Origin of the sequence: Acinetobacter sp. Q186-3 (genome assembly GCF_013420655.1) — a bacterium.
Classification (GTDB): domain Bacteria; phylum Pseudomonadota; class Gammaproteobacteria; order Pseudomonadales; family Moraxellaceae; genus Acinetobacter; species Acinetobacter indicus.
Genome location: NZ_VOXS01000003.1, coordinates 1 through 115,343 on the forward strand (window position 1 = coordinate 1; position 115,343 = coordinate 115,343).

A 115,343-nucleotide genomic window follows, 5' to 3' on the forward strand; every position below is an offset into this window, starting at 1 on the left:
AGAAAATACCAGACTAAAAAAAATGTATGCTGAAGAGCGATTAAAGGCAGAGATTGTTCAGGAAGCAATGTCAAAAAAGTGGTGAAGCCATCTTGCCGACGTCAGATGGCTCAACAAGCCGTTGCCCACTATGCCATTAGCATTCGTTTGGCTTGCAGCGCATTTAGTATCAGTGAAACCTGCTACCGTTATCAGGCTAAACTGAGTGATGACAATGCACTCATTGCAGAACAGCTCATTGAACTCACTGAAGAAAATACAGATTGGGGCTTTGGTCTGTGTTTCTCTTATCTACGTCATGTTGAAAATTATGTTTGGAATCACAAGCGTGTTTATCGTATTTACTGTGAATTAGCACTGAATCTGCGTATTAAGCCAAGCAGAAGACTGAAACGACATGCACCAGAACCACTGAAAGAGCCGATCCGGGCAAATCAGGTCTGGTCACTGGATTTTATGCATGACCAGCTGATCGATGGTCGTAAGTATCGGCTATTGAATGTAATTGATGATTACCGTCGAGAAGGTTTAGCGATTGAAGCAGGATTCTCATTACCTACAATCCGAGTTATTCGTACGTTGAATCAGTTGCTGGAATGGCGAGAAAACCCGTTAGTTATTCGGTGTGACAATGGCCCGGAGTTTATCAGTCATGAATTTGTACGCTGGGCAACTGAACAAGGTATTCGTATTGAATATATTCAACCAGGTAAGCCACAGCAAAATGCGTATATTGAACGTTATAATCGGACTATACGTTATAGCTGGCTAAGCAAGCATCTATTTGACACACTGGAAGAAGTACAAGATTATGCAACGAGTTGGCTGTGGCATTACAACTATGAAAGACCACACCAAGCAAACAAAGGAAAGCCACCTCTCATGGCTGCTTAACCTCTACTTTTAACTTCGGTTATTTATGGGAGGATTACCATTTCAGTGAGATAAAAAGTGTAAATTTTTAAGTATTTTTTATTGAATTTTTACAAAATACAATACATAATTCATTAAGTTTTTGAAATATATATATTAATTATAATTTGGTATGTATATCCGTTCTAAGGTCATCATCTAAAGCAGAAATTGATAAAAACCCTTTGTTTTGGCAAAGGGTTTTTTATTGCCTGTGTGAAAAGTAGGATAGATCAATTGAGGAAAACGATAAAAACTTCAATGGAGATAGAATATTTAAATCTGTATTTCCGATTATTTTTATAAAAAAGTACTGTTTTACCGATTTACCTCAGTTTTGTATTCTAGCTTCACAAGATAAGCAATCCCCACAACGCACTGAGGAATACAAAATGAGTTTAATCAATACCCAAGTGAAAGCCTTTAACGCTACTGCTTACCAGAATGGTCAATTCATTGAAGTGTCTGAGCAGGACATGATCGGTAAATGGTCGGTGGTATTTTTCTATCCTGCAGACTTTACCTTTGTCTGTCCAACCGAATTAGGCGATCTGGCTGATCATTATGCTGAATTCCAGAAAATGGGCGTTGAAATTTATGGCGTATCCACTGATACCCACTTCACCCATAAAGCCTGGCACGATACTTCAGACGTGATTGGTAAAATCCAGTATCCGCTGATTGGCGATCCAACCTGGACTCTGGCAAAAAACTTTGAAGTGTTAATTGAGGCTGAAGGTCTGGCTGACCGTGGTACTTTCGTGATTGATCCGGAAGGTACCATCCAGATTGTTGAAATTAACGCTGGCGGTATTGGCCGTGATGCCCAGGAACTGCTACGTAAAGTCAAAGCAGCGCAATATGTCCATGCACACCCAGGTGAAGTTTGCCCGGCAAAATGGAAAGAAGGTGAAGCAACGCTTGCACCGTCAATCGACCTGGTCGGTAAAATCTAATCCAGTTGCATTTATCTTCTGATGAAAATCCAGAACTCCGGTTCTGGATTTTTTTTGTCTGTTGAAAGAGAAACCAAGCAGAATCCGGATGCGCCTGGATGATTCTATTCTTGCAATGCAGTATGCCAGATTTGCGCTAGCTGGCCGCACCGCAGAGGCTTAACATGAAACGATCAATTCTCCTTGCAGGCGCAGGACAGTATGAAAAAAATAATTGGTTTATATCGAAATAAAAACATGCACTGGGTCGGTGATGGTTTTCTGGTACAGAACCTGTTTGCTTATGACCGTTTAGGTCAGGCCATCAGCCCGTTTTTAATGCTCGACTATGCTGCGCCTTATCCGTTTGAGGCGACGAAAGCGCAGCGTGGTGTGGGTTCACATCCGCATCGTGGCTTTGAAACTGTGACTCTGGCCTATCAGGGTGCCGTCACCCATCAAGATTCGGCCGGTGGCGGGGGCACTATTCAGACTGGTGATGTGCAGTGGATGACAGCCGGTGCCGGCGTGGTGCATGAAGAGTTTCATTCTGCCGATTTTGCCGAAGCCGGTGGACTGTTTGAAATGGTCCAGCTCTGGGTCAATTTGCCAGCCAAAGACAAAATGACCACGCCGCGTTATCAGGCCATTGCCGCTGCCGATATTCCCCGGATTGAACTGGACGATGCCGCCGGACACCTCCGGGTGATTGCCGGGAACTATTTAGGTCACACCGGGCCGGCACAGACCTTTAGTCCGGTCAATGTCTGGGATGGTAGCTTGCACAAAGATGCGCAAACCTTTGTGCATGTTCCGGTGACTCACAATGTCCTGCTGGTGGTGCTAAAAGGCGAGCTGCTGGTGAATGGCACTCAACAGGTGCAGGACAGTTCTATCGTGATGTTTGCCCGCGATGCCGAGCCGACCATTCAGTTGCAGGCGCAGCAGGAAACACAGTTTTTAATTCTGACCGGTGAGCCATTAAATGAGCCAATTCAGGGCCATGGTCCTTTTGTGATGAACAGCAAACAGGAAATTATTCAGGCCTTTGAGGACTTTCATTCTGGTAAGTTTGGCCAAATTCCGCCGCAAAGCTAAGCATTCAGCGATCCTGCTGCGAAAAGAAAAAAGCCTCTGATAAAAATCAGAGGCTTTCTTGTTATTGCGCTGTTAAGTTTCTTGTTTTATCTCATTTGTATCATTATCTGTAATGATTTTATGTGATGTGGTTGTCATTCTTGTGTGGGGCGTATACTAGCGGAAAGCACGCACTTTGTAAAACAACTATTCTAAAACTGGTTAATTTATACCTATTGTTTTTAAATGATTTTTAAAAATTAATAAATAAAATTTCAGGTATTTCTTATATTTACACGGGGCTTGAAAATACGTTAAAAAATGTAACAGAAGTGGCATTTTAGAACTTTATTACACTTTGTAAAAAGGGTGAATCTGGTAGTTTTTAATAGCTCATTTTGGCAAGGCATGGTTCATAATTTCGGTCAATGTTTTCATTAACGGATAAGACGTTTTGGATATTGCAGTCATCGGTAGTGGCATGGCTGGGCTAGCTACCGCAAGAATTCTTAAAGATGCAGGGCATAACATTACAATTTTTGAAGCTCTGCCTGGACGTGGAATGGACAGCCACAGTACTGAGTTTGAAGGCGGTTTAATTGACGCACCGCTGCGGGTCATGAATCCGCATTTGTGGAAAAACACGCTCAGTTTAGCCACCTATCTGGGTATTCCGACCTTCCCGGTACGGACCTATATGGCCTGTAGCTGGTTATTTGAAGACCGGACCGAAACCTGGTTAACCACCTCGCGTACGCGTATCGGGAATTTCCCGATTATCAATAACCGTAAAGGCTTGCAGCAATACGGCTGGCGTCTGGTTAAAGGCATGTTGCAGTTAAAAACGGCAATTGCCAAATTCTTCCGGTCGAAGAATCAGGACATTACCCTGGCTGAGTTCATCAACCAGAATGAAATTGAAGAAGTGTTCTGGCATGGCGCGGTAATGCCGGTGTTGTACACCATCTGTACCTGTAACCCGAAAACCATTGGCGAATGGCCAGCGAAGCCGCTGTTGACCTTCTTGCGTCAATTGACCGATGGTGATGCGCTGTTGCGTATTCAGGGTGGCACTCCGGCGCTGGTGAATAAGCTGATTGAAGGTATTCATATCAAGAGTGGTTCACCCATCACCCATATTAGCCAGCAAGATGATCAGGTCTATGTCAAAAATGCCGAAGGCGAAACTGCGGTATTTGACCGTGTGGTGGTGGCCACCCCAACTACCAATATCGAGAACTTCCTCGATCGTGAACAGTTTGCCGAAGATATTGCCTTGTTAAAGCAGTTCAAGTTTGAACAGGGCGAACTGGTGATTCATACTGATAGCACAGTGATGCCGCCAAAACGCAAAGACTGGTCGGTACTGAGCTATATGATGGACCGCAAGTTTACCCGTCAGCAATTTACTGTCTGGCTAAACTCGATTGAGCCATCGCTGGTCGGTAAAACGCCGGTGTTCCAGACCTGGCGTCCGGTCACGCCTATTGATCCGAAGAAAGTCATTTCTTCTGTCACCCTGACCCGTGCGGTGGTGGATTCAAAAACCGTGGCACTGAACAAAGAATTGCAACAGCGTCATAAAGTCGCTGATCGCAAGGTGTTCTTCTGTGGTTCATGGTCATGTGACGGCTTGCCAATTTTAGAATCAGCCGTGACTTCAGCCATGCATATTGCAGAAATTTTTGGTGCACCGTTGCCGTTTGTGGGCTTAAAACCTAAAGTAGAGGTTGCTCCCCAACTCGGCTATTAATCTATGCGCTGGCTTCAGGCAATTTTTCGACAGGCTCCTTCCCATAAATATGCAATCAATGCAGCGCTTTTGGGAGATCCTGCCGAGTTGCCCTGGAGCAATCTGGGCTACTGGCACTCATCTGCACAGGACTATCCGGCGGCGTGCCAGCAGCTGGCCGATCATTTGGCCGAAGCCGTTCAGTTGCAATCCACAGATCGGCTGCTCGATTTAGGCTGTGGACAGGGCGCCAGCCTGTTGCACTGGCAACAGCATTATCAACTCTCAAATATTACCGCCGTTGAACTGCAAACGACCTGTGTCGAGCAGATTCAAGCGCGCTGGCCAGAGCTGCCCATCTATGCGCAGTCTTTTTTAAATTTAAAAAATCTCATACCTCTGGCGCCATTTGATGTGGTGCTGTGTATTGATGCGGCCTATCATCATGCTTTGAATTCATTTCTGGATGCCGTGCAACCGGTTTTAAATTCAAAAGGCCGTCTGGGTTTTCACACCCTGATATTGTCACCGCAGTTTTTAAAATCAAATACATTACAACAGCATTCTTATCGCGCTTTATTAAAGGCGGCGGATGTGTCGTTGCCGGAACTGAAAACCGCAGTACAACTGGAGCAGTGTTTGCAGGAACGCGGTTTTACCCAGATTCAGATTGAAGATTTATCTGCACCAGTGTTAAACAGATTTGCCGAATATATCCAGCAGCTGCACTGGCCGCAGCACAGTCCAGGTCTGGACCGGATCAAGATTGCCATGACCGCAAAGCTGTGCCGACGTTTATATAAAGATGGCTTGGTGAGATATGTGCAAGTGACCGCACACACGCAATAAAGCAGAAAAAATAGCGCCATAAAAACAACAAAGGCCCACTAAAATAGCGAGCCTAAGAAAATGGTGCCGGCACACGGATTCGAACTGTGGACCTACTGATTACAAGTCAGTTGCTCTACCAACTGAGCTATGCCGGCATTGTGGAGTTGCATTTTACAGATTTTTAATTCGGGCGCAAGCGAAAAAATAAGCAATTAAAAGTAGGCGACAGGCGCTGTTTTATTTTTATCCAGCTCTTGTTTTCGCGCTTAAACATCATGGAAGAGGCAATTTTCTGCTCAAGACAACAATAGCTCACGTTCAGGGCGAGCTATTGTTTTGAATTTAAAATAAAGGGGGTTAAGTGCCGCAGAGGCGTGCTACTTGCTCCTTAAAATACGGTCTAAATCTTGTGCACATTCTTCAAGGGTAAAAGCCATATCGAGTTGCATTTGTGGTTTGAGTTCGTTGGCGAGAGATCTCCACTGCTCAATAAGTTTAAGGGCTTTTTGAATTTTATGTCGATTGAGGTCTTTGGCGATGGTGGGGGTATAACCACCACGTTTGGCATTTTTAATTTGTTTGACATAATTTGCGCTGTTATTCATGCTCGCTCCCGAATAGCAGTTTTTTGACTGATTGGCTTTAAACATCTTTTTTGGCACGATTAAATGAAGAATATTTTTTAAGTTAATAGTTTTAAACAGTTGTTTATTTTGCCTATTGTTCTCCTTGTTCTGTTTAGGTCTGTGTTTAACATAGCACAATGCTTGCTGCTGTAAAGCTTGCGAATTCTATGCCACTTTTTATTGTTGTAGCATGAGATGATGACTTTTTGTTGACATCTGTGGTTTAAAAACAGGTTGGAACTGTGGCAGGCTGTAACTTTCACATATATGCGGCAGGATGGCATAACCCGAAGATCATGCTTAACAACCCAAGAGATGAACGGGGAGTCAGAAAAATTGATGCTATTTTCAGCAAAGCCTGAGATGGTGCTGGAAAAATAAGCGCTTCAAGTCAATGAATTTATCAATATAGTTTTGAATTTGATAGAAAAAGTCTATCTCAGGTTTCCTATTTTATCTGTGTTAAAAACTTGACCATCCATTTAAATTTTAGGGAAGCAGATGCGATAGATGCTCTGCTTTTTCAACTATAAATTTAAATTCAAAAACTGATGAATTTAAAACTTAGCGGATGTATTCAGGCTCAAGTTTTTAAATTCAAAAAAATAAAAGTACTGTTGTTATTTTAAAATCTAATCCAGAAACAATCAGATAATTTCACTGTCTGGAATTAAATAATTTTGAAAAAGCAGAAAAGTCGAAGCATAAAAAAAGACCCAAATTTTACAATTTGAGTCTTTTTAAACATTCTGGCGGTGAGAGAGGGATTCGAACCCTCGATACGCGTCAACGTATACACACTTTCCAGGCGTGCTCCTTCAGCCACTCGGACACCTCACCATAGGCCGTGGATAATACCCAAAAAAAGTCACTCTGCCAAGCTGAAACAATTGATTTGCGGAAAAACTTTTGGGCTGGTGCTATTATGCGCAAAAATACGGTCTATCCATGAAGACATTCTATGCAAAGTACTGCAAAAAAAGCCGCCCTGCCTGTGATTACCCTCGCGGCACTGGGCGTAGTTTTTGGTGACATTGGAACGAGTCCACTCTATGCCTTGCGTCAATGTTTCCTGACCGCACATCTGGCCATTTCTGAAGGCAGTGTTCTGGGGATTTTATCGCTGATCTTCTGGTGCATGATGCTGACCATCAGCTTTAAATACGTCACCATCATCATGCGTGCAGACAACAACGGTGAAGGCGGAATCATGTCGCTGCTGGCCTTAAACCTGCGTACCACCCGTATTTCTGAACAGAAGAAAATCTACCTGATTGCACTGGGCTTTATTGGTGCATCGCTGTTTTTTGGTGATGGGATTATTACCCCGGCCATTTCGGTGCTGTCGGCGATTGAGGGGCTGAGTATTGCCACCCCGATGTTTAACCAGTGGCTGATTCCCTTATCTATCGGGATTCTGGCTGGACTGTTTCTGGTACAGCGTCATGGCACTGGCATCATGGGCACCTTCTTTGGGCCGTTGACCCTGCTCTGGTTCCTGTCGATTGGCGGGGTAGGGCTGTGGAGCATTATCCAGACGCCGTATGTGCTGGCGATGGTTAGTCCGCACTGGGCCATCAACTTTGTGCTGGAACAGCCTTATGTGGCCTTTTTAACCATGGGCGCGGTGATTCTGACCATGACCGGTGGTGAAGCGATTTATGCCGATATGGGGCATTTTGGCCGCTTGCCAATCCGGATGGCCTGGTTTGTGATTGTGCTGCCATGTCTGTTATTGAATTACGCCGGACAGGGCGCCTTGTTGCTGCGTGATCCGGACGCGATTACCAATCCTTTCTATCTGCTGGTGCCGGACTGGGGTCTGTATCCGATGATTGCGCTGGCCACGGCTGCGGCGGTGATTGCCTCACAGGCGGTGATTACTGGCGTATTTTCGATGGTCAATCAGGCTATTCAGCTGCGTTATTTGCCGCGTTTATCGGTCAAACATACCTCAGAAGTGGAACAGGGCCAGATTTATCTGCCGTTCATTAACTGGGTACTGTTTGTATCGGTGGTGATTCTGATTCTGCTGTTTGAAAACAGTGCCAATCTGGCCAGTGCCTATGGCGTAGCGGTGACCATGACCATGCTCTGCGGCACCATTTTAATTTCCATTCTGGCCTATGGTTTCTGGCGCTGGCCGGTGTGGAAAGTGCTGCTGTTTGCACTGCCTTTTTTAATTCTGGATCTGATTTTTGTCGGTTCAACCTCACTGAAAATTGTCGCCGGTGGCTGGGTACCAATTTTAATTGGTGCCATTGTATTTACCCTCCTGATGACCTGGAAAGATGGCCGTGCCTTGCTGATTCATCATCTGGAAAAAGATGCCTTGCCGATTGAGCTGTTTATTAAAAGTATCAGCATGGGCAATGACACCAAATTTGTGCCGGGCGAAGCGGTATTCTTGACTGGTACGCCGAATATCGTGCCACATGCGATGCTGCATAACATCAAGCACAATAAGGTGTTGCATGAGCGCAATATTATGGTGACGGTGGTGACGCGCGATATTCCGTATGTGCCGCAAGAAGAGCGGGTGCAGATTGAACGGCTAGATGAACGTTTTTACCGGATTTTTATCTATTACGGTTTTAAAGATCAGCCGAATATTCCGCGCGCGTTAAAGCAGGCCTATGATGAATTGGGCTTTGAATTCGACATGATGCAAATGAGCTTCTTTATTTCACGTGAACGCATTATCAGCACAGTCGGCGAAGGCATGGCACCGTGGCGGGAAAAGCTGTTTATTTCGATGCAGCGCAATACCAGTCCGGTCAGTGACTTCTACCAGATTCCGACCAACCGGGTTGTGGAGCTGGGCAGTCAAATCCAGATCTGATGCAACGGCGTGGTCTCAACGCAACTGCAATAAAAAAACCAGAGCATAGCTCTGGTTTTTTTGGAGGATAAAAGCCTAAAACAGGTCTTTAATTGGCTTCATTCAGGCTTGGGGCTTCAGGTAAGGCTTGAACAGGCGCTTGCATTTGCTCGGCGCCAGCTTCAGGTGCGGCCTGAATAGCAGGGTCTGCCATTGGTGCTGCTTCTGGTGCAGCGGCTAAGGCTTCCTGGGTAACATCGGTTTCGGCTTCTATACCATTCACCGGCGCTTCAGCTGAGGAGTCCATCATGGGCGCTGCATTCTGGGCGGCTTCCGCTGCAGGTGCAGTCAACTCTGCTGCGGGTGGTTCAGTAATAGGCTGTGCGCCCTGGGCCAACGGATCAGTTGACTGGCCAGCCGGTACCGGTTGTGAGGTCAGCGCTGATGCATCGGGTGCAACCGCTTGTGCCGGGGCATCATGGCCTGGCGCCTGGGCGGGTGCATCTGCCGGAATCACATCCAGCTGCGGATTGGTCGGCATCGGCTGAACCACTTGCGGATTGGCTTCAGAGACAATGCGCACCTGACCGCTGGCCACGATATCCTGCAATGAACCCGGCTGACCATTAACCGTGGTCACCACTTTGGCTTTCGATAAGCTTTCCAGGGTATCACCCGGTTGAATGGGAGGTTCGGCAAAGGCAGTTGCACTCATTAAACCGGTAATCAGGCCGGCACCCAGTAATTTGGAATACATAGATTCCTCCATCAAATTTTTATCACACGATTTTTTCGTGAACTACCTTGGCATATAACACTGGCCTGACGCAACGCAGCACACTGAAAGCCATCCAGACTTATCATAAACTGTGTTAAAACTCTGACAGACTGTTACACAGTCACCGCCTGTACAGCGGTTTATTGTCTAATTGTTAAGCGAACAACAGCCAGAACATATACAAGCTGCAGACCCCTTGTTAAGCTCGGCCAATATGTGATTCTTATAGTTTTTAGCAGTGTAATGGCCAGAAAAAAGCGCAGTACAAATCCGCCTCTCTTTCCCTTTTTTCATCAAGGAAGTTTAAAAGTTGTTTTAGGTGTGGTGGCCGCTGGCAGTTTCGCGATTGCCTTTGGACAGGAAAAAATCAGCCAGTGGATGTCCTTGACACCAAGCACTTCGAATAGTGCCTGTCTGGAACAGTTTTACCGTGATGTGCCGCCGTATTTAATTAAAGACAGCCTGCGCAAAGACAGTTATCCGCTGTGCTTTAATGGTTTTAACGTGATGTATTCCGGTGTGTCCAAAACTCCGCTGTGGGTGGCAGAAAGTCTGACCCCGGCGCGTTTAAGCCAGAAAATTCCACGTGAAGACAGTTTTCATGAAGAAGAGCGGGTGAAAGAGCAGCACCGCGCGACCTTGGCGGATTATCGCGGTTCAGGCTATGACCGCGGACATATGGCGCCAAATGCCGATATGTCCAATAAAGCGGCACAATACGACAGCTTCTCGCTGGCCAATATGGTGCCACAAGCGCCGAAGAATAATCAGCAGGTCTGGCGTGAACTGGAAGAAGCCACCCGTGCGCTGGTGACCAAGCATAAACAGGATGTGTATGTCATCACCGGGCCGACTTTTAGTGGCAAAAAACTGAAAGCGATTGGTAATGGGGTGATTGTTCCGACCTCGGTGTATAAAGCCATTTACTTACCTAAAACCGGCGCAATTGGCGCCTACTACGCACCGAATGACAATTCCCTGCAGGTCAAGGTGGTCAGCGTCTGTTATTTAGAAGAACAGTTGGGCATTAACCTGTTTCCGCAGCTGACCGAAGAGCAAAAACGCAATACCTATAAATTGCCGCTGACCGCCAACGCGGTAAAAGCCAATAAACCACTGGAATATTCGCATTGGGATGCAGAAAGTCAGTGTGCTGAAGATGTTGCTCCGGAGCAGCTACAGGCCTTACAGCGTCAGTTTAAATCGGGAGGTAGCACGGCCACTGCCAGTGGTACAACCTTGGATGCCGAAACCCAGGATGCCCTCATTAAGCAGTTGATTGAGGCCTTGTTGCACTATATCTTACAGTTAATGAATAAAAGCTGATCAGCACATATAAACGGCAGGATGAGCAATTGATCCTGCCACAACAACCAGCATTACGGCCGAGGTGGGTATGTTTAAACCGTTTCAACATGGGACAGAATCTCATGCCATTCATGATCTGACTGTCGAGAATGATCTGGACTGCGTGAATGTCTATGGCAATTTACAGCTCACCAAGGACCAGGCGGGTCTGGCTGCGGCTAAAGCCTTGCAGGCACTGCTGAATGAGGTGGTTGCGGCTCTGGAAAAAGAGCCAAATCTGCCTGAAAAAGTCCAGCGTACCGAAGTACGGGAAATCGAAAATCCTTTTCTTTGACATTCTTCCTGTCTTAGAGGACAGGGTTTTTACGCTCTAACTAATAAACTGTTCATTTAAAATATAAAAAAGCCCACCGAAGTGAGCTTGTAGGACGTGCAGCAAGATTAGTCCTTCTTGCCAACCACTTTATAAATCACCGCGCCAATTACCGCACCAATCATTGGTGCAACCCAGAATAACCAGAGCTGGCTTAAGGCTGCAGTTTCTGCAAAGAACGCTACACCGGTACTACGGGCCGGGTTGACTGAGGTGTTGGTGACCGGAATACTGATTAAGTGAATCAGGGTTAAGGCCAGACCAATTGCAATTGGGGCAAAACCGGCCGGCGCACGCTGATCCGTCGCACCTAAAATAATAATCAGGAAAAAGGCGGTTAAGACAATTTCAATGATCAGTGCTGAAACGAGTGAATATTGCCCCGGGGATAATTCACCAAAACCATTGCTGGCAAAACCACCGGTGCTGCTAAAACCGGCCTGACCCTGGACAATCAGGTATAAAATCCAGGCCGCGACGACAGCACCCAATACCTGGGCAACGATATACGGGAGCAGTTCTTTGGCTTCAAAACGGCCGCCGGCCCATAAGCCCAGACTCACCGCCAGGTTAAAGTGACCGCCTGAAATATGCCCCAGGGCATAGGCCGCGGTTAAAACGGTTAAACCAAAGGCAATCGATACGCCAACAAAGCCAATGCCCAGTTCAGGGGAAGGCTGCAGCCAGCACGGCACTACCACAGCCGCCGAATACCAGCCAGAAGGTCCCCAGAAATTCTGCACAATATTTATTCATTTTCATGTCTCCAGAATTTTATTTATGTGATGAAAATTATAAAGTGTGAAATATATCACACTATTTTTGTAAAATACTCTTTTTTTATACGCTTCAAATTAAACTAAAAAGATGAAAGATTGATTAAGTTGTTCTGACGCCATTGCTGTGGAGTGTGTTGGGTCCATTGTTTAAAGGCACGCTGAAAGGCACTCTGTTCCGAATAGCCGAGCAGCAGGGCAATTTCCTGTAGGCTTAAATGTGGATCTTTTAAATATTGTTCGGCCAGTAAGCAGCGTACTTCCTGAATCCGTTGTTGATAGGTGGTGCCTTGCTGCTGTAAATGCCGTTGTAACTGCCGTACTGACAAATTCAGCTGCTGGGCAATATGTTCAATCTGGTACATATTGCGTTGTAAACCGGTCAGAATCGCCTGCTGTAAACGGTGGTCAATCTGGGTGGAATTTGGCAGTTTTTCCAGCAGAGCCTTGGCCTGTTGGAGCAATAAATGCTGTAAGGTCTGATCCCCCTGATAAAAGGGTTTGGACAGCTCCTGCAACGGCATTAGCACCTGGGTTTTTTCCTGGGAAAAACGTACCTTGCAATGAAAATACTGCTCATACAGTGCCACATGTCGTGGCGCCGGATTCTGGAAATGCACCTCATGCAGGCAAATATCCTGAAATTCCATAAAATGTTTCAGGAATTCCACCATCAGCGCAATGGCAATTTCATTGGTCAGTTGCGTGGTCATGGTCGGCGGCAGATCAGCCCAGCGAATGGAGAGATAATTGCCTTGCACTTCCACCTGTAACGGACTGCCGTCATACACCAGCCGGTGAAAGTCATGATAGCGTTGCAACGCTTCACCCAGATTGTCACAGGACAGGGCAATATAGGCAATAATGCCCAGATGTTTGGGCTGCACCAGCGCGGCAATTTCTAGTCCCAACGCCGGACGCTGTAGCTGCTGTTCCAGTTCGGTCAGCAAGTCGCGCCAGAGAATATAATCAAAACGTTCCTGATGTTGAACCTGCTGTAATTTTTCTGGAACCGGCAGCTGTTGTGCTTGATAAAAGTCGTACAGCAACTGGGCCAAGCCGCCATAAATCGAGCCGGTATAATCCTTTATCCGTTGCATAGCTTGTCATTTTATTCTTGTCGTGATTTGTCAATCATATTCAATTTTTCCGTCAATATCTAGCCTGTGCCGACGCTTATAGTGAAGGAAAAGCACAGGAGGACTGGAGCATGTTAAAAGGATTTATTGCAGGTTTATTGGTGGCCAATGCCTTTGAGTGGGTGGCACATAAATATGTATTACATGGTACCCATCGGCCGGGGCAGCCGCGTCACAGTCCGGTGCCACGCAGTATGCGTTCGCATTGGGAGCATCATCGTGAGGTGCGGAAAAATCAGTTTAATGATGAAAGCTATGTGATTGGCTGGTCGCACTGGCGCAATAAAAACGAGATTATTTCGCTGGCCGCCGCCGCGGGTGTGTTTGGGCTGGTCTTTTTCCCGATTTCCAAAGGCATGATGGCCGGCAGCATGTATAGCGCCCTGAATTATTACTATATTCACCGCCGTGCCCATTTGGAGCCAGAGTGGGCCAGAACAAAAATTCCCTGGCACTATGACCATCATATGAACAGCAATCAGGATGCCAATTGGTGTGTGACCAAGCCCTGGTTTGACTATATTCTGGGCACCCGGGTTATATCTTCACCCGATTTGCAGGAGCAGAATCCGCTCGGGATTGCCTTGCCACAGCCGCTGTCAGCACTGTTAAACCGCGGCGCGGAAAAATTCTTCCCGGCCAAATGGGTCGACCGGAATGAAAAGCCATCCCCAGATCTTGAGCCACTACCTAAAGCCAGTTAATGAGAGGGTTGTTTATCTGCTGAGCAAATTCATCGTTGATTGGCCCAAAGGCAGTATATTTGTGGAACAATAATACTGGATCAATTATGTGATAGAGATCAAATAAAACTGATTGAAAACAACTGCTTTGCAAGCTGTTGTCGTGAATTGTCAATAAAATTGGCGTTGATGGTCAATATTTGTTCAGGGAAGTTTTCTATAGTAAAGAAGCTGAAGATAGCGGCAGAACTTCTGCCTACATCGAAGGTGATTCTGTTGAAATATGTACGTTTTAATGCCAAGCGCTGTAGCAATTCTTGGTTTATAGGGAGTCTTCAGGACTCCTTTTTTTTATCTTCATTTTTTATTTGTTTTGCTTTGCCGCATAAAAAAAGAGTGTATGATTACACTCTTTTTCAGTTCTGAAATTTTTGAGCCAGCGGGCTTAAAGGCGCATTTCAATACCTTGTGCCGCCAAGTATTGCTTGGCTTCCGGAATGGTGTGCTGACCAAAGTGGAAAATTGAGGCCGCCAGAACTGCATCGGCGCCGCCTTGTAAAATTCCGTCTGCCAGATGCTGTAAATTGCCAACACCGCCAGAAGCAATGGTTGGAATATTGACGTGGTCATTAATGGTTCGCATTAGTGCCAGGTCATAACCGGCTTTGGTACCATCGGCATCCATAGAGGTAATTAGCAGTTCACCCGCGCCGTAATCAGCCATTTTCACGGCCCATTCAATTGCATCAATCCCGGTCGGTTTGCGGCCACCGTGGGTGAAAATTTCCCATTTGTTGTCGCCGGTTTTTTTGGCATCAATCGCCACCACAATACATTGTGCGCCAAAACGTTGTGAGGCTTCCTGCACAAATTCCGGATTAAACACCGCAGCCGAGTTAATGCTGACCTTGTCGGCACCGGCATTCAGTAATAAACGGATATCTTCGACCTTACGCACGCCGCCGCCCACAGTCAGTGGAACAAACACGGTTTCTGCCATACGCTCAACGGTACGGTAGGTGGTGTCACGGCCATGATGGGTAGCGGTAATATCTAAAAAGGTGATTTCATCAGCGCCCTGTTCGTTATAACGACGCGCCACTTCAACCGGATCACCTGCATCACGAATATCCAGAAATTGCACACCTTTCACCACGCGGCCGTTATCTACGTCTAGGCAAGGAATAATACGTTTAGCAAGCATAATTTTTTCCAGTCATTTCAGCTGATTATGAAACTCACCCACACAAGCGCTACACCTTGGCAGATGGACACGCTATTCTATCAAACTTATGTAAGATTTTTCGCAGGTTTTCTATGTCGGTTTATACGCCTTTGACTTTAAAGGAAGTTCAGGATTTTGCAGCCCCTTATGGACTTGAGGTGGTCGATCTGATTCCGATTCAAGGCGGTATTCAAAATACCAATTACTTTTTGGTGGCTCAGGACGGTACACACTATGTGTTGACCGTGTTTGAAGACATGGATGAACAGGCAGCCGGTGAACTGGTGCCGGTACTGGAACATTTGGGTCAGGCAGGTCTGGCTGTGGCGGTGCCGCTCAGTTATGCTGGCAAGGCCATCCACTCGATTAAACAGAAACCGGCCCAGATTGCGCCGCGTTTAATCGGTGAGCATCCAATGCCAGCCAGCATCGCTCAGGTGGAAGCCATTGCCGTGGCACAGGCCAAAATGCATGTGGCCTTAAAAGATTTTCCTTTAAAACGCGCTTTTGTCCGCGATCATGCGTACTGGCTGGCGGTATCCCAGGAAATTAAACCCAGCTTGAGCGAGGCCGATAAAGTCCTGCTCAGCAAATTGCTGGGGCTGTATGAAGCGCTTACCGCGATTTATCCGGACCGTCCAAAAGGGTTTATCCATTCCGATTTATTCCGCGACAATACCCTGTTTGAAGGCGATCAGCTGCAGGGCATTCTGGATTTTTATGAGCTGAATCAGGATGAATGGCTGTTTGATATTGCCATTACCTTAAATGACTTCTGTACTGAGTATCCGCAGGTCAGCCTGAATGAAGACAAAGCCATGGCCTTTTTAAAAGCCTATGACCGCATTCGTCCTTTAACCGAAGATGAAAAAGCCTGTCTGGAGCTGTATCTGGCAATGGCTGCTGGCCGTTTCTGGATGATGCGTTTACAGGTGGCACAAAAAAATGCTTTGCAAGGACGCAGCGGTGACGCAATTTTGCAGAAAAATCCGCTCGAGATGCGTAATATGTTGATTGAACGCTTAAAGTTCGTCACAGCTTAAACATAAAGGGTAGGGAAATGCGCGATCAGGGCCGGTTAATTGAATGGTTTGATGACAAGGGCTATGGCTTTATTCAGCCCAATGATCCGGACAAAGACCGCGTATTTTTGCATATCAATGATTTTGCCCGTCCGGGGCCGCGCCCGATTGTCGGTTGTGCACTGGATTATCAGGTCATTTTAGATGAACGCGGCCGCTATCGGGCCCAGCAGGTGGTGTATTTAAAAGCCTCGCAGGTCAAGCCGCGTGCTGATGTGGTGAGCAAGCCGCGGCAGCGTCCTGCGGCCAAACGTCCGGCCATGCAAATCCTGTGTGTGGCCTATATTCTCGTGCTGGCGGTACTGACCCTGACCGGTTTATTGCACGGCCTGCTGCTGTTATTGATCAGCCTGATGAATGCACTCAGCTATTGGCTGTATGCACAAGACAAGGAAGCGGCCCAACTCGGTCACCGCCGGATTCCGGAACAGAGCCTGCATCTGGTTTCGGCTCTGGGGGGCTGGCCGGCGGCCTGGCTGGCACAGGAAAAAATGCGACATAAAACACAAAAACAACCTTTTCGTAAAATTTATTTTTGTACAATTGGCTTAAATATTCTTTTGATTTTATGGTTTATTTCTCCTTTTAATCTGTTGACGCTCTGAGCATAGCGGGGCGGGGAGTGCAGGACAACAATATGAATACTTCCATTGACCGTGACCCGAATCGTAGTCTGACTTTTATTCTGTACCTTCTGTATATCGTGGCGATTTTTAGTGCCGGCTTGCTGGCAATCGTCGCGCTAATCATCAATTATGTAAAACGCGGCGCGGTACGCGGTTCGATTTTTGAAAGCCACTTTACTTGGCAAATTCGCAGCTTCTGGTGGTATCTATTCTGGAATATTGTGGCCTTTGTGCCGTTCTTTTTTATTTTCTTTATTGATGAAGACCCGAACCGCTTTGCCCAGGTCATTTTTGGTGCTTCGGCCTTCTGTCTGGCGGTGATTGGCCTGTCTTGGCTGTGGATTGTCTATCGGGCTATTCGCGGTATTATGCGCCTGAATGATAATGAGCCGATGTATTCTTAAATATCTGAATCATCAGACCGATCTTCCCAAAATTTAGTCCGGAAGATCGCTCGCTGATGGCGTGTGCTGCTGTTTCTGACGCAGAAATTTCGGTTTCCATTCACTGATAATCACGCCCAGCACCACCAGAAAACCACCGACCAAAGCCATAAACGGTAAACGCTCGCCGGCCAGACGGCCAAACAGCGAAGCCCATACCGGTTCTCCGGCATAAATAATTGCCGCCTGTGCCGGGCTGACTGCGCGCTGCGCCCAGTTCATCACCAGCTGAACCAAGGCACTGGCCAGCCCCAAACCGCCAGCCAAGAGTAGCAACATCCAGGAAAATTGCGGCAGTTGCTGCTCACCGACCAGTGGCATGGCAAGAAAGGCAAACAGGGAGGCGAACAGCAGTTGAATCACCGTGACCCGTTGCAGATTAACCCGTCCGGCAAAATGGCTGATCAGGATAATTTCCAGTGCAATCGCAATGGCGCCGAGCAGGGTAATCAGCTGACCAAAACTCAGCTGTAGCTGCCCCAAACCATTGCCGGTCAGTAAAACCAGCCCGATAAAGGCACAGCTTGCGCCCAGCCAGATCATGATGTGCAGCCGTTTCCGGAACAGCAGCCACAGCAAGATCGGCACCAGCGGCACATATAACGCGGTTAAAAATGCCGATTCGCTACTGCTGATGGTCTGCAGCCCCACGGTTTGCGTACCATAACCGACAGTCAGGCTGACTCCAATTAATGCACCGGCCCAGAGTTCTTTGACTTGCATACCGCGTAAATGCGGCAGTGAAATCAGCGCGACCGCCAGTGCAGCGGCGGCAAAGCGGCAGCCGACAAAAAACATCGGGCTGGCATAATTCAGCGCCAGCTTGACTGCCACAAAAGTACCGCCCCATAGCATGGTAATCATGATCAGGGCCAGTTGCGGCGCTTTGCTGTTAAGTGTAGTTTTAAGGTTCACAGGGGCATCAGACATGGCAGATCAGCGAGTATTCAAAAAAAGACATCAACCCGGTGAGGGCATAAAAAAAGAGGCCCGAAGACCTCTTTCTGATAGCAGCACTTAGAGGGCTTGCTCATCGAGCAGCAATTGCGCTTCACGCAAATTCAGGCTGCCTTCATAAATGGCACGACCGGTAATCGCACCTAAAATGCCCGGCTGGCCTTTTAAGTTACGGACATCATCCAGATTGGTTACGCCGCCTGAAGCAATCACTGGTAAACCGGAATATTGCGCCAGATTGACAGTCTGTTCGACGTTTACCCCTTGCATCATGCCGTCACGGGCAATATCGGTATACACAATGCTGGAGACACCGGCATCGGCAAAACGTTTGGCCAGATCGGTGGCTTTCACTTCAGTCACGTTGGCCCAGCCATCGGTCGCGACCATGCCATTCATGGCATCAATGCCGACAATGATATGCCCGGCGAATTTTTTGCAGGCTTCTTCGACAAACTCCGGCTCTTGAACGGCTTTGGTGCCAATAATTACAAAAGACACACCTGCATCGAGGTAGTGTTCAATGGTTTCAAACGAGCGAATACCGCCACCAATCTGAATTGGCAGGTCTGGCTGTGCTTTGGCAATGGCCTCGACCACCGGTTTATGGATTGGGGTACCTGCAAAAGCACCATTTAAGTCGACCAGATGCAAGCGACGCGCACCTTCATTGACCCAATGCTGTGCAGTGGCCACCGGATCATCAGAAAATACGGTATCGTCTTCCATACGACCTTGTTTTAAACGGACACATTTTCCATCTTTCAGGTCAATTGCAGGGATGATCAGCATGCTTTCGCTCCTTGCTTCATCGGTTAAATTTCTTGCCGCCCATCTTAGCAATAAACGAAAATTTTCTAAATGCCATATTTGCATGCAAAAACAAAAACAGCCTATGCTATGTCAGGCGGTAAACAGGGAGATCAGGAAAATCGGGCGGCCTGTGCAGCTTGATCTCCAGAGCGGTTTAGGGCGGGGTTTTAGACGGCCGGATTCTGAGTTTGAGCGAGGTATTGGGAATCTGTTTCGGCAACAGGCCCAAACGCAGCAATTCTTCAAAAACCAGGACCGGAGCATAAGCATCGGCGGCGGCATATTCAATTTGTGCTGTGCTTAATACCGGATTGGCCCAGTTCGAGGTGCTGAGACGTTTGCTTTTGGGAAAATAGACCTGAAACAGCAGCGCCATGGCATGTTTTAATCCGACCGGGTTTTTAAAGCCAAAGCTGTGAAAGCATTTGGACAGTTCCAGCACACTGTTCAGTTCTACGCCTTTTTTGCGAAACAGATGGGCATCATTTTTCAGGCCAAAGCCGACTTTAATCTGGTCACGGTTGGCGAAGATTGGCTTAAGAAAGTTCCAGATTTCCTCATTCATCTGAAATAGATAGGCCTGATCTAGTGTGGCCAGCTGAATCAGGTGCGGGCCATCCGACACTTCGCCACTTTTAAAAATCGGTTTGGATTCCGAATCAAAGCCGAGTACCGCTGCAATATTCAGTTCATGCGCATAGTGCTGACATTCGGCCAGCGTTTGAATCAGATGAATTTTAGAGGGTGGCAGACTTTGAAAGCGCGGCAGCTGTTCCAGCTGGCTGGAAGAGGGCATATGGGGTGATGTTGAAGATAAGCTCATGCCATCTTTTCCTTGGGCTGGCGATAAAAATAAGGCCTGAATTGTCAGGCCTTATTTTAAGCAAGCGGGACCTTTTAGGCCAGTACTGCACCAAAAATGGCAAAAGCAAATAGCAGTACCAACAGAATAATATAAATCCAGGCCAGCGCCGCTTCCCAGCCAGCCGTGGCACGTGGCGGGCCATAGCTGTTAACACGCTGATCACCCGGGGCGAAAAACAGATACAGCATCAGCAGCAGGTTGGCCACCGGAACCAGCATCAGTAACGATAGCCAGCCGGTATGGTTACGGTCATGCAGACGGCGGATGGTGAAAATAAACATCAGATATAACACCCCCAGATAAATCAGTGCGCCCAGCACCAGCGGGGTGAGCGGAATGCCGCCAGCAGGATCAATATTCATCAGCCCGGGAAAGAGCAGGGTCAAAACCAGAAAAACCGGAATCATTAACAGTGCAATCAGGCAGTTCCAGGCCAGATAGGAGAAACGTCCAAAACGCCCCGCCGCGCTGAGTGCCGAATCTTGTGTCGTGATGTGTTGGGTATGAGTGGTGCTATGCATTTTTGAATTACCTGTTTTATTTTTATTGAGTTGTATAAAAAGCAGTTAAATATTACTAAAAATTGCTTAAAAAAGAAAGAAATAAAAAATAGCTAAAAACAAAGCCGGGACGAACCCGGCTTTATACATCTTGCGCAACAGAGGAAGGGTGTTAAATCTTCCAGTCGACAAAGTTCTTTAACAGTTGCAGACCAGCAGTATGACTTTTTTCCGGGTGGAACTGGGTCGCGAACAGGTTGTCTTTGTGCAGGGCGGTACAGAATTGCAGCCCATAGTCACAGGTCGCTGCCACAATTGTGCTGTCTTTCGGCTCGACATAGAAGCTGTGCACGAAATAGAAACGTGCATCCTGTTCAATGTTATGCCACATTGGATGGCTTGGGTCAGCCTGATGCACCTGGTTCCAGCCCATGTGTGGCACTTTTAGACTTTCAACGTCCGGGAAGCGTTTTACCACCCCTTCAAAAATACCCAGTGCATCGGCACCGCCATTTTCTTCGGAATGTTGCATCAGCGCCTGCATACCCACACAAATGGCCAGCACCGGTTTATTAAACACCGCCTGACGCACCACGTCATCAATCCCGGCTTCATGCATGCCTTGCATACAGTCGCGCATGGCGCCGACACCCGGAAACACGATTTTATCGGCCTGAGCAATCAGTTTCGGGTCATTGGTGACATCCACCGTAGCACCGACGTGTTCCAAAGCTTTGGCGGCAGAGTGCAAATTCCCCATGCCATAATCAAGAAGGGCAATACGGGTCATTACAGGGTACCTTTGGTCGATGCCACAGTATTGGCAGCACGTGGATCAATTTCACAGGCCATACGCAGTGCGCGCGCAAATGCTTTAAACACACTTTCAATCTGGTGGTGGCTGTTTTTGCCTTTCAGGTTGTCGATGTGTACGGTCATTAGCGAGTGGTTCACAAAGCCCTGGAAGAATTCAGAGAATAAATCGACATCAAAACGGCCAATGGTGGCGCGGGTAAATGGTACATCCATAAACAGGCCCGGACGACCAGATAAATCGACCACGGCACGGCTTAAAGATTCATCGAGTGGGGCATAGAAGTGACCATAACGCTTTAAGCCTTTTTTATCGCCCAGTGCCTGTGCAAAGGCCTGACCCAGGGTAATACCACAGTCTTCTACGGTATGGTGGTCATCAATTTCCAGATCGCCATCACAATGAATATCAATATCAAACAAACCGTGTCGCTTGATTTGATCAATCATATGGTCTAAAAATGGAATACCAGTGTTGAGTGTGCCTTGACCGGTACCGTCGAGGTTTAAACGAACTCGAATTTTGGTTTCGTTAGTGTTTCTTACCACTTCACTGATACGCTCTGTCATGGACACGTTCCTCAAAAAACGTTAAAAATGATGGATGTAAAAATGTTTCGCTGCGACGAAGTCCCAGCATATTAGATTGCTCAGGAGGGTTAATCAATGCCTATTACCGTACATGCTTATACTTCACTGGAAAATGATGAAGTGCGCAGCCAGCTTGAGCGACTGTATGACACCAGTCCGGAGTTTGGTGATGGCCAGGATGCGGTAGAGCAACTCGAGCAACATCTGAACCAGTATACCCTACTTTATACCGCAGAATTTAATACAAAATTAATTGGTGCAATTTGGTGTACCGGGCAGGGCGAAAGCAGGACCCTGGAATATATTGTGGTGCATCCGGCCAATCGTGGTCGTGGTGTGGCCGAGCGTCTGGTCAGTGAAGTCTGCCGCATGGAAGAAGCCAAAGGCGTGAATCAGTTTGAACCGGGCTGTGGCGCAATTCACCGTTGTCTGGCACATCTGGACAAGCTCTAAGCGAGTTAAAATGAAATTCAAGAGAGGCTAATCGCCTCTCTTTTTTTATCTGCTGGCCTGCAAATGGTTGGAATCGCGGGCGTTTCACTTAAAAAATAAGCAGACAGCGTACAAAATGCTGTAAAAGTAAACAAATACTTGAATTTATGCAAAAGCTGCTTGACGGCACCGGGCGGAGATTGTTTAATACGCGTCATCGGCGTGATAGCTCAGTTGGTAGAGCAACGGATTGAAAATCCGTGTGTCCCCAGTTCGATCCTGGGTCTCGCCACCATATTCAAACGTTTAAACGTTTTCAATCCCTGATCCCATCAGGGATTTTTTTTGGGTAAAAAATACTCGATTAAATAAAAATGTCATGATTTATATTGACTAATTTCCCCAGATGCGGCTTAATACACGGCATCGGCGTGATAGCTCAGTTGGTAGAGCAACGGATTGAAAATCCGTGTGTCCCCAGTTCGATCCTGGGTCTCGCCACCATATTCAAAAAGTCCCTGCATTGCAGGGGCTTTTTTTTATGGTATTTAAAAATGGCAGCATGATCTTTCATCTTCAGGATTGATTGGCTATCAAATCAGGAGCAGTGTTACGCTAATAACAGCTCAATAACACGAATCCTGCTGAATAAAATTGCATTCTGGCGCTTAATAGAGAGACATGTTTCATTACTGTTCAGGAGGCCGTGTATGACGCGCTTTCAGATGTTCTCCTCGACTGTAATGATTATGCTGGGAATCGGCTCAACGTCGGTCTGGGCGCAACCCGAGCGTCTAGCAACGCTTCAGGTCATGGCAGAACCTGAACTACGTCAGGAAGTGGGCTTTATTCCGTATCAGGAAGATCGTGCAAAGCGTAAGGCATTACAGCACCGGATCATGCAAATTCAGCAGGACACTCAAAACCGGGTCATTGACCCGGACCCGCCTGTCCTGATTACCATGCCGGCCAAAGAACCGGTCAATATGGATCACCTTTCTCCGGCGTTGCAGCAGCATATTCTGGCGATTGCCGCCGGTTTGCAGTCGGATAACCCGTTACGTGGCTTGGAAACCCTGCTGGCGCCATTTCGTGGCCCGGATGGGCAGATTCAGCTTGATTTACCCAATATCTCTTTAGGCGTGGTCGATTATGAGATGAATCTGGGCAATAGCTTGTTCCCCGATATTAGCTCACAGTTACGCAACCCGACCCGATAATAGATGACGTGATAGGGGAAACTATCCAACCATAAAAAAACGCTCCAGAGGAGCGTTTTTTTAGATCTGATTCAGGCCGAGATTAAGCCGTTTTTACCGCTGCTTCTTGGGCCAGCATGTGACCATTTTCTTCGAAGTTGCTGTGCCAAGCCAACGCTTCACGTAACAGGTGAGGAGTGTGGCCGCCTTTTGCACATGCGCGGTCGAAGTAGTCGTTTAATGCATCACGGTACATTGGGTGTGCACAGTTGTCGATAATCGCACGAGCGCGCTCACGCGGTGCCAGACCACGAAGATCGGCAAGACCCTGTTCAGTCACCAGAATGTCAACGTCGTGTTCTGCATGGTCAATGTGTGATGCAAATGGAACAACAGATGAAATGTCGCCGCCTTTGGCAATAGACTTGGTCACGAAGATGGCCAGATGAGCGTTACGCGCGAAGTCACCTGAACCACCAATACCGTTCATCATTTTGGTACCGCATACGTGAGTGGAGTTCACGTTACCGTAGATATCGAACTCAAGCGCAGTGTTGATGCCGATAATACCTAAACGACGTACCAGTTCAGGATGGTTTGAAATTTCCTGTGGACGCAGAACCAGTTTGTCTTTGTACTGTTCCAGGTTGTTAAATACTTTTTCGCCGTATTTCGCAGACAGGGTAATAGATGAACCTGAAGCGAACTTCATTTTACCGGCATCAATCAGTTCGAAAGTACAGTCTTGCAGTACTTCTGAGTACATGATCAGGTCTTCGAAGTTTGATTCTTTCAAGCCGGTCAATACTGCGTTAGCGATTGAACCAATACCCGCTTGTAAAGGACCGAGGTTTTTCGGTAAACGGTCTTCAGCTACTTCTTTTTCAAAGAATGCGATCAAGTGGTTGGCAATTGATTGAGTCTCGTCATCTGGTGCAGTGACAGTTGATGGAGAGTCATGTAATTCGCTGTTAAATACGATACCAACGATTTTTGCAGGATCGATGTTAATCGCTTGAGTACCGATACGCTCGTCAACTTTGGTCAACGGAATTGGTTGACGGGTAGGACGATAGGTCGGGATATAAATGTCGTGTAAGCCTTCAAACGCCGGGCTTAAGTTGGTGTTAATTTCAACAATGACTTTTTCAGCAAAAATTGCAAAGCTTGCAGAGTTACCTACAGAAGTGGTTGGCACGATGCCGCCATCTTCAGTAATTGCAACGGCTTCAATTACCGCTACATCTGGCTTTTTCAGCTGCTGGTTACGCATTTGCTCAACTGTTTCAGACAAGTGCTGATCGATGAACATGACTTCGCCTTTGTTGATGGCTTTACGTAAAGTGTTATCCACTTGGAAAGGCAGACGACGTGCCAGTACACCGGCTTCAGTCAGTTGTTTGTCGAGATCGTTCCCTAAGCTCGCACCAGTAATTAATGTAATTTTTAGAGGATTCGCTTGTGCTTGTTTCACTAAAGCCAAAGGAACAGCTTTCGCTTCACCGGCACGTGTAAAGCCACTCATACCAACAGTCATACCGTCTTGGATGAATTGAGCAGCTTGCTCCGCACTCATAACCTTGTCATGTAGGGAAGCTAAACGGATGCGATCTAGGGACATGGTTTACTCTCGTTTGAAAAATCAGAACTGATGGCGATTGTACCCATCAAAAAAGCCATTTTGCATACCTGTTAGGCTAAGGTCTAATTTTTTCAAAAAATGCAGGTATAAATATATTTGATGCTTTTTATCTTGTTGAAAAATCAACAATAAAAATTAAAAGCCAAATCTTCACCAAGAACTGATTGATCAATATTTAAGCATTATTTAGAAATGTTCTGTAATACTTTGCTTAATTTTTTCCAAGGTGCTGCTGTTGTTTTTTTCATCATCTGGCTGTTCGGGCAGCGGTAAAGAGATGATGACTTCCAGTCCACCTTGCTCGCGATTGCGAATAATCAGCTCGCCCTGGTGAATATCGACAATCCGTTTCACAATGGCCAGACCTAAACCGCTGCCTTGGACGGTACGTGCAGCATTCCCACGCACAAAAGGCTGCATTAAAGATTCAATCTGATCTTCAGGAATGCCTTCCCCATGATCGGCCACACTAATGCAGATAAACTGTTCCTGTACCTTGGCAGATAGCTCAATCGGTTCGGTGCCATAACGCTTGGCATTGTTAATCAGGTTGCCAATTAAACGTTTCAGCGACAGGCTACGTGCCTGCAAAATCGGTAATTCTTCCGGGCTAAAGCGAATGTCCAGCGGTTTAAACTGGATCACCAGTTCCTGTAACAAGGCATTTAAATCGGTATCTTGCAGTTCTTCATCCGAGCCATCACGCATATAGGAAATGAACTGGTCCAAAATGGCGTCCATATCTTCGACATCGTAAATCAGGCCTTCTTTTAAAAAGTCTTCATCCGGCATCATTTCTGCACTCAGGCGAATCCGGGTCAGGGGTGTGCGCAGGTCATGCGAAATTCCGGCCAGCATAATCCGGCGGTCACGCTCGGTCTGTTCCAGGGTAAAAATCATCTGGTTAAAAGCCTGATTCACCTGACGGATTTCTAGCGGCCCGTGGTTGGTTTCCAGATAAGGCGCTTTACCGGTTTGACTATAGGTATTGGCGGCTTCCTGCAAACGGCGTAATGGCCGGTTTAGCTGACGCACTAGGGTCAGAATAATAATGGCAGACAGCAGTGGAATGCCGAGCAGCCAGCCAAACACCAGTTCCGGGCTGTAGTTGGCATAGGTTTTTAATGGTTCACGAACCCAGTGGCCGTTCATTTCCGGCGTTTGAATCCAGATACGTGGGCTGGGCTTGAACTGGAAATACACGGTTACATCATCGGCTTTGAGTTCATTGGCCAGTTTTTTCTCGATTTGTCGGGTAAAGAATTCGGCAATAACCTTGTCACGGACATTTGGATATTCCTTGGGATCGGTAATGTATTCAATCCCGACCCGGTTTTTTAGCCAGGCATCCACATCGACTTCGGCATCATTATGGAAAATCCGTAATTCCGGATTGTTCAGAATTTCCAGTTCAACCGCCAGATAACGGGCATGTTGCTGGATTTCCGGCAGATACAGGGTGCGCCAAAAGAACCACAGGGACATAAACAGACTGAAAATCACCACAAACAACACCAGCACGGTGGTCCGCATGGCAGCCGAGCGCGGTTTGATTTTATCCAGAAAGCGTTCCCACGGCGTGCGTTTGCGTTCTGAATAGGTTTCAAAGTCGGTAAAGTCTTGTGGATCGATGGGGTCGAGTTTCACAATGAGTCCTTTTTAAAAAGGGAAAGTTCTCCCCCAAAATTGGATACGCGTTAGGTCATCCGCAACTGTTTGAGGCAGGACTCAAGTAAATTACTTATGTTTCTGCGAAATATTGGTTGAAATGACGGAATTTGCCGAGTTTTGCGGATGACAATGGTTTTGCTTACTTTTGCCGAAACAAAAGTAAGGCGAACCGCAGGTTGTATCCCATCAGTGGGGAATAGACCGTAAGACTCCGTCATAGATTCGATGAGTGAGCTTTATTCCGCACCATCTGGAACAAAGACATAACCCACACCCCACACCGTTTGAATATAACGCGCACGTGCCGGGTTTTCTTCAATCAGGCGGCGTAAGCGAGACACTTGCACATCAATCGAACGTTCCATTGCGCCCCATTCACGGCCACGCGCCAGATTCATCAGCTTGTCGCGGGTCAGCGGTTCACGAGGATGTTGTACCAATGCTTTTAGTACCGCGAACTCGCCTGTAGTTAAAGTCACGACTTGACCTTCGCGGGTCAGGGTACGGGTCGAAAGATCTAGCGCCCACGGTCCAAAGCTGACCACTTCCATCTGCTGGCTTGGTGCGCCTGGGACTTCACGTACCTGACGGCGTAATACGGCACGAATACGCGCTAACAGTTCATTCGGGTTAAACGGTTTTGGCAGATAGTCATCGGCACCTGCTTCAAGGCCGGCAATACGGTCTGAGTCGCTGCCGCGTGCGGTCAGCATGATAATTGGCGTATCAATACTGGACTGGCGTAAACGGCGGCAAATGCTCAGGCCATCTTCAACCGGCAGCATGAAATCGAGCACGATCAGGGAAAACAGCTCGCGTTGTAACAGGCGATCCATTTGCGTAGCATCATGGGCAGTTTTGACCACGAAACCTTTATCTTCCAGAAAACGCTGTAACAGCGTACGCAAACGCACATCATCATCGACAACGAGAATGCGTTCAACGCGGTCAGTTTCGGTATGTACGGCATCTGTATTTTCAGCAGGTACAACTAAACTCATGATGTGCTCCTTTATTCTTTATTGTGGTCGTATGCAAAGCTTTCACTGACTTTGAGTATACGATTCATCTGTATGCCTTGACTATGCTCTAAAGCAACAAATATTGCAGTTAAAATCAAGACATAGATACCAAATATATACATCTATGATAGAAGATAAATCCCACAATTTGGGGAAGAAAAGGCCCCGAAATGATGAATTTACCGCAAAAATGTGAAATATCTGCGAATTGGCAAGAATCGCCATCTGTAAATTTCATAAAACAATTGTGGATTTTATGGGCCTGGTCTTTATAATCATGCCATTTAGTACTTATCCTTGTGGGATCAAACACGATGACTGACTTAGTTCAGCAGTTGGCAAAAGAACTTGCCGTACGTCCAAATCAGGTAGAAGCTGCCATCAAACTCATTGATGAAGGTGCCAGTGTTCCTTTTATTGCACGTTACCGTAAAGAAGTAACGCAGGGCTTAGACGATACGCAACTTCGCCAGCTCGATACACGTTTAGCGTATTTGCGTGATTTGTTTGAACGCCGTGAAAAAGTGATTGAATCACTAAAAGAACAAAATAAATTATCTGATGATTTATTGGCACGTGTGAATGCGGCTGAAACTAAAAATGCCTTAGAAGAAATTTACGCGCCGTACCGTCCAAAACGTACCAGCAAATCTTTTAAAGCCAAAGAAGCCGGCTTGGGTCCAATCGCAGAGAAAATCTTTGCAGAAGCGATTGATCCAGTAGAAGCGCTTGCAGGCTTTAGCCATGAAGATTATCCAGACCTGGAAAGCCAGCTCGATGCCATTCAGCACATTTTAATTGATGACTGGGCGCAAAATATTGCACTCACCACAGAACTGAAAGCAACCTTCGCCAAAACCGCCGTGCTGAAAAGTCTGGTGGCCAGTGATGAGAAAAAAGAAGTCGGTAAAAAATTCCGTGATTACTTCGATTTCTCTGAAAGCCTGAACAAAGTACCATCGCACCGTTTGCTGGCCATGCTGCGCGGCCGTCAGGAAAACGTGCTGGGCTTAAAAGTTGATGGTGAAGATGAAGCACCACTGGCACGTATTGAAACCGAATACAATTTAGATGCCGTGCAGCCACAAGCGCGTCAGGACTATTTAAAGCAGACCGCAAAACTGTTCTGGCTGGGTAAAGTTCGCCCGACCATTGAGCATTCCTTACTGACTGAAAAACGTCTGGCGGCTGAAGCAGAAGCAATGCAGGTGTTTGCTGAAAATCTCCGTCATCTGCTGCTGTCTGCACCTGCTGGCGCACGTACGACGCTTGGCGTTGACCCGGGCATCCGTACCGGTGTGAAACTGGCGGTAGTCAATGAATCAGGCGATGTATTGGCACACAGCACTATTTATCCATTTGCACCAAAAGATGATAAGGCAGGTTCATTAACGGAACTGGCGCGTCTTTGCCGTGAATTTAACGTCGATTTAATCGCGATTGGTAACGGTACCGCAAGCCGTGAAACTGAAGCGTTAGTGGCTGAAATGATGGCCGCGAACAGCGACCTGAAACTGACCCGTGTATCAGTGTCTGAAGCCGGTGCTTCGGTTTATTCAGCTTCTGAACTGGCTTCACAAGAACTTCCAGAACTGGATGTGTCGATTCGCGGTGCAGTATCCATTGCCCGTCGTTTACAAGATCCATTGGCAGAGCTGGTGAAAATTGATCCGAAATCAATTGGTGTGGGTCAGTATCAACACGATGTGAACCAGACTGGTTTGGCCAAAACCCTGGAAGCGGTGGTGGAAGACTGTGTGAACTCGGTGGGTGTGGATGTGAATACGGCATCTGCAGCAATTCTGGGTTATATCGCTGGTCTGAACAAATCAATTGCCCAGCAAATCGTGGACTTCCGTAAGGAAAATGGCCGTTTTGATAATCGTCAGGCTCTGAAAAAAGTGCCACGTTTAGGTGAGCGTACTTTTGAACAGGCGGCAGGTTTCTTGCGTATTCAAAATGGTTCTGAGCCACTTGATGCCTCTGCGGTGCACCCGGAATCGTATGCGCTGGTGTCTAAAATTGTGGAAGCCAAAGCGACTACAGTCAAAGATATTATTGGCAATACTGAAATTATCCGTCAGGTCAATGCAGAAGAATTTGTAGATGACCAGTTTGGTTTACCAACCATTCAGGACGTGCTGAGCGAACTTGAAAAGCCGGGCCGTGACCCGCGTCCGGAATTCCGTACTGCCAAATTCCGTGATGATATTACCGAAGTATCGCAATTGTCTGAAGGCATGCAGCTAGAAGGTGTGGTCACCAATGTCACCAACTTTGGTGCCTTTGTAGATGTCGGTGTACATCAGGACGGTTTAGTCCATATTTCTGAACTGGCCAATGAATTCGTGTCTGATCCGCATAAAGTGGTGAAACCGGGTCAAATTGTCCAAGTACGTGTTTTAACGGTAGATGTTGAGCGTAACCGTGTGAACCTGTCGATGCGTCCGGAAGGTGCTGCAGCAGCGAAAGCACCACGTCAGCCACGCCGTGACCAAAACGAACAGCGTACTGAACGTAAGCCGCAGGGTAAACGTCCGCAACAGGTGCGTCCGCAGGGTGATCGCCCTCAGGGCAAAAAGCCGCAAGCGGCCAAACCACAAGACAATAAGATTGGTGGTTTGGGTGCATTGTTATTGCAAGCCGGGATTAAAGGTTCGAAATAGTCTTTGAATTTTTAAGTTATATTAAAGCCTCCTGTTAAGGGGGCTTTTTAATATTTATGGTAGTTTCATGAAAAAATATAAAAAAATACCTTTTGGTTTTACCGGAGACTCTCAATTCTTTATTAATAAAGCAATTGTAGTATCAAGAGGGGTTTATACATTTGCTGAATATTTAGGTGCCTTGATTATTACAGGAGTAGCAACAACAATAAAATCACCAAGTTATTATTCATGGGATTTTTCAAATCATAGCATTATTGAATTATTTTGCAGTCCTTATTTTTGGGGAGCAATTGGTATTGGTTTAGTATGGTTTGGTCGTTCTAATAAGTCGCAAGATTTTGAGAATTTAAGTATTAGTAATGAAAACATAAAGTCATCTTTTGAAAAATTGCGAAATGATTACGATATGAAAGGTAGTGAAGCTAAAAGGATATTAGAAACCGAACAAAAGAAGGTAAGGAAGTTAACAGAAGATTTAACGAAGGCTAAACAAGAACATTCTAAACTCTACAGCAATTTTCTACAAAATTGGCTTAAAGCAACTATGATTGCTATGAAAATAGATAATAGTAAATTTAGGGTCACTATTTTTGTTTATTCTAACGGAAGTTTTTTTTATTTGAGTCGTTATTCTGCAAATCCCTTATTTGATGATATGCATTCTATTTCTTTTGAAAAAAATAAAGGGGTAATTAGTCAGGCTTGGGAGCATGGAGAGTGTATAGATATAGTTGCTTGTCCGATTTATGATCAAACTCCCGATAAATACTTACAATATATGGAAGATAAATATGGTTTTGATGAGGAAAAAGCGCGAAGATTGACAATGAAGTCATGTCAATATGTAGCTTTTGCTATTAAAGATCAGATTCAACCCTTAGGTGTTATTGTTTTTGAAGCCATAGATAGTAAAAGACCTATTACCACTCAAAAGGTTGGTGTAATTAGGGATTATTGTGCTAAACACCAGGTTCATTTGACCTCATATGTTAAGGAAGGTATTAGATGCGATACTATAGGGATGATGAAGGCTAAAGGTGATCTTGACTCAGTCGACATTGAAGAAGAAATTTTAAAAGAAATAAATGGTGTTGGAGCTGCTCATGAATAGATTAATTGATGTGATAGCTTTCTTTTGTATATCTTATCCTTATCCTTCGGAACTATCTGATGCAAGATTAACTAAAATGGTTTACTTGGCCGATTGGTTCTATTCATTAGCATATGAAGAGCAAATTACACAAATCAATTGGTATTTTAATCACTATGGCCCTTATGTCGATGATATTTACCTATGTGCAAAAAACCATAATGATAAATTTCAAATTTCATATGAACAAACAGCATTTGGTTCTGTAAAGACTGTGATTCAATTTATTGGTACTAGAGATGAAATAATTTTGACTACGCAAGTTGAAAAAATTCTTTATTTAGTTATAGAAAAGACTAAATCTATGTATTTTAATGAATTTATTGAATATGTGTATTCTACATATCCAATTAAATCAAAAGAAAGGTATGCATTTTTGGATCTTCCCAAATTGGCGAATCAATACAAAAAAGCTAGATTCTAAAAAAACCTCCCGATCGGGAGGTTTTTTCATTTAATTCTTATGAATTAATGATCGGCACAATCCAGCTACATAAAATCAGCATAATGCCCAAATGCCCCAGCTTGCGGGTAAAACTCACCAGTGGCGTAGGCGGCTGTTCCAGCTGTTTGGCATATTCCTGCAAACTCAGCTTGTTGGCAGCTTTACTGGAAAATAAAAACACACCTAAATCAATACAGATCAGAATCGTGCCCACATCGGCAATCAGTTCCATCAGCTCATAATCCTGATGATTTAGCGCCATCGCCACCTGATAGCCCAGAAACAGGGCAAAGGCAAAACACCCATATTGCAGAATAAGGGAAAAGGTCCGCATAGTCTTACTTTAACTGTTCAAAATGAGGGGTTTTATAACATAAAAAGACCTGTCATTAGACAGGTCTTTAAAAGGATTATTTTACCAGTGTTCACCCGGGAACAAACGGGCATACGCTTTTTGTACCCAGTTCAGCTTTTGTGGCTGACCCACCGAAGCCGATGAACTTGGGAACAGGTTATAACCAATCGACATCAGCTTGTTGTTAATATCCGGTGCAATCGCATAAGTAATTGAAGCCAAACGGCCTAAATGTGTGGCAATTTTCTTCGGACGTTTGACAATGGCATAGCAGATTAAATCGGCAGCTTGTTCCGGAGAAAGGGTAGGAACATATTTATACATCTTGGTCGGTGCGATCATTGGAGTACGCACTAGTGGCATATAAATGGAGGTAATTGCAATATTGTGTGAATGTACTTCGGCCGATAGACAGCGGCTAAAAGCATCCAGTGCAGCTTTAGAGGCAACATAAGCCGAGAAACGGGTCGCATTGGCCAATACGCCAATCGAGCTGATGTTAATAATCTGGCCACTACGACGTACCATCATTTGTGGCAGAATATTCATCACCAGACGCACTGCACCAAAATAATTCAGCTGCATGGTGCGTTCAAAATCGTGAAAACGGTCTAAAGATTCATGCACGGCACGACGGATTGAACGTCCGGCATTGTTAACTAAAATATCAATATGATCGACAGACGCTAAAATATCTTTTGAAGTCTGATCAATGGCTTCCCAATCGTTTAAATCACATGGGAAAATAGATGCTTTGCCGCCTTTGGCTTCAATCTCTGCTTTGACCTGCTCCAGGGTTTCCTGGGTACGTGCCACCAACAGCACATGCGCTCCCGCCTCTGCCAGACGATAAGCCGTGGTCAGTCCGATACCACTGGATGCACCGGTAATCAGTACGGTTTTTCCATTTACTTTTTTCTTGAAAAGTTTCTCTAGTTTTGCCTTCACACTTGTATCCCTGCTTGATTAAAAGATCAGACTCAATGGTCTTTGTTATTTGAATTTTTGCGCCCAATCTCATTGGTTCGGGCTGTTATGATGGGCATTATAATAACCGAAGTTTAAAAAAAGCCATAAAATAAGTGATTGAAATTAAAAGTTGTTTTAGAGTAATTGCTCTAATGGGGTATTTGGGTTGTTTGGTAAATTCTGCTTAAAATTTTTCGACAAAGCAAGTCCTTGTTTCTATGTTTAAAAAGCAAAAAGTCTGCCATTGCAGCGCAAAAGCAGACCATTTGTCGTGAAATTGCAATAATTAGACGCTAGCCAGTGCCTGCTCCAGATCAGCAATCAAATCATCAATATGTTCAATGCCAATCGACAGGCGCACCATATCTTCACTTACCCCCGCCGCTTTCAGCTCTTCATCATTTAATTGTCGATGCGTTGTTGTGGCCGGGTGGCAGGCCAGACTCTTGGCATCGCCAATATTGACTAAACGGGTAAACAGTTGCAGCGCATCAATAAAGCGGGTGCCGCCTTCACGGCCATCTTGCACACCAAAGGATAGAATCGCAGACGGTTTGCCTTTAACATATTTTTGCGCCAGCGCATGTTGTGGATGATCTTTTAAACCGGCGTAATTGACCCATTTCACTTTAGGGTGCTGCTGCAAATATTCCGCCACTTTTTGGGCATTTTCGGTATGACGTTCCATGCGCAGGCTTAAGGTTTCCAGTCCTTGTAGAATCAGGAAAACATTATGTGGGCTAATCGCTGCACCAGTATTGCGTAGCGGCACCACGCGGGCGCGGGCAATAAAGGCCGCTTCGCCCAAGGCTTCGACATAATTCACCCCGTGATAGCTTGGGTCAGGGGTATTTAGAGATTTAAAACGTTCAGGATATTTACCCCACGGGAATTTACCGCTATCGACAATAATTCCACCAATCGAAGTGCCATGGCCGCCAATATATTTGGTCAGTGAATGCACCACAATATCGGCACCAAAATCAAAGGATTTTTGCAGCACCGGTGTGGCCACCGTGTTATCCACCACCACCGGAATGCCATATTCATGCGCAATTTGGGAGATGGCTTCTAAATCAATAATATTGCCGAGCGGATTACCAATGGATTCCACAAAAACCAGTTTGGTTTTGTCATCAATTAGTTCGCGTAAGGCTTCCGGGTTCTGATAATCAAAGAAACGGACTTCGACGCCCTGTTTGGGCAACGTATGTGCGAACAGGTTGTAGGTACCGCCATACAGGGTTGAAACTGATGCAATATTATCGCCGGCTTCGGCCAGGGTCTGAATGGTATAGGTAATTGCAGCCATCCCCGAGGCCAGTGCCAGCGCACCAATCCCGCCTTCGAGCGCTGCCACGCGTTGTTCCAGCACTGCCGTGGTCGGGTTCATGATACGGGTATAAATATTGCCTTGTACTTTTAAATCGAACAGATCGGCACCGTGCTGGGTATTGTCAAAGGCATAAGAGGTGGTCTGGTAAATGGGTACTGCCACAGCTTTGGTGGTCGGTTCAGGGGTGTAGCCAGCATGAATGGCCAAAGTTTCAGCTTTATACATCATTTTTCGTTCATCTTGCGTGAGTTATATTTTGATCAAGTGTAGCAGGTCTATTTATGAAATAAAGAGGGAAATATCTGCAATAATTATCTTTAAATTTCATAAAGACGCCCTCATTTTAAAATTTCAACGGCGGATAAGGCTGCAATGTATGCCTGAATTTTTGGCACTTTAAAGAGTTGTAACAAAGCGTGGAAGATGAGGCCGATCCCTTATCTTTTTCTGGCTTTCAGGTATAATAGCCGATTATTTTTTCGCTCATTTGAGTAGGGGTGGCGGTTTTGCCCCCGAAATTGGTTTTTCTATTGAGGAGTCCTACGTGGCCCAATATATTTATACGATGAACCGAGTGTCGAAGATGGTTCCGCCGAAGCGCGAAATCTTAAAAGACATCTCTTTATCATTTTTCCCAGGCGCAAAAATTGGTGTGCTTGGTCTAAACGGTGCAGGTAAATCGACCTTGCTTCGTATTATGGCGGGCGTAGATAAAGATTTCTCTGGTGAAGCACGTGCACAGCCAGGGATTAAAATCGGCTACCTTGAGCAAGAACCACCGCTCGATCCAACCAAAGACGTTCGTGGTAACGTGGAAGATGGCGTACGTGAAGCGCTTGATGCATTGGCGCGTCTGGACGAAGTATTCGCTGAATATGCAGCTGAAGATGCAGACTTTGATGCGCTTGCAAAAGAGCAGGAAAAGCTGGAAGCCATTATTCAGACTTGGGATGCGCACAACCTGAATAACCAGCTGGAGCAAGCCGCAGCGGCATTAAACCTGCCAGCATGGGATGCAGATGTGACTAAGCTTTCAGGTGGTGAGCGCCGTCGTGTGGCACTGTGCCGTTTGCTATTGTCTAAACCAGACATGCTGCTGCTGGACGAACCGACGAACCATTTAGATGCTTCATCTGTAGCCTGGTTAGAACGTTTCTTAAAAGACTTCCCGGGCACCATCGTGGCGATTACGCACGACCGTTACTTCCTTGATAACGTTGCCGAGTGGATTCTGGAGCTTGACCGCGGACATGGTATTCCATATCAAGGCAACTATTCGTCTTGGTTAGAGCAAAAGAACGCGCGTTTAGAGCAAGAGCAGAAGCAGGAAGAATCTTTTGCGAAGGCATTGAAAAAAGAACTTGAATGGGTTCGTTCAAATGCTAAAGGTCAGCAAAAGAAAAACAAAGCGCGTATGGAGCGTTTTGAAGAGCTGAACTCACGCGAATTCCAGCAGCGTAACGAAACTTCTGAAATCTACATTCCACCTGGTCCACGTTTGGGTAACAAGGTCGTTGAGGTTGAAGGCATCAGCAAGTCATTTGGTGATCGTACCCTGTATAAAGATTTAACCTTCACTGTACCACCTGCAGCAATTGTCGGTATTGTAGGTGAGAACGGTGCAGGTAAAACCACACTGTTTCGTATGATGACTGGTGAAGAGCAGCCAGATACCGGTACGGTAACACTGGGTGAATCGGTTAAAGTCGCTTACGTGGGTCAGATTCGTGACACGCTAGATGACAACAAAACCGTGTGGGAAGAAGTGTCTGGCGGTTTAGACATCCTACGTATTGGTGAATACGAAATTGCGTCACGTGCTTATATTGGTCGCTTTAACTTTAAAGGCCAAGATCAGCAAAAACGTGTTGGTCAATTGTCAGGTGGTGAGCGTAACCGTTTACAACTGGCGAAAATCCTGCAAATGGGCGCCAACGTCATCCTGCTCGATGAACCGTCAAACGACCTAGACATCGAAACTTTACGTGCGCTTGAAGATGCAATTCTGGTCTTCCCGGGTACCGTGATGGTGATCTCGCATGACCGTTGGTTCCTGGACCGTATTGCAACGCACATCTTGTCATTCGAAGGTGAAACCCCTGAATTCTTCACTGGTAACTATGCGGAGTTCGAAGAATACCGTCGTAAACGTGATGGTGATGACCTGATTACCAAGCGTCAGAAATATCGCAAAATTGGTGGTTAATTCCTAATTTGGATATAAAGAAAACCAGCCTTCGGGCTGGTTTTTTGATGCAGTTTGAATAGAGATCTATAAAGAGATGGGTATTATCCTGGTCGCGCTATATAGATATAGAAGGAAGGCGTGTAGCGATCGCAGGAAGTGTGCAATACTTTTAGCACTTCATTGAAGGAGATGATTTTTTACCTTTTTATAATCATGGGCTGGCGTTGGGAGCTATCCTGATCAACGCCAGATGCAGCTTTGTTTGAATCAATGAGAAAAATCAGATTTCCCACTCATGGTTGCATTCGCGGCATTTCCATTTCTTCTGGTTTTGCATAAAAGCCTGCATTGAAATTTTAAAATCTGGCAAATCACGATAGAACATGAAGCCGGCAATTAAACAGATCACAAAGACAATTACGGTTGCTGTTTGCAGGGTCGTGCCCGCACCATCACCAAAAATCCACATTGCAATACTAATCAGCACCAGCAGCAATAAAATAAAAATGGCTGGAATCAGAAATACCAGGCTTTTTGGCACCACCGGACGTGGAGCTGCTTGGCCTGCTTGCGCAACAGGCATGATTTTCGGGCTTTGACACTTCGGGCAACGGTATTGCATTACAACTCCAAAATTCTAATCTGTGGTTTATTTTAATCGGAATACATCAGAAAGCAAAAAAGCACAGCAAAATAAAACAACAGGCAATAAAAAACCCAAGTCATAATGCTTGGGTTTTTTATCAGATCACTTTAAAAGTGAGCTTAAATATGGCGTCCCTACGGGGATTCGAACCCCGGTTACCGCCGTGAAAGGGCGATGTCCTAGGCCTCTAGACGATAGGGACTTATTGAGGCAACACAATTATGAAACCATGGTGGAGCCAAGCGGGATCGAACCGCTGACCTCTACAATGCCATTGTAGCGCTCTACCAACTGAGCTATGGCCCCAGTCTGTGTGAGCGCTATATTATGAAGATAATGCTCACACGTCAACAAAAAACTGCATTAACTTGCATCAACTGCATCATTTTTCGGCAATTTTAAGCTTTCATTGAGTTTTTCCCAAGCTTTTAGCTCTTTTTTGCTTGGTCCGCCCACAATTTCCAGCGCATGGCGCAGACGGGCAAAAGTTAAATCCGGACCAATAGTGACCATGGTCTGCATGACTGGGGTAGATGCAGTTGAACCGGCAATGGCAATAAAGAACGCTGGCATAAAGTCGCGCAGTTTAATTTCCATTTGTGCGGCCAGGTCCATTAAGGTCTGGCTCACGGTGTCATTGTTCCAGGTGAACAGACTTTCCAGACGCCAGATGGCAAACTGCAAGCTTTGACGAACCTGTTCTTCAGACAGTTTTTTATTTTCAAACTGTTCTTTTGAAAGTGTCGGGAAATGGTTGAAGTAGTGCGCAGACCAGTTCACGGCTTCAGATAATAAGTTGATACGTGGCTGAATCGCGGCAGCAATTTCTTCCAGTTTGGCACGATCAGCTTTCCAGGCTAACAAGGTATCCAGCAGTTCAGCCGGAGAAAGGGCTTTAATCCACTGACCGTTGAGCCAGTTCAGTTTTTCCACATCAAAGATTGGACCGCCCAAAGACACACGGTTGATGTCAAAGTGTTCAATCATTTCTGCCAGGGTGAATTTTTCACGCTCGTCTGGCATTGACCAGCCCATGCGGCCCAAATAGTTCAATAAGGCTTCTGGCAGTACGCCAATGTCTTTATAGTAGTTGATTGAAGTCGGGTTCTTGCGTTTTGACAGTTTGGATTTGTCCGGGTTACGCAGCAGCGGCATGTGGCACAGTACTGGCATATCCCAGCCAAAGTATTGATACAGCAACTGATGTTTTGGTGCTGATGGAATCCATTCTTCACCACGAATGACGTGGGTGATTTGCATTAAATGGTCATCGACCACGTTGGCTAAATGATAGGTTGGCAGGCCATCAGTTTTCAGCAGAATCTGCATGTCGACTTGCGCCCAAGGAATTTCCACTTCACCGCGCAGCATGTCGTTAAATTTGCAGATGCCTTCGGTTGGAATTTTCATGCGGATTACATGTGGTTCGCCTGCCGCCAGACGACGCTGAACTTCTTCGGCAGAAAGCTGTAAACCGCGACCGTCATAACGTGGAGATTCGCCACGTGCTTGCTGTTCAGCACGCATCTGGTCCAGTTCTTCTGCAGTCGCGAAGCAGTAGAAGGCATGACCTTTTTCAACCAGTTCCAGGGCATACTGTTTATAGATGTCCATACGCTCCGATTGACGGTATGGCGCATGTGGGCCACCCACATCTGGACCTTCTGACCAGTTCAGGCCTAACCAGCGCAAAGAATCGAGAATCATTTGTTCAGATTCAGGGGTCGAGCGCAGCTGGTCGGTATCTTCAATACGCAAAATAAACTCGCCGCCATGCTGTTTGGCAAAGCACAGGTTAAACAAGGCAATATATGCAGTGCCTACATGCGGAAAACCGGTAGGAGAAGGAGCAATACGGGTACGAACAGTCATAATCAGTAATGAGTCAGAATGTAAATTGGAATCTATTATAACGAAAAAGCCTGATCACTTAATGCTTTATTCTGCATTCGATGATCAGGCTGCAACAGCACGCGGCTTGAGGGGGGGAGTCAGCCACGCGCAGGTTCAGTTCAATCCGGTCAATTAAGACTGGTTTGAGCTGAAGAAGGATTGTACAAAACGGCTAAAACGCTGGTTTTGTGAAGCAAAGAAATTCTGGGTTGGCGCTGCTTTAATTGACGTCATCATTTTCAGGTCATTATCGGCTTGCAGCTTGTCTGTTTTGGTGGTGCCTAACTGTTCTTTTTGCTGCAACAGGGCTTTTTCAATGAGGGAGGGTTTGGCCGGCACCATTTTCACCGCAGTATGGGTATTTTTAACCACTGCCGTATGGCTGGTTTGCGCCATCAGGCCCAATCCTAAACTTAAACACAGTACATAGACTGACTGTTTCATCCTGATACTCCCCCAAACTGGTTTTGGATTTAATTTTTTTACGTTGTGGCTACTATATAACCACAGATAAAATGTAAAAAGTAAGAACTGCATCACACTTTTTACAAAAATATAAAAAATGTCAGGCTGCTGGTTACTTCTATTCACATTTCGCTGTTGAGTATATGTTTTAGCAAATAACTGTGAAGAGAAAGTGAAGATCAGCAACAAAACTTATCTTATATCATATTTTTTTATATATAATTATGCAAGTTTCGCATTTTATTGATATGTAACTGGGTATTTAGGTGAATGGATCAAGCGCGGGCTATCTCATCTTAATCTTGCTTTAAATCAGGACATCTCGTTAAGCGTTTGAAAGCCGGGTTTATTCATATTTTTGAATATCTATTCCATAAAAAGCTATAACCTGATTTTGGCCCATCGGTTATGCTGCTTTTTAAAAGAAAAACAAATGATTAAAAGAAAAAATTGCCCATCTTAAAACGAAAGTAAAAATTTTTCTGAATTGCGATTTATGATTTTATTTCATATAGTTAGCATTAATGTAGATAACCTATCTGTGCTGTCATGAAATCTCAAATTAAAGCTTTATTTTCAGCGGCTTTGCTGGCAACCGGCCTTGCGGCAACGGTCAATTCTGCCCAGGCAGCGGATCGTCAATTTCTGAACGTGTCTTATGATGCGACACGCGAATTCTATGATGAATTTAATGCCTCATTTGGTGATTACTGGAAAAAACGCACCGGTTTAAGCGTGAATTTCAAGCAGTCCCATGGCGGTTCAGGCAAACAGGCGCGTTCAGTGGTCGATGGCCTGAAAGGTGATGTGGTGACTCTGGCACTGGCCAACGATATTGAAGAAATCGTCAGATCGGGCCAGATCCAGCCGGGCTGGCAAAAAGAGTTCCCGCATAACTCGGCACCATATACCTCAACCATCGTATTTATGGTGCGTAAGGGCAATCCAAAGCACATCAAAGACTGGACCGATTTAACCAAACCGGGTGTACAGATTATTACCCCAAACCCGAAAACCGGTGGTCTGCCACGTTGGGTATACCTGTCTGCATGGGGCTATGCATTGAACCAGCCGGGCGGCAATGAAGCCAAAGCCAAAGATTTTGTCAGCAAGATGTATCACAACGTTAAAGTGATGGACTCTGCAGCACGTGCCTCAATGACCACTTTCGCAGAACGCGGCATTGGCGATGTACTGCTGACCTGGGAAAACGAAGCGCTGGTGACCCTGAAAACCTTGGGTAAAGACAAGTTCGATATTGTTTATCCATCGATGTCGATTTTAACCGAGCCTTCAGTGGCAATTGTTGACCGTACCGTAGAGCGTAATGGCAACAAGTGGCTGGCAACCGGTTATATCAACTATTTATATTCACCGCTGGGACAGGAAATGGCAGCCAAACATTTCTATCGTCCACGCAATGAAAAGGTACTGGCCAAGTATGCGCATCAGTTCCCGAAACTGAAAACCTTCACCATTGATGAAGTATTTGGTGGCTGGGCCAAAGCACAGCAAACCCACTTTGCGAACGGCGCCATCTTCGACCAGATTTATAGCAGCAAGCGTTAATCATCTGCGGACTGGTTAAAAAATAAATTCAAACAGCCTCCTTGTGAGGCTTTTTGAATATTTGGCAAAATCACAAAACGGTTTTCTCTATGAAAAGTAATATTTCTGTACAAAAAGTCGTTTGGAGCTTTGTCAAAACAAGGTAATAATGTGCAGTTAAATTTTGGCTGTATTGATTGAATCCCTATGTCGCATATTTCTGTATTACTCCACGAAACTGTTGATGCCTTGCTGGCAGAACGCAATACAGGAATTTATGTCGATGGCACCTTTGGCCGCGGCGGGCATACCCGTTTATTGCTGTCCAAATTAGATGAACATGCGCGTGTATATGCCTTTGATAAAGACCCACAGGCCTTAGCGGTTGCAGCAGAACTGGAACAGCAAGATCCGCGGTTTAAAATTATTCATGCCAGCTTTGCCGATTTAAAGCAGGAACTGGCCGCACGTGGTATTGAACAGGTTGATGGGGTGATGGCCGACCTGGGCGTATCGTCTCCGCAGCTGGATCAGGCTGAACGCGGTTTTAGCTTTATGCAGGATGGCCCGCTGGATATGCGTATGGACAACTCGCAAGGTGAAACCGCGGCAGAGTGGCTGCTGCAGATTGAAGAAGAAGCACTGGCCAATATTATTTTTAAATATGGCGAAGAACGTTATAGCCGCCGTATAGCTAAAGCCATTAAAAACGCCGGTTTGATTGAAACCACCGGCCAGCTGGCCGAAATTGTAAAAACTGCCCATCCAAAATGGGAAAAGCATAAACATCCGGCAACGCGAACATTTCAGGCCATTCGTATTGCTATTAATAAAGAATTAGAAGATATTGATATTTTCTTGCCTCAGGCCGTGGAAGTGCTGAAGCCTGAAGGCCGTCTGGCGGTCATTAGCTTCCACTCTTTAGAGGACCGTTTGATTAAACAGTTTATTCAAAAAGAATCAAGCTTGGCAGAAGATACCGGTTGGGGGCTGCCGCAAGTACAACAAGATACCCGCCGTTTAAAAAAGATTGCTCGTATCCGTGCGAGTGAAGAGGAAGTCAAAGCCAATCCGCGTTCACGCAGTGCGTGGCTGCGTGTGGCTGAAAAGTTAGCTTGAACAGGCGAAGAATGAAAACCAAAGCAGTTGAAAACAATACAGAACAGTCACGACTGAAAAAAATGGTCGTCTATTTGATTTTGTTGGCCCTGGTGTTTATCAGTGCGCTCATGGTGGTCTTTCAGGTGTTTGAATATCGACATGATTATCGTCAGCTCAGTTCTTTTATGCGTGAGCGCGATGATCTCAATGCCGAGTGGGGCCGTCTGCTGATTGAACAGCAGACCTTTGGTGCCACCGCCCAGATCGGGACACGTGCCGTAACCCAGTTACGCATGTATTCACCACCCACCGCACAAACTGTGGTGATTTCATTGCCGACGACTTCAGAACAGAAACAATAGGGCTGGCTGTACATGGTAAATTCGCGTAAGAAGCAAACAGGTAAAAAACAGCAGTCTGTTACCCAAAAAAGCAGTTTAAATGTCGATATGTGGCGCTTCTACCTGATGTGGGGAACGGTGCTGCTGGTCTTTGTGGCGTTGGTCTGCCGGGCCTTTTATGTACAGATTATCAATCATGATTTTCTGCAGAATAAAGCCAATGCCAACATTTTAAGAACTGAAAAACTCAAAGCCATGCGCGGTGTGATTTACGACCGGCATGGCGTGCCTTTGGCGATCAGTACCCCCATCATGAAAGTGGTGATTGATCCGCGTGACTATTTTGAGGCCAAAGAGCTGTATGACGACACCATGGCCGAGCTGGCCAAAGACCCAAATAACCGCAAACTCAAGCGTCAACTGCCGAATAAAAACCTGAATCTGGATGAACTGGCCGATGCGGTGGGCATGGACCGTCAGGAACTGCATCAGAAAATGCATGAGCGTCCACGTTCACGTTATCTGGTGCTGCAAAAAGAAGTGCCACCACAGCAGGCGGAACTGATCCTGAAGCGCAACTTCCAGGGTGTCTATACCGAGAAAAACTATAAGCGTTATTATCCGCAGCCACAGCCGAATGCCCAGATTATTGGCCTGACCAATAGTGAAGGCTCCGGGATTGAAGGTCTGGAAATGCAGCTGAACAGCCGTCTGGCTGGGGTCGATGGCGAACAGCAAATTATCCGTGATAAACGTGGTAACCGAGTTAAAGATCCGGAAGTGATTAAAGAAGTCGAGCACGGTGAAAATATCACTTTAAGTATCGACTCGCGCCTGCAATACATCATGTATCGTGAACTGACCGCTGCCGGCGTGGCCAATAATGCCCGTTCTGCCACAGCCATTGCAGTCGATGTGAAAACCGGTGAAATTCTAGCCATGACCAGCTGGCCATCGTATAACCCGAATGACAAAAAGGGCCTGGAGAACAAAGATGCCATGCGTAACCGCGGGGCAGTCGATTCCTTTGAGCCGGGCTCGACCATGAAGCCATTTACCGTGGCCATGGCGCTGGAAAGTGGTAAATATTCGGCCAATACTGTGGTCAATTTAGGGGGGGGCTCGATGCGTGTCGGTAACCATACCATCCGTGATACCCACAATTATGGCAATTTGACCCTGGCTGGCATTATCCAGAAATCGTCTAACGTCGGCGTGGCGAAAATTGCCCTGTCTTTGCCCTATCCAACCTTGCCCACCTTCTATAAACGCTTGGGCTTTGGCCAGCGTTCGGCTGTAAAATTCCCGGGTGAAAGTGCCGGCCTGATTTTACCGCCAAGCAAGTGGAATGTCTCTGAAGTGGCAACCATGTCCTATGGTTATGGTCTGAATGCGACCGTGCTGCAACTGGTCGATGCCTATGCCATGATTGCCAATCAGGGCAAAAAACTGCCGCTGAGTCTGTATAAGTTGGAAGGCGAAGTGCAGGGCGAGCAGATTCTTGACCCGAAAATTGCCGAGCAGGTTCTGCTGATGATGGAAGCGGTGACTTTACCGGGCGGTACGGCGCGTCAGGCCAATATTCCGGGTTATCGTGTTGCCGGTAAAACCGGTACCGCACATAAATTGCGTGCTGACCGCAAAGGCTATTCGCAAAATGAATACCGCGCCCTGTTTGCCGGAATTGCACCGGTCAGTGACCCGCGTCTGGCCATGTTTGTGGTGGTAGAAAACCCGACCGGTCAATACTATGGCGGTCTGGTTGCTGCGCCAGTGTTTGCACGGGTGATGCAGGAATCCTTACGTTTAATGAATGTACCTTTAGATAAACCTTTAGATACAGCACAAATCCAGTAAATAGGTGATGAATGTCCATTACATTTCAAGATCTTTACACCGTTGAGCATGTTGCTGGATGGAGGTCACAACCCTTTGCAGGCTTCAGCTTAGACAGCCGCAAAGTTACAGCAGGGCAAATTTTTATTGCCCTGACCAGTTTTTCGCAGCCTGAAAAAACCGTCCAGTTTGCCGAAGCAGCGTTGGCACGTGGCGCGTTGGCTATTATTGCAGAAACCGATTTGGGTCTGCCGAATCAGCTGATCGTACCGGAGGTACGTCACTTAATGGGGCAGTGGCAAAAACAGTATCTGCATGCCACGCAGCCGCTGCAGGCTGCACGTATTCTGGCGGTTACCGGTACCAATGGCAAAACCACCATCGCCCGTCTGATGGCAGAACTGCTGATGTTACAGCGCAAACCGTGTGCGGTGATGGGCACCACCGGCAATGGCATTTTGCCGAATCTGGAAGCCTCTTCGCATACCACGCTAGATGCCTTACAGCTCCAGCAGGCCCTGCACAGCTATGCCCAGCAAGGCGCTGAATTTGCGGCAATTGAAGCCAGTTCACACGGACTGGAACAGGGTCGTTTAAATGGCTGTAGCATTGAAATTGCCGTGTACAGCAACTTAAGCCGTGACCATCTGGATTATCATGGTACGCTGGAGGCCTATGCCGAAGCCAAAGCCGCGCTGTTCCGTTTTGCCAGCTTAAAAGTGGCGGTCATTAACCTGGATGATGCCTTTGCTGAAGTTATGCTGACCGCCGCGCGTCAGAATCCGGCACAACCAAAAATCCTGACTTATTCCACCACGCAAGCGGCGGATTATCAGGTGCAGAATATCGAATACAGTCTGGCTGGTGCGCAGTTTGAACTGATCAGCGCCCAGCAGCGTTATCATGTACACAGTCCGTTACTGGGCCATTTTAATGTGGAAAATCTGGTGGCCAGTCTGATTGCCGTTGAGCAGGCCGGATTTGACTTGTCGGATTTAATTGCCAGCGCGCCACAGCTGCAAGGTGCACCGGGACGGATGCAGGTGATTCGTGATGGCGAACGTCTGTTTGTGGTCGATTATGCGCATACACCAGATGCCTTGAAACAGGTGTTAATTACCCTGAAACGGCATGTATCGCAGCAGCTCTGGGCTGTCTTTGGCTGTGGCGGCGATCGTGACCGCGGCAAACGTCCGTTAATGACCCAAGCCGCGCTAGAGCAGGCCGATATCGCCTTGCTCACTTCGGACAATCCACGGACTGAATCACCTGACCAGATTTTTGCTGACATGCAGCAGGGCATTGATTTTAGCGGCCACAGCTATCATGAAATCCGTGATCGTCGTGAAGCGATCAAGTTTGCGGTGAAGCAGGCCCAGCCGGGCGATATCGTGGTGATTGCCGGTAAAGGTCACGAAAATTATCAGGAAATTGATGGGGTGCGACACTGGTTCGATGATGTCGTTGAAGTTCAGGCTGCAATTGATGCCCAGCATCATGCTACCAGCTCTGCCTATCCCGCCTAATCAGGAATTTTTATGCATACTTCAACCACCAGTACTGCGGTCCTAACGCCGTGGAGCGCAGCGCAGTTACAACAGGCTACCCAGGGTTATTGGCTGAATGGTCGTACGCCAAGCACTGAAATTAAACGTATTTTAACCGACTCCCGTCATGCCGAAGCCGGCGATGCTTTTCTAGCACTGAAAGGTGAGCGTTTTGATGCCCACGATTTTGTGGCGCAAGTGGCGGCCAGCGGCTGTCAGGTGGCGCTTGTCAGCCAGCCGGTCGATGCCGATATTTTTCAGTTGGTGGTGCCGGATACCCGCCTGGCGCTGGGCCATTTGGGTGCCTATCGTCGTGCTCAATATCCCGATCTGAAAGTGATTGCCTTGACTGGTAGCAGCGGCAAGACCACCACCAAGGAAATGCTGGGCAGTATTTTATCACGTCTGGCGCCGACCTTAATTACCCGCGGTAACCTGAATAATGACCTAGGCGTACCGATGATGTTGCTGGAGCTGCGTCCGGAACATCAATATGCGGTGATGGAGCTTGGGGCCAGCCATCAGGGTGAAATTGATTACACCTCACAGCTGGTACAGCCACAGGTAGCGGGGATCATTAATATCGGCACCGCACATCTGGGCGAGTTTGGCGGCCGTGATGGCATCTGCCGGGCCAAATCTGAAATTTATGCGCATATTGTGGCAGATGGATGTTCGATTGTACCGGCCGCAGATGATTTTGCTGACTCGATCCGTCAGGCAGTTCGCACTGAACAGCAGCTTAGTTTTGGTAACGGCGGGGATGTGTTTGCCACCGACATCGAACTCCAACCCCAATCGACCCGTTTCCAGCTGCATACCCCGCAAGGCGTGCGTGCAGTCGATTTACCGTTTGCCGGTGAACATAATATCCAGAATGCCACAGCCGCAGCGGCATTTGCGCTGGCGATTGGCATTGGTCTGGATGATATTGTTGCCGGACTGGAACAGGCCCAAGGTGCTAAAGGTCGTCTGAATTTTATTCAGCACGGTGCGCATCTGTTGATTGATGATACCTATAATGCCAACCCGACCTCAATGCGGGCGGCCGGTGAAGTGCTGGCGCAGCAGGAGGGGATTCGGGTCATGGTCATCGGTGATATTGGCGAGCTGGGTGCATCGGCGGCAATTGAGCATTATAAGCTCGGCCGCGATCTGGTGTCGCTCAAAGGCCTGAACTTTGTGGTGGCGGTGGGCGAGTTTGCCCCGGCCAGCCAGGAAGGGGCACGCAGTACCCAATACGGCAAAAAACTCCAGGCCTTCCTGAATCAGGAACAGGCCTTGCCATTTTTAATTAGTCTAGTCGAAACACATCAACCTCAGTCCATGAGTTTCCTGTTCAAAGGTTCTCGTTATACCCATATGGAAACGTTGATGACTGCATTGATGGAGAAACTTTAAATGCTGTTATGGTTGTTTGAACAGCTTGCGGGCTATCACAGCTCGTTTCAGGTGGTTCGTTATTTAACATTACGTTCATTGCTGAGTGTCCTGACAGCGCTCGGGATTGGTCTTTTGCTTGGACCAGTGATGATTCGTAAGTTACAGGCATTAAAATACGGTCAGGCAGTCAGCTCGTTTGCGCCAGAAGGACATGCGAAAAAGATGGGTACCCCGACCATGGGCGGTGTGCTGATTTTACTGTCGATTGGGATTTCGACCCTGCTCTGGGCCGATCTTTCCAACCCCTATGTCTGGATTGTACTGGCGGTTATGGTGATCTTTGGTGCGGTCGGCTGGGCCGATGACTGGATTAAAATCCGTTATAAAGACAATGCCGGACTACCAGCACGCAAGAAATTCTTCTGGACTTCGGTGGCCTCTTTGGGCGCGGGTATTGCGCTGTACTATATTGCCACACAGCAGCCGAACCCGGCGCAAACCGCCGATATGCTGGATGTATTAATTCCGTTCTTTAAAGATTTCAGCATTCCGTTATCCATGATTCCACTGGGTATTGGCTTTATTATTTTCACCTATCTGGTGATTAATGGTGCTTCCAATGCGGTGAACCTGACTGATGGTCTGGATGGTCTGGCGATCATGCCAATTGTACTGGTTGCGGCTGGTTTGGGTGTATTTGCCTATTTAGCCGGTGATGTGCGCTTTGCCGATTATCTGCATATTCCTTATGTCAAATACGCCTCTGAACTGGTGGTGATCTGTGCCGCCATGATTGGTGCCGGTCTGGCCTTCCTCTGGTACAACGCGCATCCGGCGCAAGTTTTTATGGGTGATGTTGGCGCTTTATCGTTAGGTGCGATGCTTGGTACGATTGCGGTGATGGTGCGTCAGGAAATTGTCTTTGCGATTATGGGTGGTGTGTTTGTGGTCGAGGCGATTTCGGTCTTCCTGCAAATTGGCTCACTGCGGATGCGCAATAAACGCGTGTTCTTAATGGCGCCGCTGCATCATCACTATGAAAAGAAAGGCTGGCGTGAAACCCAGGTGGTGATTCGTTTCTGGATTATTACAATTATGCTGGTGGTTTTAGGCTTAATGACCTTAAAATTGCGCTAAGCAAATTGAACTGAAAAGTCGGCACTTGCCGGCTTTTTTTATGGCAGCAAGCTTGGGAGAAAAACATGAACCTGCTGATGTGTCCTGTCTGTCGTCAGCCCTTAAGCCTGACCGACCGAACATGGCGCTGTGACAACAAGCACAGTTATGATGTGGCCAAACAGGGCTATGTCAATTTGCATGTGGTGCAACATAAGCACAGTAAAAATCCGGGCGATACTCCGGAGTCTGTACAGGCGCGCCGGGCATTTTTAAGTGCAGGACACTATGCACCGCTGCAGCAGGCGGTGGTAGAGAAAATTCGCAGCCTGCGTATTGAAAACCTGCTTGATATTGGCTGTGGGGAAGGCTATTACACCAATGCCATGCAGGCTGAAGTGCTGCAATGTGTGGGCGTCGATATTGCCAAAAATGCAGTGCAAGTGGCCGCCAAACTGAATAAAGACGTGACCTGGGTGGTGGGAACCGGTGCGACTTTGCCGGTTTTGGATAAATCAATTGATCTGTGTACCAGTCTGTTTAGCCCAATTCCGAAAGAGGAAATTCTGCGGGTGCTGAAACCGGAAGCTTATCTGATGGTGGTAACCCCGGGACCGCAGCATCTGTTTGCGATGCGCGAAGCCTTGTTTGAAGAAGTTAAAGTGCATGAACCACAGAAGTTTGTGGAACAGCTAAAAGATGCGTTTGAGTTGGTCAGTGAAGATGTTGTTGATGCAGCAATGTGCTTAAATCAGAGCGATTTAAAACATCTGATTGCGATGACGCCATATGCCTATAAGGCCAAGCCGGAACGTCGTCAGGCGCTGGAGCAGCAGGATCAGTTCCTGCTGAATGCGCAATACCAGATATATCTGTTTCAGAAAAAGTAAGTCCTAAAAAAAGCCCTCAGTTGAGGGCTTTTTGTTGTGCGTTTATAAGACTTCATCAATCAGGTTTTCAATCGCATCAGGGCGAGAATTCTGCTGCTGATTTTGCGCTGGTTGTTGCGGCTGTGCCGGTTGCTGTGGCTGAGGCTGCATTGGTGGTGGAGTCGCCTCATCCGGAATCAGGATTTCCTCACCCGGCAAATCATCAAAATCATGCTGCGGTGCAGGCGCGACCGGTGCCGGCGCAGGACGATACAGCGGACGGGCCAATGGCGGTGATGAACGATAGCGCTGCTGCAACTCCTGCTCCATGCTGTCATTGCTGGCACTATCGCGGCTTAGCTGGTTGCCTTTACGGTCCAGACTGACCCAGGCTTCCGGTGTACCTTGCAGGGCTTTACCCATAAACTCGGTCCAGATCGGCAGGGCTGCGACACCGCCATATTCACGACGACCCAAAGTCGTTGGCTGGTCAAAACCGACCCAGGAAATGGTCACCAGTTTACCATTAAAGCCGGCGAACCAGGCATCTTTGGCATCGTTGGTGGTTCCGGTTTTTCCACCAATATCATTACGGCCAATACGCAGGGCAGCGCGTCCGGTACCATACTGAATCACATCACGTAGAATATTGGCCATATCATAGGCCGAGCTGGATTTTAAAATACGCTGTGCCTGACGATACTGGCTGCGTTCAATCTTGTTGGCTGGCGCTGCATCTGCAGTTTGGATTGACTGATTGGTGACTTCAATCACTTCATCATCTGGCGTTTTTACTTCAGCTGTTTCAGGATTTTTTTCATCTTCACTGATACAGACAATGCAGGCATATTCAGGATTGGCCTGATAGATGGTTTTGCCATACGCATCTTCAATACGCTGAATAAAATGCGGTTGTACCCGATAACCGCCATTGGCAAAGGTGGCATAGCCGGTGGCCATTTGCACCGGCAGCACCTGTGGCGTACCTAAGGCGATGGTGTAGTTACGCGGAATCTGGTCTTCCTGCAAGCCAAAATCCATAAATAGTTGGCGGGTACGGTCCAGACCGACGGTTTGAAGTAAGCGGACTGAAACGGTATTTCGAGATAAATACAGCGCACGGCGTAAAGGAATCATGCCCAGATAGCGGCCATCCGAGTTACGCGGCGACCATTTGCCAATGGTAATTGGGCTGTCATTGAGCATGGTATGCGGAGTCATGCCGCGTTCCAGTGCCAGCGCATAGACAAAGGGTTTAATGGTTGAACCCGGTTGACGCCAGCCTTGCAAGGCACGGTTAAAGGTCGATTGATAAAAGTTATAACCGCCGACAATGGCTTCAATCGCGCCATTGTTTGGGTTAATTGCAATCAGCTGCCCCTGAACTTTGGGAACTTGCACCAGTGACCAGGAACTTTTGTTCTGGTTGGGGCGTAAACGGACAATATCGTTAACTTTGACAATTTGAGCTGCCCGGTTTGGTGCTGCGCCAACACTATTGGCATTGCGATAGGGACGCGCCCAGGACATGCCAGACCACGGGACAGTGACGGTAGAACCATCCTGCATCAGGGCTTCAAAAGAATTGTTCAGGACTTTGGTGACTTGTGCGGGATAGGTGTTGGCAAAGGCACGAAAGTCACTCAGTGGCTGGTCATGCGCTTCGGCACCGCGCCAGCCATGACGGCGGTCATATGCTTCTAGACCATTTTGCACCGCCTGCTCGGCATAAGCCTGACGTTTACTGTCAATGGTGGTGTAAACCTTATAACCAGAATCAACCGCCTGCTTGCCGAATTTTTTGACCAGTTCAGCTCGGACCATTTCCCCAACATAGGGGTGAATATTACTGATACTGCGATCCGGCATATCCAGGTTAATTGGCTCGGCAATCCCACCCTGATATTCATTCTGGTTGATATAACCGAGTTGCAGCATCCGGCCCAGAATCCAGTTGCGACGTTCTAAGGCACGTTCCGGATTGACCACTGGATTGTAACGTGATGGCGCTTTTGGCAGACCAGCAATCATCGCCATTTGCGCAATACTCAGTTCTTCCAAGCTTTTGTTATAGTAAATTTTGGCTGCTGCCGCGATCCCGTAAGCATTTTTACCGAGAAAGATTTTATTGACATACAGGGTCAGAATTTCTTCTTTGGACAGGTTCTGTTCAATTTTTCGGGCTAGAAAAATTTCAGTCAGTTTGCGTCTTAAAGTGCGTTCCGGGCTTAAATAATAGTTCTTGGCCACCTGCATGGTAATGGTCGAGCCACCGGTTTGCACATTAGAACCGGTCACCGCTTCACTCACCGCACGGCCTAGGCCTTTAAAGCTGATGCCGCTATGTTCGAAAAAGGCCGAATCTTCAGCCGCTAAAAAGGCATAGATAAACTTTTCGGGAATCTGGTTGTACTCAACAGGTACAGAAAGTTTGCCACCATACTCTGCAATTAACTGATTATCCGTGCTATAAACTTGTAAAGGCTTCAAAAGAGGCGCTTTTTTTAGAGTGGTCATTTCCGGCAAAGATGGGGCAATATAGAGATACATGCCATAAAAACCCATCGGAATGGAAACTAACACAATAATTATGAGCAAAAAAAATGGATGAACACGGCCCGAACAAGATAGCTTTTTCATAACAAGTAAGTTTTAATAAGAGCTAATGGCAAACTAATTGCTGGTCAGTATAGCCTTTACCCATACGGATTGTTAGATGAGTTATTGTATCCGTACAAAAATATAGACCACAAAGCAACTTAGTGAATGGCATTTTTTTTGGGGATAAAAAAATAATAGGAAAAACTTATTGTGCGCAGGTTATATCGTAAACCGAGTAAGGGGTTAATAGGTGTAGATATTAGTTCTACTTCTGTTAAGTTATTGGAGCTCTCTGTAAAGAATGATCGTTACTGGGTGGAAAGTTACGCCTTGGTACCGCTCCCAGAGGGCAGTGTGGTTGAGAAAAATATTCTGAATCCTGAAGCTGTAGGGGATGCGCTCGAGCGTGCCTTTAATTTGGCCAATACACCGACAACAGCTGCCGCTTTAGCGATTCCAACCTCAATGGTAATTAGCAAGACCATTGAGATGGATGCCGATATGACGGATGACGAACGTGAAGTTCAAATCCGGATGGATGCAGAGCAATATATTCCTTTCCCATTAGATGAAGTTAGCCTGGACTTTGAGGTGCTGCCTGATCGTCTGGCCAATCCAAACCGGGTCAATGTTTTGCTGGTGGCGACACGACTGGAAAATGTCGAGAGTCGCTGTGAAGCGATTGAACTGGCCGGTTTAACCCCAAAAGTGGCAGATGTCGAAAGCTTTGCCATTGAAAATGCCTTTAAAGTCTTCGCCGATACCTTGCCGATGGGGGTAAATACCATTGGTGTGTTAGACATCGGTCATACCATGACCACGCTGTCGGTACTCAAAGACAATAAAATTATTTATACCCGCGAGCAGGTCTTTGGTGGCAAGCAGCTGACCCAAGAAATCCAGAACCGTTATGGTCTGTCCTTTGAAGAAGCCGGCCGCGCCAAGAAAAGCCGTACCTTGCCAGATGATTACGATGTTGAAGTGCTGGAGCCATTCCTTGAGGCGGTGGTGCAGCAGGCAGCACGTTCGCTGCAGTTCTTCTTCTCTTCATCGCAGTTTAGTGAAATTGACCATATTCTGCTGGCCGGTGGGAATGCCAATATTCCAGGCCTGGCCAAGCTACTACAGCAAAAACTGGGTTACCGCGTCACCATTGCCAATCCGTTTTTACAGATGGGTTTCTCCTCCAAAATTGATATTAAAAGAATTGAAAGCGATGCCTCTTCATTGATGGTGGCATGTGGCTTGGCATTGAGGAGTTTTGATTAATGGCAAAAATTAACTTACTCCCTTGGCGTGATGAGCTAAGAGAAAAACGAAAAAAAGAATTTATTGCGGTTTGTATTGGGGCTGCATTAATTGGGGTGCTGGCCGTCACGCTGGCATGGTTCTATTACAATCATAAACTTCAAGATCAGGAACAGGCCAATCAGCTGGTGATCAGTACCAACCAGAATCTGGATGTACAGTTAAAGTCGCTGGAAGGCCTGCAAGAGCAGCGTAATGCCATTGTCGAGCGCATGAAGCTGATTCAGGGTCTGCAAAGTCAGCGTCCGGTCGCGGTACGTTTGGTCGATGAGCTGGTCCGCGTTACCCCAAGTAGCATGTATTTGACCAAAGCGGCCCGTATTGGCAATAAATTTACCTTTGAAGGCAAGGCCGAAAGTCCAAACACGGTAGCAGAGTTCCTGCGTAATCTGGAAGCATCGCCATGGTATCGTAACGCCTTCATGAATTCTTTCTTGGCCGTTGAAGAAAATAAAAACAAGGCACCAAGTTCGGTTGTTCCACGGGTAGAAGAAAGCTATGGCAGCTTCGTGGTAACGGCAGATTTGGATGAAATTGCACTTCCAGGCACAGCACCTGCGTCTGGTACTCAAGCAACAGCGGGGGCAGTACAATGAGTCTCGATCAATATGAAGAAATGAATCAGGATCCTGTTGCTGCGCCAAAGAAAAAAATGACGCTGGATAAATTCCTGCAGCAATGGAATACCTTAGATCCGAATAACTATGGCAGCTGGCCGTTTTCCGTCAAGCTGACCATCTGGATCTTTATCATTATTTTAATTGCCTTCCTGGGCTATTTCCTGGCCATCAAGCCGAAGCTGGATGCAATTTCCAATGCGCGTGCACAAGAGCAGAACCTGCTGAATGAGTTTCGTGAAAAAGATTCCAAACTGCGTAACTTGCAGCAATATCAGGCGCAGTTACAGGAAATGGAAGCCAACTTTAACCAGCAGCTACAACAGTTGCCAAAAGAAACCGAAATTCCAGGTCTGGTTGAAGATGTGAACGTTACGGGCGTGAATTCAGGCTTAAGATTTAAAAATATCCGTCTGGAAAATGAAATCAAGCAAGAGTTCTTTATCGAGCAGCCAATTTCGATTGAAGCCACCGGTGATTATCACGCTTTTGGTTCTTTTGTCAGTGGTACAGCCGCTTTACCGCGAATTGTGACCATGCATGATTTCACCATTACTGCCGGTGAAAACAAGGAAAAGAAAACCGATATTCCACAAATTACCTATGTCGCGAAAGCCAAGACCTATCGCTATGTCGGGAATACCGATGCACAGGCAGGGAATAGCACGACTCCAGCCACAGGAGCAGCACAATGATGAAATTTGAAAAACTTTCGTTGGTTCTGGTGTTGGGCCTACTGGCTGCAGGCTGTGATTCACGTATTGATGCCGTGAATACACAAATGGCAGAAATCCGTAATCAGCCGCCGTTGCCGATTGAGCCGGCACCGACTTTTGAGCCGGCACCTGTATTTAACTATGCAGCGCATCAGCTGAAAAGCCCGTTTATGCCAAGTTCTCTGGCGGCCGAGCTGAAAATTATGGCGGGTAAACGGGTTTATCCAAACCTGTCGCGCCAGTTGCAGCCTTTAGAAAGCTATGCACTGGAAACCTTAAGTATGAAAGGTAGCATGCGCGGGCAACGCGGCGAGATTCTGGCCCTGATTCAAACTCCAGATGGTGAAATTGAACGGATTCAGCGCGGCAGCTATATGGGCTTGAATCATGGTCGGGTCATCAATATTACGCCGACACAAATTGACTTAATTGAGATTATTCCAGATGGTCGCGAAGGGTATGTTGAACGTCCAAGAAGTCTAGTACTGATTGGGCCGGCGCCATAAATTAAAGGAATAAAAATGAATAATACTGTGAAAGATTTTATTTTTGGGGATGGCATTACAATGAACAATTTGTTCCGTCAGTTTTCAATGGGCGCTGTTGCGATGGCCGTCATGCAAGTGGCCAATGCGCAGGTCAGCATTACCAATATTGTACCAATGCAAATTCCAGGACAAGGTACTGAAATTCGTGTCATGTTCAATGGCTTGCCATCTCAGCCTGCAGCCTATCAGCTTGAGCAGCCATCACGTTTGGTGCTGGATTTTGATAAAGCCCAGCAGAGCTTAAAACAGGCCAGCATTCCGGTTGCAACCCGGGAAGCCAGCTCGGTGGATGTCAGTTCCGATGCCCAGCGTGCACGTTTAACGGTTAATCTGGCTGAAGCGGGTGCTTTTACTACCCGTGTTGAAGGCAATACTTTTATTCTTAAAATTAACAGCACTCAGCCAGCCGCAACACCAGTGGCTATACAGCAGACAGCTCAAGGCGTATCAAATATTGGCTTCCAGCGCGGTGCAGAAGGGGAAGGTCAGGTAGTAATTGACCTGGCAGGCAGCAACACCCCGGTCGATGTACAACAGCAAGGCAGTAAAATTATTGTCCGTACCTTGGGCAATAAAATTCCTGCACATCTGGCGCGCCGTTTAAACGTCAATGATTTTGCCACCCCGGTATCTACCATTGATGCGCAAAATGATGGTGGCAATGGGGTAATTACTATTCAGTCTGCCGGAAGCTATGAATATATGGCGTATCAGGCAGAAAATAAACTGACCATCAGTCTGAAACGTCCGGTAGATAAGAACCCGTTCAAACCGCGTGCAGCACAAAGCTATACCGGCAAAAAGATTTCTTTAGATTTCCAGGATATTGAAGTGCGTCGTGTGCTGCAGTTACTGGCTGATTTTACCGGAATTAACATGGTTGCCGCCGATACGGTACAAGGCAATATCACCTTACGTCTCAAAGATGTGCCGTGGGATCAGGCACTAGATATTATTTTAAAAACCAAAAATCTGGATAAACGCCGTAATGGCAATGTGATCTGGATTGCACCCGTCGCAGAGCTGATCAAGGCCGAAGAAGAAGAAGCCAAAGCGATTGCACAAAGCGTCAAGCTGGCGCCGCTGCAAACCGAATATATCCAGTTAAATTATGCCAAGGCTGCTGATATTGAAAAACTGATTACTGATGGTAAAAACGCATCCAATTCTCGAGGCGGCACAAATTCGGGTTCTGGGGCAGATCCACTTGGTGATAGCGTCGGTAGTCTGCTCAGCCCACGTGGTACAGTGTCAGTCGATCCACGAACCAATACCCTGATTATTAATGATACTGCACAAAAAATTGACCAGATTCGCGGCATGATTGACTTGCTGGATGTATCGGTGAAACAGGTGATGATTGAAGCGCGTATTGTGCGTGCCACCACTGACTTCACCAAAGAGATGGGGGTCAAGTGGGGCATCCTGTCACAAGGGATCATGAATAATAACCATCTTCTGGTCGGTGGTAGTGATACCACACTGTGGAATTTACGTGAGCCGGAATTTGACGATGAGCGTGGTGGTTATACCTATGAAATTGAACGTCCACAAAACTTGAATGTCGATTTGGGGGTCACCAGCCCAGGTGCGAGCCGGATTGCTTTTGGTCTCATCAGCCTGTCTGACTTTATGCTGGATTTAGAACTGTCTGCCCTACAAGCTGATGGTTATGGTGAAGTGATTTCGACACCGAAAGTACTGACTGCTGATAAGCAACAGGCCAAAGTGGCTTCAGGTACGCAGATCCCGTATCAGTCTGCTGAAGGAGGCGGTGTCAATGCGGTATCCACCACAGAGTTTATTGATGCAACTTTAAGTCTGGATGTTACGCCAAGCATTACCCCGGATGGTAAAGTGCAGATGAACCTGAATATCACCAGTGATAGTCCGGGAGCACCAACGCCGACCGGTCAGCTGACGATTAACAAAAACTCGATCAATACCAATGTACTGGTCGATAATGGTGAAACCGTCGTGCTCGGTGGTATTTTTGAGCAGCAGACAGCCAATCAGCAAACCAAAGTGCCATTCCTGGGGGATATTCCGTATTTAGGCCGTTTATTCCGTAAAGATATTAAATCGGACAATAAACGTGAGTTGCTGATTTTTGTGACACCACGAATTGTTAATGACAGTGTTTCAAGAAATCATTAATATATTTTCAATTTAACAAAATAAATAGGTGACTCCTTGCCAAGCAAAGAGTTTAACGCCCTGCCAAATATCTATTTGGTGGGGCCGATGGGGGCCGGAAAAACCACGGTAGGGCGACATTTGGCAGAGCTGCTCGGACGCGAGTTCCTGGACAGCGATCATGAAATCGAGCGTCGTACCGGGGCCACCATTCCCTGGATTTTTGAAAAAGAAGGGGAAAGTGGTTTCCGTCACCGTGAAACCACCGTCATTGACGAGCTGACCTCTCGTACTCAACTGGTTCTTGCCACCGGCGGTGGTGCAGTCACCCAGGCCCCGAATCGTGAATTCCTCAAACAGCGTGGTATTGTGGTGTATCTGTATACCCCGGTCGAAATCCAGCTGCAACGTACCTACCGCGATAAAAACCGTCCTCTCCTTCAAGTTGAAAATCCTGAACAGAAACTGAAAGATTTGCTTGCAGTACGCGATCCATTATATCGTGAGGTGGCGCATCATATTATTGAAACCAATCAGGGGGCAGCCCGTGATCTGGCACAAAAAATCCTGAATGTGATCGTGGCGAAAAAATCAATTTAATTGAGTACAGTGTTTTAAAACCATGCAAACCTTATATGTTGAACTCGGCGATCGCCGTTACCCGATTTTTATTGGCAGTGATTTAAATCCTCAGACCTTACTGGAACCTTATATTCAAGGTAAGCAGGTCATGATTGTGAGCAACAGTACCGTGGCGCCTTTGTATTTAGAGCACTATCAAACTGCCATAGAAGCACTGGGTAAACAGGTGGCAACATGTATTTTGCCCGATGGTGAAAAATACAAGGATATTCAGCATCTCAATCTGATTTTTGATGCCCTGCTGGAGGCCGGGTTTAACCGCGATTGTACCGTGCTGGCACTCGGCGGCGGTGTGATTGGCGATATGGCCGGTTTTGCCTCGGCCTGTTTCCAGCGCGGTGTGTATTTTATTCAGGTGCCGACCACCTTGCTGTCTCAGGTCGATTCTAGTGTGGGTGGGAAAACTGGAATTAACCATCCGCTAGGTAAAAACATGATTGGTGCCTTCCAGCAACCGCAAGTGGTGCTGGCCGACATGTCGCAGCTCAAGACCTTGCCGGATCGTGAGCTGTCTGCCGGTCTGGCCGAAGTGATTAAATATGCGCTGCTGGGTGATATTGAGTTTCTGGACTGGCTAGAACAGCATATGGATGCCTTGGTGGCACGTGATCCGGTCTTGTTGGCGGAAGCGGTGTACCGTTCTTGCGCACACAAAGCCCGGATTGTCGCCAATGATGAAAAAGAGCAGGGCGAGCGCGCATTGCTGAATTTGGGTCATACCTTTGGCCATGCCATCGAGTCTTATCTCGGTTATGGCGAATGGCTGCATGGCGAAGCGGTTGCGACCGGTATGGTGATGGCCGCCGATTTATCGCATCGGATGGGCTGGATTTCCGCAGAGGATGTTGAGCGTACAAAAAGAATCATTTCTCGTGCCCAATTGCCGATAGTATGTCCTAAAATTCCGTTGGATGATTTTCTCGGTTTTATGGCCCATGACAAAAAAGTGCTGAATGGCCAGTTGCGACTGGTATTAATGCAGCGTCTGGGACAGGCCATCATTACCGGGGAATTTGATCCGGAATTAATGAAACAGTCTATTCTTGCGCATCAGGCAGCATAAATAAGGGATCCCATGGCAGCAGCATCACAAAGCGTCAAACAACGTGTTCAGAATTCCATCTGGTTGGTGTGTGGTGCGCTGTGTCTGCTGCTGGCGATTATCTTCTGGGCCATTACCGATCGTGATGAGCTGGTTGAAGTCGAAAAAGCCCCGGAATCAGAAGTTGAATTACAGATTCAGCCGGCAAAAGTCGCGGCAACCGCGCATTTGGGTGCCCTGATCGACGAAGTCAAACCGCTGGAACAAACCAAGCGTTTAACCGCTTCCGGTTTGCATGAGCCTGAATTTCGCGGCACCAAATTTATCTCCGAGCAGCGTAAAAACCAGACCATTGAGCTGTTTCGCGTGAGCGAAGAAGATATTATCAAGGGCTTTCTGAAAAAACAGGCTGATCGCCAGAATTTTCTTTATATTCGCTTGAGTGGTGAAAACCGCGCCGAGCAATATGTGTTGCTGTATGGCAATTATAAAAATACCAGTCAGGCGCGAAGCGCTTTAGAACAGCTGGCGCTGCAATTGCCTGCATCGGTCAAACCGGTGGTAACCAGCTTTATGGACTATCTACCGTTTGTCAATGACCTGGGTGCAGAGGAAGTGAGCCTAAACAATAAACTTTATGAAGTGGCTTTAAAGCCGGCTGCGCTGCCGAAAATTGATGAAAGTCTGCTGGCTGCACCAAAACAGAGCGCAACCAGTCCGCAACGCTCCACTACAACCACCACCGTAACCCGCCGTGATCAGGACGGAAACGTGGTGGATGTGCAAAAATCACAAAGTGGTGTTGCTCCACCTGCACCAGCATCGAATAACACCACCACAGAACAAGAAATTAGCGATCCTTTCAATTAAACTGCCGTTCTAAAATAGCGCAGGCTGGTGTATAAAAATAAAGATATGCACAAAAACAGTGCGTATAAAATAAGCGAAACTTCCCTGAAAGCGCACCGCTCTCACTGAAACTTGCCCAAATTAAGTCATTTAAAAATAGCACAATAAAGTTGGCATCATTTTTGCATTATTGGGGCATCAATTGAGTTAATGTCCCTATTTTGGAGCAAGAAAGATTCAATGATTGTGCGAAATCGTCAAATGTTTATGCTTGATTTAAGTGCGTAAAGGCAGTCACGGTTTTCCTCAGCTTGTCATCTTGATCACTCAAGATCAGAGCCAGGAGAAATGAACTTGCTCAACATGGATCTTAAGCTAAGTCAGTCGGACCAGGTCGCAAAAGAAAGTAGATTGTTAATGCCCAGCAAGGGCGCGTTGAAAGAAGGGTACGCTATGCACATGCCATCGCCTAATACTGTAGCTCCCGCTCAAGGTTTATACCAACCGGATGAGTTTAAAGATAACTGTGGTTTCGGTTTAATCGCCCATATGCAGGGTGATGCAAGCCATGATCTCGTCAAGACCGCCATTCATAGTTTAAGTTGTATGACCCACCGTGGTGGTATTGCCGCAGATGGCAAGACGGGCGATGGTTGCGGTCTATTGCTTGCCATGCCAAAACAGTTCTTCCGTGAAGAAGCCAAACGCTTAAGTGACATTACCTTAAGTGAAGTGTTTGCTGTGGGCACTATTTTCCTGAGCCTCGATCCGGCCTTAGCTGCGCATGCCAAACAGACGTTAACCAAAGAAATTGAAGCAGAAGGCTGTAAAGTCATTGCCTGGCGTGTAGTGCCAACCAATAACGATGCCTTAGGCTCAATTGCCATGCAGTCTTTGCCTGCCTTTGAACAGGTCATCGTGAACTGCCCGATTGGCGTGACTGAAGTTGAATTTAACCGCAAATTATTTTTGGCGCGTCGCCGTGCCGAGCAGCAACTCAGCAATGATCCGTATTTCTATGTGACCACTTTATGTTCAACTGTGATTAGCTATAAAGGTCTGATGATGCCAGCTGCGATTGCTGACTTCTATACCGACCTGGCTGATGAGCGTTTAGCGTCCCATATTGTGGTATTCCACCAGCGTTTCTCGACCAATACCTTGCCACGCTGGCCGCTGGCGCAGCCGTTCCGTTATCTGGCGCACAATGGTGAAATCAACACCATTACTGCAAACCGTAACTGGGCGCTGGCACGTACCCCTAAATTTGAAAACCCGTTGTTGCCGGGCTTAACCGAGCTGAATCCAATTGTGAACCGTACCGGTTCAGATTCATCCAGCCTGGACAATATGCTGGAAATTCTGGTGGGTGGCGGTATGGATCTGTTCCGTGCGCTACGTATGCTGGTACCACCAGCCTGGCAAAACGTGGAAACCCTGGATGCAGACCTGCGTGCCTTCTATGAATTTAACTCGAAACACATGGAAGCCTGGGATGGTCCGGCAGGTCTGGTGATTCAGGATGGTCGTCATGCCATCTGTATGTTAGACCGTAACGGTTTACGTCCGGCACGCTGGGTCATCACCAAAAATGGTTATATCACCCTGGCTTCTGAAATTGGCGTCTGGGGTTATGAACCGGAAGATGTGGTGTCGAAAGGCCGTGTCGGTCCGGGTCAGATTCTGGTGGTGGATACCATGACTGGCAAAGTGCTGGACACCAGTGATGTAAACCAGCACCTGAAAAAAATGCGTCCTTACCGTGAATGGTTACGTGAAAATTCAATTCGCGTTCAAGGCAGCCCGGAATTAGAAGAATATTTATGTGATCAGGGCTTAAAAGGCGATGGCCTGAAAGCGGCACAAAAAATGTTTATGGTCACTTTTGAAGAACGTGACCAGTTACTGCGTCCAATTGCAGAAAGCGGTCAGGAAGCCGTTGGCTCGATGGGCGATGATACCCCAATGGCCGTGTTGTCGCGTCAGGTGCGTCATGTATCGGATTATTTCCGTCAGCAGTTTGCACAGGTCACCAACCCGCCAATCGACCCGTTACGTGAATCAATTGTGATGTCGCTGGAAACCTGTCTGGGCCGTGAGCAAAACGTGTTTGAACAGGGGCCGGAACATGCTGATCGTCTGATCATTTCCAGCCCGGTGCTGTCAAACTCGAAAATGCACCAGATTCGTACTTTAGGACGTAAAGGCTATGAAATTGCCGATATCGACCTGAACTATGCTGAAACAGAAGGTCTGGAAGCGGCAATCACACGTATGTGCGAGCAGTCTGCACAAGCGATTCGTGATGGCAAAACCTTATTGGTACTTTCCGATAAGAAAATCCGTGAAGGCTATCTGCCGGCCAATGCAGTGATGGTCACTGGGGCAGTGCATCACCACCTGATTAATACCGGTTTGCGTACCGATGCCAACCTGATTGTGGAAACCGGTTTTGCCCGCGATCCGCATCAATTTGCAGTGTTGCTTGGTTTTGGTGCAACCGCGATCTATCCATATCTGGCCTATGATGTGATCAATGATTTGGTCGCTAAAGGTGAATTGCTCGGTGATCCGGTCTATGCACAATCGAACTTCCGTAAAGGGATTGAAAAAGGCCTGCTGAAAGTCCTGTCAAAAATGGGTATTTCAACCGTTGCTTCGTATCGTGGCGGTCAGCTGTTTGAAGCAGTTGGTTTATCTGCCGAAGTGGTGAATACCTGCTTTAGCGGTGTACCAAGCCGTATTCAGGGTGCGACTTTTGTCGATCTGGAAAATGACCAGAAAAAACTGGCCGATACCGCGTGGAAAGCGCGTAAGCCAATTGATCAGGGCGGTTTGCTGAAATTCGTATTTGGCAAGGAATATCATGCCTTTAACCCGGATGTGATCAACTCCTTACACAAGGCGGTGCGTTCAGGCAATTATGCCGATTTCAAAGAATACGCCGAGATTGTGAATAACCGTCCAATCGCGACCATTCGTGATTTATTTAAACTGAAAACAGACAATTCGATTCCACTGGAACAGGTGGAATCGGTTGAAGAGATTTTACCGCGCTTCGACTCAGCCGGGATGTCTTTAGGGGCGTTATCACCTGAAGCACACGAAGCAATTGCGATTGCCATGAACACGATTGGTGGTCGTTCGAACTCGGGTGAGGGCGGTGAAGATCCAGCGCGTTACGGCACCATCCGTAACTCGAAAATCAAACAAATTGCATCGGGCCGTTTTGGTGTGACGCCTGCGTATTTAACCTCTGCAGAAGTCCTCCAGATTAAAGTCGCGCAAGGTGCAAAACCAGGTGAAGGTGGCCAGTTGCCGGGCGGTAAAGTAAACGGTCTCATTGCCCGTTTACGTTACTCTGTACCGGGCGTAACCTTAATTTCGCCACCACCGCATCACGACATTTACTCGATTGAAGATTTATCACAGTTGATCTTCGATTTAAAACAGGTGAACCCACAGGCGATGGTGTCGGTGAAACTTGTTTCTGAGCCAGGTGTCGGCACGATTGCGGCCGGTGTTGCGAAAGCGTATGCCGATTTCATTACCATTTCTGGTTATGATGGCGGTACAGCGGCTTCGCCACTTTCTTCTATTCATCATGCAGGTTCTCCGTGGGAGCTCGGTCTGTCTGAAGCACATCAGGCACTGCGTGTGAACGATCTGCGTGGTAAAGTTCGCGTACAAACCGATGGGGGTTTAAAAACCGGTCTGGACGTGGTGAAAGCGGCCATCCTCGGTGCAGAAAGCTTCGGTTTTGGTTCTACCCCAATGATCGCTTTAGGTTGTAAATATCTGCGCATCTGTCACCTGAACAACTGTGCGACCGGTGTGGCGACGCAGCAGGATCACTTGCGTCAGGAACACTATATCGGTGAGCCGCAAATGCTGATCAACTTCTTCACCTTTATTGCTGAAGAAACCCGTGAATGGCTGGCGGCGCTGGGTGTATCCAGTCTGAAAGACCTGATTGGTCGTACAGACTTGCTGGAAATCCTGCCGGGTGAAACCGACAAGCATGCCCATCTGGATTTAAGTGCCTTGCTGGAATCACATCCTGCCGCGGAAGGTAAGGCGCAGTACTGTGAAGTACAAGGCAATGAACCGTTCGATAAAGGCGTATTGGCCGAGCAGATGGTTAGCGAGATGCTGCCAGCCATTGAAGCCGGTACCGGTGGTGAATTTAATTACACCATTGGCAACTGTGACCGTTCAATCGGTGCGCGTATTTCTGGTGAAATTGCCCGCCGTTATGGCAACCTCGGTATGGAAGCCCATCCGGTGAAAATGAACCTGACCGGTACTGCAGGTCAATCGCTGGGTGTCTGGAATGCCGGTGGTTTACACATCAAGCTGGAAGGTGATGCCAACGATTACGTGGGTAAAGGTATGGCTGGTGGTCGTCTGTCGATCTTCCCACCAAAAGGTTCGCCGTTCCAGACCCAGAATACCGCAATTATTGGGAACACCTGTCTATACGGTGCCACTGGCGGTAAACTGTTTGCAGCCGGAACTGCAGGTGAGCGTTTCGCGGTGCGTAACTCGGGTGCCTTTGCTGTGATTGAAGGCGCAGGCGATCACTGCTGTGAATATATGACCGGTGGTATCGTAACGGTACTGGGTAAAGTCGGACACAACTTTGGTGCCGGGATGACAGGTGGTTTTGCTTATGTACTTGATTTGGACAATGACTTCGTTGACCATTACAACCATGAGCTGATCGAGTTAAACCGTATTTCTACAGAGTCGATGGAAGAACACAAAGAGTTCTTGTCACGTATCTTAGATGAGCATATTCAAGAAACGGGTAGTGCCTGGGCGTACAAGATCCGCCATGAGTTTGATTACTACAGCCGCAAGTTCTGGCTGGTAAAACCAAAAGCAGCCAACTTGCTGACTTTGTTAAAGACAACTCAAGCTGATCCTCAATAATTCCACGACTGCAGAAATGAAGCCAGATGCAAGGCAACTGTGAATCCCTTGCATCTAGCCACGGAGTAAAGACATGGCAGAACGCCTAAGTAATGACTTTCAATTCCTGGATGTTGCACGCCAAGACCCAGAGAAAAAAGAGATTGACGTCCGCAAATCTGAGTTTGTGGAAATTTATAAGCCATTTACCGCAGAAGTGGCGACCAACCAGACCCATCGCTGTTTAGGCTGTGGTAACCCGTATTGTGAATGGAAATGTCCGGTACATAACTACATTCCAAACTGGTTAAAACTGGTTTCAGAAGGCCGTATTTTCCAGGCAGCAGAACTGTGCCATCAGACCAATACCTTGCCAGAAGTGTGTGGCCGGGTGTGTCCGCAAGACCGTCTCTGTGAAGGTGCCTGTACCCTAAATGATGGTTTTGGTGCCGTGACCATCGGCAATGCAGAAAAATACATCAATGACACTGCATTTGCGCTGGGCTGGCGTCCAGACATGTCACATGTCAAATGGACCGATAAAAAAGTCGCGATTATTGGTGCGGGCCCGGCAGGTCTGGGTTGTGCCGATATTCTGGTGCGTAATGGTGTAAAACCAGTCGTATTTGACAAGCGTCCGGAAATTGGTGGTCTGCTGACTTTTGGTATTCCAGAATTCAAGATGGAAAAAGATGTGATGAAACGCCGCCGTGAAATTTTCACCGGTATGGGCGTAGAATTCCGTTTAAATACCGAAATTGGTACAGATGTCACCATTGACCAGTTACTGGCTGATTATGATGCTGTCTTCATGGGCATGGGTACTTATACCTACATGAAAGGTGGTTTTGCCGGTGAAGACCTGGATGGTGTGTATGATGCGCTGGACTTCCTGATTGCCAACGTGAATCGTTGTCAGGGCTGGGAAAAAGATCCATCAGAATACATCTCAGTCGAAGGCAAAAAAGTGATTGTCCTGGGTGGTGGTGATACCGCGATGGACTGTAACCGCACCTCAATCCGTCAGGGTGCCGAGTCGGTTACCTGTGCCTATCGCCGTGATGAAGCCAATATGCCGGGTTCACGTCGTGAAGTGACCAATGCGCGTGAAGAAGGGGTGGAATTCCAGTTTAACCGTCAGCCAATTGAAATTGTGGGTGAAAATGGCAAAGTTACTGGAGTAAAAGTGGTGACCACGCAACTGGGTGAACCAGACAGCCGTGGCCGTCGTAGTCCAGAGCCAATTCCGGGTTCAGAAGAAATTCTGCCGGCAGATGCAGTATTGTTGGCCTTCGGTTTCCGTACCAGCCCAGCCGACTGGTTTGCCGATGTGAACATCAACCTGGATGGTTCAGGTCGTGTCGTGGCTGCAGAACAGCAGGAATTTAAATTCCAGACTTCAAACCCGAAAATTTTCGCCGGTGGTGATATGGTGCGTGGCTCTGATTTAGTCGTGACTGCAATCTGGGAAGGTCGTCAGGCAGCAGAAGGCATTCTGGATTATCTGGATGTCTGATTCACGCTGAATTCATTCAAGAAGCCCGCTTTTAGAGCGGGTTTTTTAATCACTTTGGTTTTAGAATCGGTAGGTGAAGATGAAAAAGAGACAAGGGCTGCTAGCAAATTCGCTGTAAACACACTTTATGCAACAGGTCATTTTGAAGTTTTTTGCAAATTGAATCGGTCTTTTTGCCATAGGGGAAAGTGATTTTGTTCACATACTGAGCTTCTCCAAAATAAAAAAGGTCAGTAACCATGACGCAAGTGACGGCAGAAAAATCCTATCTTCATCGTCCGAAAGCCATTGGGATCACGGTTCGCCGGCTCAAATTTAATCCTCATGCTATCCGCCGGCATTATTTTGCCAATTCTCCAGTGATGTCGCATCTGCTTACCGCCTTATCTTCCACTTTTCCCATTGGTGAGCAGTTTTTTGTACATAGCGTGCGTAATGTACGTGATCAGGTTCAGGATCCGCAGTTGCAGGCACAAATTGCTGCGTTTATTGGGCAAGAGGCAATGCATTCCAAGGCGCATCGTGAATTTAACAATGCCTGGCGCCGTGATGATTATCAGCTCGATCGTTTTCAGGCCTGGCTGGCGCGCAAAGATCATCATGTCAAAAGTCTGCCACCCAAAGTACAACTGGCGATTACCTGTGCCTTTGAACATTTTACTGCGCTACTGGGCGGTTATATTCTGCGTCATCCGGAAGTGTTGAGTACGCTGGATGATGATGCGGCCAAGCTGTGGATCTGGCATGCGATTGAAGAAATTGAACATCGGGCGGTGGCGTTTGAGGTATATCAGCATGTGTATGCCGATCATCGCCTGCGCCGTATGATCATGCGCAGTGTGACTGCCGGTTTTGCCAGTCTGACTTTTTATAGCGCTTCACAGCTGTTTTTACAGGGCAAGAAAAACAGTATGCCGAAAATCGGCGGTAATCTGTTTGGTTTGTATTTGCTGGCGAAAATGCTGCTGCAGCTATTGCCGGAATATCTGTCTTATTACCGGAAAGATTTTCATCCGGCCAAAATCAATTACAGTCGCAGCCTTAGATACTGGAAGCAGCGCATGGCAACGCAGTATCAGGTTGAAGGTTTCCAGCAGGAACAACAGCCACAATTACTCAGTTAATTCAAACAGATGTTGGATAACTAATCGAAACCAGGCCGATTATGTGTCTGGTTTTTTCATGCGTGTATGTTTTCCAAGTGATAAATAAAATTAACAAAACTGGGCTAAAATACCGTTAGAATCAAATTATTGAACAAATACAAATAAATAATTAGAGGATAAGGCATGAACTTGATGAAAAAAACACTGCTGATGCTGGCACTCAGCAGCAGCTTGACCTTGAGTGGCTGTGGCTATAACACCTTGCAAGTCAAAGATGAAGCCGTGACAGCTGCTTGGTCGGAAGTCCAAAACCAGTATCAGCGCCGTGCCGATCTGGTGCCGAACCTGGTCAATGTAGTGAAAGGCTACGCTGCACATGAAGAGCAGGTGTTGACTGAAGTGACCCAGGCACGTGCCAATGTGGCCGGCTTAAAAGTCGATCAGGCGGTGCTGGAAGACCCAGCCCTGTTCCAGCGTTATCAGGAAGCGCAAGCGCAAATGACTGGGGCGCTATCGCGTTTAATTGCGGTATCAGAAAATTATCCGGATTTAAAAGCCAATCAGCAGTTCCGGGATTTGCAGGTACAGCTTGAAGGTACCGAAAACCGTATTGCGGTAGCGCGTAACCGTTATATCACCACGGTACAGGACTTTAATGCCTATTCACGCCAGTTCCCACAGGTGATGACTGCAAAAGTGATTGGTATGGACACCAAGCCAAACTTTAGTGCCGATCAAAACGCACAAACTGCACCAACCGTGTCGTTTGAATAATCCCACGCCCCAAGGAGCCGCGGATCATGCCTGATTCAATTACTGCTCTCATCCGGTGGATACTGCACAGCCTGCTGTTGTGCTGTGCACTATTGCTCAGTTCACTCAGTCTGGCAGATACCGCTGCTACCGGCTCAGCAGATGACCTGGCGGCGGCGCGTATCATTCAGGAACAGCAACGTGCGGCCAATGCTCGTCATCAGAGTCAGACAGTCGCTGCATCTGAGGCAAGTGTTGAACAACCGGCGATTGCCAATGATATGGCAGAAGGGGAGTCCATCCGCGGCTTGCCGACTTTAAATGAGCCGGTGATTGATCAGGCCAATTTGCTGAGTGCAGCGCAGAAACAGGCGATAAGCCAGCGGATTTTAGCGCTGCATCAGCAGGGTAAAGCACAAATTGGGGTGGTAATTGTGCCGACCACCGGTCAGGAAGATATTTTTGATTTCGCCATGCGCGTTGCAGAACGCTGGCAGTTGGGATCGGCCAAATATGACAATGGCTTGTTGATGGCAATTGCAGTGAATGATCGCCGTATTCAGATTTTAACCGGTTATGGTCTGGAAGGGGTATTACCTGATATTGTGCTGGGCCGGATTATCAACAACCAGATCACGCCGTATTTTAAACAGGCACAATATGCCAGCGGCATTGAAGCCGGTCTGGCCGAAATTGAACGTATTTTGAATATGGACCCGGAAGTAGCGGCTAATGCTGCCAAAGAGCTGCAAGAACGCCAGCAACAGGCCTTACGTGAGCAGCAGGCACGGGAAAAAACTTTTAATACAGTCATTTTTATTTTAATTGCCGGAGTGATTGGCTCCTATATTGTTGGTAAACGTCTCAGCGCTTCAACCGCTGCGGTGGCGGCTACGGTGGCGGGGTTGGTCAATGGTGTGGGCATATTCACCAGTTTATTAATGGGACTTGGGATTTTCTTTTTACTCATTACCGCACTGGCCCAAGCGATTTTTCATATTTTCCTGGCCTCGGCTGGCCGTGGCGGTGGAGGCGGCGGCTTTGGTGGTGGCGGTGGATATAGCGGCGGAGGCGGCGGCTTCGGCGGGGGAGGAGCATCAGGATCATGGTAACCACAACAGATACAACCGAAATTATTACCCAGCCGAAAACTCAGGAGCTGAGCCAGCCCAGTTTAAAACGCTGGTTTAAGCACTTTTTCTACATGCCGGCCACTAAACGCTTTTTTAACCAGCAGGACCAGTACGCGATTGCGCAAGCGGTCACAGAAGCCGAGCATGGCCATATTGGCGAAATACAGGTGGTGATTGAAGGTTGTCTACCTTCGCGTTTGGCTTATTATCAGGATACGCGTACCCGCGCACGGCAGCTGTTTGCTGAGCTGGGTGTTTGGGATACGGAATATAACAGTGGGGTACTGCTTTATTTAAACTTGTGTGAGCGAAAAGTTGAGATTGTGATTGACCGTGGTATTAAGCATGCCACTGAGCAGCAGGTTTGGGATGAGATTTGCCAAAAAATGGTGTATGGCCTAGCGCAAAGAGAGTATCAGCAGGCAGTGATCTTGGGTGTTAAAGAAATTGGCATGATTCTGGATGGTTTTTATGACCGAAAAATTCAGGATGAAGCCAATGAGTTGGGGAATAAGCCGATTATTCTTGGTTAATGTTGTAAATATGTGACACTAAGTGTCACTTTTTTACATAAAAATACATTAAAAAAATAAAGTGAAAATTTTTTATCCATAAATGGCTGTTTTTTCTTTAAATATATTTATAATAAAAGTTGGCACATATAGTGCTGTATACAAAATAGCTTATAAAGCTTATAAAAAATTAACAAAACATTTGTGGAGAATGTTATGAACGCTCAAAAAGGTTTTACCCTTATCGAATTGATGATCGTTGTAGCGATTATTGGTATTTTGGCTGCAATTGCGATTCCTGCGTACCAAAACTATACAGCTAAGTCGCAAGTAGCTGCTGGTTTAGCAGAAATTTCACCTGCAAAAACAAATGCTGAAGCTAAATTAGCAGAAGGTGTTTCTGCTACTATTACATCTGCATCTGCATTAGGAATTTCAACTTCTAAAAGATGTACAGCATTAAGTGTATCTGTTGCTAAAACAGGTGAATCTAGTATTACCTGTACATTGGCTGGGACTACCTCTATTAATGGTCGGAAAATTCAATGGGTTCGTGGCGCTGATAATACAGATGGTACAATCGGTACTTGGACATGCAAGACGAATGTGGCCGATGATTTTATTCCAAAAACTTGTGAATCTGCTTCAATCAGTTAATAACTAATTAAAAAAAGGGTAGAAATATAAATATATTCTACCCTTTTTTTAGAAGTTTTATTTTTAAAATTAAACATAGTTGCATAAAATTAAAGATATAAATTTTAATAAATGTATATTTTAATAAGGGGTTAAAGTGCAGTTGATGCGAAGAATATTTATAATAGTCGCTATGTTAATATATGTCTTTGCTATTCTTAATCCAGCTTTTTATTTGCCATGGTCTGGATTTTTATCCGAGTATTTAGTCTTTTTATCCTTAATATGTTTATTGCCTGTTTTATTTAAAAGTAATATATCCATACCTAGGATTTCATTTTTATTTTTACTCGTCAGCTTTATTCCTTTATTACAATATTATTTTGGGTTAATCTTTTATTTTGATATTGCAATGTTATCAACTTTATATTTGATTGCATTCTGGGTTGCTATCATTTTAGGTTTTAATATTGTAGAAAAATATCATTCGTCATTTATTTATTTTTATTTTGTTATTTTATTTGCTGGTTTACTGTCTAGTTTAATTGCAATATTTCAGTGGTTAGATTTGGATTTGAACCCAGATTTTTTTATGCAATCAGTTGGTCGACCATTTGCTAATATGGCACAGCCTAATCATCTTTCAACTTTTTTAATTTTAGCACTCATTTCTTGCTTATATTTTTATGAGAACAAAACTATTAATAATAAAGTTTTGGCTATATTTAGTATTTTTCTTTTAATTTCAATTGTCTTGACTCAATCACGAACTGCATGGCTTGTATTTTTATGCTTATCTCTTTATTGGTTAGTATCTTATAAAAAAGAAATCCTAAGATTAAGCAATAGAATTATCATCTTTTATTTTGTTTTATTTATAGTTTTTTCTGTTACACTTCCTTTAATAAAAGAGTTCTTAGTTAAAAAACCAACTATATCTATCTTAGATAGAGCATCTTCTGGGCATGAAAGAATCCAAATATGGCAACAGGCCGTAGAAGCAATTAAGCTGAAGCCGCTTGGTGGCTATGGTTGGAATCAGAGTTCATTTGCTCAATTTGATACCATACAAAATGGATTTATAAAAAATTACTTGACTAGTTTTCACAACATAGTTTTAGATATTTTAGTATGGTGCGGAATACCCCTAGGTATATTCATAATATTATTTGTTTCTTATCTATTAATAAAATTTTTAATTTATTCTAGTAGTTCAGCTCAAGTTTGCGCTCTTAGCTTTATTTTGGCTATATTAGTACATGCTTTATTTGAATATCCCTTATCTTATTCATATTTTTTGTTGCCTATGGGGTTTGTATTTGGATTTGTTTTATATAGCTTTAAAAATAGTGTAATTAAGATAAATAGTTTTTTAATCATTTTTATTTTTGGTGTTTGTCTTAGTTTTTATATATTTCGAGAATATAGCAGGATTCCAGACAATATGGTTGCTGCTGAAGCACATGAAATGAATGAAAGAAGAGACTTTATAGAGTTACCATATCCAAAAAATATGTTTACAGTTTTTGTTAAACGTGCTGAGTGGATTGCTCTGTATCCTTGTACTAAGTTTGATAAAAAAGAAATTGATGAATTTAGCTATATGGTTAAAACATATATTATTCACTATGATCTATTAAAGATTTCAGAAGTCTTAGTTTACAATGGGTATCCTGAACAAGCTTTAAAATATCTTGATATACTAAACTATATGTATAGCAAAAACTATAAATTAAATACGTTAAAGTGTGCCAGTCATCAATAGTGATAGGCTTTGTTGCACAAAGCTGTTCTTAAGGGCTTCTTCGGCAATATAATTTCCAAATGAAGAAGCCTACACACAAAATCTACCGCACAACCAATTGGCCCGCATATAACCGAGCTCTCATTAATCGTGGGAATATTGCTATTTGGTTCGATCCAAAAACACAATGGTATGCAGAACCTCAAGGCAAACAAGGTCGAAGTCAAACCTACTCCGACATAGCGATTCAATGCTGTTTGATGATCAAATCTCTATTTAGACTCACTTTACGCATGGTTACTGGTTTTGTTCAAAGCTTAATTAAACTTTGCGGATTAGATTGGACAGCACCAGACTTCACGACGCTTTGTAGAAGACAAAAATATTTTGATATTCAAATTAGCTACCAGAAAAGTCGTGATGGGTTACACCTACTCATCGACTCTACGGGTTTAAAATTTTTAGGTGAAGTCGAATGGAAGCGTAAGAAACATCAGCCAGAATACCGTCGGCAATGGCGTAAACTGCATATTGGTATAGATGCTGAAACATGGCAAATACGTGCCGTTCAGTTTACGATAAATAATGTCAGTGATTCATAAGTACTTGGTGATTTACTCGATCAGATTCCTCAAGATGAGCATATTGACTCCGTTTATACCGATGGTGCTTATGACACGAAGCGGTGTCGCCAGTTGAACACAGATCGAAATGCCCATGCTTATCCCACTTCAAAACAGGTTAAATTCCAATCAAACTTGCCACACAAAGCACTATCATCTTGCTTAAAAAAATATAAGATAGAGCCAGTTTTTTGGTCTATTTTTCTTATGAAATCTGCATTGCTAATATTGGCTGCCTTACTCATCTCCCTTGCATGGCTATTGCCCATTCACTACCGCCCATGGGTTACCTATACAGGCGAACTTTATGCATTTTTTGCGCTGTTCGCTTTAGCGGCTATTTTTCTAAAAGAAAAACTGACTCTTCCAAAAATAAGCCTGCCTTTGCTAGCCTTAGCCACTGTCCCATTCATTCAATGGGCCTGTGGTTTGCTATTCTTTTTTGATAAAGCCCTATTTAGCAGTCTGTATATTTTTGGATTCTGGCTGGCAATCGTATTGGGCTATAACCTGACCGTAGATGCTGCGCAGCGAGAAAAAATATTTACAGGTTTAAGTTTTGTCTTTTTAGGTGTCGGCACCCTAACCGGTCTCACGGCCATTTGCCAATGGCTCACCATCGACCAGTATTTCCCGTTTATGGTCGATATTCGTACCGGCCAGCGCCCTTATGCCAACTTCGCCCAACCGAATAATATGGCGACCTTTTTAGTGATGTCGCTTATGGCATGTCTGTATTTATATGAAAAACAGAAACTGAAAACAGCACTTTTGGTTGCAACTGGTTTGGTGATCTTAAGCGGGGTGGTGCTGAGTCAATCACGCACCTCTTGGGTCGCCTCACTGTGTATTCTGGCTTATCTCGGTTATCAGCAATACCAAGGCTATATCCGCCTGAAATGGTTCTATAGCGCGCTCTGGTTTGCAACTTTTGTTGGTTTGATCTTTATTGCTCCTTCTTTAAGTCAACTACTCTCACAAAGCGCAGATATAGCGGTACAGTCTCGTGATGTGGTACAGCGTGCTACAGGGGATATGTCACGGCTGGCAATCTGGGAGCAGATGCTACACGCAATTGCCCATCAACCCTGGTTTGGCTATGGCTGGCATCAGACCAGTGTCGCTTACACCACCATCAGTGAATTTTTCCAGGGACCGGTATGGATTCGTAGCGCCCACAATATCGTGCTTGATCTGCTGCTCTGGAATGGTCTGCTGATTGGCTTGCCATTGTTGGCTTATCTGGCCTATTGGGGCTATCAGCTGCATCGGCAGGTGAATTCGACCATTTCGGTGATTGGTCTGTTGATGCTCGGTGCCTTCCTGATTCATGCCATGCTGGAATTCCCGCAGAACTATGCCTATTTTCTGCTGCCCGCCGGTTTTATCTTGGGGATTGTACAATCACAGCGTCCAAAGGCTGGCGTGCAGTTGTCGTCAATATTCATGCGAGTTGGCTTTGGCGTGGGTTTAGTCCTGTTACTGCTGATTTATCGTGATTATGAAGTGATGGTGCCAAAGCTGAATCAATCGGTGCGTTATGAAAAGACACCGGAAAAAATCACCAATCAGGATCAGATTTATCTGCTCGAGGAGTTTAACCGCCGCATTGCCTGGATTCGTCTGAATCCGTATAGCCAGCAAAGCCCAGAGCAATTACAGCAGATTCATGAGATTGTGCTGAATTATCCAACCCAGTATGACCTGCTTAAATATGCCCGGGTGCTGGCATTTAATGGCTATGAAGCCGAAGCCAAACAGCAGCTGGAGCTGTTAAAGATCGTGCGAAAGGTCGAGGTGGATTATGACAGCTTGCTGGATGGGGCAGAAATCAGACCAGAACCATAAATCATCTGCTGATTTTTAAGGCTGCTGTTTGGGATTTGAAGCACATTGCTCAATCCATAAAAAAGACCGGAACTCCGGTCTTTTTTATGCAGTTAATCTTTTTAATTGAGCTTAGAGCTGGCTCTGAATATAGTTTTCAATACCGACAGATTCAGTTAAATCCAGTTGCGTGGTCGCCCAGTCCAGATATTCTTCTTCTTTTTCCAGAATTTCCTGAACCAGATCACGGGTCACATAATCCATTTCCTGTTCAGCCAAAACGACGGCTTTCTGAATGGCTTCAATATTTTCTTTGACTTTACGGACATCACAGTTCAGCACTTCAACGGTGTGCTGACCAATATACAGTTTACCCAGATGTTGCAGATTCGGTAGACCTTCTAGAAATAAAATCCGCTCGATAATTTTATCGGCATGTTTCATCTGACGAATTGATTCTTTATATTCCGCCGAACCGAGTTGCTCAATGCCCCAGTCATTAAACATGCGCGAATGTAAAAAATACTGGTTAATAGCGGTTAAATGATGATACAGCACCTGATTCAGCTGATTAATCACTTCACGATTGCCTTTCATTGCACTACTCCATCTCACAATTTCTGCCCTAAACAGTTTTAAGGCAATCTAGAGCTTTATCTTAAACAAGATGATGCAGGATGGCGAGTAATTTATTGAACAGCAAATGAAAATCGTCATCAATGCGATTCGGCAGCAAGGCCCAGTCGGGCAATAAAAACCCGCCTGAGTCAGAAGCGGGGGAGGAGAGTCGGCCCACGGACCGAAGGATTTATTCTTATTGGAATTAGGCAGCAACTGCGAGACGGCCAGCAAGTTCGGCCACTTCATCGCTAATAATGGCACGTGCTTCAGGGGCACAGCGGCCACAGCAGGTTCCCAGATCGAGCAGGTCACGAATTTCGCGATAGCTTTCAGCACCGTTCGCTACGGCGTCTTTAATGTCTTGATCTGTAATACCACGGCACAAGCAAACGTACATTGATACAACCATAAAGAATTAAATAAGATAAGTGTTATTATTGATAATTATTATCGTTTGTCAATAAAAATCATTTGAAAATTCATTTGTTGTGATTGGGTTTTTGAATAAAAAAATACCATCTTATCGATGGTATCTTTTTTGTACAGCTAAGTTATTGATTAATAATTACTACGCCATCCATTTCAACCAGTGCACCTTTTGGCAGGCTGGCCACACCTAAAGCGGCACGTGCTGGATATGGCTGGGCAAAATATTCACCCATAATCTGGTTCACCAACTGGAAATTAGATAAATCGGTCAGGTAGATGTTCAGTTTGGCAATATCAGCCAGCGTGCCACCTGCGGCTTCACAAACGGCTTTCAGGTTGTCAAAAACACGGCGGATTTGCGCTTCAATGCCTTCAACCAGTTCCATGCTGTAAGGATCAAGGCCGATCTGTCCTGACAGGTACAAGGTATTACCCACTAAAATGGCTTGAGAGTATGTACCAATGGCAGCAGGCGCATTTTCAGTATGGATCACTTGGCGGGACATCGATTTCTCCTTTTATAAGTATGGACAGCATAAACGATTAGCCGGGCAGGCCCGGGACTATCGTATCATGATTAACAGGCTTTGGATGTTTCAGCAATATTTGGCGGCAGTTCCAGACGGATAATCCGCGGGAAGCCAAAATGCATACGCAGGTCGCGAATAATCTGGGCAATCTGCTTACGGTTATTCACCACAATATTGACATAGGTTTTGGCATCGTGGCTACGGACCATTTCCACCCCGGTCTTGGCCTTACGGCATTGATAGATCAGGTCAGAAATCTGCTCATCATTCATTTCAATATCAATGCATAAATAGGCGGTGAAACTGACGTCATCGACATCATCCGAGTTCCACTGCAATGGCATGATATTTTCCGGATGCAGATGCTGTTCATGCAGCAGGTTATGGCAACGCGCACGATGCACAATTAAACCCCGGCGGGATAAATGGCCCTGAATCGGATCACCAAGTACCGGATTACAGCAATGCGCATATTTAACATCAATGCCTTCGGTGCCCTGAATCAGACGATCCGAAACTTCCGAGCTGCTGTCCTGTGAATAAAGATGGTTGGCCACCAGTTGCGGTAACAGGTCACCGACTGCAATCTGTTCAAACAGGCGTTCTTTACTGTCGATATGACGCCATTGCAACAGGTTAATCCAGTCGTCTTCGCTTAAATCTTTAATCGAACAGTTAAACAGTTTTAAGGCACGGTTAAGGGCCTGCTCACCCACCAGACGCTGCTCATCAATATCCTGATCACGCAGAATGTTTTGCAGGGCACGGCGCGCTTTTTGGGTATTAATAAAGCTGAGCCAGTCCGGGTTTGGTGTCGCTAAAACATCGGTAATCACTTCCACCACCTGACCGCTGGTCAGCGGGGTCGATAGCGGTTTGATTTCTCCATTAATTTTCGCACCGACCGCATGGTTGCCAAGGAACAGGCTGGCCGAATAGGCAAAATCAACCGCGGTGGCACCTTGTGGTAATTCATGCAGATGGCCATGCGGAGTATAAACCCAGATTTTTTCCTGATGCAGATAATCCAGCAGCTCGCTAAAGGTGGTTTTGGCACAGGCGCCATCAATCAGCACGTTCAGGTTTTGCATCGAGGCCTGAATCGCCGAGCGGCAGGCTTGTGGTGCATTTTCACCGAGAACCACGCCAAAACGGGCCGCTTTACGCATCAGCTCGGTTTGAATGGTTAAGGATAAAGTAGTTTTTTCACCTTTCAGGCGCAGCATCAGTGACTGGTTGCCACCGGGCAACGGACGGCGAATATGGTCGGCAAAATGCAGCACCTGAAAATGTTCACGTAAAATATCGGCTAAGCGGTCACAGTCGGCAATGCTTTGCAGAATAATTTCAAAGGCGTGGCTGTGGGTCAACTCTTGCAGGTCGATGTCGTTTTTGACGAAATAACGGAGCAGTTCGATATTGTTATTTTTCTTTTTAATCCGGCCGCTAATTTGATGATATTGCAGCAGCTCGGCCAGGTTCTTTTCCCATTTGGCCTGATATTCACAGCGTTTCGGCTTGGTTTCTAGCAGGGCAGCCTGAACATTATTGAACATATCTAGGTCAAGATTCTGGTAGCACAGATGTTCCAGGTTGTCGGCCATTTCATTCATACCGACAATACGCGCCATCGGCACAAAAATATCAAAGGTTTCCTGGGCAATACGGGCGCGTTTATCTGGGCGCAAGGCATCTAGTGTGGTCATATTGTGATAGCGGTCAGCCAGTTTAATAATGATCACACGCGGGTCTTGCAGGGTCGCTTGCAGAATTTTACGGAAGGACGCGGCTTTATTGTATTCTTTATCGCTGGAATGGCTGAGTTTAGTCACGCCATCGACCAGTTCGGCCACGGTCCGGCCAAATTTTTCGGTAATATCTTCTTTGCTAAATTCGGTATCTTCAATCACATCATGCAGCAGTGCCGCCATCAGGGTTTCGGCATCCAGACGCATATGCGCCAGAATGCAGCTGACCGCAATCGGATGCAGAATATAAGGCTCGCCGCTTTTACGGGTTACGCCATCATGCGCCAGATCGGCATAGTCACAGGCCGCAAGCACGCGCTCGCTATCGCTTTCACTCAAGTAAGCGTCGATAATCATATTTAGTTGCTGTTTGGCTTGGCTGACCTCTGCGCCTGGCATATACCACCTTTAACTACAATGCTCGTAACAATCACAAAAACTGATCTTCTAATGAAAAACATATTGCATGACTTGTCAATTTTTTTCACCGAAAATATCGAAATAAAAGCTCGTTATAATTACGAGTTCCGATGCTTATGTTATAACGGTTATTGCGCAAATATTAAAGTTCAAATAATAAAAAAGCCTAGTAAAAAACTAGGCTTTTTCAGGATGTATTTTCTTATTGGAAAGAAAAACCATCTAAATTCAAGTTATTTGCTGAAAGTGCGAGGTCAAGGCTAGAGGCTTGGTAGTCCTGATCGCGTTGTTTCAAAATGTCTTTAGAAACGTGGCCTTCTGCAATTTCACGTAAAGCAACAACGGTAGGTTTGTCGTTGTCCCACTCAACGGTAGGTTCAATTCCTTGACGTGCCAATTGACGCGCGCGTTTGCTTGCCACTAGTACAAGCTCAAAGCGGTTGTCTACATGGTCTAAACAATCTTCAACGGTGACGCGTGCCATAAGAGTTCTCGTTTGAATGGTAAATTTAAACAGACTGTGCAGTATAAGGTGCTTTGCCTGAAGACTCAAGTTTTAATCAGGGTGCTGTAGGGGTAATCAGCTTCTGGATCAGCTCCTGATGACGGTTGGCCTGCTGGCTTAACACCAGACGGTTGGCAATAATCACGGCTTCCAGGTCATGCAGGGCTTTATTAAAGTCATCATTGATAATCACATAGTCAAAGTTGACATATTGCTGCATATCTTCTACCGCACAGCTTAAGCGATGTTCAATCACATCCACGGCATCGGTGCCGCGATTGGACAGGCGCTGGCGTAAGTCAAACTGGCTTGGCGGCAAAATAAAAATCTGTTTCGATTCAGGAAAAAGTTTGCGCACCTGCTGCGCACCTTGCCAGTCAATCTCTAGCAGGACATCGTGACCTTTGGCCAGTTGTTCTTTGACCGTGGCTTGGGCTGTTCCATAATAATTGCCAAAGACTTCGGCATATTCAATAAAACCGCCTTGTTGCACCAGGTCGATAAAATCCTGTTTCTGGGTGAAATGGTAATGAACGCCGTCCAGTTCGCCAGGACGTTGACCACGGGTCGTGTGGGAAACAGAAACGTGCAGATTGTTAACACGTTCAAGCAGGGCTTTAACAAGGGATGTTTTGCCTGTTCCTGAAGCTGCAGAAACGACAAACAAGAGACCCGACATGATATTTTTCCTGATATGATAAAATATCTTCTCTATTTTAGAGCAGAGCTGGCTTAAACAAAATAGTTAAGCATCTATTTGTTTGCATTAATTTCGCATCTGTCTGCAAAAGTTGAAATGAATATCGAGGGTTCTATGGAAATTGTATTGGCTAATCCACGTGGTTTTTGTGCGGGTGTGGACCGTGCAATTGCAATTGTGAATCGTGCCCTTGAATGCTTTAATCCACCAATTTATGTGCGTCATGAGGTGGTGCATAACAAGTTTGTGGTCGATGATTTACGTCAGCGTGGTGCGATTTTTGTAGATGAGCTGGATGAAGTACCAGACGATAATATCGTGATTTTTAGTGCGCATGGCGTGTCAAAAGCAGTCCAGCAGGAAGCTGAGCGCCGTGGCCTGAAAGTGTTTGATGCCACCTGTCCGCTGGTGACCAAGGTACATATTGAAGTGACCAAATATGCCCGCGAAGGGGTTGAAGCGATTTTAATTGGACATGAAGGCCATCCTGAAGTGGAAGGCACCATGGGTCAATATGACAAGAAAAATGGCGGTGAAATTTATCTGGTGGAAGATGAAGAAGATGTTGCGGCTTTAAGCGTGCGTCATCCTGAAAAAGTCGCATTTGTTACGCAAACCACGCTGTCGATTGATGATACCGCCAAAGTGATTGATGCCTTGCGCCAGAAATTCCCGCAGATTCAGGGACCGCGTAAAGATGATATCTGTTATGCCACCCAGAACCGTCAGGATGCGGTGCGTGATTTAGCCAGTCAGTGTGATGTGGTACTGGTGGTCGGGTCGCCAAACTCGTCGAATTCGAACCGTTTACGTGAACTGGCCGAACGCATGGGCAAACAGGCGTATCTGGTCGATAATGCCGATCAGCTGGATCAGGCCTGGTTTAATCCTAAAACAAAAATTGGCGTGACTGCCGGCGCGTCTGCTCCGGAAATTTTAATTAAACAGGTGATTCAGCGTTTACAGGACTGGGGGGCAACCGCTCCTGCCGAGCTTGCCGGTCGTGAAGAGAACATTACCTTTAGTTTACCGAAAGAGTTACGTATTCCTGTAACTCAGGCTTAAACTGAGAAAGAGATAACAGTCTAATTTTTCTTTTAAAAATAAGCAGATGATTGTGATATGACACTCATCTGCTTTTTTATGCCTTTTATCTGTTCTGTGTAGGTTTTGTAACTTTAATAAGTATGATTTTAACTGGGCTAACATTTTTGCCTAGGGGGAGAGCATGCGAAAAAGTCAGGGATTTACCTTAATTGAATTGATGGTCACGATTGCGGTGTTAGCTGTTATTGTCATGATAGCTGTCCCTAATATGATGCCAATGGTCTATAAAAAACAATTAGAAACAACAACTATAGAATTAGCGCAGACTTTAGCTAAAGCTCGTGGTACGGCAATATCTTTACGTAAAGATATTACTCTAGAATTTGATGATCTTCCTAGTGCAGGAAATCACCTATATTGGGTGCCGAGATATGAGCAAGTCCATATTATCTCAAAGGATGCTCCAGAAGGATTAATGTTTTCTCCAGTGGGTCTTGCTAAAGAGCGAGCTACATCTTTAAAAAGAAAAGTACCTAATCCTGATTTTGATCCTAATAAAAATGAAGATCCACTGGAAAATCCAAAATTTATCATAGAGTGGCAACCTACAAAAGATTTAGTTTTTGAAGTTTGTCATGAAAAAGTTAATGAAATTAAATCTATTACAATTTTTAAAAGTGGTGTGATTAGTAATATCGTTTCTAGAGAGCTAGCGGGGAGTTGTCCATGAGTATATATACTCAAAAGGGGGTTGGTATGGTAGAAGTATTGGTTTCATTAGTACTTTTATCCATAGCGGTTCTTGGATTTGCGGTATTGCAATTTAAAGCTATTGATGCAATGCAGGAGGCGGGAGATCGTACAGTCGCAATGTCTTTAGCACGTGATGTGGCCGAAAGAATAAGAGTTAATAGAACAAAGCTCACTGAATATAAAAACCAAATAAATTCGGGAACATTAACATCTGCAAAAAATTGCATGGTTGCTGATAGTAATAATAGTAGAACAACAACACCAATGTGTAGTCAAAACGAAATGGCTACTTATGATGCAGTCCAAATTTTACAAATGGCGAAAGCTGCAGGGATGACTGTGATTGTTGATAGTTGTCAAGGTGGTGATCGTCAATGTATCTATATTGCTTGGGGTGAAACCACTATAAGCGCTGGCAATGTAACAACATGTATGAGTGGCGGAGTTTATGTTGCAGGGTCAAGTTGCTTGGTGATGGAGGCGTATGGTACATGAAAGCTAATAATGGTTTTACATTAATTGAGCTGATTATCTCTTTAGTACTTGGTCTATTGGTTGGAGCGGCAGCGTTACAGGTTTTTATTACAGCAAATCAAGGTGTTCGCTTTCAACAGGGTGCAGCCAATATCCAAAATAGCGGTATATTTGGTCTCGATTACATTATTAAAGATATTCGACGTGCAAATATTGATTCAAATGAAGCGGCAATAACTTCAATAACAAAGCATGGCGGTATAGTATTTAATGTCAATAACTTGACTTCCAGTGGTTCAAGTGTTGTCAATAAAGAAGACTTAGAAAAATTACTTACAGATTCTTCAGTAGGTCCTAGCAATTTAAAAGATCAGAAAAGTGACCAATTGGTAATTCAATATAAAAACACCATTGGTAGTCAATATACCTGTGAAGGTGAAAGGGTGTTACCAAACCAGTTTGTTGTACAACGTTATTTTATTAAAGAAGAAACCAGCTCAGGGATTAAGTCTTACTCTTTAAGATGTAAGGCGATGACCTATATGGGTGATAGTGAAACATCATTCAATTTGGCTGGTGATGGTGAAATGCTAATTCCAAATGTTGAACATTTCAGGATAATTTTTGAAGTTGCAAAAGATACTCTTCCTGTAGGAAACCTAGATGGAGTGATGGATCAATTTACCTATGTTTCTGCTTCAGAATATAAAAAATTGCAGGACAAGCCACAAATTGTTGCAGTCCAATTAGGTATTTTATTGAGGTCTCCTGACTCGGTTTCAAAAGGAACAGAAAAAAATAAATTTACTGTACTGGATTTGAAGAATAAAGAATTGGTTGCTCATGCTGATAATACTAAATATATCAGACAAGTTATTTCACAAACTGTTGCATTGCGTAATGGTTTTGGTGTGAAAAATAAATCGGAGTAAGGCCATGAATATAAAACAAACAGGTAATACTCTCCTTGTGGTATTGGTTGTACTTCTTCTGATTACTATTATCGGAACTTGGGCTATCCGTGGCTCTATAATCTCTTTAAATATTTCTACTAATGCACAAGCACAGTCTTTATTAGTGCAAAATTCAGATGCTGTTTTTTTTCAATTAGAAGCCTATACAGATGATGCACTTAAAATTGCTGAATTGCAGCTTGATAATGGCATGATTGGTTTTGTGAATAAGCCTGAAAATAAAGGTAAAGAACTAGTTTATTGTCTACGCAAAACTGAATCTAGTGACAAATATAATTTAGGTAAAGCTAGTATTGTGTATTGGGAAGGTTCTACCATTCGTAAAAATGATTTGGGGCAAGATGGTTACTGTAAGACTGGGAAAAGTGAGGATTATATATCGGACAGAAATGCAGTAATAACCCGGGTTGGAGTTCGGTCCAGCTTAGAAAACAGAAAAGATTGGACTCACATGTATGATGGATCCGACTCTGAAACCTATGGTGGAAAAGATATAGGGACTATTATTGTAAGTGCGATTTCCTATTTGCCTAATTTATCAACATCAGAAGATTCAAAGATAGATGCCTGTGTCATGAATTACCCAAGTTTTAATGTAGTAGTAAATGGAGTGACTCAAAAAAGTGTTATTGATTGTCTAGCTGATTTAAATGTTCCTTATAGTGCCCAGGAAATGGAATATCAGCTTCGACAAGTGAATTAAGGCGGGGAAATTAAAATGAGATTTATACAGAAAAATTTAAAACAAACTGCCTTAAACAAGGCGAAGTTAACCATATTGGCGGCATCAATCACGACTTTGATTTGTAATAGTGTGAGTGCGAGTGATATTGAAATATATACAGCTCCAACTACAAGTGGTTCTACAACAACCTTAATGATGATGTTGGATGTTTCAGGAAGTATGCGTGTAACTCATCCAACGCCTTCAGTAGCAATGGATGCTTGTGATTTTACTAATCCTCGAAGTTATTATGATTATAAGGTTATTCAGGGGGAAGCAAAAATTGGTGACGTAAAAATAAGTTATGATAGATTTGATTGTAGAACATCCAATAACCGGGGAAACTATTTATATAGAAGTACAGATGAATGGGATGGAAGGAAGTGGGTAACGAAATGGAGATCTTGTAAGACCGCTTCCTGCGGAGGTAATAATACCGGCAGTACTAGTTTAAGTAGCGCTCCAGATGTGACAGAAATGGGCGTTTATCAATCTGATAATGTTAGCTATTATTATAAATTATCCGGGACGCCCTCAGAAACGAAATTTGATCGTATTACACGTTTAAAAGATGCTATGGTACTTTTATTGGTAGGTGGAAAAGATAGCAATAATAATGATGTTCCAAAACTAGATAATAAAATTATACTGGGTTTATCTACTTTAGGTGCTGTTAATGGTACATCAACAAGAAATGCAGGAACAATTGTAGTACCAGCTAGACGGTTGGATGCAGATGTAACTGTGGGTGGAAGAACCATTAAGCAACGGCAACTGATTTTGGAAAAAGTACTGGCTATTAATCCTATTTCAGGTACGCCAACCGCAAATTCCTATGCTGAAACGGCAGCTTATTTATTGGGTAAGAGTACCTCAGGGTTAACTAATACAGGTTTTGATTGGTCTGATTCTTCTACAGATACTAGAACTTCAACTGGATATACTCAACCTGCATCTATTAAAGCACAAGTCTCTCTTACTGATGATGCTAAGTCTTGTCATGCGCAAGGGATTTATGTGCTTACTGATGGGGAACCTAATGATTTAGGAAGTAGTAATGATGCTACAGGAACTAGAAGGCTTGTTCGAGCAGCGCTTGATAATAGTTCTTTCTCTTGTGATGGGACAAAAGAAGGATGGGATTGTATTTTTAAATTGAATGAAAATTTAGCAGATAAAACAAAAAATAAATCCAAAGTGGATATACTTACGGCTGTGATCGGTTTTGGTAAAGGATTTACTGTAATTCCAAGCAATGCTCAAACTGAAAGTGAAATTGATACGTATACTTCTATTAGTCAGAACGTAAGAAATACTGCAAAGTGGGGGATAAAAGGGAATGGTGGATGGTATTCAGGCGAGTCCACAGATGATATTGTTGAAAGTTTTAGTAAATTTTTAGGCAAAGTGAAAACGAATATTCCTGGTGTCAGTACAGGTACAGCTACTATCCCTGTAGATGCACTCAATAGTAGTACCATTCAGCCATTTGGATATTTCCCTCAGTTTGTACCAAAAGTAGCACCTACGGATTTACAGCAGACTTGGTATGGCAACCTAAAAAAATATCATGCTGTGAATGGTTCTTTATATGGCACAAAAAATGGCACTCAGCCTGTTATGCAGAAGGATGAAATTAAAAATGTAGCTGATGAATGGAATAATCCAAATTTCACTCCTAATTCAAATGAAGTGGCATTTATGCATGGTGCGTTGAGTCAGTTGATACGAGGATATCGTACTACAACAACTCCGAAAGAGAGATTGATTCTGAGTGATTTTGTTTATAAAGATCAAGCTGAGACAAAAAGCTTAAATTTAAGTACCTATGATGCAGATGCTGGTAAAACCATTTATCAAGCGATTTCGACATCATATAACTTGACTGCAAATGCACCTTATCGCGAAGCATTAATGAATCTATTAGGATATGAAAATGCTCAAGCAGGGGTAAATCTACAAAATTTAGCTACGGATGCAATTTCTAAACAAGTACCACAAATAGGTGCTATTTTACATTCGAAACCGATTTTGTTAACTCAAGAAGGTAAGCCTACAGTAATAAAAGGTGCTGATGGTAAAGTACTCATTGATACAACTAACCGTAAAGATTATATTTTATTTGGCTCTACACAAGGGCTTTTACATGTCTTAGATGCAAAAACGGGTAAAGAAAAATTCGCTTTTCTACCTTATGAAATGATTAAGAAACAAAGTGAAGCATTTAAATATAACGGTGGTGATACAAGAGGAGGTAAATCTAACCTTCACTATGGTATAGATGGAGAATGGACTGCTCATACCACCTATGTAAGTAAGTCTGATGGTACATTGAGTGTAGATGGTGGTAAACGAACCATTGTAAATGACGATAATAAAGAAGAGGAAATTAATCTTAAAGGGAAACAATGGGTATATGGAGGTCTACGCATGGGGGGGCGTAGTTATTATGCTTTAGACCTTACTGATCTAGATGCCCCAAAAGTTAAATTTCATATTGATCCTGAAAATAGCAAGGTTCACTATTTAGATAATAAAGTCACAAAAGAAAAAACAATTACTGAGCTTTCGCATATGGGGCAAAGTTGGTCAAAACCAACATTAGCATATGTAAATTGGCATGGAAGTCGTAAACTCGTCATGATCGTTGGCGGTGGATATGATGAAGGTTATGAGTCACCAACCTATGATCAAGACAGTGCTGATGAGAAAAAAATTGGTGCTGGTGTGTATATGTTCGATGCTGACAATGGTGACTTATTATGGTCTGTGAGTGGTAATTACAATGCTTCCTCTACCGCTGGCGATAGAAATATACAGTTAGCTGGAAACAGTGTAGGTATGGACTACAGTATTGTGAGCTCAATTAAAACAGTTGACCGCAATAATGATGGTTTAGTTGATCATTTGTATTTCGGAGACTTAAGAGGCCAGGCTTTCCGTGTAGATTTTAATCCCACAGCTACATTCTTTGGTTCACAAGTATCTAAAATCTTAGATTTAAAAGATTCTTATCGCAGATTCTATGAACAACCTACCTTTACTATTCATCATCAGAAGGAGGTCGCTGCTGTAAGTATCGCATCTGGTGATAGAAGTAGCCCGATGTATGGCAAATCTGCTACCGCTTCCACCGCTCATACGCATGATGGTGTATTTGTTGTCTATGACTATGATGTTTTTAGTCATAAATATCCAAATAATAATACACATAATATACGCACTTTAGGGACAACTGGGTTAGGCGGTCATGGCAAGTTAAGATTGTTGGAAAAAAGAGTAGATGCTAGATTAGAAGCGAATAAAAAACCTGTCATAAATAGTAATGTGCAAAACGGTGATGGTGGTTGGTACTACTTATTTGATAAAGAGGAAAATTTGACAGCATCTCCTTTAAAGGATAAGCAAATTTTAAAAAGTTTTGCTCCACTAATTGCTGTTGAAAATGACTTATATGTTCCTGTTTTTGATGCTTCTAAGGCGGGTACAACAGGTAGTTGTAGTGCAGGTGTTGCTGGTGAAACAAGTATTCATCGATTCTGTATGCCATATGGTATTTGTTCAGAAAATATTTTTGTTGCCTTAGGTGCAGGTATTGGTGAGCCAATTATGGGCGGCGGTCGAGATGGTGATAATAGCAAACGCTCGCTCTTTATTTTGAATGAAGATAAAAAAGGTGGCGGTGGTGCTGGTGGAACAGGGGGCACAACACAAATTAAAAACTATGGTGGTGGTTTAAAATTCATTCCAAACCGTTGGTATGAGCAATATGCTCAGGGTGGTGGTTGATGTTTAGCTTTAGGAATGGATTTACGTTGATTGAATTAATGGTAGTTGTTGTAATCGTGGCTATTTTAGCTGCGATTGCATTACCTAGTTATCAACAATATGTTCGAAAAAAAGATATGGCACTGGTACAGCAAGAAATGCTGAAATTGGCAGATCAGTTAGAACGCCATAAAGCTAAAAATTTCTCCTATAAACGTTTTGATCCAAAGTATATGTATGCGGGTGTGAATACCGCATTAAGTTCTGTATATGTACCAGGCGCAGTATCTACACCAAGTTCGAAGTATAAAATTGAAATTAAAGATATAAGTAATTCAACGGAAGTAGACTTACTAACATCGAGCTTAGGTAAAGCATGGTCAATGAAAGCTTCTCCTATAAATTCAAGTGACGCATTGCTTTACACATTTTTAATAACCAGTCATGGTATAAAGTGCAAAGCGAAAGAAGCTGAGAATGTGTCATTTACAGCATGTTCAGGGCAAGGAGCAGAAGATTGGTAGCTAATAAAGGTTTTACGCTTATAGAGCTCATGATAGCTGTGGCTATTGTAGCAATACTGGCTGCAATAGCGTTTCCATCCTATCAAGATTCAGTGAAGAGAACTAAACGTGCAGAAGCACAAGCGGAACTACTAGGTATAGGACAAAAATTAGCAAGTTATAAATTAGCTAATGGTTCTTTCTATGAGGCAAATTTGCAAAATGTTTACGGTGGGAACGTTATTAATAAGTCGGGTTCGATTACTTATAATTTGAGTTTATCTGATACTTCTACAGATCCTACACATACTTGGACATTAACAGCAACACCTGCAGGCTCTCAATTAGGTAATGGTGCTATTACACTAGATTCTAAAGGCAAGCAATGTTGGTTCAAAGATAAAGATGATGCATCAGGGACATGTTTATCTTGGGATGAGAAATAAATTCAAAATTTTGGATAACTAACTTTTGATCTTTCATTCAGGGCAAACTTCGCGTAAAATACTGCCCTCTATGAAAGGGGTTTGAAATGTATCGATGGTCGGTACAGGGATAATCCGTAAAAACTATAAGGTTGTATCATGGTAGTTATTCGTCTTACTCGCGGTGGTGCTAAAAAGCGTCCATTCTATCAAATCGTTGTAACTGATAGCCGCAATCCACGTGACGGTCGTTTCATCGAACGTATCGGTTTCTTCAACCCTACAGCGCAAGGTAAAGCAGAAAAACTTCGTTTAGATGCTGACCGTTTTGCTCACTGGGTAGCACAAGGTGCTCAACCTTCTGAACGTGTTGCTTCTTTAGCTGCTCAAGCGAAGAAAGCTGCAGCTGCTGCATAATTTTAAAGAATTAAGTAGTAGGTAGCCCATGACACCAACACAGAATGTACCCGAAGATCGTATTCAGATTGGACAGCTACGTTCAGCATATGGATTAAATGGGTGGCTCTGGGTCTATTCCAATACAGAACCTATGAGCAACATGTTTGACTACCTGCCTTGGTACATTGAGACCAAAGCAGGTTGGCAAACTGTCGATGTAAAACGTTGGAAACCACATGGCAAAGGCCTGGTTGTCAGCTTAAAAGGTGTGAGCGATCGCACTGCAGCAGACGGTCTGGTTGGTGCAAATATCTGGATTTCAAAATCGCAACTGCCTCAAGCGGGTGTGGATGAGTATTACTGGTCTGATTTAAAAGGTCTAACCGTGTTAGGTCTGGATGATGAGGAACAGGAAGTCAATCTCGGTCAAATCCACGAACTGTTTGAAACAGGCGCTAACGATGTGATGGTGGTTCGCGCAACTGCTGACAGCATTGATGGTGAAGAGCGTATGATTCCATGGCATAAAGATGTGGTACAACGCGTTGATCTCGAAGCGGGTCGTATTTACGTCAATTGGGGCGTAGATTACTAATATTTTTGGAAATACGGGAGTCTGCGATGTTTTTTGCAGTCATTACGCTTTTTCCTGAAATGTTTGAAGCGATTACACGTTTCGGTATTAGCGGGCGCGCAGCACAACGTGATTTGATGCAAATTCATTGTATCAATCCTCGCGATTATGCTGTGGGTAACTACAAACGGGTGGATGAACGTCCATTTGGTGGTGGTCCCGGTATGGTAATGATGGCTGAGCCACTGGCAAAAGCAATCCACCGTGCCAAAGAACTTGCTCATGAAGCAGGTGCGGTCAACGTACCCGTGGTGTATATGTCACCACAAGGTCAAACCTTAAATGAACCCGCTGTACAAGAATTTGTTCAATATGACGGATTAATTGTGCTGTGTGGCCGTTATGAAGGTGTCGATGAACGTTTAATCCAGAAATATGTCGATCAGGAATGGTCGATTGGAGATTACGTGTTATCGGGCGGTGAACTGCCTGCGATGGTGTTGTTGGACAGTATTATCCGGAGACTTCCGGGTGCAATGTCTGATGAGCAATCCCATGTGCAAGACTCATTTGTGGATGGTCTGTTAGACTGCCCGCAATATACAAAGCCTGACCATTTTGAAGGTTTGGATGTGCCTGAGGTACTTAAATCAGGTCATCATGCAAATATTGAAAAATGGCGCTTTTTGCAGCGTTATCAGCGCACACTTGAACGTCGACCTGAATTGGTTGAACAAGTCGAGCTGACGAAGCAGCAGAAAAAATGGCTAAAAGATTTGCCAGAACATAAAGCTTAATTTATGCTCTGCGCACAATGAAAAGCTTGATCTTTAGATTAAGTACTTAAATAGGCTCTTTATGCATTGAAGCGGTCAAGCATAAAGGGAAAGTCAATCGGGTCTATGCGCTTTAGCCTCTAGCCCCAGCGATGATTAGACCTCTTCTAACTCGCATATATTGGAGATACCCCATGAGCGGTAAGCATCCTTTAGTACAAGCTGTAGAAAATGCTCAGCTTAAACAAGATATCCCAGCTTTTGCACCAGGTGACACAGTAGTTGTTCAAGTAAAAGTAAAAGAAGGCGACCGTGAACGTCTACAAGCGTTCGAAGGCGTTGTAATCGCTAAGAAAAACCGTGGTTTGAACTCTGCGTTCACAGTACGTAAAATTTCTAGCGGTGTTGGTGTTGAGCGTGTATTCCAAACTCACTCTCCAATCGTTGCTAAAATCGAAGTGAAACGTCGTGGTGACGTTCGTCGTGCTAAACTTTACTACCTACGTGAACTTTCTGGTAAAGCTGCACGTATCCGTGAAAAGTTGCCAGCTCGTAAAGCGTAATTTTACGTTTTATCGAATTGAAAAAAATGCGCCTTTTGGCGCATTTTTTTATGTCTAAATTTTATAAACCTTGCAACTTGAGGCGGTTGGCGTGTTGACGGTAGGCATTGACAGGGTTTGGTGCAAAGATACCCGTGATACCAAACAATAAATTCACCTCATCTAAGTGATTCCATGGAAAATCATCTCGAATCGTTCTACCAAATTTCGCACTACATACGGAGACAATGCCATCATTTGCACTTGCTTTAGAAGCAGAGATCAAATCCAGTGCCTTCATCGCGGCATCACTGAAATCTAATGCATTGGTCATTTGTTTGTGCCCATTATTGAATATAGCGCAATGCCTTGATCGTTATATTTGCCTTCACCACAATGCTTTAAAGATAGCCCAAGCGTAAAACGTTGATTAAATTCAGCGGTGCCTTCAATAGAAGTGCTATGACCTGCAGCTAAAGCGTTATGCGGAAAAGCATGTGCATCCAAACCCTGTGCCCACATAATCACAGCGCCAAAACTACTAATCAGGGTATTTAGTAAATCAGAGGTACCAGTTTAACTGGCAAATTTCATCACATCCGATGCCACGATTGAGCCTTGATTGGCGCCACCGACTGTCATAACAGAAGCGACATGTTGTGGCATGACTCCTGCTGCATAGCGCACTGCATGGGCACTGTGGCTATGTCCAATTAAATTGAGTTTTTTAGCACCCATAATTGCCATGACTTCTTAGAGCTGTTCGACATATTGTTCGCCACGAACTTCTGATGAATTAAAAGGGGACATGCGGGCAGCAAAAGCGGTTGAACCATTACGTGCTAAATCAGGCAAAATTTGATACCAATAATCCATGCCCAAAACATCCATAGCAATGCGATTAAAGCCCATCATGCCATGTGCAAATACGAGGGGGTATTGCATTTTGGCATAGTTAGAGATCACGTTTTTACTTTGTGCTTTTTGTAAATTTGAAGCAGTACCGAATGAGCTAAAGAGTAGGGCAGCTATGGTGAAGTATATTGTTTTAATTTTCATGCAATATCCCAATCATGAATGCAAAGAAAAGCCCTGCAATGCAGGGCTTTAATGAGTTGAGCTTTATAGCCCTTGTAGTTTTAAACGATTCGCATGTTGACGATAAACATCCACAGGGTCTGGAGCAAACATGGCTTTTAAGCCAAAGACCATATTGACTTCGTCTAGGTGGTTCCAGTTGTAGTTATCACGAATGGTTTTACCGAATTTGGCACTGCAACGCGACACTAAGCCATCATTGTTTTTGCCACCATCAATCAGTAGTGCAGTCACTTTGAGCGCAGAGTCAGGATCTAGTAGATTCGTCACTTGACCTACGCCTGTGAACGAATAGTTATAAATGCCTTTTTCTTGATAGCTACCTTCACCACAACTCGTTGTTGGCATACCAATTGGGAATTTTTGGTTAAAGGCTGCGGAACCCGCAGCAGTTAAACTGCGTCCACCTTCAAGTGAATTGTGAGGGAAACTATTTGGATCTAAGCCTTGTGCCCATGTGATGGCTTTGGATACAAGGTTCACGCCACCTACCAATGGACCCTCAACAACAGTGCCTTCAGCTTTTAAAATTAAATCGGCAACGGGTGAGCCTTTATGTGGTGCACCGACAGAAGTTAAAGATGCAACTTTATTTGGGATGACACCTGCCACATAGCGAATCGTTGGTCCACCATGTGAATGGCCAATTAAGTTGACTTTCTGTGCGCCGGTAATCGCCAAAATTTCTTCCACTTGTTGTTTCAACTGTTCACCACGAACTTCTGAAGAGTTAAATGGCGAAACACGTGTTGCCCAAACATTGGCACCATTACGCGCTAAATCTGGCAGAATTTGATACCAATAATCTAAACCGAAAGGATCGCTACCAATTTGAATAAAACCTGCCATACCATGACCAAATACTATTGGATATTTGGTTTTGGCATACTGTGTCGATGCTTTGGCACTATATTGTTTGGCTTGCGTACTGTTGGCTTGAGCCGTCGTCATGGTCATGGCTGCGATACAAGCAGCAGTGATTAATCCATATTTCATTGTTGTTTCCTCTTGTTGTTTTAGGCAGTCCCAGCCTGATTTCAATCTAAACAATCCACGTAGGTTTATGGTTGAATATATGTAATGCTTGTTTATAAACCTTGTAATTTAAGACGGTTGGCATGTTGGCGATACAAGGCCACAGGATCTTGTGCAAAAGTGCCAATAATGCCGAAGAACTGATTCACTTCATCAAAATGATTATGTTGATAATCTTGACGGATAATTTGTCCATAGCGTCCGCTGCAAAGAGGCAATGCACCATCATTGGGGCTGCCTTTCAAGAAACTACCACCCAAGGTAACTACGGTGGATTCAATGACATCGACTGCATTGGTGACTTGGCGATTGCCCATCCATGAGTAATGATGAATCCCATTCGATGTGATTTTAGTCCCTTGGCTGTTGCAATCTTTCGGAATAGCACTCGAACCATACAGCGCATTAAAGCGTTGTATTTTTTCTGGATGCATTGCATCTAAAGCCGCGGTGATCTCAACAGGATATTGATTCTGAGTAAGAACATTCATGCTATGCCCGAGCAAACTACCAAAGCCATGTGCAAAGACAATGGGATACTTCGTTTTCGCATAGCTAGAGAGTACAAAAGATGCTTGATAGGCTTGTAATGCAGTGCTGGCTTTTGTGGATGAGATTGCACCCACCCCTAAAGCCAATGCCAAGAATGGAAATATTTTCATTGTTCATCCTGAGGCGAGCGCAATAAAAAAACAATGCCTTTATATCGCGTAATATAAAGGCATTTTGCTTATAAACCTTGTAGTTTTAAGCGGTTGGCATGTTGGCGATACATCGCGACAGGATCTGGTGCGAATAGACCTTTTAAGCCAAACATCATGTTGGCAAGATCGGTGTGATTAAGTTTGTAGTCATCTTTAATGACTTTACCAATGAAGGCGCTGCAACGTGCCACCATGCCGTCATTGTCTTTGCTGCCATACGACAATGGCCCAAGTTGCATTAAAATCGTATCAATGTCTAAGGCGTTGGTCGCTTGCGCCACACCTGTCCATGAATAGTAATAGATGCCTTTACTGTCACGTGGTTTTAGGTTTTTATTACAGTTTTCAGTCGCTGCTAAAACGCCATCTTTCACGGCATTTTGTGCAACCGTTGCATTAAAGGTTTTTGAACCTGTTTGTGTGAGGGACTTCATCGATGCATCAAAGTCAATTTCCAGTTCAGGTTTGAGCTGACCTAAGGCAATTAATGGTCCAATAATATAATCACCTAGAATATTAAATGCTGTACGGGTCAGCGTATTATTTTGGATGTCATCTGCAACTTTAGAGCCATGATAAGTTCCTGCAACCCCAGTGATTGAAGCAATTGCATTTGGTTTTACTTGTGCTGCATAAAGGACTGTAGGGCCGCCATGCGAGTGACCAATCAGATTCACTTTTGGCTGACCTGTGATTGCCATGACATCTTCAACTTGGGCAATGAGGGCTTCACCACGATGTGCAGTAGTATTGGCAGGTGAAAGCTGAGCTGCAAATACAGTAGAACCATTGCGTGCCATATCTGGCAGAATTTGATACCAATAATCTAAACCAATGGTATTGGTACCAATGCGTTCCCAACCGAGCCAGCCATGAACCATTAAAATTGGGTATTTGGTTTTCGCATAATTTGAAGTGACTTTTGCTGTTACTTGGCTTGCACTACCTGCTGCTTGAGTATGCATGCTGAGCCCAATCGCTAGAGTCGACAAAGCAAGTGCCTGTGTTGTTCTTATGAAGGTTTTCATAAACAATTCCTATGTTTTATATTCTTGTTTTCTAGCCGATGCTCATCCGCAAGGGCATGTTATTTAAGCCACTTATTACAAATAAAAAGTGCTTGTTTTTGGAGCAGTTATTTTTTCATGCTAGGGCTTAAAAACCATGTCATTTTGGGACAGTAACGAGCATTTCGATGAATGCTAAAATATTGTTTTATATACAAATGTATATAAATATTTAACGCTTTGATTTTTAATGAATTTGAAAAACTGCACTTGAATTGAGAAAAATTTGCATACAAAAAAGGGACAATTTATGTCCCTTTTTTAAAGTTATGAATTAATCTGCAAAGGGCAGTTTGCCTCCTTGATCATGTACTTGCTCAAACGTTTCAGCACGTAAGCGTTCTTCTGGTGATTTAAAGTGTTGTTGGCGTAGCTTTTGTACGGCTTGCTGTTTGGCTGCATCACTCATGCCGCTTTTCATAATACCATCTCGTTCCGTTAAGTAGTTATTAACACTAGACTTCCAGTTGGCACGTTCGCTATCTAGGTTTTCTAAACGTTGTGTAGCTTCAGGACCTACCAGATTCAGACGCATTTGGCGAATTTCTTCACTTGAACCACCACGGGCTTTAATGTCTGCAGTGAGTTTACGCAAATCATCCAATTTATTCAGTTGTTCTAGATTTTCTTGCCAATCTTCGGGTAGTTGTTCAAATAAATCTTTTAGCCGTTGTGCTTTTTCAGCTTCGCTCAATTTCTTGTCAGCAAGAACTTGCATGCGATCAAGTGTGTATTCGTGGTACGTATCTTCTGTGCCAAATAATCCTTCAATTTCATAATTAGAAAAGTATTTTTTGCGCAGATTTTGCGTATTGGTGTAAATGCTGCGGTAGTAAGCAGGGTCTTCTTGATCAATCCCTGTAGGTGGTGTCAGCTCCCCTAAAGCTTGGCGATAGTCGAGATAACGTGTCCATAAGTCTAAAATTTGTGATAGTGCTGGTTCTTGATGGTTTTGGCTAACATAGCCTTTAAAGTCTTGTTTGATTTGTTCTAAGGTCTTTTCACCAAACTGGGTAATAAAATATTCAAAACAGTTGCGGGTTTGTTCATTGACGATCAGGCGATTGCTGGCATCGAGCTGCATTTGACAGTTAATTTCAGTGTCTTGTTGGCTATGACTGGCATAGCTTGGCAAACCAGCTTGAAAATTAGCCTCGCTTGTACCGTGATGTGTAGCATTGTTTTGCTGTTCAGTGGAGCTGCTGGACTGTGTGCTTTGTGTTGGGCGTAACCAAAGAATTAGACTGACAATCACCACAATGATGATTGCCAAGAGCATCCATAATTTATTTTTTTGCATATCCTATGCACCTAAATGGGGTGATGTTATTCGTTATAATGAAAAAATATCTAGTTCTAAAAACGCAGCATCATGCGTGAATTTCAGTATAAAAAACATAGCCAAACAGGTCATTTTTATACTGCGTTAAAGTGCATGGTAACGACTGAATCTCAACAATAAAATAGATTTTTTGTACAAGATGAGGTCACAGCGAAGCGTCATTAATAGATTTCACTGTCACAAACGTTGTAAATACTTTCACAGGGTTTTACCATGGCGGCAATTTAAAATTTGGTCTGATTTTTATCATGAAAGCCTCTTCTCCTAAAATTCAGCGTCGTCATATTAGCGGTGTGTTTCTGTTAAATAAGCCCTTAGGGATTAGCTCGAATGCGGCATTACAAAAAGTCCGCTGGTTATTTCGTGCACAGAAAGCAGGGCATACAGGGGCTTTAGATCCGTTGGCATCTGGTTTACTTCCTGTGTGTTTAGGTGAAGCAACCAAGTTTTCACATTATTTATTAGACTCAGTAAAACGTTACCAAACAACTGTATTTTTAGGGCATAGCACCACGACGGGTGATGTTGAAGGTGAGGTATTACTGGAAAAAGCGGTACCTGAATTAAGCGAAGAGAAAATTTTAGCTGTACTGCAACAATTTACTGGTGATATTCAGCAGGTGCCACCGATGTATTCAGCGCTGAAAAAAGAAGGCCGTCCCTTATACGAGCTGGCCCGTAAAGGCATTGAAATTGAACGGGATGCGCGTCCCATCAGTATTTATGCGCTGGAGCTGCTAGGGTTTACTGACAATAGTATCACCCTGGATGTGACTTGTTCCAAAGGCACCTATATTCGTGTACTCGGTGAAGATATTGCCAAGGCGCTCGGCAGCTATGGGCATCTGACCTATTTGCACCGTATTCAGACCGGGCATTTTGATCTGATCCCAAGCTACACCCTGGATTATCTGGAAAGCCTGAGCGAAGCCGAGCGTGAAGCGCTGTTGCTGCCGGTTTATGCCCCGATTGAGCATTTTCCACAGGTACAGGTGCCAGAAGGCCGGGCCGAATATTTTTGTCGCGGCATGGAAAGTAATATTGACCATGCGGCGGCAACTCAGGTATTGGTATTTGAGGGCGAGAAATGTTTAGGGCTGGCGGAAATTACCGATAAAAAACGTCTGGTACCAAAACGGGTCTTGAATCTCTAATTTTCATCTGCACTGAGGCCACAGGATTGCCCCGATATGGATATTGAAATCGTCATCAGCCTCGTGATTTTTGCCTTCTGTGCCGGTGCAATTGATGCCGCGGTTGGTGGTGGCGGCCTGATCCAGATTCCGGCGATTATGGGCGCAATGCCGCAACTGGCGCCGGCCACGGTGTTTGGCACCAACAAACTGGCTTCCATTTGTGGCACTGCTTCGGCGGCCTTTTCTTTTTTACGCAAAGTGCAGCTGTCCTGGAAATTGCTGGGCGTGATCGGGCTATGTGCCTTTCTCAGCTCTTTCGTTGGCGCAGCCTGCGTGTCAATGATTCCGACCGATATTTTGCGGCCCTTTGTGCTGCTGATGCTGATCGTGATTGCCATCTACACCTTCATGAAAAAGCAGTTTGGCCAGCTGCATGTGCAGCAGACTTTAAACCGCAAAATGTTGCTCCTGGCGGCGTTGGGCAGTGTGCTGATTGGTTTTTATGATGGTATTTTTGGCCCCGGCACGGGCAGCTTTTTTATTTTCTATTTTATTCGTTATTTACAGGTCGATTTTTTGCATGCCTCGGCCTTGTCGAAAATTGCCAATTTTATGACCAATCTGGCAGCGCTGAGTTTCTTTATTCCCACGGGTCATGTGCTGTTTATGGTCGGGGCGATGATGGCACTGGCTAATATTACCGGTTCTCTGGTCGGGGTACGTCTGGCCTTTAAATATGGCAGCGGCTTTATCCGGATTGTATTTCTGGTCCTGGTTAGTGTGCTGATTATACGCATGGCCTATCAGATGTTCTGGTTGTAAATCATTCTCATTATTAAAATTTCCCATACAAATTGCTGCAGGAACCGTCGCACGGGCTTGGCGTATAGTGAATGCTTAGCCTGACCTGTCTGCTTAACAATAATGATGCAACCCGTTGTCGGGTGTTTAAATTTTGGCATTTGAAAGGGTAATAACAACATGAATATTTTTGAAGCACTGCGTGAAAGCCATGAAATACAGCGTGATCTGGCCGAGCGTTTAATCCAGACCTCGGGGGATACACCAGAACGCCGCGAGCTGTTTGATCAACTGAAAAATGAATTATTCGCCCATGCTGTGGCCGAAGACCGTTATTTTTATATTCCACTAATGATGACCGATTCCGGGCTGAACATTACCCGGCATGCGCTGGCAGAACATCATGAAATGGATGAGCTGCTGGAAAAACTGACCGAAACCGAATTTAGCAATCCGGGCTGGCTGGCGATTGCCAAGCAGCTGTCTGAAAAAGTACATCATCATTTGCAGGAAGAAGAACATGGCTTTTTCCAGCAGGCCGGGAAAATTTTGGAAGAGCGCCAGAAAACCGAGCTGGCCAAACAGTATTTAAATGAATACGGCAAATATAAAGCCATTCAAAAAGACAGTCTGGTCTAAATTCAGGACTTAAAAAAGATGGCTCTCTTGGCCATCTTTTTTTATTCATCTTGTTTGATCTTTCTTTTTGCTTAAGGGCTGATGGTTTTTTTGCGGCTGGCTCTTAGAGTCACGCCCACGGAGGCCAGCATCACACAGAACAGCGCGACCCATTGCAACAGGCTGATCTGTTCACCGAGTAACACCAGGCCGGTTAGCGCGGCCAGTGCCGGCGATAAACTGGACAGGGTACCATAGCTGAGCTTGCTTAAATGCTGCAAGGCTTTCAGATCCAGTGCATACGGAATGGCGGTGGCCAAAATGGCAATGGCGATGGCTTTGCCCCAGTATTGGGTATCGACCAGGGCCGCGGCATTGTGATACAGACCAATGGGTAACAGGGTCAGCGCAGCCAGACTAATGGCAATGGTGAGGGCATGCATGCCAATATTCTGCTGCACCACGCGCTGCCCGAAATAAATATAGAGGGCCCAGCAAAAACCGGCACCCAGCGCACAGAGGGCACCAAAGACTGAAAAATTGTCACTGTTGGCCTGTCCCCAAGGCACCATCAGCGCAATTCCCAAAATGGCTAAAAGCACCCAGATATAATCACTACGCTGTTTAATCGAGAGCAGGGCCAGTCCCAGTGGGCCAATAAATTCCAGACCAACCGCAATCCCTTGCGGCAATTTGCCCAGTGACATATAGAACAGCACATTCATCAGACACAGGGCCGCGCTATAGCAGAGCAGATCACGCCATTTTAAAAAGGACAGCCGGGAAATAATCTTCCAGGAACGGAACATCAGGCAGATAATAATGGCGGCAAAGCACAACCGTAAAATGGTCACGGTAAGCGGATCGAGCACCTCAAACAGTTGTTTGGCAAAGGAGGCACTAATCTGGTACGAAGTCATGGACAGCACCATGAACAGTACCGACAGCAGTTGAGCATTTTGCATAAGCGCACCACCAACACCGGAAGGTGTCAGCATATTGGGGAGATGCTGCTGATTATAGCAATTTGCTTAAATTTTGATGAGTAGCCGGTCAAAATAAATTCCAGCACTACACAGCAGGAGGCTCAGTCTGGCCAGATCCACTCTACTTAACTGGACTGCTGTTTACGCTGCTGTACGGTATAGGTACAGCCAATAGAGGCGGCAATAATGGTGCTTAAGGCCAGCCATTGATTCCAAAGTAACTGTTCGCCCAAAAAGACAAAACCGGAGAGCGCGGCAATGGCCGGTTCCATGCTCATCAGTGTACCGAAACTGAGTGCGGTCAGGTTGCGAAGTGCAATCATTTCCAGACTAAAGGGCAAGGCGCTGGCCAGAACTGCCAAGGCAATAAAATAGATGAAATTGCCCGGTTCAAATACGCTAACAGGCAGGCCATCCCATAAGGCAATGGGTAATAAAATCAGGGTACCGACTAGCATACCCAGACAGACCGTATGATTCCCGGATACACCCGATGGTTTCTGTCCGGCCACAATATATAAGGCCCAGCAGGCACCGGCGCATAAGGCAAACAACACGCCCAGACCATCGAGCGGCTGCGCGGTCTGATCAAAAGGAAACAACAGCACCAGCCCAACAATGGCGAGGCCGACCCAAATAAAGTCGAATTTGCGCCGGGCATAAAACAGCGCCACGCTTAATGGCCCGATAAACTCAAACGATACCGCAATCCCCAGCGGCAGGCGGTCAATCGCCAGATAAAACAGCATGTTCATGCCGGCCAGTGCTGCGCCGTAGCTGAAAATCGCTGGCCAGCGTATGGCTTTGGGCTGAATGTTCCAGAGCTGAAAAATCAGCATCAGCACCAGCGCGCTCAGCAGCAGCCGCATGGCAGAAACGGTCAGAATCGGGAACTGATCAAACAGCAGTTTGGCCATCGAGCCGCTGCTTTGCAGGCTGAGCATGGCAATCAGCAACAACAGCACAGCGCGGAGATGCGGCGCATTTTGAAGTATCGACATAACTGGAATGGGCTGGTTGGGAGAGTAGGGCGATCATCAACAGATCAATAGCCGCTAGCATAGCATGAACAGATGACGCTTCCATGTCGTGACTGCGTAAGCGGTCAGCAGGTAAAACAAGACTCATGCACGATTTCAAAAGAACATGAAATAAGGATTGCGTATTGTTTTTAAAGCGGGAAATAAAAAACCACAGCACAAGGGCTGTGGTTTTGGGTGTTACTGTCTAATTGAAATTAGAACAGAACACGTACACGGATAGTGCCTTCAACATCATGCAGCATATCCAGTGCTTCTTGAGATGCAGTTGCATCCACATCCATCACCAGATAACCGACATCACCTTTGGTCATTAAAGATTGACCCGAAATGTTGATGCCTTGCTCAGCAAACAGGTTGTTGATTTTAGACAATACGCCTGGAATGTTTTTATGAATGTGCAGTAAACGGTGTTTACCTTCAGTCAATGGTAAGGCAATTTCAGGGAAGTTCACTGCAGACAGGGTCATACCCTTGTCAGAATAAGCCACAAATTTCTCAGCCACTTCCAGACCAATGTTGGCTTGCGCTTCCATGGTTGAACCGCCCACGTGTGGAGTCAGGATCACATTGTCCAGACCGCGCAGTGGAGAAACGAATTCTTCACCATTGGCTTTCGGCTCTTTCGGGAATACGTCAACCGCAGCACCAGCTAGATGACCTGATTTAATTGCATCTGCCAGATCTTCAATAATGACACAGGTACCACGTGCCGCATTCAGGAAGATCGCGCCTTCTTTCATTTGTGCAAACTGTTCTTTGCCCATAAAGTTACGGGTTGATGGAACGTCTGGCACGTGTAGCGATACCACGTCTGCATTGGCCAGCAATTCAGCCAAAGAACCGACCTGGCGCGCATTACCCATTGGCAGTTTGGTCACTGCATCATAATAGATCACATGCATACCCAGGCTTTCAGCAAGCACAGACAGTTGCGAACCAATTGAACCGTAACCCACAATACCTAAAGTCTTACCGCGTGTTTCAAAAGAACCCGCTGCAGATTTTTCCCAGCCACCGCGGTGACATGATGCCGATTTGGCTGGTACGCCACGAAGCAGCAGAATCAGTTCAGCAAGGACCAGTTCCGCAACAGAACGGGTATTTGAATATGGTGCGTTAAATACTGGAATACCACGTACCATGGCTGCATTTAAATCGACTTGGTTGGTTCCGATACAGAAACAGCCAACCGCGATCAGCTTGTTCGCAGCTTCAAAGATTTCTTCAGTTAATTGCGTACGTGAACGAATACCAATGAAGTGTGCATCTTTGACCGCTTCTTTCAGCGCTTCACCCTCAAGCGCAGTTTTACGGTAGTCGATGTTGGTATATCCGGCAGCATTTAACGTGTCGATGGCATTTTGGTGAACGCCCTCTAACAACAGGAAACGAATTTTATCTTTAGGTAGTGAAAGATGTTGGCTCATTACGGCTCCGCTACAAAGGCCAAATTTAGTGGCAGTATCATATCATAGGAGCGGGCAGGAGATACATTCCATTTATGGCTGATCGGTCTGCTATTTCTATAGAAAATATAAACGCAGGATTCATTTTTGGTTGAATTAACTCTGTATTTTCAAAGATATATTATCAAAATGATGGTTTTTCTCAGGTTTTACAGAAAAATCGCTTATAATAGCCCCAGACGGCAAAAACCAGCCTCAGGCTGTTGGTTTCTTGCCCGTTTTTTATCTTTTACTGTGCTTTGGCATGACTTTAAAATGTACAGCGCCAGTCCGGATAAATCTCTTCTTGTTTAATTCTTGCCAGGTCTGCAAACGATGAATGCTCCAGTCGCTTTAACCCCAGAGTTATTGACCCAATTGACTGCAATTGTAGGTGAAAACCGTATTAAAACTGATGCGGACAGCCTCCAGAATTGGGGTCGAGATCATACCAAGCACTTTGATCCAAACCCATCCGTCATCGTTTTTCCATCGAGCACTGAGCAGGTGCAAGCGATTGTGAAACTTGCCAATCAGTTCAATGTCGCAGTGACCCCATCGGGCGGTCGTACCGGTCTTTCTGCGGGTGCGGTAGCGGCCAATGGTGAAATCGTGGTCAGCATGGACAAGATGAACCAGATTCTGGAATTCTTCCCGGCAGACCGCATGGTACGGGTACAGGCCGGTGTGGTGACTGAACAGCTGCAAAACTATGCCGAAGAGCAGGGCATGTATTACCCGGTCGATTTTGCCTCTGCCGGTTCATCACAAATTGGCGGTAATATTGGTACCAATGCCGGCGGCATTAAAGTCATTAAATACGGCATGACCCGTAACTGGGTGCTGGGCTTAACCGTGGTGACCGGTAAAGGTGATGTGCTGCGTTTAAACAAAGGCATGATCAAAAACGCCACCGGTTATGCACTGCAACACTTATTCATTGGTGGTGAAGGGACTTTAGGCCTAGTCACTGAAGCGGAAATCAAGCTGGAGCGTCAACCGCAAGACCTGCAAGTGATGGTGCTGGGTGTACCGGATTTTGATGCAGTCATGCCTGTGCTGCACGCTTTCCAGGCCAAAATTGATTTAACTGCGTTCGAGTTCTTTGGTGAACTGGCAATGCAGAAAGTACTGGCCAATGGTCATGTACAGCGTCCGTTTGAAACCGAATGTCCATTCTATGTATTGCTTGAATTTGAAGCGCCGTTTGAACCGATTATGGACAAGGCGATGGAAATTTTTGAGCACTGTATGGAACAGGGCTGGGTGCTGGACGGCGTACTCAGCCAAAGCCTGGATCAGGTCGAAAGCTTATGGCGTTTACGTGAAGATATTTCGGAATCGATTGCGCCGTTTATTCCATACAAAAACGATATTTCAGTGCTGATTACCCACGTGCCGGCATTCATTAAAGAAATTGATGCGATTGTGGCCGAGAACTATCCGGACTTTGAAATCTGCTGGTTCGGTCATATTGGTGACGGTAACCTGCACCTGAACATCCTGAAACCTGCCGATTTAAGCAAAGATGAATTCTTTGCCAAATGTCAGGTGGTGAACAAGTATGTGTTTGATACCGTGAAAAAATATGACGGTTCAATTTCTGCAGAGCACGGTGTTGGCATGACCAAAAAGCCATATCTGGAATACTCGCGTTCTGCTGAAGAAATCGAATATATGAAAGCCTTGAAACAGGTCTTTGACCCGAATGGGATTATGAACCCGGGTAAATTATTCGACCTGTAATCAGGCCAATAGAACGAAAAAGCGCATCTCCGGATGCGCTTTTTTTATGGCACTTATCATGTGCAATCTCGTTCAAATTACATTCTGTGCATAGTGTTAAGCGCAAAAAGCCGGCATCATTTTTACAGTGTTGAATCAGTTTGGATAGAGTTATGTTTCGTTTCGCTGCAATGGCAGGACTGGCGATTGCTGTTACAGGATGTGCCACCACCCAGAATATTGTGTCTAAAGTGACACCGTCTGCCGAAACACCGTTGGCACAGGTGTTAAAAGAGCGTCCGGATTTACGTAAACAGCTGGCGACAGTCGAGCTGCGTCAATTCTTTAATAATGTCGAATCACCGACTGCGGCCCAGGTTAAAGTGACTGAAACCGGTTTAATGGATGATTCGGTACGCTCGATTCGCACCATTTACAGTTTTAAACTGGTCGATGGCGACTGGGAAAAAGTGAAAACTGAAAAGAGCTATCAATGTCTGCGCGGCAAAAATACCAAGACTTTCCAGAAGGCTGTATGTCCTTAATCCGCTTGAGTCTTTCAATGATTTTGATTGAAAAGCGTAGCTAAACCCTGCGCTTTTCTGTTTTTAAAACCGGGGATTTATACTGGTTTCGTTCAGCTGCTTTAGCTAAGTGTTGCTGCCGGAAGTTCAGCATTTCCCCATCAGAAAAGTCACAGATTTTAAAAATAAACTCTGCTACACTGCGCCCATTGTTATGATTGCAGCCTGCTAATCTTGCAGGCTTTTGAGCGCTATGCAAACCACTCCAACTACAACGCTCTCCCGCGCCACCTTAATGTTTCCGCTGGCTTTGGTGCTGTTCGAATTTTCCGTCTATATCGGCAATGATCTGGTACAGCCGGCCATGCTCGCCATTACTCAGGATTTTGGCGTCAGCAGTTCCTGGGCAGCCTCCTCGATGTCGTTTTATCTGCTCGGCGGTGCCTGTGTCGCGGCCATTTTAGGCCCTTTGTCAGACCGTTTAGGCCGTAAAAAAGTCTTGCTGGGCGGGGTGCTATTCTTTGTGGTGACCTGCCTGCTGATTTTATTGACCCAGAACATCGAAAGCTTTTTATTGCTGCGCTTTTTGCAGGGCTTTGGCCTGTCGGTAATTACCGCAGTGGGCTATGCCGCCATTCAGGAAAGTTTTGCCGAACGCGATGCAATTAAAGTCATGGCACTCATGGCCAATGTATCGCTGCTGGCGCCGCTACTGGGGCCAGTGTTGGGTGCGTTTATGATCGAGCATGTGTCCTGGCATTGGGGCTTTATTGGGATTGCAGCTTTGGCGGCTTTGAGCTGGCTCGGACTGAAAGCCAAAATGCCGGAGCAGCAGCTCAGTATTCCGAAACAGCCGATTGGCTATATCTGGGATGATTTTAAACAGGTACTGAAAAACCGCCGTTTTCTGACCATGACCTTTGCCTTGCCGCTCTTAAGCATGCCGCTGATGTTATGGATTGCCTTGTCGCCGGTGATGCTGGTGGAGCAGCTCAATCTGAGCAGTCTGCAATATGGTCTGGCCCAATTTCCGGTCTTGGGCGGGCTGATTGCCGGGAATTTATTGCTGCTGAAAATCATTGACCGTTTTGCTTTGGGACAGACTGTGCTGATAGGCTTGCCACTCATGTTGGTCGGTACCTTGCTGTTAATTCTTGGTCTGCTCATACCAGACTATTTAATCTGGTGTCTGATTCTGGGTATGACTTTAATCAGCTTTGGTGAGGGCATCAGTTTTTCAATTATTTACCGTTTTGCCCTGATGTCGTCCGAGGTATCGAAAGGGACCGTGGCCGCAACCGCTTCTGTGCTGATGATGCTGAGCTTTTTTGTGGTGATTGAACTGGTGCGCATGCTCTACAGTCATTTTGAGCTGTGGGCTTATAGCCTGTCCTGTTTTGCCTTAATCGCCTTGTGGTTTGCCTATCCGCGGCTGAGTCTGAAACAGATTATGCGCGAACGTGCCGAAAGCGGTCAGTTTTAAGCGGGCTGATCATCTGGCATTTATCAATAGGATAATGTGGTTAAAAGGCCAAAAAACAAAGGCATCCAGCAGATAGTAATCTGGTGAATGCCTGATTGATCGATGAGTCTGGAGTTACACTTCGACCTGCGGCTGTGCCATTTTCTTCAGTTTGGCATCAAAAATAAACGGGCCAAACGGTAAAATTGAAGCAATCACGCCCATTAAAAACACCTGAATTGACCATTTCTGTTTTTCACAGACCACGAACAGCACCACCAGAAAGGCAATAAACAGCACACCGTGGCCCATGCCGACGTATTTCACCAGAATTGGGTTACCCCATATATATTTCAGTGGCATGGCAATAAACAGCAAGGCCAGAAAAGATAAACCTTCTAAAAAACCCACCACGCGCAAGCTTTGGATGTTCATACTCTGCAATTTCCCCATAGATCTAGTTGCAGTGTAGCGAATATTGGCGCAGAGGGCCATGCTTTTTAGTGCACGGCCCGGTTTTAAGTTTTTGTTTTTTAATATAAATCAGACTGTAGGACTTGGTTTTTGCTAAGCTGTTGATGTTGAAATAAAAGCCTGATAATTAATCTTGTAACCTCAGATTGCTATTTAATCTAGGCATAGAAAAAGGCACTCATCGCTATGGATAAGTGCCTTAAAAATCAGAAAACTGTGGATAAGTCGGGATTTATCCGCATCAAGGTTTAGATCACGCCACAGGCAATCCGGTCACCACCACCGCCTAACGGTTTTGGCGTATCGGCATAGTTATCGCCACCGGCATGAATCATGAGCGCCAGACCTTGTACATCCTGTAATTTCAGACGCGGCGCCAGTAGGGTGACACGTGCCGTGCCATTGGCTGCCACATTCAGGACCGGTAAATCACCGAGATGGCCGCTTAATGGATTGCCGTGGTTGGGTGCCTGATTCGGATTAAAGTGGCCACCTGCGGCTAGCGCAGCCTGCATTTTACCGTCTTTTTCTGCTGGGGCGCAGGAACCGTTTTCATGAATATGGAAACCATGTGGACCCGGTGGTAACTGGGTCAGATTGGTACGGATGACCAGACCCGCAGCACTATCGGTCAGTTGAACTTCACCGAGCTGGGCGCCAATGCCTTGGGCAGAGACCGCATTAACGGCAACGTTTTTACTGGCACCAATCATAGTATCGGGTGTGGTGGTACAGCCGACTCCGATCAGCGCGGTAAACGCACATAAAGCACCAAGTTTAAAAAGTGGGGTCATGGTTTGCATCCTGTCTTATTCGAATATGTGGCTTCATTCAAACAAGGCTCAGGAGGCAACACAATGCTGTTTGCGTACAGGCGTGTATAAGTTTCTTAATGAAATTTAGCCTTTTGGTGCAGCCGGTCCCTGATCATCGGGCAGGTCATAGGCCATGGTGGTTTTTGGCATCATCATAGCTTCGGCTTCATTGGTTTCATGCAGCCATTCACGCCAGATTGCCAGCAAGACCGCCAGAATCACCGGACCAATAAACAGGCCAATCAGGCCAAAGCTGGCAATGCCGCCCAGAACCCCGAACATGATCAGCAGGAATGGAATCTGGGTGGCGCCAGAAATCACCAGCGGGCGAATTACGTTATCTGCGGTACTAACCACACACACGCCCCAGGCCATCACCCCAATTGCTTCAATGGTTTGCCCCTGCGAGAACAGCCACAGTGCCACCGAGCCATAGGCCAGCGGTGGGCCAAACGGAATCAGGGCAAACAGGAAAGTGACAATGGTCAATACCATCGGGTTTGGCACCCCGGCCACAAAGTAGCTGACCCCGGCCAAAAGTGCCTGGGCAATTGCAGTCAAGCCAACCCCGTAAACCACCGCACGGGTGGTTTCAGAAATGGTATCTAAATAATGGTGTACACGTGGTCCGATCACCATTTCCAGCGCTTTACTGACCTGATTTAAAATGGTCTGGCCATCGCGATAGAAGAAGAATAGCGACAGCATGGCAAAGCCGAGTTTAATTAAATTGCGGCTAATTTCACTGAGCAGGAAACGGCCATAATTCAGATGACCCTGAATCCAGACTGAAATCGAATTAATGATGCTGTTCGGATCTTCATTAATTTCACGTAAGGAACGGCTAATTTCTTTACCGACAAAGGGCAGATCACGGATAAAGTCCGGTACATTCAAATGTCCGGAAAAGACCTGTTTCTGTAATTCGTAATACAGGTTGCGCCCTTCGTGCTGCAAGATAAAAATCGCAAAGGTCAACGGAATACCGACTACCAGTGTCACCAGAATCATCATAATTGTGGCACTTAAGGTCGGCCGTGGACCGCACATACGCTGTACCGACTGATACAGCGGCCAAGTCATATAGGCAATAATAGTGGCCCAAACTACAGGAACAATAAAGTATTTGAGGACATGAAAGCTCAAAAAAATCAGGACAAAAAATAGTCCAAATAGCAAGACTTTTTGTAAAGTGGGCGCGTATTGTTGCACTGAGTTCACTGGCTCATTCCTAAGGTCTTGAAGCATATTAACTGAAAACCCAGCGCTCGCAAATGAACGCTGCGTAAGTTCTGTTAAATATTGAAGCGGGAGTGGAAAGGCAAAAGCCGTTTAATCGCTTAAGCGCTTAGAACCATTGGGCCGGATCATCAATAATTGCATTCAGGACAGGCTGCCACTGATTTTGAATGGTCAGGTAATTTTTCTGGGTTTTATCAAATACGCTTAAACCCTGCATCGCCAGTTGACCATAGGCAGCACGTTCAGAAATCCAGGCCACCGGTTCCTGTTCAATTTTTTCAAAGAAATCACGAATTTCTTTGGAGCTGGCACTGTTGGCCTTGACCCGGTTGGCTAGCAGTAAAATCTGAACCTTGCCTTTACGAATCCGTTTAATTTCCTGCAAATGCTTTAAAAAGCGGCGGGTTGAATCAATATCGAAGAAGGAGGGCTGCAGCGGGGTAATAATCGCATGTGCTTCACTAATCAGCTGCTCGGCCTGATCACCAGATAATGCCCCCGGCGCATCAATAATCAGGTATTCGATATTTTTAGGCGCATCACCGACCGATTTTTCATGACGCCAGTCCAGACTCTGAATGGGAGCGGCGCTTTCTGGACGCTGTTTTAACCATTGTCGTGCAGATTTCTGGTTATCGGCATCGGCCAGGGCGACTTTATATCCTTTTTGGGCTAAGGCGGAAGCTAAACTGATGGCGGTAATGGTTTTTCCACATCCACCTTTTTGATTGGCGACTAAGATTGTTTTCATGACCCTACTAAAGATTTTATTCTGCTCATCCCTAGCATATCATTGTTTGATGTGCTGGAGATGACCGTTGACAAAAGTCATAGCGCTGCTTGCAAATTTTAAAAAATCAGGAAAACCCCATGTCGATATGGATGGCAATGCTTATAGGCGCTGCAATAGGAGTGGTGCTGACCACCATCATTTTAAGTCATAGCCGCAATGGCCGGATTAAGGCCGAATATGAACAGTATATTGCCGAGCTGGAGCTGGAACATCAGCAGGCACTGGCGCAGGCCCAAAAGCGCAGCGTCAATACCAGCCGCGCGGTGCTCAAAGGGAAAATGGCCGAGCAGATGGCACCGATTATGCCGCAATTTGAATACTTGCCCAGCGATGCCAAATTTCTGGGCGATCCGGTCGATTATATCGTATTTGATGGCTATACCGACTTTCGGGATGGCGATGGTCGGGCTGAGGATATTCAGGTGGTGTTAATTGATATTAAAAGTGGCGGCGCACGTCTGACCAAAGGCCAGCAGGCCATTGCCGAAGCCATTCAGCAGGGGCGACTGCGCTTTGAAACCATCCGTATTGATTTCGAGGATTAACCTTTTTTGATAACTGAACTTTCTCGTGAATAAAATACTGCTCAGCCTGACGGGACTGGCTCTGATGATCTGGCTGTGGTCGGAATATTTTCGTGCCATCCCACATCTACAGCAGTCGGGGGTGTTAAAGAACTTTGCGCTGGAAACTGAAGGGGATTTTTCCGGGCAGTATCAGGTCGTGGCAAAACGCTACTACAGTCCGGACCGGCGGGTGATTCATCCGGCTGCACCGGTGGTGGGACATTTTAATGATCTGGCCTATGTCAGCAATATTGATCTGCTGCTGGCCAAAGACGGGTTTAGTTCATCAGAACAGGCCAAAACAGTTGATTTTGAACAGACCCAGCGCTGCTATCAGTTTCAGTTGGCGTCCACTAGCCCGCTTGCAGCACAACAGGTGATTGCCAACACGCTCAATATCAGCGCCATTGCTGCCAGCGAACAGATTGCTCAGCGCCTGCGCCGTGTTAAAGCCGGGCAGCGTATAGTGCTGCGCGGCGAGTGGGTCAAGGTGCGTTCAGTCAGCACGGGGCAGTATTTTCAGATCAACCATTACCCGCTACCAGCGAACAATTGCCGGATAGTACGGGTGCAGCAGCTTCAAGTACTGGATTAACCGCGTTTAAGCCGGTTTACGCACACGGGCCAGCAGCATCCGCTGGCCAATTTTCGGAATACCGGCCGCATCTATCTCGTATTTTTCCTGAAATTCAAAACCGGCCTGCTGTAACAGCAGCGCCAGATCGCGGTTGAGATGACAGCCATCCGCCAGCCGTTTTTGTAGCGGCGTGAGTAGATGCTGCAAGCGTTGAATATATAAATTTTCAGGATGCAGCACATGCTCGACCAGATGCAGGCAGCCGCCCGGTTTCAGTACCCGATAGATTTCGGCCAGACACGGTTCAATCTGTTGCACGCTGCATAAGGTCCAGGTTGATACTACATGCTCCAGACGATTATCGGCAAAATCCAGCTGCTCAGCTTTGCCAGCCAGATGCTCCACCAGAATGGCACTGTCACGAATTCGTGTTTCGGCCAGCTGGAAAATCTCCAGGTTTGGCTCCAGCGCATAGACCACATCGACATTTTGGTAAAAGGGTAAATTCAGCCCGGTGCCAAAGCCAATCTCCAGTACCTCACCCTCAATTGGCAGCAGCAATTCACGGCGTAAATCCATCAGGCTCGGCGTCTGCATCACCTGATTTAGCAGGTGTGGGAAAATATGCTGTTGATAGAATTTATAAAGCATTGAAAATCACATATTTTTATTTAATCTATGTTTATTTTAACTGAGCCGCGCAGGCAAAGACAAAAATGAGACCAAAGGTAACTATTTTCTTACCATTTCTTTATTTTCTGCTGATCAACATCGATTAACATCAAAGATATATCTGTTCTGACTGAAGGATCTGAGAATCTCATGAAGCTGCGCTTTGGACTTATTTCGCTTATGACGGCCGCCCTATTACAGACCAGTGCCATGGCATCGGTCGACTATAATATTGCCAAAGGGTTAGCGCCGGCATCTGCCGATCAGTCGATTTCGGTCTTGCAGTCCTTTCGTGGTGATTTCCGGATTTTAGGTTCAAAAACCTATACCGATGATGAACAGGCCAAGTTTTCTCCGATTGATTATGCCGTGAGCTGGGGCCTGTTTGCAGAGCCGGAAATTGCCCGGCATATTACGGTAAATCAGTACGACCGCTATTTAAACTGGAAGATGGATCGTTTGCCGGTGCCGGCAGAGCAGGCCATGCAGATGGTTTCCAATATGCACATCATTCCAGCCAATCCGAACATTGCCAAACAGATCAAGCAGGTCAAACGTGGTGATCTGGTGCGTTTAAGCGGGGAACTGGTGGAAGTTAAAGACAAAGATATGGTCTGGACGTCATCACTCACCCCGACCGATACCGGCGATGGTGCCTGTGAAGTGTTTCGGGTCAGTTCAATCCAGTGGATTGAAAAAGTAAAACGCAGTTAATGTGGCCTGATGGGTAAAATGTAGCGCCAGGGGAATGTTGATGAATCATAGCAAGACGCTCATTCTCTGTAGCTGGCTGGGGCTGTTGGCCCTCAGCGGTTGTGGCAGCGTCAGCACCCCGGTCGATGGTACTCATGTTTATCATGCCGATCAGCAATGTCCGGCACTGTTAAATTTAAAGATCGGGGAAACCCTGGAATTGCGTCTGGCAGAAAATCCGGCCACCGGCTATCACTGGTCGGTGATGCAACATCCGTCCATCTTTAAGCTGGAAACCTTGTATCTACAGGCGGATGCAGAAAATACTCAGCATGACTCCGCGCAGTTAAATGCGGCTGGAGAAAAAACTTTCCGTTTTCGTGCGGTTCAGGTCGGTGAAGGACTGATTCATTTAAAACAGGCCAGGGCGGGAGAACCGCTTCCCTTGGCAGAATGGAAATGCCGGGTGCGCGTGGCTTAAGACCTGAACATCAGACATAAAAAAACCTCTGTTTTAGAGGTTTTTCGTTTTAAAGGCTTATTTGGCCGTTAGCGCTTCGCCTTCAAACTGTACACCAGCCCAACCTTGCTGCATAAACTGGCGGATATTCTGGTGATCGGTGGCTTCAGGCGTAGCCAGTACCGCCGCATAGTGTTCAGCAAACAGGCTTAAGGTTTGCGCGTGGTCTAAGCCATTTAATTTGGCAAAACTCAGTACTTTGGCGCTGCCCTGGTTTTCGGTGGCGGCATTGTGTTGCTGGCCATTGCTAAACGCAGTTGGCGTGTGGGTATAACGTGCATCAATATAGGCAATCACATCGGCAAAGTTCGCTTTGCCTGCATGCAGCTGGGCCAATAAATCTTGAGCCATCATGTTCTCAGTCCATAGAAAAAATTGGTAAAAGCCCTGCGACAATAGCATGTTTTTTCGCAGGGGTTTAGCTTATTTCGGCCTCAATTTTTGCACCCGGCAGATGAAAAAATCTGCGCTTTGGCCCAACTTGTGGATAAAATGGCAGTTATACACATGGGAATTAACACGACATGAATTGGCTTTGGGTGGCATTGGGTGGAGCAATCGGGGCGAGTCTGCGCTATGGCCTGAGTTTGTGGCTATTTAAGCCCGGTGTGTTATTTCCTTGGCCGACCTGGTCGGTGAATCTGCTCGGCTGTTTTGCTGCCGGAATATTCTTTGCCTTCAGCCAAAAGTTCCCGGTGTTACAACAGGAGTTGCGACTGTTTTTGATGGTCGGAATTTTAGGTGGCTTTACTACCTTTTCCAGTTTTGGACTGGAAACTTTTCAATTGCTAAAACAGGGACACACCAGCGTGGCATTAATGTATGTGATCTCAAGTGTGATTTTGGGTGTGCTTTGTCTGGCGGTGGGTTTTTATCTGTTTCAGGCGCTATTAAATACGAAATAAAAAACAGGAAAATCAACTATATACAATAAAAAATGAAGCCTGGCTGGAGATAAAGGTCTAGGCTTCATAAAGGATGTGTATGCCAATTTTTTTTTTACTGCGTGGCTTAGTCCTTGCTGCGTTTAAAACGGGCAAAGCGTTTATTGAAGCTGGCGACACGGCCTTCATTGCTGGCCTGACGTTGCTCACCGGTATAAAACGGATGCGAAGCACTGGAAATATCTAAAGTCATATAGGGATAGATTTTGCCCTGATATTCCTTGGTCTGCTGCGGCTTCAGGGTGCTGCCAATAATAAAATAGGCATCGGCATTGGTGTCGTGAAACAGCACTTCCTGATATTCGGGATGGATCTCTGGACGCATAACAATTCCTCATGTTTGCTGAATATTGTAATGTTATAACGTAACAAATAAAAAGTAAAGTCAGCCCGAATGGGTCATTCGGGCTCAGCGTGGTTTTTAATATATGGTTTAAGCGTGTGGTGGAACCAGTTCTTCAAACAGATCATTTAAATTGTCATGCACTTTTAAATGAATCAGATTCCAGTAATGACCCGATACCGTACGGTTGACCATTAAGGTATCGGGTGATGGCTTGAATACATCCCAATATTTTAACGAGGGTTTCATCAGTTCCATACCATCATGATGGGCCGAGTTTTCGGCAAAATCATAATCGGTGGTCAAAGGGCGCATCAGCACTTCCAGCCAGGCCTGATACAGTTCTGGTGGGAATTTGCCTTGCTCGGACAGGGAGTGCAGGGCAGTCAGTTCCTGTTCCATTAAGGCAATATTCTGGGCACGGCCGGCCTGAATCAGCGCTTTAAAATGCTGCACAATGTCATTGGACAAGGTCTTCACACCGCCGTAATCATAAATAATCACGCTGCCATCTTCACGGAAGGCAAAGTTACCCGGATGAGGGTCACAGTGGAAACGCTTGAGATAGAAAATTTCCTGACCAATAGCGCGAAACAGCCGGCGTCCCAGTTCATTCCGGGTCGCCAGTGGCCACTGGCTGGCGGTTTCAATACTGTCACCCTGTTCCAGACTTAACGTTAAAATATGCCGGGTCGAATAGTCCTTAAAGACCTGCGGAATAATAATTTTACTGTCCAGCGCCTGATGGAAGGTACGCGCCACTTCCAGGTTTTGTGCTTCAATCTGGTAGTTCAGCTCATTGTCCAGACTGTCCTGAATTTCCTGGAACAGTTTGTCCTGCAATTTGCGGTCAATTTTTAACACACCCATTAAACGCAAGGCCAGACGCACCTGTTTCAGGTCACTTTCACAGGCTTCATCGACACCCGGATACTGGATTTTCACTACCACCTGTTCACCCGTCGGCAAAATTGCCTTATGTACCTGGCCAATGGACGCGGCGGCAAATGGGGTTTCATCAAAATGCTGGAAAATCTGCGCGAGGGGCTTGCCCAGTTCTTTTTCGATTTGTGCCTGAATTTCGGCAAAAGGCATGGGCGGTGCCTGACGTTGTAATTTGCTGATGCCCCGCGCCACTTCTGGTGGGAAAATATCTTTATATTGCGAGGCAATTTGCCCCACTTTCATGACCGCACCTTTCATTTCTCCCAAGGTATCGGCAATCTGGATACCAATATCCTGAAACAGTTTGCTGCGTGCGGCATTCTTCTGCTCGTCATCGGCAGAAAAGTTTTTAATTGAATTGGAAACGGTTTTGGTGGCGATACTGGCGGTCATACTGGCCAGTTTCATAAAGCGACGACCCGGTGTACTAGCCGTTTTTGCCATGCGAGGTTCCTTAAGATCATCTTGACTATCTGCCTTGAGCATACCGGCAGTTGGGTGAAAAGCCTACTTTAAATTGTTAATAAGCAAATTCACTAAATATTGCACATCAAAAAGCCGGCGGTAATAGCCGGCTAAAGATGATGAGAGGCGAATCGCTTAGCTGCTTTGACTCAGACGCTGGTTGTTCATATACAACCGGATCAATAACAGCACACAGGCCACGCTCAAGCCGACAATCAGGCCGACCCAGACCCCGGCGGCGCCCATGCTGCCAAAGCGGGAAAAATACACCCCGACCGGAAAGGCAATGACCCAGTAGGCCAGCATGGTAATCCACATTGGGCCTTTGGTGTCCTGCATACCGCGCAAACAGCCGGCTGCACTAATTTGCCAGGCATCCATTAGCTGGTAGGCAATTGCAAACAGCAGCAGATACATTGCCACCTGTGCCACATCGACATCCGA

Annotated in this window: 106 protein-coding genes, 6 tRNA genes and 5 pseudogenes (1 of these 117 running past the window's edge); 69 read left to right on the forward strand and 48 right to left on the reverse strand. The window is 45.7% G+C overall.

Annotation, left to right across the window (positions count from 1 at the left end):
* From FTT64_RS03265 to FTT64_RS03285, 5 genes and pseudogenes are all read left to right on the forward strand, one after another.
* Nucleotides 1-894 (forward strand): annotated as a pseudogene (locus tag FTT64_RS03265) (IS3 family transposase); the annotation flags it as partial.
* 410 nt (nt 895-1,304) lie between these two features.
* Nucleotides 1,305-1,868 (forward strand): alkyl hydroperoxide reductase subunit C, encoded by a 564-nt coding sequence (gene ahpC / locus FTT64_RS03270; RefSeq protein ID WP_005180661.1) that lies wholly within the window; start codon nt 1,305-1,307, stop codon nt 1,866-1,868.
* A 201-nt stretch (nt 1,869-2,069) separates the two neighbouring features.
* Nucleotides 2,070-2,945 carry a pirin family protein gene (locus tag FTT64_RS03275; protein ID WP_180182083.1) on the forward strand — a complete coding sequence of 292 codons (876 nt, stop codon included), beginning with the start codon at nt 2,070-2,072 and terminating at the stop codon, nt 2,943-2,945.
* A gap of 433 nt (nt 2,946-3,378) precedes the next feature.
* Complete coding sequence (locus tag FTT64_RS03280; RefSeq protein WP_034598019.1) at nt 3,379-4,677, forward strand: FAD-dependent oxidoreductase; 1,299 nt, start codon at nt 3,379-3,381, stop codon at nt 4,675-4,677.
* 3 nt (nt 4,678-4,680) lie between these two features.
* The gene (locus FTT64_RS03285; RefSeq protein ID WP_005180656.1) at nt 4,681-5,505 is read left to right on the forward strand and encodes a cyclopropane-fatty-acyl-phospholipid synthase family protein; all 825 of its coding nucleotides are present in this window, start codon (nt 4,681-4,683) and stop codon (nt 5,503-5,505) included.
* 61 nt (nt 5,506-5,566) lie between these two features.
* Here the strand turns inward: FTT64_RS03285 and FTT64_RS03290 are convergent.
* From FTT64_RS03290 to FTT64_RS03300, 3 genes are all read right to left on the reverse strand, one after another.
* A tRNA-Thr gene (locus FTT64_RS03290) sits at nt 5,567-5,642 on the reverse strand.
* 222 nt (nt 5,643-5,864) lie between these two features.
* Nucleotides 5,865-6,092 (reverse strand): hypothetical protein, encoded by a 228-nt coding sequence (locus FTT64_RS03295; protein ID WP_005180651.1) that lies wholly within the window; start codon nt 6,090-6,092, stop codon nt 5,865-5,867.
* A gap of 771 nt (nt 6,093-6,863) precedes the next feature.
* Nucleotides 6,864-6,953: transfer RNA gene (locus tag FTT64_RS03300), tRNA-Ser, on the reverse strand.
* A 121-nt stretch (nt 6,954-7,074) separates the two neighbouring features.
* Between FTT64_RS03300 and FTT64_RS03305 the strand changes: the two genes are divergently transcribed.
* Nucleotides 7,075-8,955, forward strand: coding sequence for a potassium transporter Kup (locus tag FTT64_RS03305; RefSeq protein WP_104490119.1), 1,881 nt, complete (start codon nt 7,075-7,077; stop codon nt 8,953-8,955).
* A gap of 88 nt (nt 8,956-9,043) precedes the next feature.
* Here FTT64_RS03305 and FTT64_RS03310 read toward each other — a convergent pair whose 3' ends face one another.
* Nucleotides 9,044-9,691, reverse strand: coding sequence for a hypothetical protein (locus FTT64_RS03310; protein ID WP_160255422.1), 648 nt, complete (start codon nt 9,689-9,691; stop codon nt 9,044-9,046).
* A gap of 264 nt (nt 9,692-9,955) precedes the next feature.
* Here FTT64_RS03310 and FTT64_RS03315 point away from each other — a divergent pair, with 264 nt between their 5' ends.
* Together FTT64_RS03315 and FTT64_RS03320 are read left to right on the forward strand one after the other, a co-directional pair.
* Entirely contained in the window at nt 9,956-11,038 is a 1,083-nt protein-coding gene (locus tag FTT64_RS03315) for a DNA/RNA non-specific endonuclease (RefSeq protein WP_180182082.1), read from the forward strand.
* Between the two features lie 70 nt (nt 11,039-11,108).
* On the forward strand, nt 11,109-11,354 hold the full coding sequence (locus tag FTT64_RS03320) for a hypothetical protein (RefSeq protein ID WP_005180612.1): 246 nt from the start codon (nt 11,109-11,111) through the stop codon (nt 11,352-11,354).
* Nucleotides 11,355-11,461: 107 nt separating this feature from the next.
* Here the strand turns inward: FTT64_RS03320 and aqpZ are convergent.
* Nucleotides 11,462-12,149: pseudogene (gene aqpZ, locus FTT64_RS03325) on the reverse strand (aquaporin Z).
* Between the two features lie 103 nt (nt 12,150-12,252).
* The gene (locus FTT64_RS03330) at nt 12,253-13,269 is read right to left on the reverse strand and encodes an AraC family transcriptional regulator (protein WP_005180609.1); all 1,017 of its coding nucleotides are present in this window, start codon (nt 13,267-13,269) and stop codon (nt 12,253-12,255) included.
* Nucleotides 13,270-13,379: 110 nt separating this feature from the next.
* On the opposite strand from FTT64_RS03330, the gene FTT64_RS03335 reads away from it, so the two are divergent.
* A complete protein-coding gene (locus FTT64_RS03335) occupies nt 13,380-14,012 on the forward strand; it encodes a hypothetical protein (RefSeq protein WP_075175519.1) in 633 nt (210 codons plus the stop codon).
* Nucleotides 14,013-14,436: 424 nt separating this feature from the next.
* On the opposite strand, the gene hisF is transcribed toward FTT64_RS03335, so the two are convergent.
* Entirely contained in the window at nt 14,437-15,198 is a 762-nt protein-coding gene (gene hisF, locus FTT64_RS03340; protein ID WP_303113667.1) for an imidazole glycerol phosphate synthase subunit HisF, read from the reverse strand.
* A 110-nt stretch (nt 15,199-15,308) separates the two neighbouring features.
* On the opposite strand from hisF, the gene FTT64_RS03345 reads away from it, so the two are divergent.
* From FTT64_RS03345 to FTT64_RS03355, 3 genes are read left to right on the forward strand one after another with little or no spacing between them, the layout of a single operon-like run.
* Nucleotides 15,309-16,259: a homoserine kinase gene (locus tag FTT64_RS03345; RefSeq protein ID WP_005180603.1), complete on the forward strand. Its 951-nt coding sequence runs from the start codon at nt 15,309-15,311 to the stop codon at nt 16,257-16,259.
* Between the two features lie 17 nt (nt 16,260-16,276).
* A complete protein-coding gene (locus FTT64_RS03350; RefSeq protein ID WP_180103992.1) occupies nt 16,277-16,903 on the forward strand; it encodes a DUF1294 domain-containing protein in 627 nt (208 codons plus the stop codon).
* 32 nt (nt 16,904-16,935) lie between these two features.
* Nucleotides 16,936-17,328 (forward strand): hypothetical protein, encoded by a 393-nt coding sequence (locus tag FTT64_RS03355; protein ID WP_005180599.1) that lies wholly within the window; start codon nt 16,936-16,938, stop codon nt 17,326-17,328.
* 33 nt (nt 17,329-17,361) lie between these two features.
* Here FTT64_RS03355 and FTT64_RS03360 read toward each other — a convergent pair whose 3' ends face one another.
* From FTT64_RS03360 to hisB, 6 genes are all read right to left on the reverse strand, one after another.
* Nucleotides 17,362-18,297, reverse strand: a complete 936-nt coding sequence (locus tag FTT64_RS03360) for a DMT family transporter (RefSeq protein WP_168383896.1) — start codon at nt 18,295-18,297, stop codon at nt 17,362-17,364.
* An 87-nt stretch (nt 18,298-18,384) separates the two neighbouring features.
* Nucleotides 18,385-19,116 (reverse strand): 1-(5-phosphoribosyl)-5-[(5-phosphoribosylamino)methylideneamino]imidazole-4-carboxamide isomerase, encoded by a 732-nt coding sequence (gene hisA / locus FTT64_RS03365; RefSeq protein ID WP_075167328.1) that lies wholly within the window; start codon nt 19,114-19,116, stop codon nt 18,385-18,387.
* Between the two features lie 175 nt (nt 19,117-19,291).
* The gene (locus tag FTT64_RS03370; RefSeq protein ID WP_180048341.1) at nt 19,292-19,960 is read right to left on the reverse strand and encodes a 3'-5' exonuclease; all 669 of its coding nucleotides are present in this window, start codon (nt 19,958-19,960) and stop codon (nt 19,292-19,294) included.
* Nucleotides 19,961-20,034: 74 nt separating this feature from the next.
* The gene (locus tag FTT64_RS03375; RefSeq protein ID WP_016658424.1) at nt 20,035-20,523 is read right to left on the reverse strand and encodes a DUF805 domain-containing protein; all 489 of its coding nucleotides are present in this window, start codon (nt 20,521-20,523) and stop codon (nt 20,035-20,037) included.
* A gap of 151 nt (nt 20,524-20,674) precedes the next feature.
* Complete coding sequence (hisH, locus tag FTT64_RS03380; RefSeq protein WP_180182080.1) at nt 20,675-21,292, reverse strand: imidazole glycerol phosphate synthase subunit HisH; 618 nt, start codon at nt 21,290-21,292, stop codon at nt 20,675-20,677.
* Complete coding sequence (gene hisB, locus FTT64_RS03385) at nt 21,292-21,885, reverse strand: imidazoleglycerol-phosphate dehydratase HisB (protein WP_005180581.1); 594 nt, start codon at nt 21,883-21,885, stop codon at nt 21,292-21,294. The genes hisH and hisB overlap by 1 nt, the downstream gene beginning before the upstream one ends.
* 96 nt (nt 21,886-21,981) lie before the next feature.
* On the opposite strand from hisB, the gene FTT64_RS03390 reads away from it, so the two are divergent.
* The 4 genes from FTT64_RS03390 (at nt 21,982) to FTT64_RS03405 (ending at nt 23,558) form a co-directional block, all read left to right on the forward strand.
* Nucleotides 21,982-22,359 (forward strand): GNAT family N-acetyltransferase, encoded by a 378-nt coding sequence (locus FTT64_RS03390; protein ID WP_016658426.1) that lies wholly within the window; start codon nt 21,982-21,984, stop codon nt 22,357-22,359.
* A gap of 198 nt (nt 22,360-22,557) precedes the next feature.
* A tRNA-Phe gene (locus tag FTT64_RS03395) sits at nt 22,558-22,633 on the forward strand.
* A gap of 133 nt (nt 22,634-22,766) precedes the next feature.
* A tRNA-Phe gene (locus tag FTT64_RS03400) sits at nt 22,767-22,842 on the forward strand.
* A 206-nt stretch (nt 22,843-23,048) separates the two neighbouring features.
* Nucleotides 23,049-23,558: a hypothetical protein gene (locus FTT64_RS03405; RefSeq protein ID WP_104483905.1), complete on the forward strand. Its 510-nt coding sequence runs from the start codon at nt 23,049-23,051 to the stop codon at nt 23,556-23,558.
* An 82-nt stretch (nt 23,559-23,640) separates the two neighbouring features.
* Here FTT64_RS03405 and FTT64_RS03410 read toward each other — a convergent pair whose 3' ends face one another.
* From FTT64_RS03410 to ompR, 3 genes are all read right to left on the reverse strand, one after another.
* Nucleotides 23,641-25,158, reverse strand: coding sequence for an acetyl-CoA hydrolase/transferase family protein (locus FTT64_RS03410; protein ID WP_005180567.1), 1,518 nt, complete (start codon nt 25,156-25,158; stop codon nt 23,641-23,643).
* A 207-nt stretch (nt 25,159-25,365) separates the two neighbouring features.
* Nucleotides 25,366-26,826 carry an ATP-binding protein gene (locus FTT64_RS03415; protein ID WP_075167846.1) on the reverse strand — a complete coding sequence of 487 codons (1,461 nt, stop codon included), beginning with the start codon at nt 26,824-26,826 and terminating at the stop codon, nt 25,366-25,368.
* A 260-nt stretch (nt 26,827-27,086) separates the two neighbouring features.
* Entirely contained in the window at nt 27,087-27,851 is a 765-nt protein-coding gene (gene ompR, locus FTT64_RS03420; RefSeq protein WP_005180561.1) for a two-component system response regulator OmpR, read from the reverse strand.
* Between the two features lie 335 nt (nt 27,852-28,186).
* Here ompR and FTT64_RS03425 point away from each other — a divergent pair, with 335 nt between their 5' ends.
* The 3 genes from FTT64_RS03425 (at nt 28,187) to FTT64_RS03435 (ending at nt 32,115) form a co-directional block, all read left to right on the forward strand.
* Entirely contained in the window at nt 28,187-30,538 is a 2,352-nt protein-coding gene (locus FTT64_RS03425) for a Tex family protein (protein WP_180182079.1), read from the forward strand.
* 67 nt (nt 30,539-30,605) lie between these two features.
* Nucleotides 30,606-31,652, forward strand: coding sequence for a hypothetical protein (locus FTT64_RS03430; RefSeq protein ID WP_180051790.1), 1,047 nt, complete (start codon nt 30,606-30,608; stop codon nt 31,650-31,652).
* Complete coding sequence (locus FTT64_RS03435) at nt 31,645-32,115, forward strand: Panacea domain-containing protein (protein ID WP_180051791.1); 471 nt, start codon at nt 31,645-31,647, stop codon at nt 32,113-32,115. Before FTT64_RS03430 ends, FTT64_RS03435 begins: the two co-directional genes overlap by 8 nt.
* 37 nt (nt 32,116-32,152) lie before the next feature.
* Here the strand turns inward: FTT64_RS03435 and FTT64_RS03440 are convergent, their stop codons facing one another.
* From FTT64_RS03440 to FTT64_RS03450, 3 genes are all read right to left on the reverse strand, one after another.
* A complete protein-coding gene (locus tag FTT64_RS03440) occupies nt 32,153-32,470 on the reverse strand; it encodes a hypothetical protein (RefSeq protein WP_180182078.1) in 318 nt (105 codons plus the stop codon).
* Between the two features lie 81 nt (nt 32,471-32,551).
* Nucleotides 32,552-33,439, reverse strand: a complete 888-nt coding sequence (locus tag FTT64_RS03445) for an SDR family NAD(P)-dependent oxidoreductase (RefSeq protein WP_005180554.1) — start codon at nt 33,437-33,439, stop codon at nt 32,552-32,554.
* Between the two features lie 307 nt (nt 33,440-33,746).
* Nucleotides 33,747-35,024: an O-acetylhomoserine aminocarboxypropyltransferase/cysteine synthase family protein gene (locus tag FTT64_RS03450; protein ID WP_180088817.1), complete on the reverse strand. Its 1,278-nt coding sequence runs from the start codon at nt 35,022-35,024 to the stop codon at nt 33,747-33,749.
* 316 nt (nt 35,025-35,340) lie between these two features.
* Between FTT64_RS03450 and ettA the strand changes: the two genes are divergently transcribed.
* Complete coding sequence (gene ettA / locus FTT64_RS03455; protein ID WP_005180550.1) at nt 35,341-37,002, forward strand: energy-dependent translational throttle protein EttA; 1,662 nt, start codon at nt 35,341-35,343, stop codon at nt 37,000-37,002.
* A 262-nt stretch (nt 37,003-37,264) separates the two neighbouring features.
* Here ettA and FTT64_RS03460 read toward each other — a convergent pair whose 3' ends face one another.
* From FTT64_RS03460 to FTT64_RS03480, 5 genes are all read right to left on the reverse strand, one after another.
* Complete coding sequence (locus FTT64_RS03460; RefSeq protein ID WP_005180548.1) at nt 37,265-37,606, reverse strand: hypothetical protein; 342 nt, start codon at nt 37,604-37,606, stop codon at nt 37,265-37,267.
* A gap of 150 nt (nt 37,607-37,756) precedes the next feature.
* A tRNA-Glu gene (locus tag FTT64_RS03465) sits at nt 37,757-37,832 on the reverse strand.
* 28 nt (nt 37,833-37,860) lie between these two features.
* Nucleotides 37,861-37,936: transfer RNA gene (locus tag FTT64_RS03470), tRNA-Ala, on the reverse strand.
* A gap of 57 nt (nt 37,937-37,993) precedes the next feature.
* Nucleotides 37,994-39,502 (reverse strand): glutamate--tRNA ligase, encoded by a 1,509-nt coding sequence (gene gltX / locus FTT64_RS03475; RefSeq protein ID WP_016658437.1) that lies wholly within the window; start codon nt 39,500-39,502, stop codon nt 37,994-37,996.
* Between the two features lie 153 nt (nt 39,503-39,655).
* Nucleotides 39,656-39,967, reverse strand: a complete 312-nt coding sequence (locus FTT64_RS03480; protein ID WP_104472435.1) for a hypothetical protein — start codon at nt 39,965-39,967, stop codon at nt 39,656-39,658.
* 570 nt (nt 39,968-40,537) lie between these two features.
* On the opposite strand from FTT64_RS03480, the gene FTT64_RS03485 reads away from it, so the two are divergent.
* The 8 genes and pseudogenes from FTT64_RS03485 to FTT64_RS03520 all read left to right on the forward strand — a co-directional run bounded on the left by FTT64_RS03485 (nt 40,538) and on the right by FTT64_RS03520 (nt 49,750).
* On the forward strand, nt 40,538-41,557 hold the full coding sequence (locus FTT64_RS03485) for a sulfate ABC transporter substrate-binding protein (RefSeq protein WP_180047077.1): 1,020 nt from the start codon (nt 40,538-40,540) through the stop codon (nt 41,555-41,557).
* Nucleotides 41,558-41,743: 186 nt separating this feature from the next.
* Nucleotides 41,744-42,655: a 16S rRNA (cytosine(1402)-N(4))-methyltransferase RsmH gene (gene rsmH / locus FTT64_RS03490; RefSeq protein WP_005180541.1), complete on the forward strand. Its 912-nt coding sequence runs from the start codon at nt 41,744-41,746 to the stop codon at nt 42,653-42,655.
* 11 nt (nt 42,656-42,666) lie between these two features.
* Entirely contained in the window at nt 42,667-42,999 is a 333-nt protein-coding gene (gene ftsL / locus FTT64_RS03495; protein WP_005180539.1) for a cell division protein FtsL, read from the forward strand.
* 12 nt (nt 43,000-43,011) lie between these two features.
* Nucleotides 43,012-44,843, forward strand: a pseudogene (gene ftsI, locus FTT64_RS03500) (penicillin-binding protein PBP3).
* Between the two features lie 3 nt (nt 44,844-44,846).
* Nucleotides 44,847-46,340: a UDP-N-acetylmuramoyl-L-alanyl-D-glutamate--2,6-diaminopimelate ligase gene (locus FTT64_RS03505; protein WP_180182077.1), complete on the forward strand. Its 1,494-nt coding sequence runs from the start codon at nt 44,847-44,849 to the stop codon at nt 46,338-46,340.
* 12 nt (nt 46,341-46,352) lie between these two features.
* Nucleotides 46,353-47,762 carry a UDP-N-acetylmuramoyl-tripeptide--D-alanyl-D-alanine ligase gene (murF, locus tag FTT64_RS03510; RefSeq protein ID WP_180182076.1) on the forward strand — a complete coding sequence of 470 codons (1,410 nt, stop codon included), beginning with the start codon at nt 46,353-46,355 and terminating at the stop codon, nt 47,760-47,762.
* The gene (mraY, locus tag FTT64_RS03515) at nt 47,763-48,881 is read left to right on the forward strand and encodes a phospho-N-acetylmuramoyl-pentapeptide-transferase (RefSeq protein ID WP_005180530.1); all 1,119 of its coding nucleotides are present in this window, start codon (nt 47,763-47,765) and stop codon (nt 48,879-48,881) included.
* Between the two features lie 65 nt (nt 48,882-48,946).
* Nucleotides 48,947-49,750 (forward strand): putative RNA methyltransferase, encoded by an 804-nt coding sequence (locus FTT64_RS03520; protein WP_180182075.1) that lies wholly within the window; start codon nt 48,947-48,949, stop codon nt 49,748-49,750.
* Between the two features lie 42 nt (nt 49,751-49,792).
* On the opposite strand, the gene ponA is transcribed toward FTT64_RS03520, so the two are convergent.
* On the reverse strand, nt 49,793-52,369 hold the full coding sequence (gene ponA, locus FTT64_RS03525; RefSeq protein ID WP_180182074.1) for a penicillin-binding protein PBP1a: 2,577 nt from the start codon (nt 52,367-52,369) through the stop codon (nt 49,793-49,795).
* Between the two features lie 171 nt (nt 52,370-52,540).
* On the opposite strand from ponA, the gene FTT64_RS03530 reads away from it, so the two are divergent.
* The 18 genes and pseudogenes from FTT64_RS03530 (at nt 52,541) to FTT64_RS03615 (ending at nt 74,973) form a co-directional block, all read left to right on the forward strand.
* Nucleotides 52,541-53,599 (forward strand): pilus assembly protein PilM, encoded by a 1,059-nt coding sequence (locus FTT64_RS03530; RefSeq protein ID WP_016658445.1) that lies wholly within the window; start codon nt 52,541-52,543, stop codon nt 53,597-53,599.
* Complete coding sequence (locus FTT64_RS03535) at nt 53,599-54,234, forward strand: PilN domain-containing protein (protein ID WP_180182073.1); 636 nt, start codon at nt 53,599-53,601, stop codon at nt 54,232-54,234. The genes FTT64_RS03530 and FTT64_RS03535 overlap by 1 nt, the downstream gene beginning before the upstream one ends.
* On the forward strand, nt 54,231-54,950 hold the full coding sequence (locus FTT64_RS03540) for a type 4a pilus biogenesis protein PilO (protein WP_005180513.1): 720 nt from the start codon (nt 54,231-54,233) through the stop codon (nt 54,948-54,950). The genes FTT64_RS03535 and FTT64_RS03540 overlap by 4 nt, the downstream gene beginning before the upstream one ends.
* On the forward strand, nt 54,950-55,477 hold the full coding sequence (locus FTT64_RS03545; protein ID WP_104489345.1) for a pilus assembly protein PilP: 528 nt from the start codon (nt 54,950-54,952) through the stop codon (nt 55,475-55,477). Before FTT64_RS03540 ends, FTT64_RS03545 begins: the two co-directional genes overlap by 1 nt.
* Nucleotides 55,478-55,537: 60 nt before the next feature.
* Nucleotides 55,538-57,676: a type IV pilus secretin PilQ gene (locus tag FTT64_RS03550; RefSeq protein ID WP_180182089.1), complete on the forward strand. Its 2,139-nt coding sequence runs from the start codon at nt 55,538-55,540 to the stop codon at nt 57,674-57,676.
* A 36-nt stretch (nt 57,677-57,712) separates the two neighbouring features.
* Nucleotides 57,713-58,255, forward strand: coding sequence for a shikimate kinase AroK (aroK, locus tag FTT64_RS03555; protein WP_075167858.1), 543 nt, complete (start codon nt 57,713-57,715; stop codon nt 58,253-58,255).
* 22 nt (nt 58,256-58,277) lie between these two features.
* On the forward strand, nt 58,278-59,360 hold the full coding sequence (aroB, locus tag FTT64_RS03560; RefSeq protein WP_180182072.1) for a 3-dehydroquinate synthase: 1,083 nt from the start codon (nt 58,278-58,280) through the stop codon (nt 59,358-59,360).
* A 12-nt stretch (nt 59,361-59,372) separates the two neighbouring features.
* A complete protein-coding gene (locus FTT64_RS03565; protein WP_104472445.1) occupies nt 59,373-60,209 on the forward strand; it encodes a hypothetical protein in 837 nt (278 codons plus the stop codon).
* Nucleotides 60,210-60,647: 438 nt separating this feature from the next.
* A complete protein-coding gene (gltB, locus tag FTT64_RS03570; protein WP_180182071.1) occupies nt 60,648-65,123 on the forward strand; it encodes a glutamate synthase large subunit in 4,476 nt (1,491 codons plus the stop codon).
* 73 nt (nt 65,124-65,196) lie between these two features.
* Nucleotides 65,197-66,618 carry an FAD-dependent oxidoreductase gene (locus FTT64_RS03575; RefSeq protein WP_104483916.1) on the forward strand — a complete coding sequence of 474 codons (1,422 nt, stop codon included), beginning with the start codon at nt 65,197-65,199 and terminating at the stop codon, nt 66,616-66,618.
* A gap of 239 nt (nt 66,619-66,857) precedes the next feature.
* Nucleotides 66,858-67,742, forward strand: coding sequence for a metal-dependent hydrolase (locus FTT64_RS03580; protein ID WP_180182070.1), 885 nt, complete (start codon nt 66,858-66,860; stop codon nt 67,740-67,742).
* A gap of 165 nt (nt 67,743-67,907) precedes the next feature.
* Entirely contained in the window at nt 67,908-68,498 is a 591-nt protein-coding gene (locus FTT64_RS03585) for a LemA family protein (protein WP_005180484.1), read from the forward strand.
* A gap of 26 nt (nt 68,499-68,524) precedes the next feature.
* On the forward strand, nt 68,525-69,589 hold the full coding sequence (locus FTT64_RS03590; RefSeq protein WP_180182069.1) for a YgcG family protein: 1,065 nt from the start codon (nt 68,525-68,527) through the stop codon (nt 69,587-69,589).
* Nucleotides 69,583-70,143, forward strand: coding sequence for a TPM domain-containing protein (locus FTT64_RS03595; protein WP_104487965.1), 561 nt, complete (start codon nt 69,583-69,585; stop codon nt 70,141-70,143). The genes FTT64_RS03590 and FTT64_RS03595 overlap by 7 nt, the downstream gene beginning before the upstream one ends.
* A 195-nt stretch (nt 70,144-70,338) precedes the next feature.
* Nucleotides 70,339-70,779 (forward strand): pilin, encoded by a 441-nt coding sequence (locus FTT64_RS03600; protein WP_180182068.1) that lies wholly within the window; start codon nt 70,339-70,341, stop codon nt 70,777-70,779.
* A 145-nt stretch (nt 70,780-70,924) separates the two neighbouring features.
* Nucleotides 70,925-72,523 (forward strand): O-antigen ligase, encoded by a 1,599-nt coding sequence (locus tag FTT64_RS03605; protein WP_227554618.1) that lies wholly within the window; start codon nt 70,925-70,927, stop codon nt 72,521-72,523.
* A 59-nt stretch (nt 72,524-72,582) separates the two neighbouring features.
* Nucleotides 72,583-73,248, forward strand: a pseudogene (locus FTT64_RS03610) (IS5 family transposase); the annotation flags it as partial.
* Nucleotides 73,249-73,332: 84 nt separating this feature from the next.
* On the forward strand, nt 73,333-74,973 hold the full coding sequence (locus FTT64_RS03615; protein WP_180182088.1) for a PglL family O-oligosaccharyltransferase: 1,641 nt from the start codon (nt 73,333-73,335) through the stop codon (nt 74,971-74,973).
* A 111-nt stretch (nt 74,974-75,084) separates the two neighbouring features.
* On the opposite strand, the gene bfr is transcribed toward FTT64_RS03615, so the two are convergent.
* The 6 genes from bfr to gmk form a co-directional block, all read right to left on the reverse strand.
* Nucleotides 75,085-75,549: a bacterioferritin gene (gene bfr / locus FTT64_RS03620; RefSeq protein ID WP_005180468.1), complete on the reverse strand. Its 465-nt coding sequence runs from the start codon at nt 75,547-75,549 to the stop codon at nt 75,085-75,087.
* A 226-nt stretch (nt 75,550-75,775) separates the two neighbouring features.
* Nucleotides 75,776-75,970 (reverse strand): bacterioferritin-associated ferredoxin, encoded by a 195-nt coding sequence (locus tag FTT64_RS03625; protein WP_034597991.1) that lies wholly within the window; start codon nt 75,968-75,970, stop codon nt 75,776-75,778.
* A gap of 154 nt (nt 75,971-76,124) precedes the next feature.
* Nucleotides 76,125-76,508 carry a RidA family protein gene (locus FTT64_RS03630; RefSeq protein ID WP_075174936.1) on the reverse strand — a complete coding sequence of 128 codons (384 nt, stop codon included), beginning with the start codon at nt 76,506-76,508 and terminating at the stop codon, nt 76,125-76,127.
* A 71-nt stretch (nt 76,509-76,579) separates the two neighbouring features.
* Nucleotides 76,580-78,679, reverse strand: coding sequence for a bifunctional (p)ppGpp synthetase/guanosine-3',5'-bis(diphosphate) 3'-pyrophosphohydrolase (locus tag FTT64_RS03635; protein ID WP_180182066.1), 2,100 nt, complete (start codon nt 78,677-78,679; stop codon nt 76,580-76,582).
* A gap of 223 nt (nt 78,680-78,902) precedes the next feature.
* Entirely contained in the window at nt 78,903-79,184 is a 282-nt protein-coding gene (rpoZ, locus tag FTT64_RS03640; protein WP_005013174.1) for a DNA-directed RNA polymerase subunit omega, read from the reverse strand.
* Nucleotides 79,185-79,260: 76 nt separating this feature from the next.
* Nucleotides 79,261-79,884: a guanylate kinase gene (gmk, locus tag FTT64_RS03645; RefSeq protein WP_045795273.1), complete on the reverse strand. Its 624-nt coding sequence runs from the start codon at nt 79,882-79,884 to the stop codon at nt 79,261-79,263.
* 135 nt (nt 79,885-80,019) lie between these two features.
* Between gmk and ispH the strand changes: the two genes are divergently transcribed.
* From ispH to rplS, 12 genes are all read left to right on the forward strand, one after another.
* Nucleotides 80,020-80,970 (forward strand): 4-hydroxy-3-methylbut-2-enyl diphosphate reductase, encoded by a 951-nt coding sequence (gene ispH, locus FTT64_RS03650; protein WP_104473474.1) that lies wholly within the window; start codon nt 80,020-80,022, stop codon nt 80,968-80,970.
* 163 nt (nt 80,971-81,133) lie between these two features.
* A complete protein-coding gene (locus FTT64_RS03655) occupies nt 81,134-81,682 on the forward strand; it encodes a Tfp pilus assembly protein FimT/FimU (RefSeq protein WP_180182065.1) in 549 nt (182 codons plus the stop codon).
* Nucleotides 81,679-82,200 (forward strand): type IV pilus modification protein PilV, encoded by a 522-nt coding sequence (pilV, locus tag FTT64_RS03660; protein WP_218951679.1) that lies wholly within the window; start codon nt 81,679-81,681, stop codon nt 82,198-82,200. The genes FTT64_RS03655 and pilV overlap by 4 nt, the downstream gene beginning before the upstream one ends.
* Nucleotides 82,197-83,111: a PilW family protein gene (locus FTT64_RS03665; protein WP_180182064.1), complete on the forward strand. Its 915-nt coding sequence runs from the start codon at nt 82,197-82,199 to the stop codon at nt 83,109-83,111. Before pilV ends, FTT64_RS03665 begins: the two co-directional genes overlap by 4 nt.
* Nucleotides 83,112-83,115: 4 nt before the next feature.
* On the forward strand, nt 83,116-83,856 hold the full coding sequence (locus FTT64_RS03670; RefSeq protein ID WP_180182063.1) for a hypothetical protein: 741 nt from the start codon (nt 83,116-83,118) through the stop codon (nt 83,854-83,856).
* A 15-nt stretch (nt 83,857-83,871) separates the two neighbouring features.
* Nucleotides 83,872-87,666 carry a PilC/PilY family type IV pilus protein gene (locus tag FTT64_RS03675; protein ID WP_227554601.1) on the forward strand — a complete coding sequence of 1,265 codons (3,795 nt, stop codon included), beginning with the start codon at nt 83,872-83,874 and terminating at the stop codon, nt 87,664-87,666.
* The gene (locus FTT64_RS03680; RefSeq protein WP_180074413.1) at nt 87,666-88,169 is read left to right on the forward strand and encodes a type IV pilin protein; all 504 of its coding nucleotides are present in this window, start codon (nt 87,666-87,668) and stop codon (nt 88,167-88,169) included. Before FTT64_RS03675 ends, FTT64_RS03680 begins: the two co-directional genes overlap by 1 nt.
* Nucleotides 88,163-88,594, forward strand: coding sequence for a type IV pilin protein (locus tag FTT64_RS03685; protein ID WP_257233376.1), 432 nt, complete (start codon nt 88,163-88,165; stop codon nt 88,592-88,594). The genes FTT64_RS03680 and FTT64_RS03685 overlap by 7 nt, the downstream gene beginning before the upstream one ends.
* Before the next feature lie 138 nt (nt 88,595-88,732).
* On the forward strand, nt 88,733-88,990 hold the full coding sequence (gene rpsP, locus FTT64_RS03690) for a 30S ribosomal protein S16 (RefSeq protein WP_004809941.1): 258 nt from the start codon (nt 88,733-88,735) through the stop codon (nt 88,988-88,990).
* A gap of 28 nt (nt 88,991-89,018) precedes the next feature.
* On the forward strand, nt 89,019-89,567 hold the full coding sequence (gene rimM / locus FTT64_RS03695; protein WP_075167879.1) for a ribosome maturation factor RimM: 549 nt from the start codon (nt 89,019-89,021) through the stop codon (nt 89,565-89,567).
* Between the two features lie 26 nt (nt 89,568-89,593).
* Nucleotides 89,594-90,343 carry a tRNA (guanosine(37)-N1)-methyltransferase TrmD gene (gene trmD / locus FTT64_RS03700; protein ID WP_180182062.1) on the forward strand — a complete coding sequence of 250 codons (750 nt, stop codon included), beginning with the start codon at nt 89,594-89,596 and terminating at the stop codon, nt 90,341-90,343.
* A 173-nt stretch (nt 90,344-90,516) separates the two neighbouring features.
* On the forward strand, nt 90,517-90,885 hold the full coding sequence (gene rplS / locus FTT64_RS03705) for a 50S ribosomal protein L19 (protein ID WP_104500703.1): 369 nt from the start codon (nt 90,517-90,519) through the stop codon (nt 90,883-90,885).
* 61 nt (nt 90,886-90,946) lie between these two features.
* On the opposite strand, the pseudogene FTT64_RS14400 reads toward rplS, so the two are convergent.
* From FTT64_RS14400 to FTT64_RS03735, 5 genes and pseudogenes are all read right to left on the reverse strand, one after another.
* Nucleotides 90,947-91,923, reverse strand: a pseudogene (locus FTT64_RS14400) (esterase/lipase family protein).
* Nucleotides 91,924-91,986: 63 nt separating this feature from the next.
* Nucleotides 91,987-92,958 carry a triacylglycerol lipase gene (locus tag FTT64_RS03720; RefSeq protein ID WP_180182060.1) on the reverse strand — a complete coding sequence of 324 codons (972 nt, stop codon included), beginning with the start codon at nt 92,956-92,958 and terminating at the stop codon, nt 91,987-91,989.
* 92 nt (nt 92,959-93,050) lie between these two features.
* Nucleotides 93,051-93,659, reverse strand: coding sequence for a hypothetical protein (locus FTT64_RS03725; protein ID WP_227554602.1), 609 nt, complete (start codon nt 93,657-93,659; stop codon nt 93,051-93,053).
* Between the two features lie 68 nt (nt 93,660-93,727).
* Nucleotides 93,728-94,729: a triacylglycerol lipase gene (locus tag FTT64_RS03730; protein ID WP_160240921.1), complete on the reverse strand. Its 1,002-nt coding sequence runs from the start codon at nt 94,727-94,729 to the stop codon at nt 93,728-93,730.
* A 313-nt stretch (nt 94,730-95,042) separates the two neighbouring features.
* On the reverse strand, nt 95,043-96,068 hold the full coding sequence (locus FTT64_RS03735) for a lipase secretion chaperone (protein ID WP_104505666.1): 1,026 nt from the start codon (nt 96,066-96,068) through the stop codon (nt 95,043-95,045).
* Nucleotides 96,069-96,358: 290 nt separating this feature from the next.
* Here FTT64_RS03735 and truB point away from each other — a divergent pair, with 290 nt between their 5' ends.
* The 3 genes from truB (at nt 96,359) to FTT64_RS03750 (ending at nt 98,686) form a co-directional block, all read left to right on the forward strand.
* Entirely contained in the window at nt 96,359-97,264 is a 906-nt protein-coding gene (gene truB, locus FTT64_RS03740; protein ID WP_104505665.1) for a tRNA pseudouridine(55) synthase TruB, read from the forward strand.
* Nucleotides 97,265-97,300: 36 nt separating this feature from the next.
* Nucleotides 97,301-98,068 (forward strand): TSUP family transporter, encoded by a 768-nt coding sequence (locus FTT64_RS03745; protein ID WP_104483938.1) that lies wholly within the window; start codon nt 97,301-97,303, stop codon nt 98,066-98,068.
* A 159-nt stretch (nt 98,069-98,227) separates the two neighbouring features.
* The gene (locus tag FTT64_RS03750) at nt 98,228-98,686 is read left to right on the forward strand and encodes a hemerythrin domain-containing protein (protein WP_075168265.1); all 459 of its coding nucleotides are present in this window, start codon (nt 98,228-98,230) and stop codon (nt 98,684-98,686) included.
* Between the two features lie 71 nt (nt 98,687-98,757).
* On the opposite strand, the gene FTT64_RS03755 is transcribed toward FTT64_RS03750, so the two are convergent.
* The 3 genes from FTT64_RS03755 to serA form a co-directional block, all read right to left on the reverse strand.
* On the reverse strand, nt 98,758-99,630 hold the full coding sequence (locus FTT64_RS03755; RefSeq protein WP_104505691.1) for a DMT family transporter: 873 nt from the start codon (nt 99,628-99,630) through the stop codon (nt 98,758-98,760).
* A gap of 146 nt (nt 99,631-99,776) precedes the next feature.
* Nucleotides 99,777-100,652, reverse strand: a complete 876-nt coding sequence (locus FTT64_RS03760) for a DMT family transporter (RefSeq protein WP_180182059.1) — start codon at nt 100,650-100,652, stop codon at nt 99,777-99,779.
* Between the two features lie 236 nt (nt 100,653-100,888).
* On the reverse strand, nt 100,889-102,121 hold the full coding sequence (serA, locus tag FTT64_RS03765; RefSeq protein ID WP_005180397.1) for a phosphoglycerate dehydrogenase: 1,233 nt from the start codon (nt 102,119-102,121) through the stop codon (nt 100,889-100,891).
* Between the two features lie 354 nt (nt 102,122-102,475).
* Here serA and FTT64_RS03770 point away from each other — a divergent pair, with 354 nt between their 5' ends.
* From FTT64_RS03770 to FTT64_RS03780, 3 genes are all read left to right on the forward strand, one after another.
* The gene (locus FTT64_RS03770; protein WP_045795292.1) at nt 102,476-103,885 is read left to right on the forward strand and encodes an FAD-binding oxidoreductase; all 1,410 of its coding nucleotides are present in this window, start codon (nt 102,476-102,478) and stop codon (nt 103,883-103,885) included.
* Nucleotides 103,886-104,037: 152 nt separating this feature from the next.
* On the forward strand, nt 104,038-104,409 hold the full coding sequence (locus FTT64_RS03775) for a hypothetical protein (RefSeq protein ID WP_005180395.1): 372 nt from the start codon (nt 104,038-104,040) through the stop codon (nt 104,407-104,409).
* A gap of 232 nt (nt 104,410-104,641) precedes the next feature.
* A complete protein-coding gene (locus FTT64_RS03780) occupies nt 104,642-105,871 on the forward strand; it encodes an MFS transporter (RefSeq protein WP_160232294.1) in 1,230 nt (409 codons plus the stop codon).
* Nucleotides 105,872-105,985: 114 nt separating this feature from the next.
* On the opposite strand, the gene FTT64_RS03785 is transcribed toward FTT64_RS03780, so the two are convergent.
* From FTT64_RS03785 to FTT64_RS03800, 4 genes are all read right to left on the reverse strand, one after another.
* On the reverse strand, nt 105,986-106,285 hold the full coding sequence (locus FTT64_RS03785; RefSeq protein WP_045795347.1) for a DUF3817 domain-containing protein: 300 nt from the start codon (nt 106,283-106,285) through the stop codon (nt 105,986-105,988).
* 287 nt (nt 106,286-106,572) lie between these two features.
* Nucleotides 106,573-107,118, reverse strand: a complete 546-nt coding sequence (gene sodC, locus FTT64_RS03790) for a superoxide dismutase family protein (protein ID WP_104505661.1) — start codon at nt 107,116-107,118, stop codon at nt 106,573-106,575.
* A gap of 105 nt (nt 107,119-107,223) precedes the next feature.
* Nucleotides 107,224-108,351, reverse strand: coding sequence for an AI-2E family transporter (locus FTT64_RS03795; protein WP_162182848.1), 1,128 nt, complete (start codon nt 108,349-108,351; stop codon nt 107,224-107,226).
* Between the two features lie 136 nt (nt 108,352-108,487).
* A complete protein-coding gene (locus FTT64_RS03800) occupies nt 108,488-109,132 on the reverse strand; it encodes a ParA family protein (RefSeq protein WP_005180385.1) in 645 nt (214 codons plus the stop codon).
* 119 nt (nt 109,133-109,251) lie between these two features.
* Between FTT64_RS03800 and FTT64_RS03805 the strand changes: the two genes are divergently transcribed.
* Complete coding sequence (locus tag FTT64_RS03805) at nt 109,252-109,719, forward strand: Holliday junction resolvase-like protein (RefSeq protein WP_005180383.1); 468 nt, start codon at nt 109,252-109,254, stop codon at nt 109,717-109,719.
* Between the two features lie 25 nt (nt 109,720-109,744).
* Nucleotides 109,745-110,335, forward strand: coding sequence for a hypothetical protein (locus tag FTT64_RS03810; protein ID WP_227554603.1), 591 nt, complete (start codon nt 109,745-109,747; stop codon nt 110,333-110,335).
* Nucleotides 110,336-110,341: 6 nt separating this feature from the next.
* Here the strand turns inward: FTT64_RS03810 and FTT64_RS03815 are convergent, their stop codons facing one another.
* Nucleotides 110,342-110,968: a class I SAM-dependent methyltransferase gene (locus tag FTT64_RS03815; RefSeq protein WP_104500568.1), complete on the reverse strand. Its 627-nt coding sequence runs from the start codon at nt 110,966-110,968 to the stop codon at nt 110,342-110,344.
* 201 nt (nt 110,969-111,169) lie between these two features.
* Here FTT64_RS03815 and FTT64_RS03820 point away from each other — a divergent pair, with 201 nt between their 5' ends.
* Together FTT64_RS03820 and FTT64_RS03825 are read left to right on the forward strand one after the other, a co-directional pair.
* A complete protein-coding gene (locus FTT64_RS03820) occupies nt 111,170-111,703 on the forward strand; it encodes a hypothetical protein (RefSeq protein WP_370459245.1) in 534 nt (177 codons plus the stop codon).
* Between the two features lie 40 nt (nt 111,704-111,743).
* Nucleotides 111,744-112,163: a protease inhibitor I42 family protein gene (locus tag FTT64_RS03825; protein ID WP_227554604.1), complete on the forward strand. Its 420-nt coding sequence runs from the start codon at nt 111,744-111,746 to the stop codon at nt 112,161-112,163.
* 57 nt (nt 112,164-112,220) lie between these two features.
* Here FTT64_RS03825 and FTT64_RS03830 read toward each other — a convergent pair whose 3' ends face one another.
* On the reverse strand, nt 112,221-112,553 hold the full coding sequence (locus FTT64_RS03830) for a HopJ type III effector protein (protein WP_035363454.1): 333 nt from the start codon (nt 112,551-112,553) through the stop codon (nt 112,221-112,223).
* A 173-nt stretch (nt 112,554-112,726) separates the two neighbouring features.
* On the opposite strand from FTT64_RS03830, the gene crcB reads away from it, so the two are divergent.
* The gene (crcB, locus tag FTT64_RS03835; protein ID WP_104503649.1) at nt 112,727-113,107 is read left to right on the forward strand and encodes a fluoride efflux transporter CrcB; all 381 of its coding nucleotides are present in this window, start codon (nt 112,727-112,729) and stop codon (nt 113,105-113,107) included.
* Between the two features lie 106 nt (nt 113,108-113,213).
* On the opposite strand, the gene FTT64_RS03840 is transcribed toward crcB, so the two are convergent.
* The 3 genes from FTT64_RS03840 to FTT64_RS03850 form a co-directional block, all read right to left on the reverse strand.
* A complete protein-coding gene (locus FTT64_RS03840) occupies nt 113,214-113,471 on the reverse strand; it encodes a type B 50S ribosomal protein L31 (RefSeq protein WP_016658507.1) in 258 nt (85 codons plus the stop codon).
* A 108-nt stretch (nt 113,472-113,579) separates the two neighbouring features.
* Nucleotides 113,580-114,878 carry an AarF/ABC1/UbiB kinase family protein gene (locus tag FTT64_RS03845; protein WP_180182057.1) on the reverse strand — a complete coding sequence of 433 codons (1,299 nt, stop codon included), beginning with the start codon at nt 114,876-114,878 and terminating at the stop codon, nt 113,580-113,582.
* 156 nt (nt 114,879-115,034) lie between these two features.
* Nucleotides 115,035-115,343, reverse strand: partial view of an MATE family efflux transporter gene (locus FTT64_RS03850; protein ID WP_075168245.1) — the end only. It continues 990 nt past the right edge of the window; 309 of the gene's 1,299 nt are visible here — the last part of the coding sequence; its start codon lies off the right edge, out of view — the gene reads right to left on this strand; the stop codon is at nt 115,035-115,037.

Bases quoted from the DNA above. Each gene is read 5' to 3' on its own strand.
- hisB (WP_005180581.1), bottom strand. From the start codon at position 21,885: ATGACAGAGCGTATCAGTGAAGTGGTAAGAAACACTAACGAAACCAAA.
- FTT64_RS03355 (WP_005180599.1), top strand. From the start codon at position 16,936: ATGAATACTTCCATTGACCGTGACCCGAATCGTAGTCTGACTTTTATT.
- FTT64_RS03585 (WP_005180484.1), top strand. From the start codon at position 67,908: ATGAACTTGATGAAAAAAACACTGCTGATGCTGGCACTCAGCAGCAGC.
- FTT64_RS03460 (WP_005180548.1), bottom strand. From the start codon at position 37,606: ATGCAATACCGTTGCCCGAAGTGTCAAAGCCCGAAAATCATGCCTGTT.
- ompR (WP_005180561.1), bottom strand. From the start codon at position 27,851: ATGAGTTTAGTTGTACCTGCTGAAAATACAGATGCCGTACATACCGAA.
- FTT64_RS03390 (WP_016658426.1), top strand. From the start codon at position 21,982: ATGCCTATTACCGTACATGCTTATACTTCACTGGAAAATGATGAAGTG.
- FTT64_RS03485 (WP_180047077.1), top strand. From the start codon at position 40,538: ATGAAATCTCAAATTAAAGCTTTATTTTCAGCGGCTTTGCTGGCAACC.
- FTT64_RS03600 (WP_180182068.1), top strand. From the start codon at position 70,339: ATGAACGCTCAAAAAGGTTTTACCCTTATCGAATTGATGATCGTTGTA.
- FTT64_RS03435 (WP_180051791.1), top strand. From the start codon at position 31,645: ATGAATAGATTAATTGATGTGATAGCTTTCTTTTGTATATCTTATCCT.
- FTT64_RS03805 (WP_005180383.1), top strand. From the start codon at position 109,252: ATGTCGATATGGATGGCAATGCTTATAGGCGCTGCAATAGGAGTGGTG.
- FTT64_RS03295 (WP_005180651.1), bottom strand. From the start codon at position 6,092: ATGAATAACAGCGCAAATTATGTCAAACAAATTAAAAATGCCAAACGT.
- rsmH (WP_005180541.1), top strand. From the start codon at position 41,744: ATGTCGCATATTTCTGTATTACTCCACGAAACTGTTGATGCCTTGCTG.
- FTT64_RS03680 (WP_180074413.1), top strand. From the start codon at position 87,666: ATGTTTAGCTTTAGGAATGGATTTACGTTGATTGAATTAATGGTAGTT.
- rplS (WP_104500703.1), top strand. From the start codon at position 90,517: ATGAGCGGTAAGCATCCTTTAGTACAAGCTGTAGAAAATGCTCAGCTT.
- ahpC (WP_005180661.1), top strand. From the start codon at position 1,305: ATGAGTTTAATCAATACCCAAGTGAAAGCCTTTAACGCTACTGCTTAC.
- FTT64_RS03760 (WP_180182059.1), bottom strand. From the start codon at position 100,652: ATGTCGATACTTCAAAATGCGCCGCATCTCCGCGCTGTGCTGTTGTTG.
- FTT64_RS03550 (WP_180182089.1), top strand. From the start codon at position 55,538: ATGAACAATTTGTTCCGTCAGTTTTCAATGGGCGCTGTTGCGATGGCC.
- FTT64_RS03630 (WP_075174936.1), bottom strand. From the start codon at position 76,508: ATGTCCCGCCAAGTGATCCATACTGAAAATGCGCCTGCTGCCATTGGT.
- rpoZ (WP_005013174.1), bottom strand. From the start codon at position 79,184: ATGGCACGCGTCACCGTTGAAGATTGTTTAGACCATGTAGACAACCGC.
- FTT64_RS03315 (WP_180182082.1), top strand. From the start codon at position 9,956: ATGGCCAGAAAAAAGCGCAGTACAAATCCGCCTCTCTTTCCCTTTTTT.
- FTT64_RS03840 (WP_016658507.1), bottom strand. From the start codon at position 113,471: ATGCGTCCAGAGATCCATCCCGAATATCAGGAAGTGCTGTTTCACGAC.
- hisH (WP_180182080.1), bottom strand. From the start codon at position 21,292: ATGACCCGTATTGCCCTTCTTGATTATGGCATGGGGAATTTGCACTCT.
- FTT64_RS03815 (WP_104500568.1), bottom strand. From the start codon at position 110,968: ATGCTTTATAAATTCTATCAACAGCATATTTTCCCACACCTGCTAAAT.
- FTT64_RS03635 (WP_180182066.1), bottom strand. From the start codon at position 78,679: ATGCCAGGCGCAGAGGTCAGCCAAGCCAAACAGCAACTAAATATGATT.
- FTT64_RS03580 (WP_180182070.1), top strand. From the start codon at position 66,858: ATGACGCAAGTGACGGCAGAAAAATCCTATCTTCATCGTCCGAAAGCC.
- FTT64_RS03535 (WP_180182073.1), top strand. From the start codon at position 53,599: ATGGCAAAAATTAACTTACTCCCTTGGCGTGATGAGCTAAGAGAAAAA.
- FTT64_RS03370 (WP_180048341.1), bottom strand. From the start codon at position 19,960: ATGAGCTTATCTTCAACATCACCCCATATGCCCTCTTCCAGCCAGCTG.
- FTT64_RS03780 (WP_160232294.1), top strand. From the start codon at position 104,642: ATGCAAACCACTCCAACTACAACGCTCTCCCGCGCCACCTTAATGTTT.
- FTT64_RS03655 (WP_180182065.1), top strand. From the start codon at position 81,134: ATGCGAAAAAGTCAGGGATTTACCTTAATTGAATTGATGGTCACGATT.
- sodC (WP_104505661.1), bottom strand. From the start codon at position 107,118: ATGACCCCACTTTTTAAACTTGGTGCTTTATGTGCGTTTACCGCGCTG.
- FTT64_RS03675 (WP_227554601.1), top strand. From the start codon at position 83,872: ATGAGATTTATACAGAAAAATTTAAAACAAACTGCCTTAAACAAGGCG.
- FTT64_RS03480 (WP_104472435.1), bottom strand. From the start codon at position 39,967: ATGAAACAGTCAGTCTATGTACTGTGTTTAAGTTTAGGATTGGGCCTG.
- FTT64_RS03360 (WP_168383896.1), bottom strand. From the start codon at position 18,297: ATGTCTGATGCCCCTGTGAACCTTAAAACTACACTTAACAGCAAAGCG.
- FTT64_RS03425 (WP_180182079.1), top strand. From the start codon at position 28,187: ATGACTGACTTAGTTCAGCAGTTGGCAAAAGAACTTGCCGTACGTCCA.
- FTT64_RS03350 (WP_180103992.1), top strand. From the start codon at position 16,277: ATGCGCGATCAGGGCCGGTTAATTGAATGGTTTGATGACAAGGGCTAT.
- bfr (WP_005180468.1), bottom strand. From the start codon at position 75,549: ATGAAAGGCAATCGTGAAGTGATTAATCAGCTGAATCAGGTGCTGTAT.
- FTT64_RS03785 (WP_045795347.1), bottom strand. From the start codon at position 106,285: ATGAACATCCAAAGCTTGCGCGTGGTGGGTTTTTTAGAAGGTTTATCT.
- FTT64_RS03335 (WP_075175519.1), top strand. From the start codon at position 13,380: ATGTTAAAAGGATTTATTGCAGGTTTATTGGTGGCCAATGCCTTTGAG.
- FTT64_RS03670 (WP_180182063.1), top strand. From the start codon at position 83,116: ATGAATATAAAACAAACAGGTAATACTCTCCTTGTGGTATTGGTTGTA.
- FTT64_RS03275 (WP_180182083.1), top strand. From the start codon at position 2,070: ATGAAAAAAATAATTGGTTTATATCGAAATAAAAACATGCACTGGGTC.
- FTT64_RS03770 (WP_045795292.1), top strand. From the start codon at position 102,476: ATGAATGCTCCAGTCGCTTTAACCCCAGAGTTATTGACCCAATTGACT.
- FTT64_RS03625 (WP_034597991.1), bottom strand. From the start codon at position 75,970: ATGTACGTTTGCTTGTGCCGTGGTATTACAGATCAAGACATTAAAGAC.
- FTT64_RS03285 (WP_005180656.1), top strand. From the start codon at position 4,681: ATGCGCTGGCTTCAGGCAATTTTTCGACAGGCTCCTTCCCATAAATAT.
- rimM (WP_075167879.1), top strand. From the start codon at position 89,019: ATGACACCAACACAGAATGTACCCGAAGATCGTATTCAGATTGGACAG.
- FTT64_RS03565 (WP_104472445.1), top strand. From the start codon at position 59,373: ATGGCAGCAGCATCACAAAGCGTCAAACAACGTGTTCAGAATTCCATC.
- FTT64_RS03545 (WP_104489345.1), top strand. From the start codon at position 54,950: ATGAAATTTGAAAAACTTTCGTTGGTTCTGGTGTTGGGCCTACTGGCT.
- FTT64_RS03665 (WP_180182064.1), top strand. From the start codon at position 82,197: ATGAAAGCTAATAATGGTTTTACATTAATTGAGCTGATTATCTCTTTA.
- serA (WP_005180397.1), bottom strand. From the start codon at position 102,121: ATGAGCCAACATCTTTCACTACCTAAAGATAAAATTCGTTTCCTGTTG.
- FTT64_RS03735 (WP_104505666.1), bottom strand. From the start codon at position 96,068: ATGCAAAAAAATAAATTATGGATGCTCTTGGCAATCATCATTGTGGTG.
- gltX (WP_016658437.1), bottom strand. From the start codon at position 39,502: ATGACTGTTCGTACCCGTATTGCTCCTTCTCCTACCGGTTTTCCGCAT.
- FTT64_RS03575 (WP_104483916.1), top strand. From the start codon at position 65,197: ATGGCAGAACGCCTAAGTAATGACTTTCAATTCCTGGATGTTGCACGC.
- ispH (WP_104473474.1), top strand. From the start codon at position 80,020: ATGGAAATTGTATTGGCTAATCCACGTGGTTTTTGTGCGGGTGTGGAC.
- FTT64_RS03450 (WP_180088817.1), bottom strand. From the start codon at position 35,024: ATGATGTATAAAGCTGAAACTTTGGCCATTCATGCTGGCTACACCCCT.
- FTT64_RS03440 (WP_180182078.1), bottom strand. From the start codon at position 32,470: ATGCGGACCTTTTCCCTTATTCTGCAATATGGGTGTTTTGCCTTTGCC.
- pilV (WP_218951679.1), top strand. From the start codon at position 81,679: ATGAGTATATATACTCAAAAGGGGGTTGGTATGGTAGAAGTATTGGTT.
- FTT64_RS03825 (WP_227554604.1), top strand. From the start codon at position 111,744: ATGAATCATAGCAAGACGCTCATTCTCTGTAGCTGGCTGGGGCTGTTG.
- FTT64_RS03330 (WP_005180609.1), bottom strand. From the start codon at position 13,269: ATGCAACGGATAAAGGATTATACCGGCTCGATTTATGGCGGCTTGGCC.
- FTT64_RS03820 (WP_370459245.1), top strand. From the start codon at position 111,170: ATGACGGCCGCCCTATTACAGACCAGTGCCATGGCATCGGTCGACTAT.
- FTT64_RS03775 (WP_005180395.1), top strand. From the start codon at position 104,038: ATGTTTCGTTTCGCTGCAATGGCAGGACTGGCGATTGCTGTTACAGGA.
- FTT64_RS03725 (WP_227554602.1), bottom strand. From the start codon at position 93,659: ATGAAAATATTTCCATTCTTGGCATTGGCTTTAGGGGTGGGTGCAATC.
- FTT64_RS03590 (WP_180182069.1), top strand. From the start codon at position 68,525: ATGCCTGATTCAATTACTGCTCTCATCCGGTGGATACTGCACAGCCTG.
- aroB (WP_180182072.1), top strand. From the start codon at position 58,278: ATGCAAACCTTATATGTTGAACTCGGCGATCGCCGTTACCCGATTTTT.
- FTT64_RS03505 (WP_180182077.1), top strand. From the start codon at position 44,847: ATGTCCATTACATTTCAAGATCTTTACACCGTTGAGCATGTTGCTGGA.
- FTT64_RS03310 (WP_160255422.1), bottom strand. From the start codon at position 9,691: ATGTATTCCAAATTACTGGGTGCCGGCCTGATTACCGGTTTAATGAGT.
- FTT64_RS03410 (WP_005180567.1), bottom strand. From the start codon at position 25,158: ATGTCCCTAGATCGCATCCGTTTAGCTTCCCTACATGACAAGGTTATG.
- FTT64_RS03430 (WP_180051790.1), top strand. From the start codon at position 30,606: ATGAAAAAATATAAAAAAATACCTTTTGGTTTTACCGGAGACTCTCAA.
- FTT64_RS03405 (WP_104483905.1), top strand. From the start codon at position 23,049: ATGACGCGCTTTCAGATGTTCTCCTCGACTGTAATGATTATGCTGGGA.
- FTT64_RS03745 (WP_104483938.1), top strand. From the start codon at position 97,301: ATGGATATTGAAATCGTCATCAGCCTCGTGATTTTTGCCTTCTGTGCC.
- FTT64_RS03845 (WP_180182057.1), bottom strand. From the start codon at position 114,878: ATGGCAAAAACGGCTAGTACACCGGGTCGTCGCTTTATGAAACTGGCC.
- truB (WP_104505665.1), top strand. From the start codon at position 96,359: ATGAAAGCCTCTTCTCCTAAAATTCAGCGTCGTCATATTAGCGGTGTG.
- gltB (WP_180182071.1), top strand. From the start codon at position 60,648: ATGCCATCGCCTAATACTGTAGCTCCCGCTCAAGGTTTATACCAACCG.
- FTT64_RS03830 (WP_035363454.1), bottom strand. From the start codon at position 112,553: ATGGCTCAAGATTTATTGGCCCAGCTGCATGCAGGCAAAGCGAACTTT.
- FTT64_RS03750 (WP_075168265.1), top strand. From the start codon at position 98,228: ATGAATATTTTTGAAGCACTGCGTGAAAGCCATGAAATACAGCGTGAT.
- FTT64_RS03800 (WP_005180385.1), bottom strand. From the start codon at position 109,132: ATGAAAACAATCTTAGTCGCCAATCAAAAAGGTGGATGTGGAAAAACC.
- FTT64_RS03345 (WP_005180603.1), top strand. From the start codon at position 15,309: ATGTCGGTTTATACGCCTTTGACTTTAAAGGAAGTTCAGGATTTTGCA.
- mraY (WP_005180530.1), top strand. From the start codon at position 47,763: ATGCTGTTATGGTTGTTTGAACAGCTTGCGGGCTATCACAGCTCGTTT.
- ftsL (WP_005180539.1), top strand. From the start codon at position 42,667: ATGAAAACCAAAGCAGTTGAAAACAATACAGAACAGTCACGACTGAAA.
- trmD (WP_180182062.1), top strand. From the start codon at position 89,594: ATGTTTTTTGCAGTCATTACGCTTTTTCCTGAAATGTTTGAAGCGATT.
- rpsP (WP_004809941.1), top strand. From the start codon at position 88,733: ATGGTAGTTATTCGTCTTACTCGCGGTGGTGCTAAAAAGCGTCCATTC.
- FTT64_RS03595 (WP_104487965.1), top strand. From the start codon at position 69,583: ATGGTAACCACAACAGATACAACCGAAATTATTACCCAGCCGAAAACT.
- FTT64_RS03720 (WP_180182060.1), bottom strand. From the start codon at position 92,958: ATGAAATATGGATTAATCACTGCTGCTTGTATCGCAGCCATGACCATG.
- gmk (WP_045795273.1), bottom strand. From the start codon at position 79,884: ATGTCGGGTCTCTTGTTTGTCGTTTCTGCAGCTTCAGGAACAGGCAAA.
- FTT64_RS03605 (WP_227554618.1), top strand. From the start codon at position 70,925: ATGCGAAGAATATTTATAATAGTCGCTATGTTAATATATGTCTTTGCT.
- FTT64_RS03615 (WP_180182088.1), top strand. From the start codon at position 73,333: ATGAAATCTGCATTGCTAATATTGGCTGCCTTACTCATCTCCCTTGCA.
- FTT64_RS03540 (WP_005180513.1), top strand. From the start codon at position 54,231: ATGAGTCTCGATCAATATGAAGAAATGAATCAGGATCCTGTTGCTGCG.
- ponA (WP_180182074.1), bottom strand. From the start codon at position 52,369: ATGAAAAAGCTATCTTGTTCGGGCCGTGTTCATCCATTTTTTTTGCTC.
- FTT64_RS03730 (WP_160240921.1), bottom strand. From the start codon at position 94,729: ATGAAAACCTTCATAAGAACAACACAGGCACTTGCTTTGTCGACTCTA.
- FTT64_RS03320 (WP_005180612.1), top strand. From the start codon at position 11,109: ATGTTTAAACCGTTTCAACATGGGACAGAATCTCATGCCATTCATGAT.
- FTT64_RS03520 (WP_180182075.1), top strand. From the start codon at position 48,947: ATGAACCTGCTGATGTGTCCTGTCTGTCGTCAGCCCTTAAGCCTGACC.
- crcB (WP_104503649.1), top strand. From the start codon at position 112,727: ATGAATTGGCTTTGGGTGGCATTGGGTGGAGCAATCGGGGCGAGTCTG.
- FTT64_RS03375 (WP_016658424.1), bottom strand. From the start codon at position 20,523: ATGCATAGCACCACTCATACCCAACACATCACGACACAAGATTCGGCA.
- murF (WP_180182076.1), top strand. From the start codon at position 46,353: ATGCATACTTCAACCACCAGTACTGCGGTCCTAACGCCGTGGAGCGCA.
- FTT64_RS03305 (WP_104490119.1), top strand. From the start codon at position 7,075: ATGCAAAGTACTGCAAAAAAAGCCGCCCTGCCTGTGATTACCCTCGCG.
- hisA (WP_075167328.1), bottom strand. From the start codon at position 19,116: ATGCTGATCATCCCTGCAATTGACCTGAAAGATGGAAAATGTGTCCGT.
- FTT64_RS03755 (WP_104505691.1), bottom strand. From the start codon at position 99,630: ATGCAAAATGCTCAACTGCTGTCGGTACTGTTCATGGTGCTGTCCATG.